Source organism: Paractinoplanes maris, assembly GCF_023544465.1.
Taxonomy (GTDB): Bacteria; Actinomycetota; Actinomycetes; order Mycobacteriales; family Micromonosporaceae; genus Actinoplanes; species Actinoplanes maris.
Window position 1 is genome coordinate 223636 of sequence record NZ_JALPVL010000010.1, and the last position, 113194, is coordinate 336829.

106 protein-coding genes, 1 tRNA gene and 1 pseudogene (2 of these 108 running past the window's edge) are annotated in these 113194 nt (G+C 71.3%); 61 read left to right on the forward strand and 47 right to left on the reverse strand.

Features of this window, described 5'->3' with window-relative positions; all coding sequences use genetic code 11:
* Both mmsA and mmsB read left to right on the forward strand, forming a co-directional pair.
* On the forward strand, positions 1 to 917 hold the 3' portion of the coding sequence (gene mmsA, locus NAG42_RS28535; RefSeq protein WP_250034886.1) for a multiple monosaccharide ABC transporter ATP-binding protein. 616 nt of this gene lie to the left of the window's left edge; the window shows 917 of its 1533 coding nt (coding positions 617–1533); the start codon falls outside the window, past its left edge; it ends in the stop codon at positions 915 to 917.
* On the forward strand, positions 914 to 2149 hold the full coding sequence (gene mmsB / locus NAG42_RS28540) for a multiple monosaccharide ABC transporter permease (protein WP_250034887.1): 1236 nt from the start codon (positions 914 to 916) through the stop codon (positions 2147 to 2149). Before mmsA ends, mmsB begins: the two co-directional genes overlap by 4 nt.
* 41 nt (positions 2150 to 2190) lie before the next feature.
* Here the strand turns inward: mmsB and NAG42_RS28545 are convergent, their stop codons facing one another.
* Positions 2191 to 3048 (reverse strand): alpha/beta fold hydrolase, encoded by an 858-nt coding sequence (locus NAG42_RS28545; protein WP_250034888.1) that lies wholly within the window; start codon positions 3046 to 3048, stop codon positions 2191 to 2193.
* A gap of 59 nt (positions 3049 to 3107) precedes the next feature.
* On the opposite strand from NAG42_RS28545, the gene NAG42_RS28550 reads away from it, so the two are divergent.
* Positions 3108 to 3731: a maleylpyruvate isomerase N-terminal domain-containing protein gene (locus tag NAG42_RS28550; protein ID WP_250034889.1), complete on the forward strand. Its 624-nt coding sequence runs from the start codon at positions 3108 to 3110 to the stop codon at positions 3729 to 3731.
* 23 nt (positions 3732 to 3754) lie between these two features.
* On the opposite strand, the gene NAG42_RS28555 is transcribed toward NAG42_RS28550, so the two are convergent.
* Positions 3755 to 4483, reverse strand: coding sequence for a TetR/AcrR family transcriptional regulator (locus NAG42_RS28555; protein ID WP_250034890.1), 729 nt, complete (start codon positions 4481 to 4483; stop codon positions 3755 to 3757).
* Between the two features lie 84 nt (positions 4484 to 4567).
* Between NAG42_RS28555 and NAG42_RS28560 the strand changes: the two genes are divergently transcribed.
* The gene (locus tag NAG42_RS28560; RefSeq protein WP_250034891.1) at positions 4568 to 5419 is read left to right on the forward strand and encodes an NAD(P)H-binding protein; all 852 of its coding nucleotides are present in this window, start codon (positions 4568 to 4570) and stop codon (positions 5417 to 5419) included.
* Positions 5420 to 5441: 22 nt separating this feature from the next.
* The gene (locus tag NAG42_RS28565; RefSeq protein WP_250034893.1) at positions 5442 to 7112 is read left to right on the forward strand and encodes an alpha-amylase family glycosyl hydrolase; all 1671 of its coding nucleotides are present in this window, start codon (positions 5442 to 5444) and stop codon (positions 7110 to 7112) included.
* Here NAG42_RS28565 and NAG42_RS28570 read toward each other — a convergent pair.
* The 3 genes from NAG42_RS28570 to NAG42_RS28580 all read right to left on the reverse strand — a co-directional run bounded on the left by NAG42_RS28570 (position 7085) and on the right by NAG42_RS28580 (position 8988).
* Positions 7085 to 8215 carry a HEAT repeat domain-containing protein gene (locus NAG42_RS28570; protein ID WP_250034895.1) on the reverse strand — a complete coding sequence of 377 codons (1131 nt, stop codon included), beginning with the start codon at positions 8213 to 8215 and terminating at the stop codon, positions 7085 to 7087. The two genes, NAG42_RS28565 and NAG42_RS28570, sit on opposite strands and share 28 nt — an antisense overlap.
* Positions 8216 to 8252: 37 nt before the next feature.
* The gene (locus NAG42_RS28575) at positions 8253 to 8612 is read right to left on the reverse strand and encodes a hypothetical protein (protein ID WP_250034896.1); all 360 of its coding nucleotides are present in this window, start codon (positions 8610 to 8612) and stop codon (positions 8253 to 8255) included.
* 166 nt (positions 8613 to 8778) lie between these two features.
* Complete coding sequence (locus NAG42_RS28580; protein WP_250034898.1) at positions 8779 to 8988, reverse strand: hypothetical protein; 210 nt, start codon at positions 8986 to 8988, stop codon at positions 8779 to 8781.
* Positions 8989 to 9136: 148 nt separating this feature from the next.
* Here NAG42_RS28580 and sigJ point away from each other — a divergent pair, with 148 nt between their 5' ends.
* Together sigJ and NAG42_RS28590 are read left to right on the forward strand one after the other, a co-directional pair.
* A complete protein-coding gene (sigJ, locus tag NAG42_RS28585) occupies positions 9137 to 10087 on the forward strand; it encodes an RNA polymerase sigma factor SigJ (RefSeq protein ID WP_250034899.1) in 951 nt (316 codons plus the stop codon).
* Positions 10088 to 10153: 66 nt separating this feature from the next.
* Positions 10154 to 11311 (forward strand): NAD(P)/FAD-dependent oxidoreductase, encoded by a 1158-nt coding sequence (locus NAG42_RS28590; RefSeq protein WP_250034901.1) that lies wholly within the window; start codon positions 10154 to 10156, stop codon positions 11309 to 11311.
* Here the strand turns inward: NAG42_RS28590 and NAG42_RS28595 are convergent.
* Entirely contained in the window at positions 11236 to 12876 is a 1641-nt protein-coding gene (locus NAG42_RS28595; protein WP_250034902.1) for a GMC oxidoreductase, read from the reverse strand. The genes NAG42_RS28590 and NAG42_RS28595 overlap by 76 nt on opposite strands.
* On the opposite strand from NAG42_RS28595, the gene NAG42_RS28600 reads away from it, so the two are divergent.
* Both NAG42_RS28600 and NAG42_RS28605 read left to right on the forward strand, forming a co-directional pair.
* Entirely contained in the window at positions 12875 to 13687 is an 813-nt protein-coding gene (locus NAG42_RS28600; RefSeq protein WP_250034903.1) for an alpha/beta fold hydrolase, read from the forward strand. The two genes, NAG42_RS28595 and NAG42_RS28600, sit on opposite strands and share 2 nt — an antisense overlap.
* A 41-nt stretch (positions 13688 to 13728) precedes the next feature.
* Entirely contained in the window at positions 13729 to 15162 is a 1434-nt protein-coding gene (locus NAG42_RS28605; RefSeq protein WP_250034905.1) for a flavin-containing monooxygenase, read from the forward strand.
* On the opposite strand, the gene NAG42_RS28610 is transcribed toward NAG42_RS28605, so the two are convergent.
* Positions 15159 to 15992 carry a helix-turn-helix transcriptional regulator gene (locus NAG42_RS28610; protein ID WP_250034907.1) on the reverse strand — a complete coding sequence of 278 codons (834 nt, stop codon included), beginning with the start codon at positions 15990 to 15992 and terminating at the stop codon, positions 15159 to 15161. The two genes, NAG42_RS28605 and NAG42_RS28610, sit on opposite strands and share 4 nt — an antisense overlap.
* 187 nt (positions 15993 to 16179) lie before the next feature.
* On the opposite strand from NAG42_RS28610, the gene NAG42_RS28615 reads away from it, so the two are divergent.
* Positions 16180 to 17118, forward strand: coding sequence for an SDR family oxidoreductase (locus NAG42_RS28615; RefSeq protein ID WP_250034909.1), 939 nt, complete (start codon positions 16180 to 16182; stop codon positions 17116 to 17118).
* A 2-nt stretch (positions 17119 to 17120) separates the two neighbouring features.
* Complete coding sequence (locus tag NAG42_RS28620) at positions 17121 to 18449, forward strand: MFS transporter (protein ID WP_250034911.1); 1329 nt, start codon at positions 17121 to 17123, stop codon at positions 18447 to 18449.
* A 19-nt stretch (positions 18450 to 18468) separates the two neighbouring features.
* On the opposite strand, the gene NAG42_RS28625 is transcribed toward NAG42_RS28620, so the two are convergent.
* The 4 genes from NAG42_RS28625 to NAG42_RS28640 form a co-directional block, all read right to left on the reverse strand.
* A complete protein-coding gene (locus NAG42_RS28625) occupies positions 18469 to 20760 on the reverse strand; it encodes a hypothetical protein (RefSeq protein ID WP_250034913.1) in 2292 nt (763 codons plus the stop codon).
* A 64-nt stretch (positions 20761 to 20824) separates the two neighbouring features.
* Positions 20825 to 22072: an RICIN domain-containing protein gene (locus tag NAG42_RS28630; RefSeq protein WP_250034915.1), complete on the reverse strand. Its 1248-nt coding sequence runs from the start codon at positions 22070 to 22072 to the stop codon at positions 20825 to 20827.
* 152 nt (positions 22073 to 22224) lie between these two features.
* Entirely contained in the window at positions 22225 to 23118 is an 894-nt protein-coding gene (locus NAG42_RS28635) for a GIY-YIG nuclease family protein (protein WP_250034917.1), read from the reverse strand.
* Positions 23119 to 23170: 52 nt separating this feature from the next.
* Entirely contained in the window at positions 23171 to 24154 is a 984-nt protein-coding gene (locus tag NAG42_RS28640) for a LacI family DNA-binding transcriptional regulator (RefSeq protein WP_250034919.1), read from the reverse strand.
* A gap of 171 nt (positions 24155 to 24325) precedes the next feature.
* Here NAG42_RS28640 and NAG42_RS28645 point away from each other — a divergent pair, with 171 nt between their 5' ends.
* The 7 genes from NAG42_RS28645 to NAG42_RS28675 all read left to right on the forward strand — a co-directional run bounded on the left by NAG42_RS28645 (position 24326) and on the right by NAG42_RS28675 (position 32410).
* Positions 24326 to 25231 carry a carbohydrate ABC transporter permease gene (locus NAG42_RS28645; RefSeq protein WP_250034921.1) on the forward strand — a complete coding sequence of 302 codons (906 nt, stop codon included), beginning with the start codon at positions 24326 to 24328 and terminating at the stop codon, positions 25229 to 25231.
* 113 nt (positions 25232 to 25344) lie between these two features.
* The gene (locus tag NAG42_RS28650; protein WP_250035102.1) at positions 25345 to 26148 is read left to right on the forward strand and encodes a carbohydrate ABC transporter permease; all 804 of its coding nucleotides are present in this window, start codon (positions 25345 to 25347) and stop codon (positions 26146 to 26148) included.
* Positions 26149 to 26170: 22 nt separating this feature from the next.
* Positions 26171 to 27514 carry an ABC transporter substrate-binding protein gene (locus tag NAG42_RS28655; protein ID WP_250034923.1) on the forward strand — a complete coding sequence of 448 codons (1344 nt, stop codon included), beginning with the start codon at positions 26171 to 26173 and terminating at the stop codon, positions 27512 to 27514.
* A gap of 25 nt (positions 27515 to 27539) precedes the next feature.
* Positions 27540 to 29516 carry a beta-galactosidase gene (locus NAG42_RS28660; protein WP_250034924.1) on the forward strand — a complete coding sequence of 659 codons (1977 nt, stop codon included), beginning with the start codon at positions 27540 to 27542 and terminating at the stop codon, positions 29514 to 29516.
* A 152-nt stretch (positions 29517 to 29668) separates the two neighbouring features.
* Positions 29669 to 30268, forward strand: a complete 600-nt coding sequence (locus NAG42_RS28665) for an endonuclease V (RefSeq protein WP_250035103.1) — start codon at positions 29669 to 29671, stop codon at positions 30266 to 30268.
* Between the two features lie 100 nt (positions 30269 to 30368).
* Complete coding sequence (locus tag NAG42_RS28670; protein WP_250034925.1) at positions 30369 to 31079, forward strand: hypothetical protein; 711 nt, start codon at positions 30369 to 30371, stop codon at positions 31077 to 31079.
* 227 nt (positions 31080 to 31306) lie between these two features.
* Complete coding sequence (locus NAG42_RS28675) at positions 31307 to 32410, forward strand: hypothetical protein (protein ID WP_250034926.1); 1104 nt, start codon at positions 31307 to 31309, stop codon at positions 32408 to 32410.
* Here the strand turns inward: NAG42_RS28675 and NAG42_RS28680 are convergent.
* Complete coding sequence (locus NAG42_RS28680) at positions 32398 to 33861, reverse strand: aldehyde dehydrogenase family protein (RefSeq protein WP_250034927.1); 1464 nt, start codon at positions 33859 to 33861, stop codon at positions 32398 to 32400. The genes NAG42_RS28675 and NAG42_RS28680 overlap by 13 nt on opposite strands.
* A gap of 125 nt (positions 33862 to 33986) precedes the next feature.
* Here NAG42_RS28680 and NAG42_RS28685 point away from each other — a divergent pair, with 125 nt between their 5' ends.
* The 3 genes and pseudogenes from NAG42_RS28685 to NAG42_RS28695 form a co-directional block, all read left to right on the forward strand.
* Positions 33987 to 35642 (forward strand): sulfatase-like hydrolase/transferase, encoded by a 1656-nt coding sequence (locus NAG42_RS28685; RefSeq protein WP_250034928.1) that lies wholly within the window; start codon positions 33987 to 33989, stop codon positions 35640 to 35642.
* A gap of 123 nt (positions 35643 to 35765) precedes the next feature.
* Positions 35766 to 36449 carry a phosphatase PAP2 family protein gene (locus tag NAG42_RS28690; protein ID WP_250034929.1) on the forward strand — a complete coding sequence of 228 codons (684 nt, stop codon included), beginning with the start codon at positions 35766 to 35768 and terminating at the stop codon, positions 36447 to 36449.
* A 15-nt stretch (positions 36450 to 36464) separates the two neighbouring features.
* A pseudogene (locus tag NAG42_RS28695) lies at positions 36465 to 36830 on the forward strand (vanadium-dependent haloperoxidase); the annotation flags it as partial.
* Positions 36831 to 36914: 84 nt separating this feature from the next.
* Here NAG42_RS28695 and NAG42_RS28700 read toward each other — a convergent pair.
* The 4 genes from NAG42_RS28700 to NAG42_RS28715 form a co-directional block, all read right to left on the reverse strand.
* Positions 36915 to 37574, reverse strand: coding sequence for a hypothetical protein (locus NAG42_RS28700; protein ID WP_250034931.1), 660 nt, complete (start codon positions 37572 to 37574; stop codon positions 36915 to 36917).
* Between the two features lie 175 nt (positions 37575 to 37749).
* Positions 37750 to 38475, reverse strand: coding sequence for an aminoglycoside adenylyltransferase domain-containing protein (locus NAG42_RS28705; protein WP_250034932.1), 726 nt, complete (start codon positions 38473 to 38475; stop codon positions 37750 to 37752).
* Positions 38472 to 38879: a TetR/AcrR family transcriptional regulator gene (locus tag NAG42_RS28710; protein ID WP_250034933.1), complete on the reverse strand. Its 408-nt coding sequence runs from the start codon at positions 38877 to 38879 to the stop codon at positions 38472 to 38474. The genes NAG42_RS28705 and NAG42_RS28710 overlap by 4 nt, the downstream gene beginning before the upstream one ends.
* Before the next feature lie 99 nt (positions 38880 to 38978).
* Positions 38979 to 39506 (reverse strand): RICIN domain-containing protein, encoded by a 528-nt coding sequence (locus NAG42_RS28715; protein WP_250034934.1) that lies wholly within the window; start codon positions 39504 to 39506, stop codon positions 38979 to 38981.
* A gap of 302 nt (positions 39507 to 39808) precedes the next feature.
* Between NAG42_RS28715 and NAG42_RS28720 the strand changes: the two genes are divergently transcribed.
* Positions 39809 to 40870 (forward strand): glycoside hydrolase family 26 protein, encoded by a 1062-nt coding sequence (locus NAG42_RS28720; protein ID WP_250034935.1) that lies wholly within the window; start codon positions 39809 to 39811, stop codon positions 40868 to 40870.
* Positions 40871 to 40955: 85 nt separating this feature from the next.
* Here NAG42_RS28720 and NAG42_RS28725 read toward each other — a convergent pair whose 3' ends face one another.
* Positions 40956 to 41348, reverse strand: coding sequence for a MarR family winged helix-turn-helix transcriptional regulator (locus NAG42_RS28725; RefSeq protein WP_250034936.1), 393 nt, complete (start codon positions 41346 to 41348; stop codon positions 40956 to 40958).
* A 557-nt stretch (positions 41349 to 41905) separates the two neighbouring features.
* Here NAG42_RS28725 and NAG42_RS28730 point away from each other — a divergent pair.
* Positions 41906 to 43072, forward strand: coding sequence for an MFS transporter (locus NAG42_RS28730; protein ID WP_250034937.1), 1167 nt, complete (start codon positions 41906 to 41908; stop codon positions 43070 to 43072).
* A 562-nt stretch (positions 43073 to 43634) separates the two neighbouring features.
* On the opposite strand, the gene NAG42_RS28735 is transcribed toward NAG42_RS28730, so the two are convergent.
* The 3 genes from NAG42_RS28735 to NAG42_RS28745 form a co-directional block, all read right to left on the reverse strand.
* The gene (locus NAG42_RS28735) at positions 43635 to 43838 is read right to left on the reverse strand and encodes a helix-turn-helix transcriptional regulator (RefSeq protein ID WP_250034938.1); all 204 of its coding nucleotides are present in this window, start codon (positions 43836 to 43838) and stop codon (positions 43635 to 43637) included.
* A 269-nt stretch (positions 43839 to 44107) separates the two neighbouring features.
* On the reverse strand, positions 44108 to 44428 hold the full coding sequence (locus tag NAG42_RS28740; protein WP_250034939.1) for an STAS domain-containing protein: 321 nt from the start codon (positions 44426 to 44428) through the stop codon (positions 44108 to 44110).
* A 45-nt stretch (positions 44429 to 44473) separates the two neighbouring features.
* Positions 44474 to 46120: an FAD-dependent oxidoreductase gene (locus NAG42_RS28745; RefSeq protein ID WP_250035105.1), complete on the reverse strand. Its 1647-nt coding sequence runs from the start codon at positions 46118 to 46120 to the stop codon at positions 44474 to 44476.
* Positions 46121 to 46228: 108 nt separating this feature from the next.
* On the opposite strand from NAG42_RS28745, the gene NAG42_RS28750 reads away from it, so the two are divergent.
* From NAG42_RS28750 to NAG42_RS28760, 3 genes are all read left to right on the forward strand, one after another.
* Positions 46229 to 46301, forward strand: a tRNA-Gly gene (locus tag NAG42_RS28750).
* A gap of 52 nt (positions 46302 to 46353) precedes the next feature.
* The gene (locus NAG42_RS45095) at positions 46354 to 48465 is read left to right on the forward strand and encodes an adenylate/guanylate cyclase domain-containing protein (protein WP_308201205.1); all 2112 of its coding nucleotides are present in this window, start codon (positions 46354 to 46356) and stop codon (positions 48463 to 48465) included.
* Positions 48441 to 49133 carry a Crp/Fnr family transcriptional regulator gene (locus NAG42_RS28760; protein WP_250034940.1) on the forward strand — a complete coding sequence of 231 codons (693 nt, stop codon included), beginning with the start codon at positions 48441 to 48443 and terminating at the stop codon, positions 49131 to 49133. The genes NAG42_RS45095 and NAG42_RS28760 overlap by 25 nt, the downstream gene beginning before the upstream one ends.
* A 47-nt stretch (positions 49134 to 49180) precedes the next feature.
* On the opposite strand, the gene NAG42_RS44440 is transcribed toward NAG42_RS28760, so the two are convergent.
* Both NAG42_RS44440 and NAG42_RS28775 read right to left on the reverse strand, forming a co-directional pair.
* Positions 49181 to 50353 carry a calcium-binding protein gene (locus tag NAG42_RS44440; RefSeq protein WP_284045998.1) on the reverse strand — a complete coding sequence of 391 codons (1173 nt, stop codon included), beginning with the start codon at positions 50351 to 50353 and terminating at the stop codon, positions 49181 to 49183.
* Positions 50354 to 50570: 217 nt separating this feature from the next.
* Entirely contained in the window at positions 50571 to 52205 is a 1635-nt protein-coding gene (locus tag NAG42_RS28775) for a methyl-accepting chemotaxis protein (RefSeq protein WP_250034941.1), read from the reverse strand.
* Positions 52206 to 52395: 190 nt separating this feature from the next.
* Between NAG42_RS28775 and NAG42_RS28780 the strand changes: the two genes are divergently transcribed.
* Positions 52396 to 53016: a GNAT family N-acetyltransferase gene (locus tag NAG42_RS28780; protein WP_250034942.1), complete on the forward strand. Its 621-nt coding sequence runs from the start codon at positions 52396 to 52398 to the stop codon at positions 53014 to 53016.
* Here NAG42_RS28780 and NAG42_RS28785 read toward each other — a convergent pair.
* Positions 53007 to 53771: a TSUP family transporter gene (locus tag NAG42_RS28785; protein WP_250034943.1), complete on the reverse strand. Its 765-nt coding sequence runs from the start codon at positions 53769 to 53771 to the stop codon at positions 53007 to 53009. The two genes, NAG42_RS28780 and NAG42_RS28785, sit on opposite strands and share 10 nt — an antisense overlap.
* A gap of 47 nt (positions 53772 to 53818) precedes the next feature.
* On the opposite strand from NAG42_RS28785, the gene NAG42_RS28790 reads away from it, so the two are divergent.
* The gene (locus NAG42_RS28790; RefSeq protein WP_250034944.1) at positions 53819 to 54337 is read left to right on the forward strand and encodes a CGNR zinc finger domain-containing protein; all 519 of its coding nucleotides are present in this window, start codon (positions 53819 to 53821) and stop codon (positions 54335 to 54337) included.
* A 220-nt stretch (positions 54338 to 54557) separates the two neighbouring features.
* Here the strand turns inward: NAG42_RS28790 and NAG42_RS28795 are convergent, their stop codons facing one another.
* The gene (locus NAG42_RS28795) at positions 54558 to 56738 is read right to left on the reverse strand and encodes a glycoside hydrolase family 3 C-terminal domain-containing protein (protein WP_250034945.1); all 2181 of its coding nucleotides are present in this window, start codon (positions 56736 to 56738) and stop codon (positions 54558 to 54560) included.
* A gap of 86 nt (positions 56739 to 56824) precedes the next feature.
* On the opposite strand from NAG42_RS28795, the gene NAG42_RS28800 reads away from it, so the two are divergent.
* The 3 genes from NAG42_RS28800 to NAG42_RS28810 all read left to right on the forward strand — a co-directional run bounded on the left by NAG42_RS28800 (position 56825) and on the right by NAG42_RS28810 (position 58417).
* Positions 56825 to 57394 (forward strand): TetR/AcrR family transcriptional regulator, encoded by a 570-nt coding sequence (locus NAG42_RS28800; RefSeq protein ID WP_250034946.1) that lies wholly within the window; start codon positions 56825 to 56827, stop codon positions 57392 to 57394.
* A 143-nt stretch (positions 57395 to 57537) separates the two neighbouring features.
* Positions 57538 to 57975: a CBS domain-containing protein gene (locus NAG42_RS28805; RefSeq protein ID WP_250034947.1), complete on the forward strand. Its 438-nt coding sequence runs from the start codon at positions 57538 to 57540 to the stop codon at positions 57973 to 57975.
* A 43-nt stretch (positions 57976 to 58018) separates the two neighbouring features.
* Entirely contained in the window at positions 58019 to 58417 is a 399-nt protein-coding gene (locus NAG42_RS28810; protein ID WP_250034948.1) for a VOC family protein, read from the forward strand.
* Here NAG42_RS28810 and NAG42_RS28815 read toward each other — a convergent pair.
* Complete coding sequence (locus NAG42_RS28815; RefSeq protein ID WP_250034949.1) at positions 58372 to 59007, reverse strand: TetR/AcrR family transcriptional regulator; 636 nt, start codon at positions 59005 to 59007, stop codon at positions 58372 to 58374. The genes NAG42_RS28810 and NAG42_RS28815 overlap by 46 nt on opposite strands.
* A 117-nt stretch (positions 59008 to 59124) precedes the next feature.
* Between NAG42_RS28815 and NAG42_RS28820 the strand changes: the two genes are divergently transcribed.
* A complete protein-coding gene (locus NAG42_RS28820) occupies positions 59125 to 59412 on the forward strand; it encodes a DUF1905 domain-containing protein (protein WP_250034950.1) in 288 nt (95 codons plus the stop codon).
* 38 nt (positions 59413 to 59450) lie between these two features.
* Here NAG42_RS28820 and NAG42_RS28825 read toward each other — a convergent pair whose 3' ends face one another.
* The gene (locus NAG42_RS28825) at positions 59451 to 60026 is read right to left on the reverse strand and encodes a mycothiol transferase (RefSeq protein ID WP_250034951.1); all 576 of its coding nucleotides are present in this window, start codon (positions 60024 to 60026) and stop codon (positions 59451 to 59453) included.
* A gap of 77 nt (positions 60027 to 60103) precedes the next feature.
* On the opposite strand from NAG42_RS28825, the gene NAG42_RS28830 reads away from it, so the two are divergent.
* The gene (locus tag NAG42_RS28830) at positions 60104 to 60937 is read left to right on the forward strand and encodes an alpha/beta fold hydrolase (protein ID WP_250034952.1); all 834 of its coding nucleotides are present in this window, start codon (positions 60104 to 60106) and stop codon (positions 60935 to 60937) included.
* On the opposite strand, the gene NAG42_RS28835 is transcribed toward NAG42_RS28830, so the two are convergent.
* Genes NAG42_RS28835 through NAG42_RS28845 form a run of 3 tightly spaced genes read right to left on the reverse strand, consistent with a single transcriptional unit; the run spans position 60938 to position 63955 of the window.
* Positions 60938 to 61843 carry an SDR family NAD(P)-dependent oxidoreductase gene (locus tag NAG42_RS28835; protein WP_250034953.1) on the reverse strand — a complete coding sequence of 302 codons (906 nt, stop codon included), beginning with the start codon at positions 61841 to 61843 and terminating at the stop codon, positions 60938 to 60940. It lies immediately after the preceding gene.
* Positions 61840 to 63279 (reverse strand): flavin-containing monooxygenase, encoded by a 1440-nt coding sequence (locus NAG42_RS28840; protein WP_250034954.1) that lies wholly within the window; start codon positions 63277 to 63279, stop codon positions 61840 to 61842. Before NAG42_RS28840 ends, NAG42_RS28835 begins: the two co-directional genes overlap by 4 nt.
* The gene (locus NAG42_RS28845) at positions 63269 to 63955 is read right to left on the reverse strand and encodes a TetR/AcrR family transcriptional regulator (RefSeq protein WP_250034955.1); all 687 of its coding nucleotides are present in this window, start codon (positions 63953 to 63955) and stop codon (positions 63269 to 63271) included. Before NAG42_RS28845 ends, NAG42_RS28840 begins: the two co-directional genes overlap by 11 nt.
* A 101-nt stretch (positions 63956 to 64056) precedes the next feature.
* Here NAG42_RS28845 and NAG42_RS28850 point away from each other — a divergent pair, with 101 nt between their 5' ends.
* Positions 64057 to 67239: an NACHT domain-containing protein gene (locus NAG42_RS28850; protein ID WP_250034956.1), complete on the forward strand. Its 3183-nt coding sequence runs from the start codon at positions 64057 to 64059 to the stop codon at positions 67237 to 67239.
* A gap of 13 nt (positions 67240 to 67252) precedes the next feature.
* On the opposite strand, the gene NAG42_RS28855 is transcribed toward NAG42_RS28850, so the two are convergent.
* Positions 67253 to 67744, reverse strand: a complete 492-nt coding sequence (locus NAG42_RS28855) for a GyrI-like domain-containing protein (RefSeq protein ID WP_250034957.1) — start codon at positions 67742 to 67744, stop codon at positions 67253 to 67255.
* 229 nt (positions 67745 to 67973) lie between these two features.
* Between NAG42_RS28855 and NAG42_RS28860 the strand changes: the two genes are divergently transcribed.
* The 9 genes from NAG42_RS28860 (at position 67974) to NAG42_RS28900 (ending at position 76796) form a co-directional block, all read left to right on the forward strand.
* Positions 67974 to 68159 carry a hypothetical protein gene (locus NAG42_RS28860; protein ID WP_250034958.1) on the forward strand — a complete coding sequence of 62 codons (186 nt, stop codon included), beginning with the start codon at positions 67974 to 67976 and terminating at the stop codon, positions 68157 to 68159.
* Between the two features lie 4 nt (positions 68160 to 68163).
* The gene (locus tag NAG42_RS28865; RefSeq protein WP_250034959.1) at positions 68164 to 68361 is read left to right on the forward strand and encodes a hypothetical protein; all 198 of its coding nucleotides are present in this window, start codon (positions 68164 to 68166) and stop codon (positions 68359 to 68361) included.
* Between the two features lie 93 nt (positions 68362 to 68454).
* On the forward strand, positions 68455 to 69561 hold the full coding sequence (locus NAG42_RS28870) for a uroporphyrinogen-III synthase (RefSeq protein ID WP_250034960.1): 1107 nt from the start codon (positions 68455 to 68457) through the stop codon (positions 69559 to 69561).
* Positions 69562 to 69594: 33 nt separating this feature from the next.
* Positions 69595 to 70245 carry a sirohydrochlorin chelatase gene (locus tag NAG42_RS28875; protein WP_250034961.1) on the forward strand — a complete coding sequence of 217 codons (651 nt, stop codon included), beginning with the start codon at positions 69595 to 69597 and terminating at the stop codon, positions 70243 to 70245.
* Between the two features lie 68 nt (positions 70246 to 70313).
* Complete coding sequence (locus tag NAG42_RS28880) at positions 70314 to 72377, forward strand: molybdopterin oxidoreductase family protein (protein ID WP_308201203.1); 2064 nt, start codon at positions 70314 to 70316, stop codon at positions 72375 to 72377.
* A 2-nt stretch (positions 72378 to 72379) separates the two neighbouring features.
* Positions 72380 to 72727 (forward strand): molybdopterin oxidoreductase, encoded by a 348-nt coding sequence (locus NAG42_RS28885; RefSeq protein ID WP_250034962.1) that lies wholly within the window; start codon positions 72380 to 72382, stop codon positions 72725 to 72727.
* Entirely contained in the window at positions 72727 to 75183 is a 2457-nt protein-coding gene (nirB, locus tag NAG42_RS28890) for a nitrite reductase large subunit NirB (protein ID WP_250034963.1), read from the forward strand. Before NAG42_RS28885 ends, nirB begins: the two co-directional genes overlap by 1 nt.
* Positions 75180 to 75476 (forward strand): Rieske (2Fe-2S) protein, encoded by a 297-nt coding sequence (locus NAG42_RS28895; RefSeq protein ID WP_250034964.1) that lies wholly within the window; start codon positions 75180 to 75182, stop codon positions 75474 to 75476. Before nirB ends, NAG42_RS28895 begins: the two co-directional genes overlap by 4 nt.
* Positions 75477 to 75479: 3 nt before the next feature.
* Positions 75480 to 76796, forward strand: coding sequence for a nitrate/nitrite transporter (locus NAG42_RS28900; protein ID WP_250034965.1), 1317 nt, complete (start codon positions 75480 to 75482; stop codon positions 76794 to 76796).
* Positions 76797 to 76894: 98 nt separating this feature from the next.
* Here NAG42_RS28900 and NAG42_RS28905 read toward each other — a convergent pair whose 3' ends face one another.
* Entirely contained in the window at positions 76895 to 78868 is a 1974-nt protein-coding gene (locus tag NAG42_RS28905) for an NB-ARC domain-containing protein (RefSeq protein WP_250034966.1), read from the reverse strand.
* Positions 78869 to 78928: 60 nt separating this feature from the next.
* On the opposite strand from NAG42_RS28905, the gene NAG42_RS28910 reads away from it, so the two are divergent.
* Both NAG42_RS28910 and NAG42_RS28915 read left to right on the forward strand, forming a co-directional pair.
* Positions 78929 to 79201 carry a hypothetical protein gene (locus NAG42_RS28910; protein ID WP_250034967.1) on the forward strand — a complete coding sequence of 91 codons (273 nt, stop codon included), beginning with the start codon at positions 78929 to 78931 and terminating at the stop codon, positions 79199 to 79201.
* Positions 79202 to 79334: 133 nt separating this feature from the next.
* Positions 79335 to 82883: an NACHT domain-containing protein gene (locus tag NAG42_RS28915; protein WP_250034968.1), complete on the forward strand. Its 3549-nt coding sequence runs from the start codon at positions 79335 to 79337 to the stop codon at positions 82881 to 82883.
* A 10-nt stretch (positions 82884 to 82893) separates the two neighbouring features.
* Here the strand turns inward: NAG42_RS28915 and NAG42_RS28920 are convergent, their stop codons facing one another.
* From NAG42_RS28920 to NAG42_RS28940, 5 genes are read right to left on the reverse strand one after another with little or no spacing between them, the layout of a single operon-like run.
* Positions 82894 to 83844, reverse strand: a complete 951-nt coding sequence (locus NAG42_RS28920; protein ID WP_250034969.1) for an ABC transporter substrate-binding protein — start codon at positions 83842 to 83844, stop codon at positions 82894 to 82896.
* Positions 83841 to 84440, reverse strand: a complete 600-nt coding sequence (locus NAG42_RS28925; protein WP_250034970.1) for a GTP-binding protein — start codon at positions 84438 to 84440, stop codon at positions 83841 to 83843. The genes NAG42_RS28920 and NAG42_RS28925 overlap by 4 nt, the downstream gene beginning before the upstream one ends.
* Positions 84424 to 84843 carry a DUF742 domain-containing protein gene (locus tag NAG42_RS28930; RefSeq protein ID WP_250034971.1) on the reverse strand — a complete coding sequence of 140 codons (420 nt, stop codon included), beginning with the start codon at positions 84841 to 84843 and terminating at the stop codon, positions 84424 to 84426. Before NAG42_RS28930 ends, NAG42_RS28925 begins: the two co-directional genes overlap by 17 nt.
* Entirely contained in the window at positions 84840 to 85265 is a 426-nt protein-coding gene (locus tag NAG42_RS28935; protein ID WP_250034972.1) for a roadblock/LC7 domain-containing protein, read from the reverse strand. The genes NAG42_RS28930 and NAG42_RS28935 overlap by 4 nt, the downstream gene beginning before the upstream one ends.
* Positions 85262 to 87379: a sensor histidine kinase gene (locus NAG42_RS28940; protein ID WP_250034973.1), complete on the reverse strand. Its 2118-nt coding sequence runs from the start codon at positions 87377 to 87379 to the stop codon at positions 85262 to 85264. Before NAG42_RS28940 ends, NAG42_RS28935 begins: the two co-directional genes overlap by 4 nt.
* A gap of 148 nt (positions 87380 to 87527) precedes the next feature.
* On the opposite strand from NAG42_RS28940, the gene NAG42_RS28945 reads away from it, so the two are divergent.
* Together NAG42_RS28945 and NAG42_RS28950 are read left to right on the forward strand one after the other, a co-directional pair.
* Positions 87528 to 88172 (forward strand): GNAT family N-acetyltransferase, encoded by a 645-nt coding sequence (locus tag NAG42_RS28945; protein WP_250034974.1) that lies wholly within the window; start codon positions 87528 to 87530, stop codon positions 88170 to 88172.
* Positions 88173 to 88218: 46 nt separating this feature from the next.
* Positions 88219 to 88872 (forward strand): DUF2278 family protein, encoded by a 654-nt coding sequence (locus tag NAG42_RS28950; RefSeq protein ID WP_250034975.1) that lies wholly within the window; start codon positions 88219 to 88221, stop codon positions 88870 to 88872.
* Positions 88873 to 88896: 24 nt separating this feature from the next.
* On the opposite strand, the gene NAG42_RS28955 is transcribed toward NAG42_RS28950, so the two are convergent.
* Positions 88897 to 89130 (reverse strand): hypothetical protein, encoded by a 234-nt coding sequence (locus tag NAG42_RS28955; RefSeq protein ID WP_250034976.1) that lies wholly within the window; start codon positions 89128 to 89130, stop codon positions 88897 to 88899.
* 231 nt (positions 89131 to 89361) lie between these two features.
* Between NAG42_RS28955 and NAG42_RS28960 the strand changes: the two genes are divergently transcribed.
* The gene (locus NAG42_RS28960) at positions 89362 to 90366 is read left to right on the forward strand and encodes an MsnO8 family LLM class oxidoreductase (protein WP_250034977.1); all 1005 of its coding nucleotides are present in this window, start codon (positions 89362 to 89364) and stop codon (positions 90364 to 90366) included.
* Positions 90367 to 90388: 22 nt separating this feature from the next.
* Positions 90389 to 90865 (forward strand): hypothetical protein, encoded by a 477-nt coding sequence (locus NAG42_RS28965; RefSeq protein ID WP_250034978.1) that lies wholly within the window; start codon positions 90389 to 90391, stop codon positions 90863 to 90865.
* A gap of 80 nt (positions 90866 to 90945) precedes the next feature.
* Here the strand turns inward: NAG42_RS28965 and NAG42_RS28970 are convergent, their stop codons facing one another.
* A complete protein-coding gene (locus NAG42_RS28970; protein ID WP_250034979.1) occupies positions 90946 to 91317 on the reverse strand; it encodes a GntR family transcriptional regulator in 372 nt (123 codons plus the stop codon).
* Positions 91318 to 91322: 5 nt separating this feature from the next.
* Complete coding sequence (locus NAG42_RS28975) at positions 91323 to 92129, reverse strand: hypothetical protein (protein ID WP_250034980.1); 807 nt, start codon at positions 92127 to 92129, stop codon at positions 91323 to 91325.
* 103 nt (positions 92130 to 92232) lie between these two features.
* Here NAG42_RS28975 and NAG42_RS28980 point away from each other — a divergent pair, with 103 nt between their 5' ends.
* From NAG42_RS28980 to NAG42_RS29000, 5 genes are all read left to right on the forward strand, one after another.
* On the forward strand, positions 92233 to 93648 hold the full coding sequence (locus NAG42_RS28980) for a pyridoxal phosphate-dependent decarboxylase family protein (RefSeq protein WP_250034981.1): 1416 nt from the start codon (positions 92233 to 92235) through the stop codon (positions 93646 to 93648).
* Between the two features lie 68 nt (positions 93649 to 93716).
* The gene (locus tag NAG42_RS28985; RefSeq protein ID WP_250034982.1) at positions 93717 to 94088 is read left to right on the forward strand and encodes a hypothetical protein; all 372 of its coding nucleotides are present in this window, start codon (positions 93717 to 93719) and stop codon (positions 94086 to 94088) included.
* Positions 94078 to 94494, forward strand: coding sequence for a hypothetical protein (locus NAG42_RS28990; RefSeq protein ID WP_250034984.1), 417 nt, complete (start codon positions 94078 to 94080; stop codon positions 94492 to 94494). The genes NAG42_RS28985 and NAG42_RS28990 overlap by 11 nt, the downstream gene beginning before the upstream one ends.
* Complete coding sequence (locus tag NAG42_RS28995) at positions 94494 to 95246, forward strand: sensor histidine kinase (protein ID WP_250034987.1); 753 nt, start codon at positions 94494 to 94496, stop codon at positions 95244 to 95246. Before NAG42_RS28990 ends, NAG42_RS28995 begins: the two co-directional genes overlap by 1 nt.
* Positions 95239 to 95874: a response regulator gene (locus NAG42_RS29000; protein ID WP_250034989.1), complete on the forward strand. Its 636-nt coding sequence runs from the start codon at positions 95239 to 95241 to the stop codon at positions 95872 to 95874. Before NAG42_RS28995 ends, NAG42_RS29000 begins: the two co-directional genes overlap by 8 nt.
* Here the strand turns inward: NAG42_RS29000 and NAG42_RS29005 are convergent.
* Together NAG42_RS29005 and NAG42_RS29010 are read right to left on the reverse strand one after the other, a co-directional pair.
* Positions 95871 to 96362 carry an anthrone oxygenase family protein gene (locus tag NAG42_RS29005; protein ID WP_250034991.1) on the reverse strand — a complete coding sequence of 164 codons (492 nt, stop codon included), beginning with the start codon at positions 96360 to 96362 and terminating at the stop codon, positions 95871 to 95873. The genes NAG42_RS29000 and NAG42_RS29005 overlap by 4 nt on opposite strands.
* Before the next feature lie 83 nt (positions 96363 to 96445).
* On the reverse strand, positions 96446 to 98005 hold the full coding sequence (locus NAG42_RS29010; RefSeq protein WP_250034993.1) for an MFS transporter: 1560 nt from the start codon (positions 98003 to 98005) through the stop codon (positions 96446 to 96448).
* A 150-nt stretch (positions 98006 to 98155) separates the two neighbouring features.
* Here NAG42_RS29010 and NAG42_RS29015 point away from each other — a divergent pair, with 150 nt between their 5' ends.
* Positions 98156 to 98398: a hypothetical protein gene (locus NAG42_RS29015; protein WP_250034996.1), complete on the forward strand. Its 243-nt coding sequence runs from the start codon at positions 98156 to 98158 to the stop codon at positions 98396 to 98398.
* On the opposite strand, the gene NAG42_RS29020 is transcribed toward NAG42_RS29015, so the two are convergent.
* Complete coding sequence (locus NAG42_RS29020; RefSeq protein WP_250034998.1) at positions 98399 to 100294, reverse strand: Na+/H+ antiporter NhaA; 1896 nt, start codon at positions 100292 to 100294, stop codon at positions 98399 to 98401.
* Between the two features lie 139 nt (positions 100295 to 100433).
* On the opposite strand from NAG42_RS29020, the gene NAG42_RS29025 reads away from it, so the two are divergent.
* Positions 100434 to 101573, forward strand: coding sequence for a sensor domain-containing diguanylate cyclase (locus NAG42_RS29025; protein ID WP_250035000.1), 1140 nt, complete (start codon positions 100434 to 100436; stop codon positions 101571 to 101573).
* A 30-nt stretch (positions 101574 to 101603) separates the two neighbouring features.
* Here the strand turns inward: NAG42_RS29025 and NAG42_RS29030 are convergent, their stop codons facing one another.
* Entirely contained in the window at positions 101604 to 102236 is a 633-nt protein-coding gene (locus tag NAG42_RS29030; RefSeq protein WP_250035002.1) for an NAD(P)-dependent oxidoreductase, read from the reverse strand.
* Positions 102237 to 102313: 77 nt separating this feature from the next.
* On the opposite strand from NAG42_RS29030, the gene NAG42_RS29035 reads away from it, so the two are divergent.
* A complete protein-coding gene (locus tag NAG42_RS29035) occupies positions 102314 to 102898 on the forward strand; it encodes a TetR/AcrR family transcriptional regulator (RefSeq protein WP_250035005.1) in 585 nt (194 codons plus the stop codon).
* Between the two features lie 52 nt (positions 102899 to 102950).
* The gene (locus NAG42_RS29040; protein ID WP_250035007.1) at positions 102951 to 103841 is read left to right on the forward strand and encodes a GNAT family N-acetyltransferase; all 891 of its coding nucleotides are present in this window, start codon (positions 102951 to 102953) and stop codon (positions 103839 to 103841) included.
* Positions 103842 to 103848: 7 nt separating this feature from the next.
* Here the strand turns inward: NAG42_RS29040 and NAG42_RS29045 are convergent, their stop codons facing one another.
* Positions 103849 to 104388: a carboxymuconolactone decarboxylase family protein gene (locus tag NAG42_RS29045; protein ID WP_250035009.1), complete on the reverse strand. Its 540-nt coding sequence runs from the start codon at positions 104386 to 104388 to the stop codon at positions 103849 to 103851.
* A 73-nt stretch (positions 104389 to 104461) separates the two neighbouring features.
* Here NAG42_RS29045 and NAG42_RS29050 point away from each other — a divergent pair, with 73 nt between their 5' ends.
* Together NAG42_RS29050 and NAG42_RS29055 are read left to right on the forward strand one after the other, a co-directional pair.
* Positions 104462 to 105193, forward strand: coding sequence for a siderophore-interacting protein (locus tag NAG42_RS29050; RefSeq protein ID WP_250035011.1), 732 nt, complete (start codon positions 104462 to 104464; stop codon positions 105191 to 105193).
* 2 nt (positions 105194 to 105195) lie between these two features.
* Positions 105196 to 105936 (forward strand): phosphotransferase, encoded by a 741-nt coding sequence (locus NAG42_RS29055; protein ID WP_250035012.1) that lies wholly within the window; start codon positions 105196 to 105198, stop codon positions 105934 to 105936.
* 155 nt (positions 105937 to 106091) lie between these two features.
* Here the strand turns inward: NAG42_RS29055 and NAG42_RS29060 are convergent, their stop codons facing one another.
* Genes NAG42_RS29060 through NAG42_RS45100 form a run of 3 tightly spaced genes read right to left on the reverse strand, consistent with a single transcriptional unit; the run spans position 106092 to position 111226 of the window.
* Positions 106092 to 107243: an ROK family protein gene (locus NAG42_RS29060; RefSeq protein WP_250035111.1), complete on the reverse strand. Its 1152-nt coding sequence runs from the start codon at positions 107241 to 107243 to the stop codon at positions 106092 to 106094.
* 50 nt (positions 107244 to 107293) lie between these two features.
* The gene (locus NAG42_RS29065) at positions 107294 to 109696 is read right to left on the reverse strand and encodes a glycogen/starch/alpha-glucan phosphorylase (protein WP_250035013.1); all 2403 of its coding nucleotides are present in this window, start codon (positions 109694 to 109696) and stop codon (positions 107294 to 107296) included.
* Between the two features lie 45 nt (positions 109697 to 109741).
* Entirely contained in the window at positions 109742 to 111226 is a 1485-nt protein-coding gene (locus tag NAG42_RS45100; protein WP_250035014.1) for a GGDEF domain-containing protein, read from the reverse strand.
* A gap of 168 nt (positions 111227 to 111394) precedes the next feature.
* Between NAG42_RS45100 and NAG42_RS29075 the strand changes: the two genes are divergently transcribed.
* Positions 111395 to 113194 carry the 5' portion of a glycoside hydrolase family 9 protein gene (locus tag NAG42_RS29075; protein WP_250035016.1) on the forward strand. It continues 420 nt past the right edge of the window, so the window shows 1800 of its 2220 coding nt (coding positions 1–1800); the start codon lies at positions 111395 to 111397; its stop codon lies off the right edge, out of view.

Consider the following 113194-nt stretch of genomic DNA (forward strand, 5'->3'; position numbering starts at 1 on the left):
TGCTCGCGATCGCCGACCGCGTGACGATCCTGCGCGACGGCCGGACGATCACGACGCTGGACGCCGAGGGCCTCACCGAGGACAAGATCATCAGTGGGATGGTCGGCCGCGACCTCGACCACCGCTTCCCGCCGCGCGAGCCGAGGATCGGCGACGAGGTCTTCCGGGTCGAGAACTGGACGGTGCACAGCCCGACCCAGCACGGCCGGCTGCTCGTCTCGGACGCGAGTTTCTCCCTGCGGCGCGGCGAGATCGTCGGCCTGGCCGGGCTGATGGGCGCCGGGCGTACGGAATTGGCGATGAGCGTCTTCGGCCGGGCCTACGGCACCGGGATCAGCGGGCGGATCATCAAGGACGGGCGCGAGATCAAGCTGCGCTCCGTCGGCGAGGCGATCAAGCATGGCATCGCGTACGCCACCGAGGACCGCAAGCGGTATGGGCTCAACCTCATCGAGGACATCAAGCGCAACGTGTCGGCGGCCGGGCTCCGCAAGCTGGCGCGCCGGGGCTGGGTCGACGACAACGAGGAATACCAGGTCGCCGAGTCGTACCGGCAGAGCATGAACATCAAGGCGCCCAGCGTCGCCAGCATCACCGGCAAGCTCTCCGGCGGCAACCAGCAGAAGGTTGTCCTGTCGAAATGGATCTTCACCGACCCCGACGTGCTGATCCTCGACGAGCCGACCCGGGGCATCGACGTCGGTGCCAAGTACGAGATCTACACGATCATCAACCGGCTCGCCGAGGCCGGGAAGGCGATCCTGCTGATCTCCAGCGAGCTGCCCGAGCTGCTCGGGTTGTGCGACCGCATCTACACCCTCTCGGCCGGGCGGATCACCGGTGAGGTGCCGCGCGCCGAGGCCACCCAGGAAGGGCTCATGACCCTCATGACCGCCGGACAGGAGGCCCGCTCGTGAGCGTTGCCACGACGAAGCAGCCGGCCGCAGCCTTCAAACGTGCGCCGGGTGGCCCCCGCCGGTTCCGCATCAATCTGCGGCAGAGCGGTATCTACATCGCGTTCGCGGCCATCGTGCTGCTGTTCACGATCCTCACCGGCGGCGACATGCTCGCCCCGCAGAACATCAGCAACGTCATCGTCCAGAACTCGTACATCCTGATCCTGGCCATCGGCATGATCCTGGTCATCATCGCCGGGCACATCGACCTGTCGGTCGGCTCGATCGTCGCCGCCACCGGCGCGGTCGCCGCCGTGCTGATGGTCAACCACGATGTGCCGTGGCCGCTGGCGCTCCTGATCACCCTGGTGGTCGGTGGGCTGATCGGCGCCTGGCAGGGCTACTGGGTGGCGTATTTCGGCATCCCGGCGTTCATCGTCACGCTCGCCGGCATGCTGCTGTTCCGGGCGGTCACCTACAACATCCTCGGCAACCGGGGCATCGGCCCGTTCCCCGACGAGGTGCGGACCCTGGCCAACGGCTTCACCGAGGGGTATCTGGGCAACATCGGGCTCGGCGCGCTCGGCGGAGCCGACCTGTTCACCGTGCTGATCGGAGTCGTGGCGGTCGGCGGCATCGTGGTCTCGCAGTGGCGCTCACGGGCCGGCCGGGCGCGCTTCGGTCAGGTCGTCGAGCCGTTCCCGCTCTTCGTGGCCAAGATCGTGGCGGCGTCGGTCGTCGTCATGTTCGTGATCGTGCAGCTCGCCCGGTTCCGCAACCTGCCGTGGGTGCTCGTGCTGCTGGCCGCGCTGGTGCTGGGCTACTCGCTGCTGACCAACCGGGCGGTCTTCGGCCGGCAGATCTACGCCGTCGGTGGCAACCTGCAGGCGGCGACGCTCTCCGGCGTCAAGACGAAAGCCGTCGTCTTCTGGATCTTCGTGAACATGGGCGTGCTGGCCGCGCTGGCCGGCATCATCTTCGCGGGCCGGCTCAACCAGGCCAACCCCACCGGCGGCGACCAGCTGGAGCTCGACGCGATCGCCGCCGCCTTCATCGGCGGCGCCGCCGTCCAGGGCGGCGTGGGCAAGGTGGTCGGCGCGATCACCGGCGGCTTGATCATGGGCGTCATCAACAACGGCATGAGCCTGATCGGCGCCCCCAGCGAACAGGTCATGCTCGTGAAGGGCGCGGTCCTGCTGGCCGCGGTCGCCTTCGACGTGTGGACCAAGCGCCGGGCCGGAGCCAGCCGCTGACAGCGGTGCCCGTGGGCGGTGAGCCCACGGGCACCCCGGGCTCACCGGAAGAAGTCGGTGAGGGCCTGGGCGACCGCCTTCGGGTTCTCCTCGGCCATGTGATGGCCCGACTCGATCGGCACGCCACGGATGTCGGTGGCCCAGCCGCGCCAGATCGCCAGGGGATCGCCGTACAGGTCCTCCGTGTCGTCGCGGGTGGACCACAGGAACAGTGCGGGGCAGGTGATCCGGCGCCCCTCGGCCCGGTCGGCCAGCTCGTGCTCGTGGTCGACGGTCAGCCCGGCCCGGTAGTCCTCGAGCATGGCGCGCACGGTGTCAGGGTCGCGCGTCGCGGCCCGGAACTCGTCGTGGTTCTCCGCGCCCATGCGTTCGGGCGTGCCGGAGTACCAGGCGTCCGGATCGGCCAGGATCGCGCGCTCCGGCTTGTCCGGCTGGGCGAAGAAGAACCAGTGCCACCAGGCCGCGGCGAATCGCGCGTCGCACCGGGCCAGCGCCTCGCTGATCGGCACCCCGTCCATCAGGACCGCTTTCCGTACGGCCGACGGGTGGTCGAGGGTGAGCCGGAGCGCCACGTAGCAGCCGCGATCGTGCCCGGCGACGGCGAACCGCTCATGGCCGAGCGCCTTCATCAGGCGGACGAGATCTCCAGCCACTGCCCGTTTGGACTGCTGAGAATGGTCGTCCTCGAGCGAAGCGCAGCCCGATCGGCCGTAGCCGCGCATGTCCGGGCAGACAACGCTCAGTCCCGCCTCGACCAGGCGCGGCGCGACCCGGTGCCAGGTCGATCCCGTACGGGGGTGGCCGTGAATCAGAAGCACGGGCGGCCCGTCGCCACCGTGCCGGACCCGCAGTTCGACCTCGCCGACGTCCACCCGCTCATCCACAAAGCCTTCGAACATGGCTCTGCCGATACCCCAATTCGGTTGCGCGGATCCCACCGATGGCCCGTAATCGTCGGATGATCGGTGACGATGTGACGCGTGCGTGCGATCTCGCCCGCGAGACCCTGACGGCGGCGCTGGACCTGGATTGGCAGAGGCCGGCCGGCGGTCTGGAGTGGACGTGCTGGGAGACGGTCGAGCACCTGGCCGACTGCCTCTTCACGTATGCCGCCCAGCTCGCCCCGGCCAAGCCCTCCATCACCACCCATGTCCCGGTCGGCTGGGAGTACCGCCGCGACGGTGGCCCAGGACTGTCGATCTTCGCCGACCCGGCCGAGGGGCAGGCCGGCCTGGTGCAGGTCTTCGAGGTGGGCGGCACGATGCTCACCGTCATGGTCGACGCTGTGCCCCCGGACCGCCTGTCGTTCCACAACTACGGCACGTCGGACGCTTCGGGCTTCGCGGCGATGGCCGTGGTCGAGGTGTTCGTCCACATGCACGATGTGTGCACCGGACTCGGCCGGCCGTGGTCACCGCCGGCCGACCTGTGCACGGCGGCGCTGGCTCGGATCTTTCCCGACGTGCCGGCGGCGGCCGACCCGTGGGCGACGCTGTTGTGGGCCACCGGCCGCGTGGCACTTCCCGGCCGTCCGGTCCGGACAAGCTGGAGATGGGACGGCCGGCCACAACCGCAGTCCTGAGACCGGGGGCTGGGATACGAGCTTCAGCGTGTCGTGCTGTGGCGCAGGTGGGTCAGTGAGCGGGTCAGCCACTCGGCCATGAGGGCGCGTTCGGCGTCGGTCAGGGCGGGGAGGTCGGCCAGCACGGTGCTGAAGGTGACCGCGACGGCCGTGGGCCCGGGGTCGGTGGTGGCGGGGGCGGTGGCCAGGATGCCGGCCGTCACGGCGTCGAACAGGGCGTCGGAGAGACCGGGATCGCGGTCGGCGGGGGTCGTGCCGAGCAGGGCCAGCACGGTTCCGGAGCCGGCCGCGTGGATCATGGCGACGGCGCGGGCCTCGTCGACGCGCAGGAGCCCGGCGGCGGCCACCCGGCGTACGCGGGCCCGCAGCACTTCGATGCCCGCCTCGGTGGCGGGGGAGTGCCCGGCACGGTCCGGGTTGTTGAGCAGCGCGTACAGGCCGGGGTTGGCCAGGCCGAAATCGATGTGGGCCTGCCAGGCGGCGCGCAGGTCGGCGATCGGGTCGCCGTTCTCGGTGGCGGCGGTCTCCGACTTGGCGGCGACGTAGGTGGCCATCACGTGCTCGGCGACCGCGTCGATCAGGCCGTCCTTGTCGCCGAACTGGCGGTAGATCGTCGGCGCCTGAACGCCGGCCGCCTGGGAGACGGCGCGCGTCGTCACCCCGCGTACGCCCTGCTCCCGGAGAAGACGGGTGGCCGCCTCGACGATCCTCGCGCGAATGCCGCTGTCGGCGGCGGTCTCCGTATCCGTCATGTAGCGATGCTAACAGCCTCTTGTTAGCCACCGGTGTATCGGTGCTAACGTCTAGCCCATACCCATGGAAACGAAGGAGTTGTCATGATCGTCATCACCGGTGCCACCGGACAGCTGGGTTCCCGCATCGTCGACCGCCTGCTCGAGCGTGTGCCGGCCGCCGAGGTCGGTGTCAGCGTCCGCGACGCCACCAAGGCAGGCCGGCTCGCCGAGCGCGGTGTGCGGGTCCGCGAGGGAGATTTCACCGCACCCGACGGCCTCGCGCACGCCTTCGAGGGTGCCGACCGCGTCCTGGTCATCTCCGCGTCGATCCGGGGCGACGGGGCCGTGGCGGCCAACAAGGCGGCTATCGACGCCGCCCGCGACGCCGGCGCGCGGCGGATCCTCTACACGAGCCACCAGGCGTCGTCGCAGGACTCCCTGTTCGCCCCGCAGCTCACCCACGCCGAGACCGAGGACTACCTGGCCTCGCTCGAGGTGCCCTTCACCGCGTTGCGCAACGGCTTCTACGCCAGCACGCTCAACTACTACCTCGGCGCGGCCCTCGAGACCGGAGCGCTGGCCCTGCCGGCGGACGGCCCGTTCTCCTGGACGGCGCACGACGACCTGGCCGAGGCGGCCGCCATCGCCCTCGCCGAGGACGCACTCGACGGTGTCACCCCGCCGCTGACCGCCCCCGAGCTGCTCGACTTCGAGGCCGTCGCCGCCGTCCTCAGCGACGTGACCGGCCGCGACATCAAGCGTGTGGTGCTCGCCGACGACGAGTGGAAGGCCGCCGCCGTCGCCGGCGGCATGCCCGCCTTCGCCGCCGACTTCACGCTCGGCATGTTCCGCGCGGCACGCCGGGGCGAGTTCGCGGTGACCGACCCCACCCTCGAGAAGCTGCTCGGCCGTCCGGCCCGCACCGTCCGCGAGGAGCTCGCTGCGGGCCGGTGACACTCCTGGCAGCATGGCGGTCATGGGACGCGAATGGCTGGCTGATGCCGTGATGTACGAGATCTACCCGCAGTCGTTCGCCGACTCGAACGGTGACGGGGTGGGGGATCTGCGCGGCGTGATCGACAAGCTCGACCACATCGCCTCGCTCGGGGTGAACGTCATCTGGTTCAACCCGTGCTTCGCGTCGCCGTTCGTCGACGCCGGCTACGACGTGTCCGACTACCTGACGATCGCGCCGCGGTACGGCACCAACGACGACCTGGCCGAACTGGTGACCAAGGCCCGCGAGCACGGCATCCGCATCGTGCTCGACCTGGTCGCGGGGCACACGTCGATCGAGCATCCCTGGTTCCGGAAGGAGCTGAACGCGGACGGCCCCGACCCGGAGGGCGACCGCTACATCTGGACCGAGGAACTGCCCGACCGTACGTGGACCCGCGACCAGCCCGGCCGGCCGGCTTGGGTCCGGTCGCCCGGGCCGCGCCGCGGCTATTACCTCAAGAACTTCTACGACGAGCAGCCCGCGCTGAACTTCGGCTGGGTCGAGCGCCCCGCGGCCGCGCCCGAGGAGCTGCCCCTGCAGGACGAGTCCGACCAGCCGGCGGACGTCCGGGTCGAGCGCCCGCGGGACGACTCGTGGCGCGACGCGACCGACGCGCCCGGCCCGCTGCGCAACCGGCAGGCGCTGCGCGACATCATCGCCCACTGGCTCGACCTGGGCGTGGCCGGTTTCCGGGTCGACATGGCTTTTTCCCTGGTCAAGGACGAGGAGCTGACCCGGGGATACGCGGAGACCGTGGCGCTCTGGCGGGAGCTGCGCGAGTGGCTCGACAAGGCCTATCCCGACGCGGTGCTGATCCCCGAGGGGGCCGAGCCGCGCACCGGCGGGCCGCTCGCCTTCGACGCCGACTTCTTCCTGGTCATCCATGACGCGCACGCCAGTCTCTTCAACAACCAGTACGCCGGCCGGCTGCCGTTCCAGGCCCCGCGCGAGCCGTTCTTCGACGCCGAGGGCCGGGGCAGCACCCGGCCGTTCCTCGACGCCTGGGCCACCGCGCGCGACAACCACCCCGATCGCTCGATCATCCTGGCCACCGCGGACCACGACTTCGACCGCCTGCGCTGCGGCCCGCGCACGCCCGAGCAGCTCGGCGCCGCGTTGATGTTCCTGTTCACCTGGGGCAGCGTCCCCTGCCTGTACTACGGCGACGAGATCGGCATGCGATACCTCCCCGGGCTGCCCGACGTCGAGGGCTCGATCTGCGATCCGGGCTACAACCGGGCGGGCTGCCGCACCCCCATGCAGTGGGACGACACCGCCAACGCCGGCTTCTCCACCGCCGGGCCCACCCAGCTCTACCTCCCCATCGACCCCGACCCGGACCGCCCCACGGTCGCCGCCCAGCAGAACGACCCGTCGTCGACCCTGAACCTCGTCCGTGAGCTGATCGCGCTGCGCACAGCCACCCCGGCCCTGGGCACCCGGGCGTCGACCGTCGTCGTCTCGGAGGGATACCCCTTCGCGTACGTCCGGGGCGGCACCCACCTCGTCGTGCTGAACCCGCGCCGTGAGCCGGCCACCCTGCCCTTCGACGGCGCCACCGCGATCCGGGCCTCCGGCGTGGACATCACCCCGGGCGAGCTCCGGCTGGCCGGTTTCGGCTACGGCGTCTTCGCCATGCCGGCATAGGCGCGCATGGCGTCGGCGTCCAGCGGAAGCCCGTAACCGCCGATCAGCCACCGGAAGGTGCCGTAGGCGCGCTCCAGGAACAACCACGTCGACGGGGACGCGGCAAGCACCCGGACCACGCGTTTCTGGCGCTCGGTGAGGTCGTCGAACGGCGTCCCGGCGGCGATCGGCCCGTGCGGGAAGACGCGTCGCAACGCCTCCTCGACCACGGGCTGCGCCTGCACCCCGGACACCGCCGGGATGCGGGTCAGCAGCACGTCGAGCGCCTCATCGTCGTCATCACCCAGCACGAGCCGCAACGACCGGGCGGCGTAGCCGGCCAGATCGCCGTCGAAGTAGGGCACCTCGGTCCGCTCGGCGCCCCCGGCCCAGCGCAGCAACTCGTCGACGACCGCCCGCGAGGCCTGCCGCCCGTGGACCCGGGCCAGCGCGATGGCCACCGCGCCGCGGACGACCCCGCGCGGATCACCCTCGGCGCCGGACGGGGCGATCCCGCGCAGCCCGAGCGAGATGATCGCGGTCGCGGCGACGGACGCGTCCTCGTCGGCCAGCGGCAGCGGGGCCTCGGCGGCGAACCAGCCCAGCGCGTAGGTGGCCGCCTCGCGCACCGCCGGGTCACCGTCGGACAGCAGCGAGGCGAACAGCGGCACGCCCTCGCCGACCGCCTCGTAGACCTGCAGCTCGATGCGCGCCTGCACCCGATCCTGATCGCTCTCGGTCAGGGCACCGAACCGCTCGGCGCCGCCGTCGGCCGGCAGCGCCTCCCCACCGGCGGCCGCCGACCGCAGCTCGTCGAGCGGGAAACCGTCGGGCAGGTAGGCCTCGTCGTAGCCGATCGCCAGCGCGACCAGCAACTCGATCAGCGAGGCCCGGGCCGGTGTGCCCGCCGCGGCCACCATCTCGAGCAGGAACGGCACCGCGGGCGCACTGGCCTCGAAACGCGTGCCCTGATGAAAGATGGTGCCGTAGAGATTCCACAAAGCTTTCTTGCGCACATCGGCGTCGTCGGACAGCAGCGCCCGCAGATCAGCGGGCACATCGTCAGCCGGGCCATAGGCATGGTGAAGGTCGGACCAGGGCACGTCATCCAGCTTCTCGAGCACGGCGAGACCCTACTGCGGGCGTACGACATTTTCGGCCTCACCGCGGCGCGAGGAGTCGCAGCCGGATCTTGTCGTCGTAGGGCACGACGAACGTGCTCGACTCGTCCGTCCACTGCGCCGGCACCAGGAAGAGCCGGTCATCGGACTGCAGGAGCAGGCGGAGGCCGCGGTATTCGTGACGGGGCTCGACACCCTGGCCGAGGTCGGCGTGAGTCACCCCGGCCGGCGTGCTGGGCAGCGCTTCCTCGGTGAAGAGCACCACCTCGGGCCGCCGGCTCAGGACCTGTGACTCGGCTTCGGCACGCCCGGTGCCGTACGCTCCGGCGAAGCTGTTGGCGGCCCACAACAGACCGACCAGCAGTACGCCGAACGCGCCCACGACCAGGCCGCGCTCCATCCGTGCGGCGAATTCCCCGCGATACCACGAGTCCTCTCCGGCCTCTCGAGCATGACCCGTCGAGCGGTCCAGGCCGCGTACACGATCAGCGGAGCACCCACCGCGAGGGAGAGCGGCGTCGCGCCCGGTGTCTCGCCGGCGGCGACCGCCGGACGGAGCATGCCGATCAGGGCCCGGCCCACCAGGAGCAAGCCCACGGTGGCGGCGGGTTCGGAGCGTCCGTGATGGCCGGGGTGGTGTCCCGGCGCTCGGGTGTGTCCGTTGTCGCGTCAGGCGAGACCGTGGTGCTCGGCCCGGCCCACACGCCGACCTCGGGCTGGCTGCTCAGCGCCAGCCGGACCAGACAGGTGCCGCCGAGGACGGCGATGACCGCCACGACAAGGCCGGTCAGGATCCACGGCTTCGGGTACGTCGCGAAAGGGTCGCATCGCCACCTCCGAGGACTACGCAGCGCGACGGTACGCCGTATACCGGTCGTGCGCTGTCGGTAAACAGCGATTGCCCGATCGTGGCAGGGTGGAGCGATGCCGCACGAGGTCGAGGTGTTCGAGCGTTTCCGGGGTCGCCTGGAGGCGATCGCCTATCGGCTGCTGGGGTCTGCTCAGGATGCGGAGGACGCGGTTCAGGACACGTTCCTGCGGTGGCAGGCGGCGGAGCGGGCGGAGATCCGTACGCCGGAAGCCTGGCTGACCAAAGTGCTCACCAACCTCTGCCTCAACCAGCTGGCCTCGGCCCGCGTGCGGCGGGAGAGCTATGTGGGTCAGTGGCTGCCGGAGCCCGTGCTCGACGGCGACCGCATGCTCGGGCCGGCCGAGACCGCCGAGCAGCGCGAGTCGGTGTCGATCGCGATGCTGACGCTGATGGAGCGGCTGACGCCGGCCGAGCGGGCGGTCTATGTGCTGCGCGAGGCCTTCGGCTACCCGCACGGTGAGATCGCCGAGATCCTCGACCTCAGCGAGGCGAACAGCCAGCAGCTGCTGCGCCGCGCCCGGCAGCACCTGGCCACCGACCGGTCCCGGGTGGAGGCCGATGCCGCCGCCACCCGCGAGATCGTCGAGGAGTTCCTGGCCGCCGCCCTCGGGGGCGAGATCGAGCCGCTGGTCAAGCTGCTCACCGAGGACGCGCGGGGCGTGGCCGACGGCGGCGGCGAGGTTCCGGCCCGGGGCACGCCGATCCTCGGGGCGCTCGCCATCGCGCGGGTGCTGCGCGGCGCGCTCAAGCCCGACCTGGCCAAGCGGTTCATCGGCGGGGGCCGCATCGCCTTCTACGCCGCCGTGGTCAACGGCGGGCCGGCGGCGCTGGTGGCTCTGGACGACGCGGGCGGTGAGCGGATCGTCGGTGTCGTCTCGCTCGAGCTGACGCCGCGGGGCATCGCCACGATCCTGATCCAGGCCAACCCGGCCAAGCTGGCCCGCCTGAGCCGGTGGTGGGCCGGCGCCGACCGCGGGGAGCCCCTGATCGAGAACTGGTCCTGACGACCTGTCAGGAATCGCGCCGCTGTCCGGTTCAAGAGGCACGCCTACCGGACAGGAGCGCCATCCATGAAGCACCGCATCGTCGTCCTCGGAGCCGGGTACGCCGGCACGCACGCCGCGGGCCGTCTCGCCCGCCGGCTGCACCCCGGCGGCACCGGGATCACCGTGGTCAACGCCGACCCCGACTTCGTCGAGCGCCTGCGCCTGCACCAGCTGGCCACCGGGCAGGAGCTCCCGGCCCGCCCGCTGGCCGGCGTCTTCGCCGGCACGGCGGTCGACGTCCGGACCGAGCGGATCACGGCCGTCGACGCCGGGCGGCGGCGGGTGATTCTCACCGACCGCGAGATCCCGTACGACACACTGGTCTACGCCCTCGGCAGTGCGGCCACCGCGCCCGGGCACAACGTCGCCACCCGGCCCGCCGCGTTGCGGTTGCGCGAGCGCCTGGGCGAGCTCCGCGCGGGCGAGACCGTCCTGGTCGTGGGCGGGGGCCTGACCGCGATCGAGCTGTCGACCGAGATCGCCGAGTCCCGCCCGGACCTCCACGTCGCGATCGCGGCCCGGGCCGGTGTCGGTGACTGGCTCGGCGACAAGGCCCGGCGGCACCTGGGCCGGGTGTTCGACCGGCTCGGCATCACCGTCCACGAGCACACCACGGTCACCGGGGACGGCGAGCCGATCCCGGCCTCGGTCACCGTGTGGGCCACCGGCTTCACCACGCACCCGATCGCCTCGGCGTCCGAGCTGACGGTCTCGCCGACCGGCCGCCTCGTGGTCGACGGCTCGATGCGCTCGGTCTCGCACCCCGAGGTGTACGCCGTGGGGGACGCCGTGTTCGCCGAGGGCCCCGACGGGCGGCCGTTGCGGATGGCCTGCGCCACGGCGATCCCGACGGCCTGGCAGGCGGCCGACGCCATCGCCGCTCGCCTCACCGGACGACGGGTTCCGAAAGGGTTCCCGATCCGCTACTACGGTCAGTGCGTCAGCCTGGGCCGGCGCGACGGCGTCCTGCAGTTCGCCACGGCCGACGGCCGGTCGGTGGCGGCCGCCGTCACCGGCCCGCGAGCTGCCCGCATCAAAGAGTTCATCTCTTCGGGTACGGGGTGGAGCCTGACCCGCCCGACGGTGCTGATGCCGGTCCGGCGCCGTCAGATCCGCAGTGCTCCGGGGGCGCCGGGTGGCACCACCGGGCGTACGGGGGAAACCGCCGGCAGTCGGCGGTAGGGCGCGCCCAGCGGTGGCCGGGGGTCGGGCTCGCCGGCGTTGGGCCACAGCGAGAGGGCCCGCTCGGCCATGGCGGTGATCGTCAGCGACGGGTTGACACCCAGGTTGGCGGCCACCGCCGAGCCGTCGATCACGTGCAGACCGGGATGGCCGAAGAGCCGGTGGTACGGGTCGATGACCCCGTTCGCGGCCGTCGTGCCGATGCTGCACCCGCCCAGGAAGTGGCCGGTCACCGGGCGGCCGGCCAGCTCGGTGACCGCGCCCAGCGGCACCCCGCCGATCTGCGCGGCCGCCCGCCGGGCCACGTCGTGAGCCGCGGGCACCCACTCCGGATTGGGTGCGCCGACACCCTGGCGGGTGCGCAACCGGCCGCGGCGACGGTGCACGGTGATGGAGTTGTCGAGCGACTGCATGGCCAGCAGCACGACGGTCTGCTCGGACCAGCGGCGCGGCCAGGCCAGCAGCCGCAGGTTCCGGCGGTCGCGGACGAGCTCGCGCAAGCCGGCCAGCAGACGCGACCGGCCGCCGGCGTCGTCGACCAGCACTGTCGACATCAGGGCGAGCAGATTGCTGCCCTTGCCGTATCGGACCGGCTCGACGTGGGTGTCGGCGTCGACGTGGATCGACGAGGTGATGGCGATGCCGTGGCTGTAATCGGCGTCGCCGCGGGCCGTGCGGGCGCCGAGGATCGACTCCGAGTTGGTGCGGCTGAGCTCGCCCAGCCGGGGCGAGACGTGCGGGAGCCGGCCCCGGTCGCGCAGGCGGTGCAGGAGGCGCTGGGTGCCGAGCGCGCCCGCCGCGAACACCACCTGCCCGGCGGTGAAGGTCCGGCGGCTGGGGCCGCCGGTGCGGTGGGTGCGGACGGTGAATCCGCCGTCGGCCCGGGCGCGTACGTCGGTGACCGTCGTCAGTGGATGGACGGTGGCCCCCGCCTTCTCGGCCAGATACAGGTAGTTCTTGCCGAGGGTGTTCTTCGCGCCGACCCGGCAGCCGGTCATGCACGACCCGCAGAACGTGCACGATTCGCGGTCGGGTCCGGCGCCGCCGAAATACGGATCGGCTTGTCCGGGCCCGAAATGGATGCCCACCGGCGTACGCCGGAACGTCTTTTCCACACCCAGCTCGGTGGCCACCTGGAACAGCACCCGGTCGGACGCCGTCTCGCGCGGATTGTCCACCACGCCGAGCATCCGCTTGGCCTGGTCGTAGGGCGCGGCCAGCTCGTCCTTCCAGTCGGTGACCGCCGACCAGCGCGGATCGTCGAAGAAACTGCCGGGCGGCTCGTAGAGGGTGTTGGCGTAGCCGAGGGAGCCGCCGCCCACGCCGGCTCCCGACATGATCAGCACATTGTCGAGAAGGGTCAGCCGCAGGATGCCGAAGCAGCGCAGCGCGGGCGCGTAGAGGTAGTGGCGCAGGCGCCACGAGGTGCGCGGGAGCTGATCGTCGGCGAAGCGGCGGCCGGCCTCGAGCACCCCGACCCGGTAGCCCTTCTCGGTCAGCCGGAGCGCGGTGACGCTGCCGCCGAAGCCCGATCCGACGACGAGGACGTCGTAGTCGTACGCCATGGCGTACGGTGGCACCGTTGTTGGCGGCCTGTCAATAAGCGGGGTGGAATCCATGCGTCACCACCGGGAAGGTGCCGGCAGTCCGCTCGTGCTGATCCATGGGATCGGCAGCCGATGGCAGGTGTGGAAGCCTGTTCTGCCGCTGCTCGCCGCTCGTTTCGACGTGATCGCGGTCGATCTGCCGGGGTTCGGCTCGTCACCGCCCGACGGCGGGCCGGGCGACGTCGCGCATTTCGCCGACCGGGTCACCGAGTTGCTCGACGCGCTCGGCGTGGTGCGGCCCGCGGTGGGCGGAAGCTCGCTGGGCGCGGCGGTTGCCCTGGAACTGGGCCGGCGCGGGGTGGCCCGGTCGGTGACGGCTTTCGCGCCGATCGGTTTCTACGGCTCGTTCGGGGCGCGCTGGTGTCAGGCGACGGTGGGTGCGGCGCGGGCCGGCGGTGCTCTGCTGGGGCCGGTTCTGCCCGCTCTGCTGCGGACCCGGCCCGGGCGCGCCGCGCTGTGCGGCATCTTCTGTGCGCGGCCGCTGAACCTGTCGGCGCCCGATGCGCTGGCCGATGCCCGGGCCCTCGTGGCCGCGCCGGGCTTCGGTGCCAGCCGTCGGGAGCTGGCGAAGTGGCGCTTTCCCGGGGCCGGGGCGGTCCCGGTGACGGTCGCATGGGGGACCCGCGATCTCGTGCTGCCCTACGGTCAGGCGAGGCGGGCTCGTCGCCTGTTGCCCGCGGCCCGGCACGTACGCCTGACGGGGTGCGGCCACCTGCCCTTCGCCGACGATCCGCAAGCCTGTGCGCGGCTGCTCCTGGAGGCGGGCTAGAGCCTATTGGCACACCGCCAATAGACTGCTAGTTTCGGTCGGTGGATCCCCGGATCGTCATCATCGGCGCCGGTTTCGGTGGCGTGGCGGCTGCCGCCGCCCTGCTCGAGGCCGGCTTCGACGACGTCGTCCTGCTCGAGCGGGCGCCGTCGATCGGCGGGGTGTGGCGCGACAACACGTATCCCGGCTGCGCCTGCGACGTTCCCGCGCCGCTGTACTCGTACTCGTTCGCCCCGAATCCCCAGTGGACACGCCGTTTCCCGGCCCACGACGAGATTCTCGCCTATCTGCGCCGGACGGCCGAGACTCTGGGCGTCGCCTCCCGGGTACGTCTCAACGCGGACGTGACCGCCGCGACCTGGACCGGCGACCGGTGGCTGGTGTCCACCCGCGACGGCACTGTCTTCGAGGCCGACGTCCTCATCCCCGCCGTGGGCCAGCTCGGCAATCCCGTCCTGCCGCCCATTCCCGGCACCTTCGCCGGTCCGGCCGTCCACACTGCCCGGTGGCGCGACGACCTGCCGATCGACGGCGCCCGGATCGGCGTGATCGGCACCGGGGCGAGCGCCATCCAGCTCGTACCCGAGATCGCCGGGCGGGCCGCCCACATCACCGTCTTCCAGCGCTCCGCGCCGTGGACACTGCCCCGCCCCGACCGCCGTTACGGCGCCGGCCGCCACTTCGCGTACTCCCGCGTGCCGGCCCTCATGCGCCTGCCGCGAGCCGGTGTCTGGGCGATGACGGTGGTGACCGGCCGGGCGGTCACCGGTGGACGCCTGGCCGGCGCTTTCCTCCGTACGGTGTCCCGCGCGCAGCGCCGCCTGCAGGTCCGCGACGCTCAGTTGCGCGCGCAGGTGACCCCGGAGGAGCCGATGGGCTGCAAACGCGTCCTGTTCACCAACAACTGGCTCCCGGCCCTGACCCGCCCCGACGTCACCCTGGTGACGGACAAGGTCCTGGAGACAACCCCTTCCGGCGTACGCACGGTGGACGGCACAGTCCACCCGTGCGACCTGCTGGTCTATGCCACCGGCTTCGCCGCCACCGATTTCCTGGCCGGCATCAGCGTCACCGGGCGCGACGGCCGCCCGCTGGCCCGGGAGTGGGCCACCGGCGCGTACGCCCACCTGGGTCTGGCCGTTCCCGGCTTCCCCAACCTGTTCCTGGTCTACGGCCCGAACACCAACTCCGGCAACACCTCGGTCCTGTACTTCATCGAGCACCAGGCCGCCTACATCGTCCAGGCCGTGCGGCGCCTGGCCGCCGGCGCCGGTCCGCTCGAGGTACGCCGCTCGGTGGCGGCCGCCTTCGACGGCGAGGTCCAGCGCCGCCTGGCCCGCAGCGTGTGGACCGGCTGCCAGAGCTGGTATCGCAACGCCGCCGGCCGCGTGGTCACCAACTGGCCGGGGATGGCCGCCGAATACCGCCGCCGGGTGGCTCGGCTGCGCCCGTCCGATTACCGGTCGGACGGTTAGCCCGGCGCGGCTGTCGCGGCCAGCAGTTCCAGTTTCCGGTGGGTCTCGCTCCCGGGAGCGGCGGTGTAGACCAGAAGCCGATGTGACTGCTCGGGGTCGTGCAGCGTCTGGCAATCGAGGGCCAGCACGCCGAGCTCCGGATGGACGAAGCGTTTGACGGTGTCGAAGGTGGCCCCGACCGTGTGTTCGTGCCACAGCTCGGCGAACTCGCGGCTCTCGGTGAGCAGCAGCTCGGCGAGACGGGCGGCCTGGGACCCGGGGCCGCGCATGGTGGCCAGCCTGCGCGCGCCCGAGGCGAAGACCCGCGACATCCGCTCGTGGTCGTCCGGGTGGTAACGGAGCCGGCCGGCCGGATCGGTGAACCACCTGAACGGCAGGCTGCGGGCCGGACCGGAGAGCGCGGCGGTGTCCCCGGTGAGCGCGACGCCCATCGGGGTCTGGCGCAGTGTCTCGCCGAGCTCGGTGACGATCTCGGCCGGGCTGCCGGTGAGCCGGTCGAAGATCCGCAGCAGGTCGGGGCCGATGTGCTCGCTGGTCACGCCGCGAACCGGGGGACTGTGGCCGGCCAGGCGGAACAGGTGGTCGCGCTCGGCGAGCGACAGGTGCAGGCCCTGAGCGATGGCGGCGATCAGGCGCTCGGAGGGATGCGGGCCCCGCTCCTGCTCGAGCCGGCTGTAATAGTCGGTGGAGATGTGACAGAGGGTCGCCACCTCTTCCCGGCGGAGCCCCCCGGTGCGGCGGCGCTGCCCGCGCGGCACGCCCACCTCCTCGGGCTGCAGCGACTCGCGCCGGCGGCGCAGGAAATCGGCCAGTCCGGCTCGATCGATCATGTCCGCGTCCTCCAGCGCCGTGTGTCTGTCCCGTTCTACCGCGGATGCCGACCGGTAGCCACGGATTGCTGATCCCCCCTTACGGCCGGCCCCGCAGACATGGATCGGTAGACCCTGGTTGCGTTTCGCGCCGGGCCCGAGGCTGGGGACCAGGACAAGCCGGCACCCCGACCGCAGGAGCACACTGATGCCACGGAAAACGATCGACGTCACCATCCCGGATCTGGCCGGACAGCTGGCCGTGATCACCGGAGCCAGCGACGGGATGGGGCTGGGCATGGCCACCTGGCTGGCCGCGGCCGGCGCCGAGGTGATCATGCCGGTCCGCAACCGGCGCAAGGGTGAGGCCGCGATCTCGACGATCCGGCTGAGCCGGCCGACCGCGAAGGTCTCCCTGCGCACCATGGACCTGTCGTCGCTGGACTCGGTCGCGGCCCTCGGTGAGGGACTTCGCACGGAGGGGCGCCCGATCAACATCCTGATCAACAACGCGGGGGTGATGCGCCCGCCGAACCGGCAGACGACGGCCGACGGGTTCGAGCTGCAGTTCGGCACGAACCACCTGGGCCATGTCGCGTTGATCAGTCACCTGTTCCCGCTGCTGCGCGCGGGCCGGGCCCGGGTGACTTCCCAGATCAGCGTGGCCGCGCGGCGGGGCACGATCAACTGGGAGGACGTGAACGGGGAGCGCTCGTACAACGGCATGCGCTCCTACAGCCAGTCCAAAATCGCGTTGGGACTGTTCGGCCTGGAGCTGCAACGGCGCAGTCAGGCGCACGGGTGGGGCATCATCAGTAACCTCTCCCACCCCGGGGTCGCCCCCACAAGCTTGCTGGCCGCCCGGCCCGAGCTCGGCCGGGACCAGGACAGCCCGCAGTACCGGCTGATCCGGGCGTTGTCGGCCCGCGGCATCCTGCTCGGCACCGTGGAGACCGCCAAGCTGCCCGCGCTGGTGGCCGCGACCGCCGCCGAGCCCGGCGCTTTCTACGGGCCCAGCGGTCCGGGCAACCTCGGTGGGGCGCCGGCCGAACAGCCGCTCTACCCGCCGTTGCGCAGCACGGAGGACGCCGCCCGGATCTGGGAGCTCTCCGAGCGGCTCACCAAGACCCCGATCGTCGTGGCCTGACCATGACAACCGTTGCGCCTCGCCTGTCCAGGCTCACCAACCCGTGGTGGGTGGTGGTCGGCGGCGGCACGGCCGCTGCCGTCGGCCCGCAGATGTACCTGGCCACCATCGGCCTGTTCGTGCTGCCGATCACCGAGGAGACCGGCTTCAGCCGCACGACGGTCACCGGTGCCTACTCGGTCGCCGCGGTCGGGATGGCGATCGGCCTGCTCATCGTGGCCCGCTTCGTCGACCGCTTCGCCGCGCGCTACCTCCTCGTACCGTCATTCGTGCTCTTCGCGGTGTCCATGGCACTGATCGCCGTGGTGCCGCCGATCGCGCCGGTCTACTTCGTCCCCTGTTTCTTCGTCGGATTCTTCGGCGGGGGAACCGTCGTCCCGGCCACCCGGGCGGTGGTGAGCTGGTTCGACAACAATCGCGCCCTGGCGATCGGGATCGTGACCGGCATCATCGGACTGGGTACGGCCCTGGCTCCGCTGCTGGCGGGCGCGCTCATCGACAGCGTCGGGTGGCGGGCGGCCTACGTGGGCATGGCCCTGGTGGCCGTGGTCGTCTCGGTCACCATGGTCACGTTGTTCGTCCGGGCCCGGGCGGAACGGCACGTCCGCGGGCGGCTCGTGCGCGAGACGTGGGCAGAGGGCCGCGAGGTCAGTCTCGAGCTGCCCGGCCTGACGTTCCGGGAAGCCGTGGGCACCCGTCAGTTCTGGGGCATCGCGGTGGGCCTGGGCCTGGTCGGCGTGGTCGTCATCGGCCTGCAGGTGCACCTCGTGCCCATGATGACCGACCGGGGACTCAGCGACGTCCAGGCCGGCTCGCTGCTCGTCATCTTCGGACTGGCCTCCCTGGCCGGCCGGGTGGCCGGCGGCTTCGTCATCGACCGGGTGCACGGCGCCATCGTCGGGCCGATCGTTATGCTCGCCCCCATCGCCGGACTCTTCTTCCTGCACCCGCCGTTCCCGAGTGCCGCCGTCGCGGTCGCCTTCATCGGGCTCGCCTTCGGTATCGAGGGTGACCTGCTGGCCGTGCTCATCACCCGGTATCTCGGCACCCGCCACTTCGGGCGGATCGTCGGACCGGTCCAGGCCGCCTTCCTGCTGGGCACCGCGTTCGGGCCGCTGCTGCTCGGGCTCGGCTACGACTCGTACGGCTCCTACGACCCGGTCATCCCTGCGCTCATCGGCGCCCTCGTCGTCGGGGCCGCCCTCATCGCGACGCTGGGATCGTATGCGTACCCGGCCGTGCGCGGGTTCGACCAGCTGGCCGCGCGGGACGAGCTGGCCGCGTCCGAAGTGCTGAGCGACCTCGCGTCTCGCCCGCACAGCCCGGATTGATCGCCGGCCCGCGCCGGGCTCAGGTCGTGCGGCTGAGGCGGGCGAACGACAGGATGAAGATAGTGGACAGCAGCCAGCCGATCAGCGTGGCGAGGTTCAGCCACCAGTCGATCAGCGTGCCGCGCGGGGACTCCGCGTTGGCGTACCAGGTCGCGCGCTGGCCCAGAGAGATCAGCGGCACCACGGTGTCGATCGCGTAGAGCTCCGGACTGAAACAGCGGACCTGGCCCTCGCCGCAGGCGTCGCGGCGGGGCCGGTCGCGGCTCTCCTCGGCGAGCAGGTTGGGCGTGGGCAGGTCGGGGGTCACGGTGACGAGGCGGCCGTCGGCGGCGTAGACATTGCCCCGCTCGTCGACGGCCCGGAGGGTGTCGCGGGCGCCGGGCAGGTGGAGCGAGACGGTCACCGCGGCCAGCAGCACGAGCAACAGCCACAGGACGCGGCTGGGGCGGAAGCCGTAGCCGACCGTCCAGCCGTAGGCCGCGTCGACGGCCCGGCGCACCGGGTGCGGGCGGGCGTGCCCGGTGCGGCGGGCGGCGTGGCGCTGGGCGATCAGGATCGCCTCGGCGTCGGCCGTGTAGCCGTGCCGGCGGAAGACGGAGGCCAGATGCTCGTACGGGCCGGCGTCGTAGACCGTCTGCTTGCTCAGCCAGACCAGACGTTTGCGTCTGTCCCAGGCGATGGGGCCGCCGGTGCCCGCGGGATGCTCGAATCGGTCGTACGTCAACCCGGAGATGACGAAGCGCGGGGGCCACCGGTCCGGCTCGTCGGCCAGGATCGGCGTGACGGCGTTGGTCAGATCGACACTCGGGCTGACTTCCGCCCAGGCCAGATAGAGTCCGCCGCGGACCGTTGTGGAGATGGCCTCGATCGCGTGGCCGGCCCGGTTGTACCTCGTCGGGCCGGGGCAGTGGAACGTGCCGCCCCGGCAGACCAGCCGCCCCTCGATGGTGGCGCGGTTGAGCAGCACGTAACCGGTCGACCGGAATCCGTCGACGAGGCGCAGCGACCCGCCGATCCTGGCCTGCTGGAACGAGAGCGCCGCGCCGTCGGGGTTGTCCAGGACAGCGCCGCCGGCATCGACGGTGCCCCGGATCGCGGTACTGCGGAACCGAACCGCTCCGCCGTCGGCGGTCATTCTCTCCAGCCGGAGGTCGCCCTCCACGGTCATCCCGGATCCGGTCATCAGCACGCCCGCACGGGCCCCGCCGAGCCGGATGTCGCGCATCGACAGCGTGCCTTGGACGCGCAGCCCGGTGAAGCGCAGCTCGCCCGCGACGGTGACGCCGCCGCTCATCAGGAGGCTGGACCGTACCTGCGCGTTCGCCAGACTCAGAGCGGTCGCACCGGGAGCGGCGAGCCGGCAACCGGCGCTCACGGTCACCGAGCCCAGGTCGCTCTGGGACAGATCGGTGCCGCCGTCGACCCGGCAGGCGCCCTCGAGCGTCAGGTCGCCGCCAACCGTGAGCCGCGGCGCGTTGATCGCGCTTCCGCCGGTGCGGTTCGGCCCGTACGTGCGGGTCGCGGCGTCGGGGGACAAGGCGGTCACGACCGCGTCGCGGACGAGGAACTGACCGCCCACGTCGGCGTTGGCGAGGTCGATGCGGCCCTCGATGAGCGGTGTGCGGCCGGCGCCCGGCTTGGGGATCAGGAACAGGCTGCCGCCCACCTGTACCTCGGACAGATCGAGAGCGAGCCCGTACCGGCTCCGCACGTGCGCGCCGGTGAAGTCGAGCGACCCGTCGATCCGGGCGCCCACCATGCGGATCTCGGCGTTCGTGGTGAAGCCGTGCAACAGCCGGACCGTGCCGCCCAGCTGCATGCGGTCGGCCTGGATGGCGCGCTCGCCGTCGGTCTCGATCGTCGTGTCGACGCAGAGGAGCCGGCCGCCGATGTGTGACTCGCACAGCCAGATGGCGGACCGCTTGGACGTGCTGGCGCTCGTCGTGTGGGCGCCCGTCACGGCCGAGCGCGACAGGTCGAGGTCACCCGCGACCCGTACGCCGTTGGCCAGCAACCCGGGAAGCGCGGGCGAGCCGGTGATGGCCAGACTCGGCACCTGAGCGTTCGTCAGCACCGGCGCGGCGTCGAAGCGGCACTCCTCGAATCTGAGCGGGAACCCGATCGTCGCGCCGGCCAGGTCGAGCCGTCCGCGCACGTGGACTCGCCGCAGGTGCAAACCGTGCGGGTCCACTTTGCTGCCTTCGATGGCGCAGCGGCGCAGGACGCCGGCGTCGACCGAACCGTCCTGCAGGACCCCGCCGGCCCGGCCGACCCGGAGAAGCTCGCGATAGGTCACTGGCCGCGTGCGCATGCCCGACACCGTATCGGCCCCGCGGACACCGTTCACGAGCCGCGGGGCCGCGGGGCCGGGTGGGTCAGCGGGTCAGGCGGAAACTCTGGGCCGCGGTGCCGTTGCAGGCGTACTGCACCAGCTGGACGCTGTCGGCCTGGGACGCGGCCGGGACGTCCAGGCACTTGCCGCTGTTGCGGTTGACGAAGTGGTAGTAGCCGCCGCCCTCGCTGACCGGCAGCCACTGCTGGTTGGCGCCGCCGCCGTAGGTCCAGGTCTGGATCGCGGCGTTGTCGGCGGTGGACACGTTCGAGACGTCGAGGACCTGGGCGGTGCCGGCTCGCTGGTTGATGCGGACCTGGCCGCCGCCGGCCGGGGCGAACTGGTATTGCTGGGCGGTGCTGCCGTTGCACGCGTACTGCTGGATCGCGGTGCCGTTGACGGTGCCGGCCGAGCGGGCGTCCACGCACTTGTTGCTGTTCTTGTTGACCACCGGGTACCACGCGGCGGGGTCGATCGGCTGTTCCGCGGGTGGCCGGCCACCGCCGGCCAGCCACTTGATGCTGTTGATCAGCCAGGTGTTCTGCTGGGCGGAGGCGAAGGTGGACGAGGTGCGGGTGTTGGTCTCGTAGTTCATGCCGTTGTGACCGAAGTTCGTGTAGATCATCTTGTAGTTCCGGTTGGACCAGATCAGCGGGTAATAGCCGCTGCGCCATTGCTGGTCGGGATCGGTGCCGACCGGGAAGCTCGACGCGTCGATCGAGGCCAGGATGTCGATGTCGGGGTTCTGCCGCAGGTCCCGGCTCCACGAATACCACTCGCTGACCGACGACTGGATCGTTCCAGGCAGGCCGGCGGTCGTCGGGTGGGTGCCGAGCCGCAGGGTCTCGGCCGTCGGCCCCCACGTGTTCGTGGCGAAGTTGCCCGAGCCCAGGAACGTGTTGTAGTACCAGCTCCAGTCGCCCGCGTTCGTGGTGAACGCGCTGACGTGGAAGCCGAGGAAGCCGCCGCCGTTCTCCATGTACTGCTGGAACGCGGCCCGCCGGTTGGCCGGGGGAGCGTCGTCCAGGAACATGACGACCCGGTAGCCGGACAGGCCGGAGGCGCTCAGCCGGCTCCAGTCGGTGGTGGCCTCCCAGGTGAAGCCGTTCTGGGCGGCGGCCTGCGGGAACCACTCCCGGGCTTCCTTGTCGAAGTCGATGTGCGCGGCGTCGTAGGTTCCGTTGTAGAAGGCCAGGACCTTGAACGGATCGGCGGCGTACGCGGGTGGTGCGACGACGGCCGCGCCGAACAGCACGGCGGCCGCTACGAGGGCGCGTTTGAGCAGACGCATGGCATACCTCACGGGGATGAGTGCGGGGGATGGTGGCGGCGCCGCGCCCTCATCCTGAGGCATCGACAGGTCTTGATACAAGCAATAGTTAAGCTAATTTCCAGAAGCCGCGTACGGGGTGCCGCCGCACCGGGGCGCGACAGAACGGGGGCTCAGTTCAGAAGCCGCGCCAGCTCCGCGTTCCTCGTGGCGAACTCGAACCATTCAGGCGGCGTACGGTCGAGGTAGCGCCGGGCCGACGCGAGCGAGCCGGCCCGCTGCTCCCACCGGTCGAGGCGCCCGCCACGCACCTGGAAGCGCACCAGCAGACCGTCGGCGTACCCGTAGATATCGAGGTCGGGCGCCCGGGACAGCAGCGTGACCCGCTGCTCGGCGACGATCCAGTCCAGCGCCTCGATCTCCTGCTGAATGCGGCCGGCCAGCTCGAACGCCAGATTCCCCGAGGCCCGGTCCCGCAGCAGGGCCAGCCCTACCCGTACGGCCTCGATCGCGCCGGCCTCACGCCGCAGAACCGCCGTGATGGTCGCCCGCATCGCGTCCCGGTCCTCGGGGCGGACGCCCCGGATCCGGGCCAGGTCGCGCAGCCCGCCGTCCAACCGCTCGTCGGTGTAGCGCAACGGGAGCATCCGCTCCAGCCCCGACACGGCCAGCCGCGCCTGCGTCCCGCCCAGGTAAGGCCCGAAGTGCTCGCCCGCTTCGGTCCCGGGCCGCCAGTGCACGAGCTCGACCTTCGACGGCGAGACCCGGATGCTGAACGGCACCTCCATGCCGCCCCGGATCCGGTTCCACCGCGGCTTGGAACGTTCCAGCAGGTTCCGCTCGAGCCAGGCCGCCTCGTGCACGGACGCGCAGACGACGGCCTCGACCCGCTCGACCTGCGGAACCATCCGCCGCAGATGCCGCCGGTCCTTCAGGTCTCCCCAGTACGAACCGACCCGGCTCCGCAGGTTGGTCGCCCGCCCGATGTAGAGCACCCGCCCGCCACCGTCCCGGAACCGATACACGCCGGGCGCCCCCGGCAGATCGACCCGCAGACGACTACTCACCGCCGCAGACTAATCCGCCCCCGCCGCACGCCCGCAGCAACCCGCCGCCCCGTCAGAGAGGGCTTGCGGTGCTCTCGCGTTTGATGAGGGTGGTGGGGACGAGCACGGTGCCGGGTTGCACGGTGTGGCGGTTGATCTGCTGGAGCAGGCCCTGCACGCACAGACGACCGACCTCGGCCCAGTCCTGGCGGACCGTGGTCAGCGGGGGCATGTACGAGGCCGCGTCGGGGATGTCGTCGAAGCCGACCACGCTGACGTCCTCGGGGACCCGGCGGCCGGCTTCGTGCAGGGCTCGCAGCACGCCCAGGGCCATCTGGTCGTTGGCCACGAAGATCGCGGTGCAGTCGGGGCGGGCGGCCAGGCGCCGGCCGGCGCGGTAGCCGGACTCGGCCGACCAGTCGCCGCGCTCGCACTCCGGAGCGGGGCGCCCGGCCTCGTCGAGCACCGCCTGCCAGGCCTGGGCGCGACGGGCGCTGGAGAACGACTCGTCCGGGCCGGTCACGTGCCAGACCGTCTCGTGGCCGAGGTCGAGCAGGTGGCGCACGGCCTGGCGGGCCCCGTCGGCCTGGTCGGCGTCGACCACCGGGTAGCGGTCGCCGGCGTCGGAGTCGACCACGACCACCGGCACGCCGGGGGGCAGGGTGAGATCCACCGCGTCCAGCAGGTGAACTTCCATGATCACGATGATGCCGTCGACGGCCAGCTCGCCGAGGCGGGTGAAGGCGCCCAGCACGCCGTCCTGCGTCGGCACGGCGACCGGGATGAGCGTGATCGCGTAGCCCTCGCGGGCGGCGTGCGCGGCGATCGCCTCGACCGTGCGGCTGTTCCCGGTGGTGGCGAGTGTGAACAAAATTACACCAATTGTGCGAAACTCTCCGCGTTTCAGCGCACGCGCGGCACTATTGGGTCGATAGCCAAGCTGTTGCATAGCGTTCAGAACTTCGCGGCGGGTCGACTCGAGCACTCCCGGGTGCCCGGTCGACACCCGGCTCACGGTCTGGGACGAGACCCCAGCTAGACGGGCCACGTCGGCCATCGAGACGCCGCGGCGACGGTTGCTTGACGTTCGCTGCACGTGGTGAAACTATCACCCGCATGTTTACGCAAACATCACAGCAGTGAACCGAACGAAACATTGTCGAACGCTGCGAAGCGCGTCATGTTTGCGTAAACATCGGCAGTCCGAGGGCACGACAGGATGAGGCAGATGGCAGTTCCAGCAGTCGCGGCACCGCCGCCGTCGACCAGGCGCGTGCGCCGGTCCTACCGGGGCTGGCAGTTCGTCGGCCCGTTCATGATCGTCTTTGCGCTGGTGTTCCTCGCGCCGATCGTCTACGCGATCTACCTGAGCCTCTTCCGCAACCGGCTGATTGGCGGCAACGCGTTCGTCGGTCTCGACAACTACCAGCAGGCGCTGCAGGATCCGCAGTTCTGGTCGGGTGTCGGCCGGGTCGGCCTGTTCCTGGTCGTGCAGGTCCCGATCATGCTGTTCTTGGCCCTGCTGGTGGCGCTGGCCCTCGACAGCGGCCGCCTCTACGGCAAGAGCTTCTTCCGGGTTTCGATCTTCCTGCCCTACGCGGTGCCGGCCGTGGTCGCCGCGCTGATGTGGGGCTTCATCTACGGGTCGCAGTTCGGTCTGATCGGCAACCTCAACGACGCCCTCGGCATCACGCTGCCCGACCCGCTCAAGCCGAGCCTCATCCTGGCTTCGATCGGCAACATCTCGACCTGGCAGTTCGTCGGCTACAACATGTTGATCTTCTATTCGGCCCTGCAGGTCGTGCCGAAGTCGCTCTACGAGTCGGCCGCGATCGACGGTGCCGGTCAGCTCCGGATCATCCGCTCGATCAAGCTGCCGGCCATCCGGGGCGCGCTGGTGATCGCCACGATCTTCTCGATCATCGGCAGCTTCCAGCTGTTCAACGAGCCGGCCATCCTGCGCAACCTGGCGCCGAACGCGATCACCACGTACTTCACGCCGAACTTCTACGCCTACTCGCTGACCTTCTCGGGCCAGCAGATCAACTACTCCGCGGCGGTCGCGGTCGTGATGGCCGTGATCACCATGATCGTCGCCTACGTGGTGCAGCTGCGCGGGACGAAGGACCTCTGATGACCACCACGACCTCGCCGGTGCAGGCCTCACCCCGTACGGGAAAGCCTGTGACCCTGTCATCGAAGAAGCGCCGGAAGGGCAGCGTTCTGCTGACCGTGCTAACCGCGCTGATGGCCGCCTACTCGCTGTTCCCGCTGGCCTGGCTGCTGATCAACTCGACCAAGACCCAGGACGGGCTGTTCAGCTCGTTCGGTCTCTGGTTCGACGACGGCAAGTTCGCCCTGTTCAGCAACATCGCCGACACCTTCACCTACGGCGACGGGATCTTCCTGCGCTGGCTGGGCAACACCGCGCTCTACGTGCTGGTCGGCGCGGGCGGGGCGACGTTCCTGGCCCTGCTGGCCGGCTACGGGCTCGCCAAGTTCGACTTCGTCGGCAAGAAGGCGGTCTTCGCGATCGTCATCGGTGCCGTCGCCGTCCCGCCGACCGCGCTGGCCGTCCCGACCTTCCTGATGTTCAGCAAGATGGGGCTCACCAACACCCCGTGGGCCGTGATCATCCCGTCGCTGATCTCGCCGTTCGGGCTGTACCTGATGTGGACCTTCGCGGCCCAGGCGGTGCCGACCGAGATGCTCGAGGCGGCCCGGGTCGACGGGGCCGGCGAGTTCCGCACGCTGTTCCGCATCAGCGTGCCGCTGCTCATGCCCGGCATCATCACAACCCTGCTCTTCACCATGGTCGCGACGATGAACAACTACTTCCTGCCGCTGATCATGCTCAAGAACCCGGACTGGTACCCGCTGACCGTCGGCCTGAACTCCTGGAACGCCCAGGCCGCGACGGCCGGTGGCGAAGCCGTCTTCAACCTCGTCATCACCGGTTCGCTGATCACCGTCGTCCTGCTCCTCGCAGCGTTCCTCTCGCTGCAGCGCTACTGGCAGTCCGGCCTGGCCGCCGGCTCCGTCAAGGAATAACCTCCCGAAAGGACCCGTCCGAATGTCCCGATTCATCAAGGTGGCGGCCGCTGCGTCGGCTGCTGTCCTGGCTCTGGCCGCCTGTGGCGGCGGCGGGGACGACTCGTCGTCCGCCGGCTCCTCCTCCGGTGGCGCCACGGTCACCGACGCCCAGGTCGACGCCGCGCTCCAGAAGGGCGGCACCCTCACGGTTTGGGCGTGGGAGCCTACCCTCAAGGACGTCGTCACGAAGTTCCAGGAGAAGTACCCCAACGTCAAGGTTGACCTGGTCAACGCGGGCACCGGCGACAAGCAGTACACCGCCCTGCAGAACGCCATCGCGGCCGGCAAGGGTGTTCCCGACGTCGGGCAGATCGAGTACTACGCGCTGCCGCAGTTCGCGATCGGCAAGGCGCTGACCAACCTCAACTCCTACGGTGCCGAGTCGCTCAAGGCGGACTTCAACCCCGGCCCGTGGAACTCGGTCAACTCCAGCGGCGGCGTCTACGGCCTGCCGATGGACTCGGGTCCGATGGCGCTCTACTACAACAAGGAAGTCTTCGACAAGTACAAGATCGAGGTCCCCAAGACCTGGACCGAGTACCTGGAGGCCGCGCGCAAGCTGCACAAGGCCGACCCGAAGGCCTACATCACCAACGACACCGGCGACGCGGGCCTGACCACCAGCCTCATCTGGCAGGCCGGCGGCAAGCCGTACCAGGTCGACGGCACCAACGTCACGATCAACTTCTCGGACGCCGGCTCGCAGGAGTTCCAGAAGGTGTGGCAGACGCTGATCAGCGAGAAGCTGCTCGCGCCGATCAGCTCGTGGAGCGACCAGTGGTTCCAGGGCATGGGCAACGGCTCGATCGCCACGGTCGCCACCGGCGCCTGGATGCCGGCCAACTTCGTCACCAGCGCCCCCGCCGGTAAGGGCAAGTGGCGCGCGGCCGAGCTCCCGCAGTGGACCGCGGGCGCCAACGCCAGCGCCGAGAACGGCGGCAGCTCGCTCGCGATCATGGACAAGGGCGCCAACAAGGAGCTGGCCTACGGCTTCCTGAAGTACGCCAACGACGGTGACGGCGTGCAGATCCGGGTCGACGGCGGCGCCTTCCCGGCCACCAGCAAGACCCTGGCCGACCCGAAGTGGCTGGGTGACGAGTTCGAGTACTTCGGCGGTCAGAAGGCCAACGAGATCTTCGCCAAGTCGGCCCAGAACGTGGTCACCGGCTGGTCGTACCTGCCCTTCCAGGTCTACTCGAACAGCGTCTTCAACGACACGGTGGGCAAGGCCTACGTCTCGAACACCACGCTGGCCGACGGGCTGAAGGCCTGGCAGGACCAGACCACCAAGTACGGCAACGAGCAGGGCTTCACCGTCAAGTAACTGCGTTTTCCACCTGGAGAAACCTGTGTCAAATCCCCGTTGGCTGCGCCGGGCCGGAGACCCCCGTCTCGAGTACGGCGCGGACTACAACCCCGAGCAGTGGCCCCGCGAAGTGTGGGACGAGGACGTTCGCGCCATGCGCGACGCCGGCGTCACCATCGTCTCGCTCGCCATCTTCTCGTGGGCGCGCCTCGAGACGGCCGAGGGCGAGTACGACTTCGGCTGGCTCGACGACGCGATCGACCTGTTGCACGCCAACGGGATCGCGGTCGATCTGGCCACGGCGACGGCCTCCCCGCCGCCGTGGCTGACGACCAAGCACCCGGAGATCCTCCCGGTGGACCAGAAGGGCAACACCATCTGGCCGGGCGGCCGCCAGCAGTGGCGGCCGACCTCGCCCATCTTCCGGGCCTACGCGCTGCGGCTGGTCCGGACGCTGGCCGAGCGTTACAAAGACCACCCGGCCGTGGTCGCGTGGCACGTCAGCAACGAGCTGGGCTGCCACAACGTGTACGACTTCTCGGACGACGCGGCGGCCGCGTTCCGGGTGTGGCTGCGCGCCCGCTACGCGACGATCGACGACCTCAACGAGGCCTGGGGCACCGCCTTCTGGTCGCAGTGGTATTCGTCGTTCTCCGAGGTCCTGCCCCCGCGGCAGGCCGCCACACACCCGAACCCGACGCAGCAGCTCGACTTCAAGCGGTTCTCGTCCGACGCGCTCAAGGACTACCTGATCGCCGAGCGCGAGATCCTGCGTGAGATCACCCCCGAGATCCCGGTGACCACCAACTTCATGGTCATGGGCGAGACCCGGGGCATGGACTACGCGGACTGGGCGGCCGAGGTCGACTTCATCGCCAACGACCACTACCGGCTGCCCGGCGCGCAGACGCTGGACGAGCTGTCGTTCTCGGCCAACCTGACCGGCAACCTGGCCGGCGGGAAGCCCTGGTTCCTGATGGAGCACTCGACCTCGGCGGTCAACTGGCAGCCCATCAACCTGGCCAAGAAGCCCGGTGAGCTGGAGCGCGACTCGCTCACGCACGTCGCCCACGGAGCCGACGCGGTCTGCTTCTTCCAGTGGCGGCAGTCCCGGGCGGGGGCCGAGAAATACCACTCGGCGATGTACCCGCACGCCGGCCGCGACTCCCAGCTGTTCCGGGACGTGGTCGATCTCGGCTCGCGGCTGAAGTCGCTCGCGTCGCTGGCGGGCACCCCCCGTACGCGATCGAAAGCGGCCATCATCTTCGACTGGACGTCGTGGTGGGCGGTCGAGCAGGACTCGCATCCGACCGAGAAGCTGAAATACCGGCAGGAGGCCCTGGACTGGTACACGGCGTTCCTCGATCTCGGCGTCCGGGCCGACGTGGTCCCGGTGGGGGCCGAGCTCGACGGGTACGACGTCGTGGTGGCCCCGATCCTGCACGTGATGCCGGCCCCGCTGTCGGCGAAGCTCACCGCGTACGTCGAAGGCGGCGGCCACCTGGTGACCACGTACTTCTCCGGGATCGTCGACGAGAACGACCACATCTGGCTCGGCGGCTATCCCGGCGCGCTGCGCGACCTGCTCGGCATCCGGATCGAGGAGTTCGGGCCGCTGCTCGACGGTGACACCGCCGAGCTGGACAACGGGCTGACCGGCACGCTGTGGACCGACCGGATCGCGCTCGCCGGCGCGGACACGACGGTGCTGGCCTCCTACAAGACCGGCGACCAGGCCGGCCGCCCGGCGATCACCCGGCGCGAGGTGGGTGACGGCTCGGCCGCGTACGTCTCGACCCGCCTCGGCGCCGACGGCCTCGTCCCGGTGCTGGGCGACCTGCTGGCGCGGGCCGGCGTGACCAGCGAGCTGCCCGCCGAGCTGCGCGGCCGGGTCGAGCTGGCGGTGCGCGGCGAAACCCGATTCATCATCAACCGCACCGAGGAACCGGTCGACATCACCGCCCTCGGTGGCGACGACCGCACTCTCACCGCCAGGGGAGTGGCGGTGCTCCGCGCCTGAGTCCCAGCCAGGCGCGTGAGGCAGGCAGCCCGGTGGCGCATGCCGCCGGGCTGCCTCGTTTCCGCGGACCGTATGGTGCGGGTGTGCCGTCCTTCCGCTTGCCGTCCGACGTGGCCGAGGCGGAGCTGATCCAGGGCGAGCTGCGCCCGCTCCTGGTCGTTCCGTCGTCGCCGATTCCCTGGCCCCGCACCGTTGTCGGGCTCGACGTGACCTATGAGGTGGGCTCGGACCGGGCCGTGGCGGCGGCCGTCGTGGTCGACGTGGCCACGCTCGCCGTCGAGGAGGTCGTCACCTACGCGGGTGAGACTTCCTTCCCGTACGTCCCCGGTCTGCTCGCCTTCCGCGAGGTGCCCCTGCTGCTGGCCGCGATCGAGCGGCTGTCCACGCCGCCGTCCCTGCTGGTCTGCGACGGGTACGGGCTGGCCCACCCGCGGCGGTTCGGGCTCGCCTGCCATCTCGGGGTGCTGCTCGACCTGCCGTCGTTCGGGGTCGCCAAGACCGCCTTCGTCGGGTCCTTCGACGACCCGGCCACCGACCGGGGTGCCTCGTCCGACCTGGTCGACGCGGGCGAGGTGGTGGGCCGGGTCGTCCGTACCCAGCCGAACGTGAAGCCGGTGTTCGTCTCGCCGGGCCACCGCATCGGCCTGGCCGAGTCGGCCGAGCTCAGCGTGCGGCTCAGCAGCCGCTACCGCATCCCGGAACCGACCCGCCAGGCCGACATCCTGTCCCGCAGCGCCTTCCGATCCCTGTAGCCCTCTCTGTCAGGTAGCTGACACAAAGAGTGTTCATCCGGTCACCGATCGCGTCCGTATCTCGTGGCGGCGGATCGAGGCGACGCGGGCGAGGGAACTCATGGGGACAGACGACGGCAACGGCTGGAGCCGGGGCAACAAGATCGCGGCCGGGTCCCTCGTCGTCACCGTGCTCGCTGCCCTGTTCGCGGTCGTCCAGGTCGGCCAGGGTGCCGATTGGTTCTGTGACACGGCCCTGGGCAAGAAGTGCGAGACCGTCGCCGAGCCGAGCGGGGGTCCCACCACCACCACCACCACCACGCCGCCGACCACGCCGCCGACCACGCCGCCGACCACGCCGCCGACCACGCCGCCGACCACGCCGCCGAGCCGGAAGCCGACGCCGACCCGGCCACCCACCGTGCCCCCGCCCGAGCCGACGGAGGACCGGCCCGCCGCCAGTGTCGTGTGGAGCGGCAAGGTGCTCATTCACAAGGCGGCCGGCATCGAGCTGGACACCGCCCCGCCGAGCCAGGCCAGCGGACCGGCCGGAACCATCGACGCGGCGGACGTGCTGCTCGACAACAGCCGCTACGGCACGAGGTACCGGCTGACCGCGATGTCCGGCGCGCGCTTCGCGGATGTCACCGAGGACGGCCCACCCGACGCGTACTCCTGTCTCGACTCGCTGCAGACCGTGCCGGTCGGCGACGCCCCGGCCGAGGCCGGCACCACGCTCTGCGTCCGCACCGGCGCCGGCAACGTGATGATGCTGCGGGTGACCCGCGACGCCGACGACGGTCTGTACCTGGCCGTCACCCAGTGGCACTAGAACCCGCCTTCACCCCGACCGGGTGAAAGACCGGAGAACGGCAGCGCGAGGGCCGCCGGTATGCCGGGGAGGATGGCCGCTGCCTGGACGGAGATTGTGATCAACCGGCGTCGCTGCCCGGCCCGGCTGCGCAAGATCACAGCTCGTACACAATGCATTCAAAGCCACCACCTGGGCCTCTCCGACACGTTGTGCTGACGGGAGACGACCGCGCTGAGGGGGGCGGCATGGCACAACGCGTGTTTCTTCATATCGGCGCGCCCAAGACAGGCAGCACCTATGTCCAGAATGTGCTCTGGGGCAATGTCGAGGCGCTGGCCCGCGCCGGCATCCTGCTGCCGGGCAAGTTCTCCGCGCACGACGAGGCGATGGCCGACCTGCGCGAGCTGAACTGGCACGCGACGCCGGCCTGGTCGTGGGACCGGATCGCGGCCAAGGCGGCGAGCTGGCCGGGCGACGTCGTGATCACCAACGAGGGGCTGGGCGCCGCGTCGAACGCGCAGGCGGCCCGGGCGGTGCGCAGCCTGCAACCGGCCGAGGTGCACATCATCGTGGCCGCCCGCGACCTGTGGCGGACCTTCCCGTCGATGTGGCAGCAGAGCATCCGGGCCCGCAGCGTGTGGAGCTTCGAGGACTTCATCGGGGCGGTCGAGCGGGGCCGGTTCGAGGACTTCTGGGAGCAGCACACAGCCAACCGGATGCTGCGCCGCTGGGGTGACCTGGTGCCGGCCGGGAACCGGCACCTGATCACCGTGCCCGGCCCGGGTGCGCCGCGGGACACGCTGTGGCGCCGGTTCGCCGGGGTCATCGGCATTCCCGACGGCGTCTGCGACCTCGACGTCGTGGCCGGCGTCAACACGTCGCTCGGCGCGGCCGAGGTCGAGGTGCTGCGCCGGGTCAACAAGGCGCTGGGCGACCGGTATCCGCATCGGGCGCCCTACCAGCGGGCCGTGCAGCGTCATCTGGTCGACGCGGTGCTCAAGAACCGTACGAACGACCTGCGCTTCGGCGTCGGCCCGGAGCGCGCGGAGTGGGTGCTCGACCTGGCCGAGCAGCAGATCAAGGATCTCGACGACTACCCGTGCGAGGTCGTCGGCGACCTGGCCGAGCTGCGCCCGGTCGACCCGGCACCCCAGCCGACCCCCGATCAGCTGCGCCAGGACCAGCTCCTCGACACGGCCATCGAGACCATCATCGGCATGATCACCCACGCCGAGCAGCTGCACGGTCTGGTCCCCGAGCCCCGGGTCAGCCCGATCGAGCGCCTGCGCCGCCGGGCCGCGGGCAAGGTGAAACGCGGCCTGAAGCGGGTGAGCAGTCAGAACGGGTAGGTCGCGGCCTGGCTGCGCACGGTGATCCAGCGGGTCTCGGTGAAGGCTTCGATGTTGGCCTGGGCGCCGCCGAAGCGGGAGCCGGTGCCGGAGGCGCCGACGCCGCCGAAGGGCGCGTTGGCCTCGTCGTTCACGGTCTGGTCGTTGATGTGCACGATGCCGGTCGGGATGCGGTCGGCCAGCTCGACGCCCCGCATGGCGTCGCGCGTGACGATGCCCAGCGACAGGCCGTAGTCGGAGCTGCCGGCCAGGCCGACGGCCTCGTCCAGCGTGCCGAAGCGGGCGACCGGAGCCACCGGACCGAAGATCTCCTCGGCGAACGCCGGCGTGGAGGCGGTGACGCCGGCCAGCACCGTCGGGCGGTAGAAGAGCTGGTCGAACTCGCCGCCGGCGGCCAGCCGGACGTCACCGCCCACGCTCGAGGTCACCAGATCGTGGATCTTGTCGCGCTGGCCGGCGTCGATCACCGGGCCGAGCGCCACCTGGTCGGGGGCCGGGTCGCCGACCGGCAGGTGACCCGCCTTGTCGGCCAGGCGCTCCACGAAGTCGTCGTAGAGGCTCTCGTGGACCAGGTGACGGCCGGTCGTCATGCAGATCTGGCCCTGGTGGAACCAGCTGCCCCAGGCGGCCAGGTTGACGGCCGTGTCCACGTCGGCGTCGGACAGCACCACCAGCGCCGAGTTACCGCCCAGCTCGAGGTGGGCGCGCTTGAGGTGGCTCCCGGCCAGCTCACCCACGCGGCGCCCGGCCCCGGTCGAGCCGGTGAACGAGATGACCGGCACCCGCGGGTCGGTGACCACGGCCTCGCCCACGTCGCGGCCGCCCGGCAGCACCTGGAGCAGGCCGTCGGGCAGCCCGGCCTCCTGGAAGACGCGGGCCAGCACGAGGCCGCCGGTCACCGCCGTGCGCGGGTCGGGTTTGAGCAGGACGGCGTTGCCCAGGGCCAGGGCCGGGGCGACCGAGCGGATGGCCAGGATGATCGGCACGTTGAACGGCGCGATCACGCCGACCACGCCGACCGGGGTGCGGCGGGTCATCGACAGGCGGGGCTCGCCGGACGGGATCAGCTCACCGTACGGGCGTCCGGGCAGCGACGCGGCCTCCCAGCACTCCTGCTCGGCGGTGTGCACGGCGAACGCGGCCATGCCGGGGATCGCGCCGACCTCGCGCACGTTCCACCAGGAGATCTCCTCGGCGTGCTCGGCCCACAGCGCGGCGGCCCGGCGCAGCACGGCGGCCCGCTCGAAGTGCGGCTTGGCGGCCCAGTCACGCTGCGCGGCGGCGGCGGACTCGGCGGCGGCGGCGACGTCATCCGGGGTCGCCAGCGCGAGCCGGCCGAGCACCCCGCCGGTGGCCGGTTCGACCACGTCGACGGTCTCGCCGCTGCCGGCCCGCCAGGCGCCGTCGGTGAAGAGGAGGTCGTGCCATCGGTTCTCGTCGAGCAGCGCCATGGTCGCGACTGTAAGCACGGGTTTCGCGCCGATCAAGTCGGCGTTTTCACATTTCGTTCTGAACTTTGCGGGGCTCCGGCCCGTATCCGTGGGAGGCCACGCTTTCGAACCGGGGAGACTCCGCTTTGCCCAAGATCCGTCGCCTCCTCGGCGGCCTCCTGACCGTGGCCGCGGCCGCGCTGATCGTCGCCGCGCTGGTCGTGCCGGACGCGATCGCCCGGGCCAAGGCGGGAACGTTCCTGCCGGCGGCGTTCCTGCGGATCCCGATCGAGGCGATTCTGGCCGGCGCGGTGGTGCTGGTTCTTCCCGTCCGCTGGCGGCGGCCGTTCGCGGCGCTGTTCGGGCTCGGCCTGGCCGCGCTCGTCGTGCTCAAGATCGCCAACGCCGGCTTCCGGACGGTCCTCGGGCGCAAGTTCGACCCGGTGCTCGACCCGCCGCTGCTGCGCGACGGCTACAACGCGCTGACCGAGACCGACGGGCGCACCTACGCCAACCTCGCGGTGGCCGGTGCCGTACTGCTCGTCGTCGTTCTCGTCGGCGCCCTGATCCTGTCGTCGGTGCGGCTGGCCGGTGTCGGCACCCGGCACAGGCTACCGGCCCGGCGGGTGCTGGCCGGGCTGAGCGCGGCCTGGGTCGGGCTCGCGCTGAGCGGGCTGACGCTCTTCCCCAACGCGCCGGTGGCCTCCGACTCGGGGATCACCCTGGCCAAGTCGACCGTGCGGCAGGTGCCGCTGACGATCCGGGACGAGCGGCAGTTCGCCGCGGCGGTGCGGCACGACCCGTACGCCACGGTGCCCGCCGCCGATCTGGTCTCCAGCCTGAAGGGCAAGGACGTGATCATCGGCGTCGTCGAGAGCCTCGGCCACAGCGCGCTGACCGACCCCGGCATGTCGGCGATCGTCAACCCCGCCCTCGACGCGGCGAACGGGAAGCTGGGCGCGGCCGGTTTCCACGCGCGGACCGGCTGGCTGACCTCCTCGACCTACGGCGGCGGCAGCTGGCTGGCGCATGGATCGTTCCAGTCCGGGTTGTGGGTCACCTCGCAGCGGCGCTACGACGAGATGGTCAGCGGCGACCGGCTCACCCTCACCCGCGCGTTCAAGGAGGCGGGCTGGCAGACGGCCGGCATGGAGCCCGGCAACACCAAGGACTGGCCGGAGGCCGGCTTCTACGGCTACGACAAGGTTTTCGACTCGCGCACGATGGGCTACAAAGGGCCCGACTTCGGGTGGTCGCGGATGCCCGACCAGTTCGTGCTCGACAAGTTCCAGCGCGACGTCTACGCCAAGGCCACCAAGCCGCTGATGGCCGAGATCACGCTGACCTCCAGCCACGAGCCGTGGACACACGTCCCGTCGATGGTGCCGTGGAACGCGATCGGCGACGGCACGGTCTACGAGTCACAGGTGGCCGGCGCACCCCCGCGTTCCGAGCTCTGGTCCGACCCGGTCAAGACCCAGGCCGCGTACGCGAAAACGCTCGCCTATTCGGTCGACAGCCTCACCTCGTGGGCCGCCGAGTACGGCGACGAGAACACCGTGCTCATCATGTTCGGCGACCACCAGCCGATGTCCATCATCACGGGTCGCAACGCCAGCCACGACATCCCGGTCTCGGTCATCGCCAAGGACCCGGCCGTGCTCGACCGGATCGCGTCGTGGGGGTGGACCGACGGGCTGAGGCCGGCGGCGAATGGTCCGGTCTGGCGGATGGACGCGTTCCGGGACAAGTTCTTCGCGGCTTACGGCAGGTCGGACGGGGTCGCCCTCGGCCCCCGATGAAGTGGATCCCTCCGACCTTTCCCGGAGGGCTTGTGTCCACCGTGGACGTGCCGTGAGGCTGACTGCGGCCGATCACGCACGGCCCGGCAGGCGCCCTACGTCGCACCGCGCAGCTTCGCGATGGTGCACGGCGCGATCTACGACGCGGTCAACGCCATTTCCGGTACGCCCTACGAGCCCTACCTGACCGCGCCGGCCGCCCGCCGCGGTGACTCCGTGGACGCCGCGGTCGCCGCGGCGGCGTACCGGGTGCTGATCTCGCTCTTCCCGGCGCAGGCCGCCTCGCTCGACCAGATGTACGCCTCGGCCCTGGCCGCGGTGCCCGGCGGGCGGTCGAAGACCGGCGGCATCGCGACCGGTTCCCGGGCCGCGTCGGCGATGATCGCCGCCCGGACCGGCGACGGCGTTTTCGCCGACGCCACCTGGAACGCCTCGACGGCACCGGGCCAGTGGCGGCCCACCCCGCCGGCGTTCGTCTCCGACGGCGCCTGGGTCGGCGACCTCAAACCGTTCGTCATCCGCCGGGGCGACCAGTTCCGCACGGCGGGGCCGCCGGCCCTGACGAGTGCCGCGTATGCCCGCGACCTCAACGTGGTGAAAGCGGTCGGCGGCGTGACCAGCACGGTTCGCACGGCCGATCAGACCCAGTCGGCCATCTGGTGGCACGACCGGCGGCTGACCGAGTGGGAGATCGAACGACAGGTCGCCGACCGGCATGGGCTCAACCCGTTGCAGGCGGCCCGGTTCTTCGCGATCGCCGAGATCGCCAACGCCGACTCGCTGATCGCCTGTTTCAACGAGAAGTAGCGCTGGAACTTCTGGCGTCCGGTCACAGCCGTGCCGGAAGCGGCGTCGGACGGCAACCCGCTCACGACGGCCGACCCGAGCTGGACGCCGCTGCTGATCACGCCGCCGTTCCCCGACTACACGTCGGGCCACACCTGTTCGACGTCGACCATCATGTCCACCATGCGCGCCTTCTTCGGCCGCGACGACATCCCGTTCTCGGCCTACAGCGCCGATTCCGGCACCACGCGGTCGTTCCCGAGCTTCTCGGCCGCACTCGACGAGGTTGTCGAGGCCCGCGTCTGGGGCGGGGTCCACTACCGCTCGGCCGATGTGCAGGGCGCGCGGATCGGCGCGGGCGTGGCCAAGTACGTGCTGGCACACGAGTTCCGCCGCCGCTGAACGTTGAGGCTCCGTTCGTGCGCCCTGCCGTCTCCACCGCTCAGGAGGAGGCTGACTTGGGCGAGTTGCTCGGGGGCGGGGTCTCTATTCCGGCGGACGGGTGAACGAGTCGGGGAACGGGGCGGTGTCGACGTCGGACTCGGCTCCGATTTCGGCTTCGGCTTCGGCTTCGGTCGAGCTGGTGGGGGCCGGGCACAGCTGCAGGGCCAGGCGGCCGAAGGCGTCGGGCGTGGCCTGCTGGTAGGCGTCTGGCGTGTCCGGCTGGTGCGAGTCGCAGAGCACGACCCCGGTGGTGGCGTCGGACCAGCCCTGGAACGTTCCCCGCAAAGCCGGGTCACAGCGCACCTCGAAATCGGCGGTGACGCGGTCGACGCCCTGGTAGACGATCGTGAGCGCGCCCCCGGGGGCGGAGTAGGTGAACGCGGAGGGGGTGGGTTCCGGCGACTTCGCCAGCACGGGGCGCCCGGCGTCGGAGCGGAGCGAGGCGGCCAGCCGGCCGAGCCAGGAGCCGGGTGCGTCGAAGCCGGTGATCGACGGCTCGAACGGCTCGTCGACTAGGGTGGTGTCCCTGCCCCCGTGGTAGAGCGTGGCCTTGGTCAGCGTCGGCTCGGTGCGGCTCGGCGACCAGCTGAGGAGGTCGGCGGTGGGCTCGCAGCCGGACGGAACACGGTGAACGGGCGGCGGTGCGGCGCAACCCGTGGCGAGCAGAGTCGCCACCAGGGCCGCCCGCCTCATCATGATCACGGCGGGCAGCCTAGCGACTCCTCGTGTCCCGTCTCCTCGTGATCCCGGTGGGAGCTGAGCGTTTCGTCGTGTCCCGCCTCTTCGTGTCCCGTCTCCTCGTGATCCCGCGGGAGCTCAGCGCCTCGTCGGGTCCCCGCACCTGGTATGAAACCGGGGCTGAACGCGCGGCGCGTACCTACCCCGGCTGCGGGGTGTGGCGGAGGGCGAGTGCGAGGAGGACGGCGATTCCGGGCTCGTCGACGACGGTGGTGGGATCGCCCTCGTACTGCTGGAGGGCCTGCCGGACGGCGAGCAGCGACGGGTCCCGCGCGAGCGCCCAGCGGGCGGCGTCGGCCTTGGGGGAGTGGGTGTGCTCGGTGGCGAAACGCCAGATGCGGCAGGCGGTCAGCACCATGAAGGCGGCATGGGCGGTGTCGTCGGTCCGGGTCTGCCAGGTTCGGAGCCAATGGCGGCCGCGGGCGATCACCCACTCGGCCGGGACGGGGGCCAGGATGTCGGTGGTTCCGGTCAGGGCACGGCCGTCCTGGCGGGCCATCGAGAGCTCGGCCGGGAGGTCGGGTGCGGTAGCGACGCGGCGTTCGATCTCCGGATCGGATTCGGTGAGACCGCGGCCCAGGTGGAGTTCCAGTGGGGGAGCGGGGGTCGGGTGGCGGGCGACTTCGGTGGTCACCACATCGAGGTCGAGTCCGGCGGCGTCGCCGAGAGGGGTGTCGCGAGCCAGGCGTACGAGGGAGTCCGCCTGGCCGTCAGTGAGCGGAGTATCAACGACGGCGAGCAGGTCGATGTCGCTCACGCCGGGACGGAAGCCGCCTGCCGCCAGCGAGCCGTGCAGGATCACCGCGCGGCCGCCCGGGCCCAGGATCGCGTCGATGTCCCGGGCAATGCGGTCGACTGCGGTCACTTGCCGGCGAGGGTGCCGTGGAGGAACACCTCGACCAGGCCGGCGGTCGAGACGTCCGTATCCTGAGTGCCGGGAAAGCGGCCCCGCCCGGAGAACAGCCCCAGCAACGTGTCCGCGGCGGCCTCCGGATTCAGGCGCAGCTCGTCGCGGTCGGGCTCGAACAGCTCGCTCAGCACCTGGGCCGGGTCCATGGCTGCCGCGACGCAGGCGGTCAGCACGGCGTTCTTGTCCTCGAAGACGCCGAGGATCGTGGCCTCACCGATGCCGGCCGCCCGGGCGATCTTCGCCGTGGTGACGCCCGCTCCCAGTTCCGCCACCGATGGCAGGGCCGCCCGCACGATCCTGTCGCGTCGTTGCTCCGCGGTCATCCCCGGCGCCCGGCGCCGGTCCGTCGATCTGGTCATCCGTCGACCGTACGGAGTGAGTACTCACTCCGTACGGGATCCGGTGAGACAGCGGACCAGCCCGGACCGAGGCGGCCGGGCGGGTCCAGGTGCGCAGTTCTAGTCGTTGTCGGTGACCTTCCATCGCTGGATGTTGTCGTTGGCGTTGCAGGCCACGACGTACACCGAGAGGTTGCCGGTCGGCGGCGTGCCGATGCACTTGCCGGTGTACGGGTTCTGCAGCAGGACGAAGCCGTTGGAAGCCGGAACGGCCCGCCACTTCTGGTTGGCGAAGTTGGTGTTGTTGCCCATGAGGATCACCGGCTTGTTGACCCAGTCGAGCCCGGTGTTCACCGTGAGCGCGTACCACGCCGGGGCGACCGCGTTACGGAAGCGGAGCAACCCGTCGGGGTCCCGCACCCGGAGCCACGCCTGCGCGTAGACCGGGGCCCCGCTCGTCGGCTCCGGATTGGCGAACTCGGCGTTACCGCCCTCGTAGGTGTCGTCGGCGGCCAGCGCGAAGCCGAGGGCATTGACGATGCGGAACCAGCCGTCGCCGGCCGCGGCCTGGGCAGCCCCGCCCGGCAGCAGCGCGACGGTGCAGATGACGGAAAGGAGAGCAGCGAGCAGGGAACGTCGTGCGATCAAGGTCAGCCCCGTTCGGTCGGTGAACATCGCTTCGCCAAGATCCTGCGCCAGCCGCGGCGCCGAGCGAAAGACCCATCGACGTTCATTCATCTGTTGTCCGGCCGGGTGTCGCGCTGCTTCCGGCGTACGGCGGGAAAAGCTCAACCCCGGGCGTGCGCGACCGATCGCAGCGGCCGAAGGGCCGCAGACCCGGGAGAACGCGCAACCCGTCCGCACCGGGACGGGCACTTGGCGCGCACCCGCCGCCCTGGAATCTCGTCTCATGCCCGGCGGACAACGGCCGGACAACAGGGGGAGATTCGATGCTTCGTAAGTCCGTGTACTCGCTGGCCGCACTCGTCGCCGGGGTCGGCGCCGCGTTCGCTGCCGGCCCGGCCACGGCCCAGGCCGCCACGACGCCCACGCCCGCCGCGAAGCCGGCCGCGTGCGTGACGGATGCGAAGCTGGTCCCCAGTTGCGGCGTGCTGTGGGGCGCCGCCGCCGGTGGCTTCACCAACCTGCCGCGCGACGTCGAGCACAAGAACTGGGAGAAGCTGAGCGGCCGGACCGCGACGATCTTCCACACCTACCACAAGGGTGACGAGAAGTTCCCGACCGCGGCCGAGATCGCCATGGTGCGCGAGCCCGGCAAGCCGCGGGTGCTGCTGCTGAACTGGCGCGTCGAGTACGGCTCGACGTGGAAGAACGTGGCCGCCGGCAAGCTGGACGCGCGGATCGACGCGTTCGCGGTGCGGGTCAAGGCGACGCTGCCGGAGAAGTTCTTCCTGGTGCTCAACCACGAGCCCGAGGACGACGTGCGCACGGACGCGGCGTCGGGCATGACCGCGAAGGACTTCGCGGCCTCCTACCGCCACGTGATCAAGCGGCTGAAGTCGAAGGGCCTCGGCAACATGGTCAACGTCGTCGCCTACATGGGCAACGAGAAGTGGATGGCCCAGTCGTGGTGGAAGGACCTCTACCCCGGTGACGACGTCGTCGACTGGATCGGCCTGGACTCCTACGTCAGTGCCGAGCAGAACTACTACCACGCCGGTGTGTTCGCCGACCTGCTCGACCGCAAGGCCAAGGGTGGCGAGGGCTTCTACTCGTGGGCGACCACCAAGCACGCCTCGAAGCCGCTGATGGTGGCCGAGTGGGGCGCGTACCACCGCATCGGCAAGGTTGTGGACAAGGCGAAGCAGTTCAACAGCGTGCTGCCCGAGCTGGCCAAGCGTCCCCAGGTGAAGGCGATCGTCTACTTCGACACCAAGAAGGACATGTTCGGCGACCGCGACATCAGCATCAACAGCGCGCCGTCGAGCCTGGACGCGTTCCGCAAGCTCGCCGCCAGCCCGAAGTTCAACGTCCAGCTCCGGCTGAAGTAAGAACCGCTTTCAGATATACGCCCGGCGAAACGCAGCCCTTGTGGCTGCGGCGCCGGGCGTTTCTGCGTGTGACGGAGCCGCGGCGTCAGATGCCGCCGCCCCGCAGGTGGTCGACCAGGTCGGCCAGCTCCGGGATGTGGCGGGCGTCGGCCAGAGCTTGGCGGAGCACGTCGTCGTGGACCGGCTGGGCCTGTTCGAAGAGGTCGCGGCCGATCGGGGTCAGCTCGGTGTAGATGCCGCGGCGGTCGTCGTCGCAGAGGACACGGGTCAGCAGGCGCCGGCTCTCCAAGCGGTTGACCAGACGGGTGGTGGCGCTGGGGCTCAGGGCGGCGGCTCGGGCCAGTTGCTGCATCCGCATGTGCCAGCCGTGCTGCCGGCTGAGTGCGTCGAGAACCGTGTACTCGACAACGCTCAACTCGAAGCGGTTGGTCAGCTCCCGCTCGAGCGACGCCTCGATCAGCCCGTGAAGAGCCGCCAAGCGCCGCCACCCACTGGCCCGAACTTCCACCGCCGTGTCCGCGATCCCCATCGCACCTCCCGTAACGCCTCAATAATGCCGCGCGCCCGTCGAACACGTCAGCCGCGTCCAGTCCACCCGGCCGCGTCCCGGTCCGGCGGGCCGAGCCGCCCAACCAGCCAACTGCTCCGGCTTGGTCGCCGGTCAGCCCGCCCGGTCGCCGGTCAGCCCGCTTGGTCGCCGGTCAGCCCGCTTGGCCGCCGGTCAGCACGCTTGGCCGCCGGTCAGCACGCCCGGCGGCCGGTCAAGCCCGCTCGGCCGCCGGTCAAGCCAGCCCTGCCAGGCGGCAGGGTCAGCGCGGCCCCTGCGCTCAACCCGCGCAGAGGCCACCCGTCAGTCGGTCCGCGCGTTCACCGGCGAGTTGAAGCGGGCGGTGAGCGTGGTCACGTGGTAGTTGCTTGCGCGGCATATCAGCGTGCGCCAAACTTTGAGCCGACAAGAATGCCGCGTCTGCAACTACCAGCGTACGCAATTAAACGCTTATGCAACTTCGAGCGTACGCAAGACAGGGGATGGTCATGCCTTTGGGCCTCGTGGCGCTCGCCATCGGCGGGTTCGGGATCGGGCTCACCGAGTTCGTCATCATGGGTCTGTTGCCGGAGGTGGCCGCCGACTTCGGCGTCTCCGAGGCCACGGCGGGCTGGCTGATCAGCGGGTATGCGCTCGCGGTGGTGGTCGGCGCGCTCGGCCTGACAATCGCGACGACCCGCCTCCCGCGCAAGAACGTGCTGCTCGGGCTGCTGCTCCTGTTCATCGCGGGCAACCTGCTCTCGGCCATCGCCCCGACCTACGAAGTCATGCTGGCCGGTCGCATCGTCGCCGCCCTGTGCCACGGTGCCTTCTTCGGCATCGGCGCCGTGCTCGCCGCCGACCTGGTCGCTCCCCAGCGCCGCGCCTTCGCCGTGGCGACGATGTTCACCGGGTTGACCGCGGCCAACGTCCTCGGCGTGCCGCTGGGCACGCTGCTCGGCCAGGCCGCGGGCTGGCGCTCCACGTTCTGGGCCATCACCGCCGTCGGCGTCATCGCCTGGCTCGGCATCTTGGTACTGGTTCCACGGGGTGGCTCGTCGTCCTCGTCCGTCCGGGGTGAGCTGCGCGCTTTCCGCTCGGTGCAGGTCTGGCTGTCGATCGTCGTGACCGTCCTGGGCTTCGGCGGGATGTTCGGCGCCTTTACCTACATCGCCTACACGCTCACCGACGTGAGTGGTTTCTCGTCCGGTGCCGTCCCGTGGTTGCTCGTGGTGGTCGGCGCCGGTCTGTTTGTCGGCAACGCGATCGGCGGCCGGGCCGCGGACCGCTCGGTCGACCGCACGCTCTTGATCGTCCTGGTCGGACTGGCCGTGGTGCTGGCCGGCTTCGCCGCTACCGCTTCGAGCCCGATCGCCACGGTTGTCTGGCTGTTCCTGATGGGCGCCTTCGGCTTCGCGACCGTCCCCGGCCTGCAGACCCGGGTGATGCACTACGCGTCGTCGGCGCCGACGCTCGCCTCCGGCGCCAACATCGCCGCCTTCAACCTGGGCAACGCGCTCGGCGCCTGGGCGGGTGGCTCCGCGATCGCCGCGGGTCTGGGCTACACGTCACCGATCTGGGCGGGCGCGCTGATCACCGTGGCCGGCCTCGCCGTGATGGCCACGGCGGCCACGCTGGCTCGGGCTCCGCACACCGAGCCCGTACCGGTGAGCTAGCGCAAGCCCGTACCGGTGAGCTAGCGCAAGCCCGTACCGGTGAGCTAGCGCAAGCCCGTACCGGTGAGCTAGCGCAAGCCCGTACCGGTGAGCTAGCGCAAGCCCGTGCCGGTGAGCTAGCGCAAGGCCCGTGCCGGTGAGCTAGCGCAAGCCCGTGCCGGTGAGCTAGCGCAAGCCCGTGCCGGACGACCGATGGCGGGCCGCGACCGTTCGGGAACCGCCGGCCGGGTGAGCGGTCAAGCCTGCCGGGCGCGCGATGACGGGCTGCAGCCGATCTCGAAATCCCGCCGGCGAGGGATGATCAGGCCGCGACCGTTCGCAAACCGCCGGCCGCGTGAGTGGTCAAGCAAGCCGAGCGCGATGACTCGACGCGACCATGGCAAACCCGTGCCGGGTGAGCGATCGATGACAGGCAGCGCCCGATCGTAAGTTCGTGCCGGTCCGGCCGATCAGCACTGTGGTGTTGCGCAGGCTGCGCTCGACAGCTGCCGGCTCGGGCCGGATGATCCTGGGAGCGCACGAGGGGATCGGCCGCCAGCCGGCGGTGCGTGCCCCGCGTGGGCTAGAGGCCGTCCTCCTGGTTGAGCTGGGGCCGGTAGGTGGCGATCCACCGCTCGACATCCACGGCGTCCCAGACCTTGCCCATCTCCAGCTCCTGATACGGGTCGGGGAAGTCCTTCCGGGTGATGATCTGCTGGACGCGCTGACGGCTGATACCCAGTCGGCGGCGGATCTCGCCGGCGCCCATCAGGACCACCTTCTCCATGTCGGGAGACTATAGGCGGGAAGCACTAGTCACGAACGGTTCGGTGGTGACTAGTAGTCGTCCCGCCTTGCCGGACGACTAGTGAATCAAGACGGCCGACCCCGCAGCGCTGCCGATCGCCTCCAGGGCCAGGTCACCGAACGCAACGCCGCCCGCCAGGCCTGATCGGCCACCGGCATCCCGCGGACGCTCGGGCACGGCCGCGAGCCCGCTTGAGGTGGCCCGGCCGGCCCGGGACGGCGCACGGCGGCTGGATCAGCGGGTAACGGCTAGAGGCCGAAGACGTGGCCGAGCCCGGTGACCTCGATCGCCTTGCGGACCGGAGGTGACGGCTCGGCCAGCGTCAGCGTCACGCCGGTCGCGGCGGCGCTGTTGCGGGCACTGACCAGGGCGCCCAGACCGTACGAGTCGATGAAGTCGAGACCGGCCACGTCGATCCGCAGGTAACGGCAGGCGTCGTCGGCGGCGATCGCCGCGAGCTGGTCGCGCACGGCGTCGGCCCGGTCGAGGTCGAGCTCACCGCTCAGTGAGGCGACGACGAGACCGTCCGCGTCGGCCGGTTCGTACACAATCGTGGCGTCCATCGGCATTGGCGCAATGCTACCCGGGCGCTGCCAGCACAGCACGACGAGAGATCATTTGGCCGCCAGTGCCTGGTGAACCGAGCGGACCGCGCTCGCTCCCTCACCCACCGCCGCCGCCACCCGTTTCATCGAGGACCACCGCACGTCGCCGGCCGCGAACACCCCCGGCACGCTGGTCTCGAACGGCAGTGGCCCCCGCCCGATCCCGGTCCACCGGTCACCGAGCTGTACGTCGGTCGGCACGAAGCCCTTCTCGTCCAGCGCCACGTCGGTCAGCCAGCCGGTGGCCGGGGTGGCCCCGATGAAACAGAACAGCCCGAAGCACCCGCACCCTTCGCCGTCCGGGCCCGAGGCCAGCGTGATCTCCTCGAGGCGGTGCTCGCCGGCCAGCGCGGTCACCCGGGTCGAGGTGCGCACCGTGATCCGCGGGTCGGCCCGGATGCGCTCGACCAGATAGCTCGACATGCCCGTGGTCAGATCAGATCCCCGTACGGCCAGTGTGACGTGCCCGGCGTGCCGGGCCAGATAGATCGCCGCCTGCCCGGCCGAGTTCGCCCCGCCGATCACCGTCACCGGCAACCCGGCCACGGCGCGGGCCTCCAGCTCGGTCGCGGCGTAGTAGATGCCCGCTCCGACGAAGTCCGGCCAGCGGTCGAGCGGCAGATTCCGGTAGGCGGCACCGGTCGCGATCAGCACCGCCCGGGTCTCGACCTCGGTGCCGTCGACCAGCGTCAGCACGTGTCCCTGATCCGAGCGGCGCATCGCCTCGACCCCGCACGGACTGGCCAGGTGCGCGCCGAACTTCAGTGCCTGCACGACCGCCCGCGCGGCCAGCTGCTCGCCGCTGAGCCCGAACGGGAAACCCAGGTAGTTCTCGATGCGCGAGCTGGCCGCCGCCTGCCCACCGGTCGCGACCGCGTCGAGCAGCACCGTCTCGAGCCCCTCGGACGCGCCGTAGACAGCGGCTGCGAGGCCGGCCGGCCCGGCGCCGACGATGGTGAGGTCGGCAACCCCCTTCGGCGTACGCCGGTAGGTGAGCCCCAGCTGGTGGCTGAGCGTCCGCGGGTCGACTCGGGGAATCGTCACCCGCGGCATGATCGCCGCCGGCAGGTCGGCGCCGGTGAGCCCGGCCGCCGCGGTCTCGGCCCCGCCCTCGGGCGTGCCCTGCTCCACCCACCGGTGCGGCAGGTCCTGGCGGATCAGGAACGTCTTCAGGGCCAGCCCGGCCCCGGTGGTCTCGTCCGCGATGATCTCCAGGTTGCGGCCCGCGCGCTGCACCAGCAGCTGACGGCGGGCCAGGAACGCGCGCAGCAGCAGGTCGCTGAGCTCGGCGTCCTGCGCCATGAGCAGCCGGAACTGCTCCGGCGGCACGCGGTGGGCCCGGCCCGCGGTGACCACCCGGGCCCGCAGGATGCGGGTCTGCCCGGTCAGCAGGTTGAGCTCGCCGACGAACTGCCCGGCCCCGGCCCGCAGGATCGGCTCGTCGTCCAGGCCGCCCTGCAGCACCTCGATCTCGCCGGACTCGACGAGCAGCAGGTCGCCGTCCTCGTCGCCCACGTCGAAGACGAGCTGTCCGGCGACGACCTCCTCCGGGCAGCCGTAGGAGACCGCCCGCGCGAACTGGGCCTCGTCGAGCGTGTGGAACGCCGCCTGCGCGAGTTCCTCGAACTGGTCCCCGAGCTCGGGGAAGGACGACATCACCACGCCGCCGATGCTGCCACCACCGGCGGGGATGCGACATCGGTAGGTTGACTGATGGGGCGGCTGCGCATCGGTACCGGCCGATCCGGTATGGTTTCCCCCATCGCGGACGTAGCGCAGCTGGTAGCGCATCACCTTGCCAAGGTGAGGGTCGCGGGTTCGAATCCCGTCGTCCGCTCTTTTCTGACACAGCTTCCCAGGTCGGGCGCGACTAGGGTGAGCACGTGCCGATGGAGCCGGTGGCTGGCCGCGGCGGAGCGGCGCGAGTGGTGGTCTGGGTCGCTCATCTGAGTGCCCCGATGGCCGGTTTGTGGCTGCTGGTCGCCCGGCCCGAGATCGACGGCCACTGGCAGCACGAGCCCGTCCACTTCGCTCTGGTGCTCGCCGTCGCCCTGGTCAGCCTGGTGCTGGCGATCGTCATCAACCAGGCCGCCCGGCGCCGCGAGGACACCCGGCTGCTCCTGGTCGCACTGTCCTTCCTGGTCGCCGCCGCTTTCCTGGGCCTGCACGCGGCGGCCACGCCGCAGGTCGTGCTCGACGCGCGCAACGCCGGTTTCGTCTATGCCTCGCCGGTCGGGCTCACCGTGGCCGCGATCTTCGCCGCGGCGAGCGCGGCCGATCTCTCACCCGGCGGTGAGCGGCGGCTGCTGCGGTTCTCAGGCCTTCTGCGTACGGGTGTCCTGGCGCTCGCCGCGGCCTGGGCGGTCGTGTCGCTCACCGGGTCGCCCCCGCTCAACCGGGTGCCGGGCGCCGACGAGCGCACCCCGGCCATCCTGCTCGCGGCGGCCGGCGTCATCCTGTTCGGGTATGCGGCCGTGCGGTATTACCTACTCTACCGGCGGCGGCGCGCGGTCATGCTGCTCTCCGTCGTCACCGCGGACGTCCTGCTCGCCGAGGCCGCCGTGGCGATGGCCGCCGGCCCGAGCTGGCACGCCTCGTGGTGGTTGTGGCACGCGCTGATGGCGGCCGGCTTCGGGTATGTCGCGTACAGCGCCTGGGTGCAATATCGCAACGAGGGCGCGGCCACCGGACTGTTCGCGGCGGTGGGCCGGGAGGAGACCGTCCGGCAGCTGCGCGCGGAATACAGTGCGGCGCTCGAGGGGCTGGCCGACGCGTTGCAGCGCGGTGAGCAGGGTGCGCTGACCGAGGGACAGCTGGCGGCCACCACCGAGCGGGTGGCCCGGCGCTTCGAGCTCACCGACGGGCAGGCCGCCGTGCTCGGCCGGGCCGCCGATGCCCTGAGCGCCGAACGGGACCAGATCCGCAAGCTGGGCGCGCTGGTCGCTCTCGGGCAGGACGCGCGGGTGATGGTGGCCGACTTCGAGTTGCTGCGCGGGGCGGTGCACCGGGTCGCGGCCGCCTTCGGCGGTTTCACCGTACGCATCGGTCTGGTCGAGGAGGACCGGCTGATCCTGCCCCCGGTGCTCGCGGCCGGACCGTCCGCCGCCGCACCGGTCGAGGTCCACACCGTACGGCTGGCGCAAGCCGCCCTGGCCCGGGCGCACCTGCAGGAGAGTGACGGCACGCTGTATCTGCCGTTCGTCGTCAAGGGGCATCCGGCCGGGGTGCTGATCGCCGGCCACGGCCGCCCGATCACCGAGCGGGATGCCGCCCTGCTCACCTCGCTCGCCGCCCAGATCGCGATCGCCCTCGAGAACGCCCGGCTCTACCGGCAGCTCGACGTCCTGTTCCGGCAGTACATGTCGCCCGACGTCGCCACCGCGCTGGTCGCCGACCCCAGCCAGGCCGCGCTCGGTGGCGCCGTCCTCGAGGTGACCTCGCTCTTCGCCGACCTGCGGGGCTTCACGACTTTTTCCGAGCGGTCGTCGCCGACCGAGATCGTCGACATGCTCAACCGCTATTTCGACGTGGCCACCCGGGCCGTGCTCGACGAGAACGGCACTGTCGTCCAGTTCGTCGGCGACGCGCTGATGGCCCTGTTCAACGCGCCCGCCCGGCAGCCCGACCACGCCCTGCGCGCGGCCCGGGCGGCGCTGAAGATCCAGCACGAGGTCGACCGGATAGCCGCCGCCCGCCCGGATTGGCCGCGTTTCCGGGTGGGCGTCAACACCGGTGAGGCGCTGGTCGGCAACATCGGCGGCGAGGCGTTGCGCAACTTCAACGCGATGGGCGACGCGGTCAACGTGGCCGCCCGGCTCCAGACCCAGGCCGCGCCCGGACAGGTGGTGATCGGCGCGTCCACTCGCGACCGGATCGGCGACGGCGCGCTGGTCACACCGCTGGGTGATCTGATGGTGAAGGGGCGTGTCCAGCCGGTGCCCGCCTTCGTGCTGCACGGCCTGCGAGGGGAGAGCCCGTGGCACCTGAGCCTGGTCTCCTGACCTGCACCGACCCCGGCGAGTTCGTCACCGTGCTGGCCGACGGGGACCGCGACGACCTGTTCCGGATCGGCCGGCGGCGACGCTGGCCGGCCGGGGCGACGCTGTTCAGCGAGGGCGACCGGTCGACGACCGTGGTGATCGTGCTGAGCGGCCGGGCCAAGGTGTTCTCGCTGACCGCGCAGGGCGGCGAGGTGCTGCTGGCCATCCGCGGGCCGGGCGCCCTGGTGGGGGAGATGTCGGCGCTCGACGGCGCCCCGCGCTCGGCGTCGGTGTCGGCCCTGGAACCCCTCGAGACGTACGTCGTGGGGGTGTCCGCCTTCCTCGACTTCCTCGGAACGCACCCGGACGCGGCCGTGCGCATCGTGCGGATGATCGTGTCACGGCTGCGCGACGCCGACCGCAAGCGGATCGAGTTCGGCACCTACGACGCTCTGGGGCGGGTCGCGTTGCGCCTGGCCGAGATGGCCGAGCGCTTCGGGGCCGATGCCGAGCACGGCGTCCGCATCACCCTGCCGCTCACCCAGGACGAGCTGGCCGCCTGGACCGGGTCGTCGCGCGAGTCGGTCACCAAGGCCCTGCGGACCCTGCGCCGCCAGGGCATCATCGAGACCAGCCGACGCTCGGTGTCGGTGATCGATCTCGACCGTCTGCGCGACCGGGCGAAGTGAAGGGGTGGAGCGCCGGTCCGGCACTCCACCCCTTGATTCCGTACGGGTCAGGGCAGTTCGCAGCTGTTGCGCAGGTCGCCCGGGTTCGACAGGCACAGGTCGGTGCCCACGCCGCCGAAGTTGCGGTCGTTGGCGTTCACCCCGTCGAGGCTGTTGAGCCGGTCGTTGCCCGCGTCACCGAAGAGGAAGTCACTGCCCGCGCCGCCGTTGACGACGTCGTTGCCGGCCCCGCCGCGGGACACGTCGTTGCCGGCTTCGCCGCGCAGGGTGTCGTTGCCCGCGACACCGGTCTGCGTGTCGTTGCCCGTGCCCCCGGCGACGGTGTCGTTCCCGGCTCCGCCGTCCTGCCGATCGTTGCCGGCCCCGCCTTGGAGGTTGTCGTTGCCCGCGTCGCCGCGCTGGGTGTCGTTGCCGGTGCCACCCTGCAGGATGTCGTTGCCGTCGCCGCCGGTCTGCGTGTCGTTGCCGGCGTCGCCGCTCAACCGGTCGTTGCCGGTGGCGCCGGACTGGGTGTCGTTGCCGAGCCCGCCGATGACCAGGTCGTTACCGGCCCCGCCGAACTGGCGGTCGTTGCCGCTGCCGCCGACGAGGACGTCGTTGCCCGCGTCGCCGAGCTGCGTGTCGTTGCCGGCGTCGCCGTTGAGCCGGTCGTTGCCGTTGCCGCCCCGCTGCAGGTCGTTGCCGTTGCCGCCGTTGAGCGTGTCGGCCCCGTTGCCACCGTTCTGGCTGTCGGCGCCGTCCCCGCCGAAGAGGGCGTCGTTGCCGTTGCCGCCGGCGAGGGTGTCGGCCCCGGCGTTGCCGTTGACGATGTCGTTGTTCGACCCGCCGGTCAGGATGTCGTTGCCGATCCCGCCGTTGATCGTCGAGCGGGTGGTGGTCCGGTTGACGACCCGGTCGTTGAGGTTGCCCGTGTTGACGACGAGCCGGACCACGCCGTTGGCCGAGCAGAGGATCGTGCCCGGGCCGCCCGCGCACCCCGCGCCGGCCACGAGGTTGTCGCCGGTGTCGCGGACCCGGAAGAAATTGCCCACGCGGTCGACGGTGACGTTGTTGGCCCGGTTGTTCGAGGCGTTCACCACGATGTTGTTGCCGATCTTGGCGACCCCGGTCACGGCGTGGGCCGGGGCGGACAGGATGAACGCCGGAGCGGCGCCCGCCACGGCCAGGACGGCGATTCGGAGCATCCGTCGGCGTCCGGTCGCGGTCTGAAGTGTGTTCATTGCTTTCTTCCCCCCTGGAAGATCTCGCACCCTGGAATGGGTACCGCAGAACCTTCGCAGCCGAATGGGTCCCGACTGGAGGAAGAATTACGCGCCCGAACTGGTAAAGATACGTGTGGAAACTGTCGTCGAATTGCTACCGGACGACTTGTTGCATCTCGTTGATACTATTCCGCAAACATTTCATGGTCGCAAGCCGGACACTTTGTCACCGGGGTCAGACGCGGAACGCGGAGACCACGCTGCGCAGCTCGGACGACATCCGGGCCAGGTCGGCCGTGGCCTCCTGGGTCTCGGCGACGCTCTGACTGGTCAGGCGCGCGGCCTCGGCGACACCGGTGATGTTCTCGGCGATCTCACCCGCGCCGCCGGCCGCCTCGGTGACACTGCGGCTCATTTCCGCGGTGGTGGCCGTCTGCTCCTCGACCGCCGAGGCGATGGTCGTCTGGAAATCGCTGATCCGCTCGATCACCAGCGAGATCTCCTCGATCGCGGCGACCGCGCCGCTGGTGTCGGCCTGAATGGCCTGGACCCGGTTCGAGATGTCCTCGGTGGCCCGGGCCGTCTCCTGGGCGAGATCCTTGACCTCACTGGCCACGACCGCGAAGCCCTTGCCGGCGTCGCCCGCCCGGGCCGCTTCGATGGTGGCGTTGAGCGCGAGCAGGTTGGTCTGCTCGGCGATCGAGGTGATCGTCTTGATGACGTTGCCGATCTCGGCCGACGACTCACCCAGCTTGCCCATCGTGGCCGACGTGGCCGCGGTGACCGCGACCGCCTCGGACGCGACCCGGGCAGCCTCGGCCGCGTTCTCGGAGATCTCGCGGATCGACGCCCCCATCTCCTCGCTGCCGGCCGAGACGCTGTCGACGCTGCGCGAGACCTGCTCGGCGGCGGCCGAGACGGCCAGGGCCTGCGCCGAGGTCTCCTCGGCGGTGGAGGCGATCTGGGTGGTGGTGCCGGTCATCCGGTCGGAGGCACCGGCCAGGGAGGCGGCGGACGCCTCGATCGTGGCGACCGTCGCGCGCAGCCGGGTCATGGCGGCGTCGAGCGACCGTCCCATCCGGCCCGGCTCGTCGGCGGTGGTCAGACCGGTCGTACGGGTGAGGTCGCCGTCGGCCAGACCGTCACACACGACGGTGACCTTGCTCAGCGAGCCCACGATCCGGCGGGCCACCCAGGAGCCCAGTCCCACCGACAGCGCCAGCCCGACCACGAGCATGATGATCGCCTTGGTGCGGTTGCTGGTGTAACCGTTCTCCGCGGCCGCCGCGTTCTTGGCGGCGTCCGTGGTCTCCGCCTCCTCGAGGGTGGCGACCGTGGCGGCGACCTTGTTGAGGATGGGAACCACCTGGCTCACCCGGATCTGGTCCCATTGCGCGAGCTGGTTCTTCTCGCTGGTGGGCAACAGCCGGGTGCGCGCGACCTCGAGGTAGTCGTTCCAATCGCTCTGCAGCCGATCGATCAAGGCCGCGTCGCCCGCCGGGCCGCTCTTCCGGTAGGCGGCCATGGCCGCGGCGAAACCGGCCACGTCCTCATCGAACGACGCGGCGTACTTCTGCATCGCCGCGTCGGTGGTCGAGATGGCGTGGAACGCGGTGTCGAGCCGGGTCTCGCTGATCTCGGCCCGGATCTGACCGATGGACCGGACGCCCGAGACGTTGCTGGTGTAGATCACCTGCGCCGAGTCGCTGACGTTGCTGAGCGCGACGAGTCCCATGATGCCGACGGAGAGCGCCACCAGAGCCGCGACGCTGACCGCGGCCAGCACCTTCACGCTCACACCGAGGTCGTCGAAGGACCGCCGTCCCGCGCGTGTCACGGGGATCGGCTCGTTCAGGGCCAAGGCGCTCATGTCGTTCTCCGTCGGGTGCAGTCCGGAAACACTTCCCCCTCACTATTGCGAAACCTTCTCGCCAAAGCGGTGTTTATCCGGAATGTGGCGACGGCCGACGCGTCCCCTGCGGCGGATGTGACCGGTGAGCACGGAGCGGCGCCGGCCGGGCCGGTTGCCGCCTCGGTGGATCGATGGAAGCCTCGATGGCGTGCCCTTTCCGCGCTCGCTGACCGCTCCTGTCCTCGAAGGCGCCCGCGTCCGGCTGGAACCGCTCGACCACCGCCATGCGCCCGATCTGGCCGCGGCCGCCGAGGAGGATCGCAGCTCGTACTCCCTCACCTGGGTCCCCACGGCGGCCGAGGTGGACGCCTACATCGACGCCCAGCTCGCCAAATCCGCGGCCGGAGCGCTCTTGGCGTACGCCCAGGTCGATCTCCGGACCGGCCGGGCCGTGGGCGCCACCGCCTACTGGGATCCGCGGCTGTGGCCGGACCGCGACGCCCTGTGCGCGGTGGAGATCGGCTTCACCTGGCTGGCGGCCTCGGCTCAGGGCAGCGGCATCAATCGCGAGGCGAAGTTCCTGTTGTTCACCCACGCCTTCGAGCAGTGGCAGGTGGCTCGCGTGGACCTCAAGACCGATGCCCGCAACGCCCGCTCGCGAGCCGCGATCGAGAAACTCGGTGCGAGTTTCGAGGGCGTCCTGCGCAACTGGTCCCGCTCCTGGGCCCCGGGCGAACAGGGGCGCCTCCGCGACTCGGCGATGTATTCGATCATCGCCTCCGAGTGGCCGGGGTGCCGGGCGCACCTGGCCCGGCAGGTTCAGAGGTAGAGCGAGGCCAGGCGGGCGACCATGGCCACGACGACGACCACCAGGACCACCCGGACGAACCCGGCGCCTCGCTTGAGGGCAGTGCGGGCTCCGAACCGGGCGCCGAGGATGTTGAAGGCGGCCATCGCGAGGCCCAGCGTCCACAGGACGTGGCCGCCGGCCGCGAACACCAGGAGCGCGCCCAGGTTGGTGCCGACATTGAGGATCTTGGCAGTGGCCGAGCTCGCCACGAAGTCGAGGTTGAGCAGCGCGGTGAAGGCGATGATCAGGAAGGTGCCGGTGCCGGGACCGAAGACGCCGTCGTAGAACGCGATCACGGTGCCGGCCAGCAATATCGCGGCCAGGCGGCGGCGCCAGGTGCGCTGCGGCTCGCTCACCACGACGCCGAAGGACGGGCGCGCGACGATGAACGCCAGCACCAGGAGGAGCAGCACCATGACGGCCGGCCGGAAGTACGCGGCCGGGATGTGCGAGGCGGTCAGGGCGCCGAGCGCGGAGCAGGCCACGGCCAGGGCGGCGGCCGGTCCGGCTATGCGCCAGTCGATTTTGGTCCGCCGGGCGTACGTGATGGCGGCCGACGTGGTGCCGCAGATGCTGGCCACCTTGTTGGTGCCGAGCGCCGTCACCGGCGGCAGGCCGGGCAGACTGAGCATGAGCGCCGGCACGAGCACGAGCCCGCCACCGCCGACCACCGCGTCGACCCAGCCCGCCGCGGCCGCGACGGCCAGGAGCAGGATGATGCTTTGCCATTCCACGGCTGTGTCCCCTTCACGATCGCAGCCCATCCTGCTGTAATGGCTTTATGCATCTCAACCCTTACGGTGAGGATGCGGTGCGGCTCGCCCTGTCGCTGGTGACCGACCCGCCGTCGACCGACGCCGGTCTGGAGGCCCGCTGTCTGGCTTATGACCTGGTCATCGAGCTGCCGGTGACGGCCTGGGACCGGGCCGCGGCCGCCGAGTTCCTGACCGAATGGCTCACCGTGATCGACGCCACCGAGCCCGCCGAGCGTGCCCGCCGCCTCAACGACCTCTTGCGGTTCGCCTCGGCCTACCCCCGGCTGACCGATCACGCCGAGGACGGCTGGCACATCCACTACCGCGATCCCGGCCAGCCGCTCGCCTCGGTGCTGCGCACGCTGATCAGCGTCGGCACCGCCCTGCACCTGGCCGGTCGCGGCATGCACCGCCTGGGCCGCTGCGCCGCCGACGGCTGCGATCGCCCGTTCGCCGACTTCAGCCGCACCGGCAAGCAGGCCTACTGCTCCCCGGCCTGCGCCAACCGCTCAGCGGTCCGCCGCCACCGAGCCCGAGCCCGCTGACCCGAGCCCGCTAGCCCGAGCCCGACCCCGCTGGCCCGAGCCCGACCCCGCTGGCCCGAGCCCGACCCCGCTGGCCCGAGCCCGACCCCGCTGGCCGAGCCGGAGGCCGCTGACCCGAGCTCGAGGACGCGAGTCCGGGCCGAGCCCTTGAGCCCGAGCCGCCTGACGCGGGCGAGAGCCCGTGAGTCCGAGCCACGCTGCCGCGAACCCGGGCTGGGGGTCAGCCGTTGGCCTGCTCGGCCAGCTTGGTGACCGTGTCGGGGGTGAAGGGGCTGCCGGGGAAGACGGCCAGGCGGGCCAGGGGCATGCCGCCCAGCAGTTCGAACTCGCCCTCGCGGGCCGCGGCCACGAGCGGGCTGTCGCCGCCGGCGGCGAAGGCCTCGCGCAGCAGCTCGGCGCCGCGCGGGTCGGCCATCCACTCGGCGATCGTCGAGTCGGCGGTGAGGGGCCAGCGGGCGCCGGGGGAGCCGGCCACCGCGAGGGTCACGGTGGTGCGCAGGTCGCGGGACGACGCGCCGACCGCGAACGTGTAGTCGCCGTCCTCGACGACCCAGCTGTCCAGCCGGGTGTCCCAGTAGGCCAGGTCGTCGCGGGGGATCCGGACGGTCACGGTCTTGGTGGCGCCGGCCGCGATTCCGACGGTGGCGAAGCCCTTGAGCTCGCGGGGGACCCGGCGCACCCGGGAAGCGGGCTTGGAGACGTACACCTGGACGACCTCACGACCGTCGCGCGCGCCCGAGTTGGTGACCGGGACGGTGATCTCGACGCCGTCGGCGGTGGTCACCGCGGTGGCCTCGCCGTACGAGAACGTGGTGTAGGAGAGGCCGAACCCGAACGGGTACGACACCTCCTGCTCGCGCGCGTCGAAACCGCGGTAACCCACGTGCAGGCCCTCGCCATGGCGGACGTGCCCGTTCTCCCCCGGGAAGTCCAGGTAGGACGGATGGTCGGACAGCTTGACCGGGATCGTCTCGGCCAGCCGCCCGGACGGGTTGACCCGCCCGAACAGCACGTCGGCGATCGCGCTGCCGCCGGCCTGGCCCAGCAACCACGCCTCGACGAGACCGGGCACGGCCGCATCCCACGGCGCGGTCCGCACGACCGCGCCGTTGGACAGGACCACCACCGTACGGGGATTGGCCGTGACCACCCGCTCGATCAGCGCCAGATGGGCGGCCGGCAGGTCGAGGTCGGCCCGGTCGGCGCCCTCGGTCTCGCGCGTCGTGCCCACGAAGACCACTGCGACGTCGCTGCCGGCGGCCAGCGCGGCCGCCTCGGCGATCAGCGTCTCGTCGGCGGCGTCGTGGTCGGGGTTGTAGCCGGGCGCGAACCGGACCGGCGCGGCGGTGGTCGCCGTGATCTCGGTGAGCGCGTCGTCGAGCCGGGTCGGGGTGATCTGGGAGCTGCCACCGCCCTGGTAGCGCGGGGTGCGGGCGAACTCGCCGAGCACCGCGATCGACTGCCCCTCGGTGCGCAGCGGCAACACCTCGTCGTCGTTCTTCAGCAGCACGATGCCCCGGGCGGCGATGTCGCGGGCCAGGGCATGATGCGCCTCGGCGTCGTAGTCGCCGCCGGGCGGCACGGACTTCTCGACCAGGGCCCGGATCCGAGCCACGGCCGTGTCGAGCACCTCGGCCGGGAGCTTGCCGTCGCGCACGGCGGCCGCCAGCTCGGCGTCGCCGGCGGCGTCGGGGCCGGGCATGGTGAGGTCGAGGCCCGCGGCGAGCGCCGCCACCCGGTCGACCACCGCACCCCAGTCGCTGACGACCACGCCCTCGAAGCCCCACTCGTCGCGCAGCACCTCGGTCAGCAGCCAGTGGTGCTGCGAGGCGTAGACGCCGTTCACCTTGTTGTAGGCGCACATGACCGTCCACGGCTGGGCCGCGGTGACGACCCGCTGGAAAGCACGCAGGTAGAGCTCGCGCAGCGTGCGCTCGTCGATGTCGGCGCTGATCGTCATGCGGTCGGTCTCCTGGTTGTTGACCGCGAAGTGCTTGAGGGACGCGCCGACGCCCTTGCTCTGCAGGCCGCGCACCCACTCGGTGGCGAGCACGCCGGACAGGATCGGGTCCTCGCTGAAATACTCGAAGTTGCGGCCGCCGAGCGGGGTGCGCTTGAGGTTGACGCCCGGGCCGAGCAGCACCTGCACGTCCATGGCTCGGCACTCGTCGCCGAGTGCCTCGCCCATGCGGCGCAGCAGCTCGGGATCCCAGGTGGAGCCGGAGGCGACAGCGGGCGGGAAGCAGGTGGCCGGGCGGCCGGCCAGCATGTCGCTCGCGTCGCTCTGCAGGCGGACGCCGTGCGGGCCGTCGGTGAGCGTGATCGCCGGGACCCCACCGGCCGCCGTCGTCTGCCAGAAGTCGCTGCCACTGGTGAGAGCGGACTGGTCGGTCAGTTCCACGGGGGCCCCTTTACTGAGTACCTACTAGGTAATAACTAGGCTGTAATCTAACCTCTACGGTGTGTGGCGAACAAGGGGTGAGCGAGATGTATCGGCGTGACCGTGCGCGGCTGCCGGCTGCCGAGCGCCGCCGGCAGATCGTCGAGGTCACGACGCGACTGATCGCCGAGCGTGGCTTCTGGGGCCTGTCCATGCAGGACGTGGCCGACGGCTGCGGCCTCACCGTGCCGGGCCTGCTGCATCACGTCGGGTCCAAGGACGGTCTGCTGCTGGCGGTGCTCGATCACCGCGACGCCGAGGACATGCGCTCGGTCGCCGAGCAGGCCCCCGGCACCCTGCGCGAGACCTGCTCGGCGCTGGTCCGCCGCAATGCCGCGCAGCCCGAGATCGTCCGACTGTTCGCCGTGCTCGAGGCGGAGTCCCTGACCCCCGACCACCCGGCGCACACCTATTTCAGCGAGCGCCAGCAGCGCACGGTCGAGCAGCTCAGCGAGCTGGCGCCGGGCGGGTCCGGGGATGCCGGTGCGCTGGCTCGCCAGATCGTCGCGCTGATGGACGGCCTGCAGCTCCAGTGGCTGCGTTATCCCGAGACCATCGACCTGGTGTCGGAGTGGGAGTTCGCCTCGGCGCGACTCTTCGTAGAAGTCGCCGAGTAGAAGTCGCCGAGTAGAAGTCGCCGAATAGAGGTGCAGCTATTGACATCACGCCCCCGATAGCGGCATCTAGGCATATGTCCCGCGGCGCTGCGAGGCTCCCGCGGGGTCACACATGGCCGAATCGCGGGACGGGAGAGGTGACGATGCGGATCAGCGACATTCTCCGGGTCAAGGGCGAGCGAGTGGTGACGGTGTCACCCGAGGCGGCGGTGACGGAGCTGTTGGCCGTCCTGGCCGAGCACAAGATCGGCGCGGTGATCGTGTCGCGGGACGGCGAGCGGGTCGACGGCATCGTCAGTGAGCGCGACATCGTCCGGGCGCTGGCGGCCCGAGGGGCGGCCGTCCTGGCCGAGCCGGTCGCCACCATCCAGACCACCGAGGTGCGCTCGGTGACCCGGGAGGCCCCGCTCGCCGAGGTGGAGCGCCTGATGACCGAGCGCCGGTTCCGGCACGTACCGGTGATCGAGGACGGCTCGCTGCGGGGCGTCGTCAGCATCGGTGACGTCGTGAAGCTTCGCATCGACGAGCTGGTGCACGAGCGCAGCAGCTTGGAGGAGTACATCACCGGCGAACGGGCGTGACCCTCGGCCGGTGCTCGGCCGGCGCCCGTGGTTGGCTGACCCGATGAGCGGATACCCCACCATCCTGCAGCCGGTGCTCGACACCGAGGACGCGCGCGGCCTGGCCGAGTTCTACCGTCACCTGTTCGGCCTGCACTACCGGCCGGGCGACGACGCCGACAACGGCCAGCACTGGCTGGTCCTGCTGCGGCCGGACGGCGGCCGCGCGCTGGCCTTCCAACAGGTCGACGCGCTGCCCGCGGCGACCTGGCCGGAAGGCGCTGTCCCGCAACAGATCCACCTCGACACGACCGTGCCGTCCGCGGACGAGCTCGACGTGCAGCACGAGCGGGCGCTGTCGCTCGGGGCCAAGCTGCTGTACGACCGCAGCGACGACCCCGAGGAGCCGCTACGGGTCTACGCCGACCCCGCCGGGCACCCGTTCTGCATCTTTGTCGCGTAGGTCCGCGTCCATGGTGTGAGGCAGTGCCGGACGAGGCCGAGCTGGTGCTGCGGGTCGGTGCGCGCCCCGTCGAGCACGGCGTGCACCTGCTGACCGACGGCGATCGAGAGCAGCACCTCGGCCAGGCAGTCGGCCGGCACGCCGGCCACCAGGTCGCCGTCGTCCACCGCCTCGGCCAGGTGCCGGCGCAGCCGGGCGCCCCACATGTCGAGGGCGTCGGACTGCCCGGCGGCGAGCTGCCGATCGGTCGCCAGCCGGCCCCAGAACCCGACCACCACCTGTGCCTCGTCGACCGTCTGCTTGGCCAGCGGCAGGATCTCGCGCAGGGTCGCGTCGAGCGCGGCCAGTCCCCGCCGCCCCTCGGTGGCCGAGGTGATCCGGGCGTCGGTGCGTTCGAGAACCCGCCGGCAGGCGGCCGCCACCACCGCGTCGAGACTGTCGAAGTAGTGCCAGAGTGCGCCCGCCCCCACGCCCAGCTCGGCCGCTATCGCCCGGCTGCTGGCCGCGGCGGGACCGTCCCGGCCCACCACGGCGAGGAACGCCTCGACGATCTCTGTACGGCGCTGGTCGTGGTCCACAATCTTGGGCAACGCTTCCTCGTCTCCTGTCGCACCGGGCCCCCACCGTGCCCGGCGCGCGCCGAATACCCGTCCCGTGCCTCCTTACACGGCTCGGATCTGTGGAAACCGGCCCTTAGGGTGTGCGCTATGGACTTGGAGTTCTCCGGGGAGATCTGGTTCTGGCGCGGCCCGGCACCGTGGCACTTCGTGACCGTTCCCGACGAGCTGTGCGCCGCCCTCGAATCGGCGTCGCCGGTGGTCAGCTATGGCTGGGGGATGATTCCGGTGACCGCCCGGATCGGGGCCACGGACTGGACGACCTCGCTGTGGCCCAAGGACGGCCGCTACCTCGTGCCGATCAAGACAGCGGTCCGCCGGGGCGAGGGTCTCGACATCGGCGACACCGTGACCGTGCGCCTGGCCATCGACGCCTGACCGTCAGGCGCCGGCAGAATGAGACGCCGGGCCAGGAGTCAGGCGCCGGGCAGGACGAAACGACCCGAGACGGGGTGCCAGTCCGGCGGCGGGTCCTCGCCGGTGCGCCCGTCGACGGCTTCGCGGAGCAGGTCGGCGTGGCCGGTGTGCCGGCCGTACTCCTCGATCAGGTCGAAGACGATGCGGCGCAGGCTGAACCGGGAGCCGTCGGGCCAGGCGGTGGCCGACAGCCGGTCGAGGCCACCGTCGGCCAGTGCCGCCGCCAGCTCGGCGCGGGACCGCTCGACCGCGTCGTCGTACCGGGCGTACAACTCGTCGGGTTCGTCGTCGGCGGCCGAGGTGAACTCCCAGTCGTCGTCGTCCGGGTCGCGGTCGTCCCATCCGGTCAGCGGCGCGTCGTGGAACTTGGCGGCGATCTTGTAGTCCTCGATCAGGGCCAGGTGTTTGAGCAGGCCGCCGAGGGTCAGCGTGGAGGCGCCGAGACGGGCGCTGAGCCCGGCGGCACCGAGGCCGTCGGCCTTCCAGCGGAACGTCGTCCGCAGCCGCTCCAGCGCGCCCAGCACGTGCTCGGTCTCGGTGCCGGCCAGTGGTGGTTCCCAGGGAACGTCAGTCATCGCCCCACCATAAGGACCATTCCGGACGATCCACTCCCGGAATGCCCGGGCGTGCCCGCGGGCAGTAGGGTCGCCGCGTGACTCAGCACGAACGCCGTGACATCGCCGGGCTCACCTGTGCCGACTGGAATCCCGGGGCGGCCGGGCCGGTCGTGCTCGCCCTGCACGGCCTGACCAACACCTCCGAGGTGTGGCGGGCGCTGGCCGAGGCGCTGCCGGCGACCCGGGTGATCGCCCCCGACCTGCCGGGCCGCGGCGGCTCGCTGTCCACCCGGGCCGCGCCCGGGCTGGCCGGGCACGCGGCCGAGGTCGTCCGGGTGGCCGACGAGTGCGGGCTCGACGAGGTCGTCCTGGTCGGTCATTCGATGGGCGGCTACCTGGCACCGCTGGTCGCGGCGAAGCTGGGGGACCGGGTCGGCAAACTGGTGCTGCTCGACGGCGGGGTGCAACCCGAGCCGCGATGGACGCTGCGGCGGCCGGTGGTGCGGGCGCAGTGGAAGCTGATCGTGCGCCCGCTCGGCCGCGACTTCCCCGACGCCGGCACGTTCGTCGATCAGGTGGAGGGCCGTGCCATCGCCCGCCGCCCCGACCTGCGCCCGCGCCTGCTCCAGTGGGCCGGCTATCTGCTCGGCGGCTCGGCCCGCCCCCGCGTGCAGCGGTCCCGCCTGATCGACGACGCGGTCGACACGCTGACCGGCGATCCCACGCTCCCGGTGCTGGCCGGCTCGGACGTCCCCGTCCACGTCATCCTGGCCGAGCACGACGGCGACGACTCCGCCCGCCCGTTCATCACCGACCGGGCCCTCGAGGCCGGCCGCGCCCAGTTGCCCCGCCTCACCGCCGAGCGCATCCCGGCCAACCACGTCACGATGCTCTTCCACGAGGCGATGCCCCGGGCGGTCACCGGCTGATCAGCGGTCCGCCGCCGGGGAAGCGGAAGCCGGAGCGGAAGCCGGAGCGGAAGCAGGAGCGCGACCGGGGGCGGAGGTCCGGCGGGTGATCGCGGCGGTGAGCAGGGCCATGAGCCTGGTATGGCCGACAGGGGCCAGGCGGGCCAGCAGGTCGGGGACCTTGGCGCTGGAGGCGATCAGCAGGCGGGCGCGGCGCCGGGCCACCGCGTCGAGGATCTGCTCGGCCGCCTTCTCGGCCGGGAAGGTCAGCAGGGCGTCGAACGACCGCTGCTGCGGGCCGATCTCGGATGCCGGCACGCCGCTGCCGATGCGGGCGCTGGTGGCGATGGCGGTGCGGATGCCGCCGGGGTGGACCGTGGTCACGCCGACGCCGTTCTCGGCCAGCTCGGCCCGCAACACCTGGCTCAGCCCCCGCAGCGCGAACTTGCTGGCCGAGTAGGCGCTCTGGCCGTACGGGGCGATGAGCCCGAACAGGCTGGACACGTTGACCAGGTGGCTGCCGGGCGTGGCGGTCAGCGCGGGCAGCAGCGCGTGGGTCAGCAGCATCGGGGCGCGGAAGTTCACGTTCATCACGGTCTCGAACTCCTCGACCGTCACCTGGTCGAAGCGGCCGCCCAGCGCGATGCCCGCGTTGTTGACGAGCAGCCCGAGGGCCGGATGGCCGGCCCGGATCTGCTCGGCCAGCGCCGCGACCTGGTCGCGGTCGGCCAGGTCGACCGTGAACGGCGAGACCTGGAGTGCGGGGTGGGCGGTCCGGATCCGGGCGACGACCGCGTCCAGCGGTGCGACGTCGACCAGCACGAGATGGCTGCCGCGCCGCGCGAGACCGTACGCCAGCTGTTCGCCGATGCCACTCGCGGCGCCGGTCAGGACGGCGGTGCGCCCAGCGAACCGGTACGGGGTCATGGGGCGATCTCCTCGAAGGTCATGTCACGGGTGACGTCGGCCCGGGGAGTCGTGATCACGTCCCGCAGGTAGTTCTGCCGCACGATCCACGGCGCCCGGTCGCCCTGATGCGGGAACAGATCGAGCGCGCGTTGCACGTACCCCGAGGAGAGGTCGAGCAGCGGACGGCCCGTACCCCCCGGGGTGGTCGGCGTGGCGACGGCCAGTCCGCGCCGGCGCATGTGCCGCAGGAGGCGGACGACGTAGCGGTGGGACAGGTCGGCCCGCAGCGTCCACGAGGCGTTGACGTAGCCGATGCAGTAGGCCAGATTGGGCACCCCGCTCAGCATCAGCCCGCGGTAGGCCGCCCGCTCGCCGATGGCCACCGGCGAGCCGTCGATCGAGACGCCGATCCCGCCCAGCGGCAGCAGCGTGAGCCCGGTGGCCGAGACGACGATGTCCGCCTCGAGCACCCGCCCCGACCGCAGCCGGATCCCGGCCGGCACGAAGGTGTCGATGTGATCGGTGACCACCGCGGCCCGCCCGGCGCGGATCTCCTCGTACAGGTCGCCGCCGGGGATCACGCACAGGCGCTGGTCCCACGGGTCATACCGGGGCTTGAAATGCTCATCCACATAGGACTCGTCGCCGAGGCCGCTCACCGCCATCGTCCGCAGCAGCTTGCGGACACGGTCCGGGCGCCGCCGGGCGAGCTGGTAGAAGCCCTGGGTGAGCAGGATGTTCTTGGCCCGGGCGATCGTGTTGGCGGGCTTGGCCGGCAGCACCCGGCGCAGCGCGTCGGCGATGACGTCGCGGGCGGGCAGCGAAGTCAGATAGCTGGGGGAGCGCTGCAGCATCGTCACGTGCGCGGCGTCCGGTGCCATGGCCGGCACCAGCGTCACCGCGGTGGCGCCGCTGCCGATCACCACGACCCGCTTCCCGCGGTAGTCGAGGTCGTCCGGCCAGAACTGAGGGTGGACCACCCGGCCCTCGAAGCTGTCGAGACCGGGGAACGCCGGTTGGTAGCCCGCGTCGTACGAGTAGTAACCCGTGCAGGCGTACAGAAAGCCGCAGGTCATCACCGAGCCGTCGGCCAGCCGCACGGTCCAGCGCGAGTCCGCCGACGACCAGTCGGCCGCGGTCACCCTGGCCCCGAACCGGATGTGACGGGTGATCCCGGCCTCGTCGGCGGTTTCGGAGATGTACGCCCGGATCTTGTCACCCGAGGCCAGCGACTGGGTGTCGGTCCAGGGCCGGAACGGATAGCTCAGCGTGAACATGTCGGAGTCGGACCGTACGCCGGGATAGCGGAACAGATCCCAGGTGCCGCCGATCGCCTCGCGAGCCTCCAGAATCGCGTACGTCTGAGACGGGAACGCCTCCTGCAGGCGCCAGGCCGCACCGATGCCGGACAGGCCGGCGCCGATGATGAGGACGTCCCGGTAATCACCGCTCACCGCTGATCTCCTCCCGGTAGGCGGCCAGGCCGCCGGGGACGTCGGCGGCGTGCCGGATGCCGGAGACCCCGGTCCACAGGAACGTCGTCAGATAGTCGCCGAGCGCCTCCCGGCTGATCGGTTGCTGCTGCCGGAGCCACCAGTCACCCACCGACTGGACGTAGCCGACCACCCCGTAAGCCCAGGGGAGCGCGGCGCCGGAGTCGAGCCCGCAGGCCCGCAACCGGTCACCGAAGATGCGCGCCAGCCCGCTGGCCACCGTGTCCACCACGTCGGCGACGACATCGCGATGCCGGGCGATGTCGGGCTGATGCACGACGAACTGGTAGAGATTGGTGTCGGCGGCGATGTGCGCGAGATAGGCGTCGACGGCGGCGCCGATGGCTTCGCGCTCTTCCCGTACGGCGGCCACGGCCGGCACGATCGCGTCGAGGACCAGGGTGCCGGAGCGCTGCCCGACGGCCAGCCAGAGCTGCGACTTGTCGGCGAAGTAGCGGTAGAGCACGGGCTTGCTGACGCCGGCGTGTGCGGCGATGGCCTCCATGCCGACCTCGGGCCCCAACTGCCGGATCGCCTCGATGGCCGCGTCGGTGAGCTCGGCCCGGCGCTGCTCGCGGTGGCCGGCCCAGCGCCCCCGCCGCCCGTCGGTGCCGGCCGGGGTCGCTGCGGTTTTCATAGTACTAGAAGTAACTGTTACCCCCGGTAACGTCAAGCCTTGGACGTCAACCAACCCGCCGGACCTTTCGGACCACCGGCCGATCCGTGTAGAAGGGGTGAGTGGCGAAGACGCTGACCTATCGCGACGCGGTGAAAATCCTCGGTGGCGCGGAGGGCGGCGTCGTCGATGCGCTCGACAGCCTCACCGCGGGCCTGATGCTCGGTGGAACGGTGACATTCCCGGCGCTGCTCGGGTGGTTCGACGCGCGGGCGGAGTTCGCGCGACTGTCCCGTCGGCTCGTGGGATCGGTCCGGCAACGCAGCGCGGGAAGTCACCGCCTGGGCCGGACCGCGCAGCTGGAGGCGGCGCACACCGTTCTCGTCGTGGCAGCGTTCTTCGAGGTGCTCGGTGAGGCGTCGCTTCCCGTGCGATTCAGCGATATCGCGCCTGAGCAGCTCGCCATCGCGGCACGGGCTCCCGTGGAGGATGGGCGCTTGCTCGTGGCGGACGCGCTGGCTACCGCTGTCGCCCTGCCGGTACCGCATCAAGGACACGATGACTATCTCGCCGAGCTCGAGCAGTTCTACGCCGGACTTGCGAAGTCGGTGCTCCGGTTCGTGTCCGGGCTGGCCGCTTGGGAGGCGCTTCCGCTGTGGCAGCGCGGCGACGTCGGAGCAGCCGTCGAGGCGAGCGTTTCTCAGGCACTGCAGCGGTACAGCGATTTCTTGCTCGACTTGGTCAAGGACTTCCCGGAAGTGGGTTACTGGGCCGGCTTGCGAGAGCACCGGAGCACGACGACCGAAGTTCGCGAGGTCAAGCTCTCGTTGCAGGACATGTCGGCCGTGCTGGCGCGGCTCAGTTCCCGGATCGCCCCGGTAGCCGTGCGCGAGACCCTTCACCGGGGGTACGCGGCGGCGCTCGACCGGGCGATCACCGAGAGCGCCGATGTGCCGGAGGGCATGACCGTTCCGACGCTCGCGGAGATCTACATTCCGCCTCCCTTCCGGGTGACCGGTGCTCCGGCTGATGCGGTGGCCAGCGATGAGGCCGTGTGGGCCGAGGTGCCGGTGCGTGATGATCTGGACGACTACCTCGTCGGTCATCTGACCTCGCCGGGCGCCGTTCGAGCGCCGATGCTGATGCTCGGGCAGCCGGGAGCGGGCAAGTCAGTGCTCACCAAGGTGCTCTCGGCGCGGCTGCCGGCGGCCGACTTCCTACCGATCCGCGTGGTTCTGCGCGAGGTGGACGCGACGAAAGACGTGCAGGGGCAGATCGAGGACGCGTTGCGGTCGGCCACCAGCGAGAGTCTGCGATGGCGCGACATCGCGCAGGCAGCTGACGGGGCGCTGCCGGTCGTGCTGCTCGACGGGTTCGACGAGCTGTTGCAGGCCACCGGGGTCAGCCAGTCGAACTACCTCATGGACGTCCTGCGTTTCCAGGAGCGGGAGCGGGAACAAGGACGTGCCGTCGCGTTCGTGGTGACCACCCGGACGAGCGTGGCCGACCGGGCCCGCACGCCGCCCGGCACGGTGGTGTTGCGGCTCGAGCCGTTCGACGGGACCCGGGCGCGGCGGTGGCTGGACGTGTGGAACGCGACGAACGACCGGCACTTCCGTACGGCCGGGCTGCGACCGTTGCCGGCCGGCACCGTGCTCGGCTACCCAGAACTCGCCGGGCAGCCGCTGCTGCTTCTGTTGCTGGCGCTCTATGACGCTGACGGCAACGCGCTGCAGCGGGAGCGGGGAGACCTGAGTCTGGGGGACCTCTATGAGCGGTTGCTGCGGGCGTTCGCGCGCCGGGAGGCTCGCCGGCAGATACCGAGGGCCGGGTCGCCCGAGGTCGAGACGTGGATCGACGGCGAGCTGCGGAATCTGTCGATCGCGGCGTTCGCGATGTTCAACCGGTCGAGCCAGTGGGTCACGCATGCCGACCTGGAGGACGACCTCAGCGCCGTGCTGCCGCCCAAGGTCACGGCGGCCGGGTCGTTCGACGCGTTGCAGGAGTCGGCGTTGCTGGTCGGCCGGTTCTTCTTCGTCCACCGCACCCAGGCCACCCGGCGGGACACGACTCTGCACACGTACGAGTTCCTGCACGCCACCTTCGGTGAGTACCTCGTCGCCCGGCTGACCTGGGCGCTGCTGCGGGACGCCGGTGCCCGGAACACGGCCGGCGCACTGCAGTTCGGCGGCGCGGACGACGCCGGGCTCTACCGCTTCCTGTCCTTCGCCGTCCTGTCCGTGCGAACACCGACGATCACCTTCCTGGTGGGGATGGCGAAAAACCTCGAGGATGGCGAGCGGCGCCATCTCGGCGCGCTGCTCGGCCGGCTCTACACAGCGGCGCCCTACGAGTGGCGGCCGGACAGTCCAGAGCCGCAGCGGACGAAGCCCTACCAACCGGCCCGGTTGCCGATCCCGATCCGCATCGCGGTCTACACCGCCAACCTGACGCTGCTGGCCGTGGTGGTGGCGGCCCGGCTGGCGTATTCGGACCTCTACCACCCACGGGAATGGGAGGCGGCCGAAGCGTGGCACGGGCAGGCGCTGCTCTGGCATTCCCAGCTTCGTGACGAGGAGTGGGACAGCCTGGTCGAGCTCATCGCCGTCGAGCGCTGTTGGATCGTCGAGGACGGCGAGCGTGACGTCCGCCTGACCATGGACTTCGGCGCGACGACCCCGCCGCCGCCGGATCCGCACTGGACTTTCGCCCGGCCCGCGACCGAGCGCGGCGCGTACGCCTTCACCCACGGCGCACCCGCGTGGTTGGTCAAGCGGCGCGTCAATTTCGTGTGCGGGTCGCAGGACGATGTCCTCCAGCACGCGCTGGGTCCCCTGCTGGACTCGGGCCTCGAAGTCACCACGCGCACGTTCGTCAGCTGGCTCCCGTCGTATCCCACAGCAGCCGAGGCTCTGCTGACCGTTCTTCTGCTCCCGACCATGCACTACGACGATGACCGCCGGCGAGCCGCATACCTGGACTGCGCCCGGATCGCCGCGCACCGCTTCCCCCCTTGGGACGACGAAACGCAGAACGCTTATGGAGAAAGGCTCTTCGCGGCCCTGGCCGGTGACGATCGGGCCGGCGCCGGCATCGCCGCCGAAGTCCTGAGCCACGGCATCCTGGTGTCGGCTCATGATCTGGTCAGACATCTCGTCACGGTGCTGAAACGGACGGGGCCATCGGATCCCGGCTACGGAACTGTCACCGACGCCATCTCGCGGTCGCTCCAGCACGTGACCGGGAATGACACCTATCATCGTCTCCTCTCACTCCTGCCCGATCACTTCGCCGATGAGCGATGACTCCGGTCCTCACCTATTCGGCGAGGCGAACCGCCAATTCGATCTGCCAGCGGGTCTTCATGCGCTCGGTGCGCGGATCGGTCAGATATGCCTCGTAACGGCACGCGAATAGGTCACCGGCGGGATTCTCGATGACGTCCAACGGGAGATTGTGGGCGCGGACCCAACCGAGGAGGGTTTTGTTGGCCCGGAGGCCGTGGTTGATGTATTTCAGGAGGGCGTAATCGCCTGCGGGGAGGGTGCCTGGGGTTACCCGGGCGTCGCCGTCGAGGGGGTTGTCCAGGACCACGCCCACCTCGACGTCCATGTCGGCTTCCATGTTGACCACGTGCAGGCGGAAGAAGGTGGGGCCGTAGGTGACGTGGCGGGCGTCCAGCCACGTGTAGAGCTCGGCCATCAGCTGGTCGCGGACGGCGAACATGCCCCGGAACGGGGTCATCACGCGGATGCCGGCGGTGTGTCGATCGGGGCGGTTGGCGACCGTCGGGCCCTCGAGGATTTCCACCGGACGAGGCTAACGAATGCCACATTGCCATGGGGGTGGTAACGCTTTGGAAATGAGTTGCTACGAAGCGTGATGGGCGCGCGGTGAATCTGACTGAACGCGCTCTTGACCTCGGACTTTAGGACTTTCCACCGATCGGATCGGGGGGTGGAAAAGGTCGGACCGACGTGTGAGATTGGTCCGCGGTGTCTGCGCTCGAACGCGCGGCTCGGCGTTCGAGGAGGATGGGTTGGACAGCGCTGACTTCGCCCTGCAGGCGTATGACGAGGGACGCTCCGACGGGGCGGCGGGGCGCCTCGACCGGGAGCGCGTCCAGGACGCCGACTACCGGGTGGGGCTGGCCGACGGCGAGCTCGAGACGTTCGAGGCCGATCTGATCGCGGCCATCCGCAAGGCGATGGACGGCAAGCGCTGACGCCATGGATGACGAGATCTACGCGTACGTCACCGGGCGCTCCGACGGGATCGCGGGCCACCGCGACTCCCTGCGCGCCGGCCACCCGGCCACCGGGCCCGATTACCGGATGGGCTTCCTGGACGGGCGGATCGAGGTGTTTCACCTGCTCGCGGCGGTGCGCCGGATCCAGGACGAGTCGGACGGCGACTTCCTTCGTTGATCACCTGGCCCGGACGGGCGTTGTGATGGCGGCTTATCGCCCCCGAAACACGACGACGACCTGGCGGAAATCCGGCCTCGGAACCCTGTGCCCATGACCGAAGGCGTGCTGACCGGGTTCACGGTGGCCGTGACCGCGGAACGGCGGCGCGACGAGATGGCCGCGCTGCTCACCCGGCGGGGTGCCCGCGTCGTCACCGCGTCGGCCATCAGCATCGTGCCGCTGGCCGACGACCAGGCCCTGCACGCGGCCACCGCGGCCTGCATCGGGCTCGCCCCCGACCTGGTCGTGGCCACCACCGGGTTCGGGTTCCGGGGCTGGCTCGAGGCGGCCGACGGCTGGGGGCTGGGTGACCGGCTGCGCGAGGTGCTCGGCCGGGCCCGGATCATCGCCCGCGGGCCCAAGCCGTGCGGGGCCATCCGCGCGGCCGGGCTCACCGAGGACTGGGCGGCCAAGACCGAGTCGACCGACGAGATCCTCGAACGGCTGCTGGCCGAGGGCATCGCGGCCAAGCGGATCGTCGTGCAGGAGCACGGGGAGCCGCAGACCGAGTTCGTCGCCGCACTGCGCGGCGCGGGCGCGGCCGTCGTGGAGGTCCCGGTCTATCGCTGGGAGCTGCCGGCCGACGTCACCCCCGTACGGCGGCTGGCCGAGCAGATCTCGGCCGGCTCGATCGACGCGGTGACCTTCACGAGCGCACCCGCGGTCAAGGCCTTCCTGAGCGTCGCCGGGGAGTCGCGGCCGGCCGTCCTGGACCGGTTCTGCTCCGGCCGCACCGTGGTCGCCTGTGTCGGGCCGGTGACGGCCGCACCGCTGACCGAGCGCGGCATCCCGGTGATCATGCCCGAGCGCTACCGCCTGGGCGCGCTGATCAAGACGCTCACCGACGAGTTGCCGCGGCGCTCGGTCAAGCTGAGCGTCGCCGGTTCCACCCTCGAGATGCGCGGCCACGCCGTTCTCATCGACGGGGTGGCGCACTCGCTCGCACCGGCCGCGATGGCCATCCTGACGTCGCTGGCGGCCCGCCCGGGGTTCGTCGTGTCGAAGGAGCAACTGATCGCCGCGCTGCCCCGGGGGAACGACGGTCACGCGGTCGACGTCGCGGTGGCCCGCCTGCGCACCGCGCTGGGCTCCGGCCGCCACATCGAGACCGTGATCAAGCGCGGCTACCGACTCCGCCTGGACGAACCGGCCGCCTGAAGCCGGCGCGGAACGACCCCGAAGGGCCGACACATGCCTACTCTGCTCGCCGTCGCGCACGGCACCCGCAGCCCCGCCGGTCAGGCGCAGATCCGCGACCTGGTCGCCCGGGTCGCCGCCCGCCGCCCCGGCCTCGACGTGCGCCTCAGCTACGTCGACGTCCAGGAGCCCAAGGTGGCCGAGGTGGTGCGCGCCGCGCCGGGCGCCGTGGTGGTCCCGCTGCTGCTCTCGGCCGGCTATCACGTACGGGTCGACATCGCCGAAGCCGTCGCCGGCACCGCGATCCCGGTGACCCCGCCGCTCGGCCCCGACGACGTGCTGCTCGCCGCCCTGCGCCGCCACCTGCCCCCCGCCGACGCCGTCGTGCTCGCCGCCGCCGGTTCCTCCGACCCGGCCTGGCGGGCCGATGTCGAGCGGGCGGCCGGCGGGATGCCGGTCGGATACGTCTCCGGGCCGGGACCCCGTGTCCCGGACGTGGTGACCGATCTGCGCCGCCGCGGTGCCGGCCGGATCGCCGTCGCCGCCTACTTCCTGGCCGACGGGCTGTTCTATCGCAGCCTGGGCCAGGCCGGCGCCGACTTCGTCACCCCGCCGCTATGCCTCGATCCCGCGGTCACCGACCTCGTGCTGCGCCGCTACGACTCCGCGGCCCGGACCCTCACAACGGCCGCCGGGCGTTTGTAGGGTTTTCCGTACGCCGCCGCAACTGCGGTGGAGTCGGCGGTAAACAATGAACTCCCAGTATTCGGGGTGTGACGGCCACCGATACGCACTGCCCCTACTGCGCACTGCAGTGCGGCATGACGCTGACCCCCGGGATCCCGCGGGTCCGGCTCGAGCCGCGCGACTTCCCGGTCAACAAGGGCGGCCTGTGCGCCAAGGGTTTCAGCGCCGCCGACCTGCTCGATCACCGCGATCGGCTGCTCACTCCACTCGTCCGGAAAGAGCCGGGTGACCGGCGCAGCCCGCTGCGCGAGGCCACCTGGGACGAAGCACTGACACGCATCACCGAGGCCATCACCACCGCGCAGCGCGACCACGGCCGGGACAGCGTCGGCGCCTTCGGCGGTGGTGGCCTGACCAACGAGAAGGCCTACGCGCTCGGCAAGTTCGTGCGGGTCACGCTGCGCAGCGCGTCGATCGACTACAACGGCCGGTTCTGCATGTCGAGCGCGGCCACGGCCGCCAACCGCACCCTGGGCATCGACCGCGGCCTGCCCTTCCCGATCGAGGACATCGCGCACGCCCGGACCGTGCTGCTGGTCGGGGCCAACCCGGCCGACGCCATGCCGCCGAGCATGCAATATCTCGACGCCGGCCGCGAGGTCGGCGCCCGCCACATCGTCGTCGACCCCCGCCGCACCAACACGGCGGCCGGCGCCCACCTCCATCTGCAGCCGCTGCCCGGCACCGATCTGGCCCTGGCCAACGGGCTGCTGCACATCGCCATCCGGGCCGGCTACGTCGACGAGGACTTCATCCGGACCCGGACGACCGGATTTGAGGCCGTCAAGGCGTCGGCCACCGCGTATTGGCCCGAGCGGGTCGAGCGCCTGACCGGCGTACCGGAGAACCGCTTGCGCGAGACCGTGCGCCTGCTCGCCACGCAGGGCCCGGCGATGATCCTGACCGCGCGCGGCGCCGAGCAGCACAGCAACGGCACCGACACCGCCCAGGCCTATCTGAACCTGGCCCTGGCCCTGGGTCTGGTCGGCCGGCCGTTCTCCGGTTACGGCACCATCACCGGCCAGGGCAACGGGCAGGGCGGTCGCGAGCACGGGCAGAAGGCCGACCAGCTCCCGGGATACCGCAAGCTCGACGACCCGGCGGCCCGGGCCCATGTCGCCGCGGTGTGGGGCATCGACCCCGACGACCTGCCCGGACCGGGCCGCTCCGCCTACGAGATGCTCACCGACGACAGCCTGCGGGTGCTCCTCGTGCTGGCCAGCAACATCGTGGTCAGCGCCCCGAACAGCAACCTGGTCCGGAGCAAGCTCGAAGCTCTCGACTTCTTCGTCGTCTCCGACATCTTCCGCTCCGAGACCGCCGAGCTGGCCGACGTCGTCCTCCCGACCGCCCAGTGGGCCGAGGAGGAGGGCACGATGACCAATCTCGAGGGCCGGGTCATCCGCCGCAAACGCGCGCTGCCCCCGCCGCCCGACGTCAGGACCGACCTCGAGATGCTGGCCGATCTGGGTCGCCGGCTCGGCCGGGTGGAGAGCAGCGACCCGCGCACGGTCTTCGACGAGCTGCGCCGGGCCAGCGCGGGCGGCATCGCCGACTACGCCGGCATCACCTACGAGCGGATCGAGGCCGAGGACGGCGTCTTCTGGCCGTGCCCGGCCGAAGACCATCCGGGCACCCCGCGGCTGTTCGCCGACGGCTTCCCGACGCCGGACGGCCGGGCCCGCTTCATCCGGGTCGAGCATCGGGACCCGGCCGAGACGCCCGACCGGCAATACCCGTACGTGCTCACTACCGGCCGCAACATGCAGCACTACCAGAGCGGCACCCAGACCCGGCGGGTGAAGGCGCTCACCGTGGCGCTGCCCGAGGCCCGCGCCGAGATCCACCCCGACCTGGCCCGCCGCCACGGCATCGCCGACGGCGACCTGGTCGAGCTGCGCAGCCGCCGCGGCGTCGCGGTGCTGCGGGCCCGGCTCTCCGACGGCATCCGCCCGGACACCGTCTTCGCCCCCTTCCACTGGCCGGGCGCCAACGCGCTCACCAACCCCGCCCTCGACCCGCACTCGCGCATGCCCGCCTTCAAGGCCTGCGCGGTGGCGATCACCCTGCACACGGAAGGAACCGATTAGCGGTGCACTCGATCCCACGATTCCGGCAAGGCGTCTTCCCCTTCGAGGGCAAGGGCCTCGACCGGCCCGCGCCGATCGACCCGGCCCTGTCCTATGTGGTGCCGGACGGACTCACCGCGCAGGCCGTCTACTTCCGGGGCGGCAACGCGGCCGCCGAGCTGATCAGCGTCGTGCTGATGCGCGACGGCAGCCCGATGCGCTACTTCCCGATCGGCGCCCGGGGTGACGTGCACGTGCCGCTGCGGGTGGTCGAGGACCTGGCCGCCGGCACCGCCGTCGACCTGTGGGTGGCCGCGCCGGCCGGCGTCTCGGGCACCGTGGTCATCGACCTGGGGCTGGTGGAGATCTGATGCGTACGCGTCTGGTCGTCATCGGCAACGGCATGGCCGGCGCCCGCACCGTGGAGGAGATCCTCGCCCGCGGCGGCGACTTCGACATCACGATGTTCGGCGACGAGCCGTACGGCAACTACAACCGCATCATGCTCTCCAACGTCCTGGCCGGCGTGGAGGACGAGTCCGGCATCTTTTTGAACGACCTCACCTGGTACACCGACAACGGCATCACGCTGCACACCGGCACGCGGATCGACCGGATAGACCGGTTCGCCAAGATGGTGTACGCCGCCGACGGCACCGCCACGCCCTACGACAAGCTCATCATCGCCACCGGCAGCCGCGCGTTCGTGCCGCCCATCCCCGGCCTGCACCGTCCCGGCCGCGGATACCACCAGGGCGTCTTCGCCTTCCGCACGCTGGACGACACGCGGTCGATGATCCGCTATGCCCGCGAGCACCAGCGGGCGGTCGTCATCGGCGGCGGCCTGCTGGGTCTGGAGGCCGCCCGCGGCCTGCAGAACCACCTGCCCCACGTCACCCTGATCCACGCCGCCGGCCACCTGATGAACGCCCAGCTCAACGAGGCGGCGGGCGAGACGCTGCGGGCCACCGTCGAGGCCCGGCTCGGCATCGAGGTGGTGGTCAACGGCCGGACCACCGAGATCCTCGGCAAGAACGCGGTCACCGGCGTGAAGCTGGGCGACGGCCGGGTGATCCCGTGTGACGTGGTCGTGGTCGCGGCCGGCATCCGGGCCAACGCCGAGATGGCGGCGGCCAGCGGGCTCGTGGTCGAGCGGGGCATCGTCGTCGACGACCAGATGCGGGCCCAGGACGAGGACGACATCTATGCGGTGGGGGAGTGCGCCCAGCACCGCGGCGAGACCTACGGCCTGGTGGCGCCGCTGTGGGACCAGGCCAAGGTGCTGGCCGATCACCTGACCGGCGTCAACCCGTTCGCCGAGTACCACGGCTCGCAGGTGGCCACGAAGCTCAAGGTGGCCGGCGTCGACGTGGCCGCGATGGGCCTGCAGGCTCCCGAGCGCGACGACGACGAGTCGCTGACCTTCACGGAGCCCGGCCGGGGCATCTACAAGAACGTCATCATCCGCGGCGGCCGGCTGGTCGGCGCCACCATGGTCGGCGACGTCAAGAAGGTCGCCTTCCTCATGCAGGCCTTCGACCGGGGGCTGGCCCTGCCCGAGGAGCGCGCCGAGCTGATGTTCGACCTGGGCGGGCCGTCCGGCGAGGTCAAGGTCGAGGAGATGGCCGACGACGAGCAGGTCTGCAACTGCAACGGCGTCAGCAAGGGCGCGATCTGCTCGACCGTGCAGTCCGGCTGCAAGACGGTCACCGGGGTCATGGACAAGACCCGGGCCGGAAAGGGCTGCGGCACCTGCAAACCGCTCGTCCAGCGGATCGTCGAGTGGGCCGCCGGCGGCGAGGTCGACGAGGACCCGGCCGCGTCCTGGTATGTGCCCGGCATCCCGATGCCCAAGCCCGAGCTGATGAACGCGATCCGGGTGCACTCGCTGCGATCGGTGTCGGCCGTCTTCGCCAAGCTCGGTGGGGAGGAGGACGCCAAGAGCAAGATGGGTCTGGCCTCCCTGCTCAAGATGATGTGGGGCGGCGACTACGTCGACGAGCGCGACGCCCGGTTCATCAACGACCGCGTGCACGCCAACATCCAGCGCGACGGCACGTTCTCGGTGGTGCCGCAGATGAAAGGCGGCGTCACCACCCCCGCACAGCTCAGGCGGATCGCCGAGGTGGCCGAGAAGCACGCCGTACCGATGGTCAAGCTCACCGGTGGGCAGCGCATCGACCTGCTGGGCATCCCCAAGGAGAAACTGCCCGAGGTGTGGGCCGACCTCGACATGCCGTCGGGATACGCGTACGGGAAGAGTTTCCGCACCGTGAAGACGTGTGTCGGCTCGGACTTCTGCCGGTTCGGGGTGGGTGACTCGACGGCGCTGGGCATCGCGCTGGAGGAGCGCTACCAGGGCATCGAGGGCCCCGGGAAGATGAAGCTCGCCGTCACCGGCTGCCCGCGGAACTGCGCCGAGGCGTACGTGAAGGATCTGGGGGTCGTCGCCATCGACGGCGGCAAGTGGGAGATCTATGTGGGCGGCGCGGCCGGCGCCCACATCCGCAAGGGGGATCTGCTCGCCACGGTCGGCAGTGCCGCCGAGGTGATGGTGCTGACCGGGCGTTTCCTGCAGTACTACCGGGAGAACGCGAACTGGCTGGAGCGGACGTACGCGTTCGTGCCGCGCCTCGGCATCGAGCGGGTGCGCGAGGTCGTGGTGGACGACAAGGACGGCATCGCCGCCGCCCTGGACGCCGCGATGGACGCGTCGGTCGCCGCCTACCGCGACCCGTGGAAGGACCGCGACGACCCGGCGACACCCGGCCAGTTCCGCACCTCGCTGCCGCTGACCGTCCTGCCCCAGGTCCCGGTGCGCGCATGATCGCCCTCGGCTCGGTCGACGAGATCCCGCCCGGCGAGGGCCGTACCTTCGCCGTCGACGGCGACATGATCGCCGTCTTCCGCCTGCGCGACGGATCCGTCCGCGCCCTGCAAGCCACCTGCCCGCACCGGGGCGGCCCGCTGGCCGACGGCCAGATCGACCTCAAACAGGTCATCTGCCCGCTGCACCTGAACGCCTGGGACCTGACCACCGGCTGCTCGCTCAGCGGCCAGCCGGATGTCGCGGTCTATCCCGTCCGCGTCGACGACAACCAGATCCTGCTGGGGGACTGACACATGACTGCTCTGCTGCCCGCGCCCTCGCTGAAAGCCCAGTGGATCGACGACTGGCGGCCCGAGGACCCGGAATTCTGGAACTCCACCGGAGCGCCGATCGCCCGGCGCAACCTCATCTTCTCGATCACCTCCGAGCACATCGGCTTCTCGGTGTGGTCGCTCTGGTCGGTGCTCGTGCTGTTCCTCGGCCCCGAGTACGGGATCGACCCGGCCGGCAAGTTCCTGCTGACCGCGGTGCCGACCCTGGTCGGGGCGGCGCTGCGGATCCCGTACAGCTTCGCCGTGGCCCGTTTCGGCGGCCGCAACTGGACCGTCTTCAGCGCCGCGCTCCTGCTCGTCCCGTCGGTGCTCGCCGCCTTCCTGATCCGGCCCGGCGTCGACTACTCCACGCTCATCCTGCTGGCCGCGGTGGCCGGCGTGGGCGGCGGCAACTTCGCCTCGTCGATGACGAACATCAACGCCTACTACCCCGACCGGCTCAAAGGCTGGGCGCTCGGCATCAACGCCGGCGGCGGCAACCTGGGCGTGGCCGCCGTGCAGCTGGTGGGCCTCTTCGTGCTGGCCGTCTTCGGCGCCGGGGACCCCGGTCTGGTGGCCGGCATCTACATCCCGCTGATCGTGCTGGCCGCGCTGGGCTCGGCGCTCTACATGGACAACCTGTCACAGGCCCGCACCGAGAAGCGGGGCATGCGCGACGCCGTCCGCGAACCGCACACCTGGGTGATGTCGCTGCTCTACATCGGCACCTTCGGCTCGTTCATCGGCTTCGGCTTCGCCTTCGGCCAGGTGCTGCAGGTCCAGTTCGCCGACGTCTTCAGCACACCGGTCAAGGCGGCCTACCTGACCTTCCTCGGACCGCTGCTGGGCTCGCTGATCCGCCCGGTCGGCGGTGCCCTGGCCGACCGGCTGGGCGGCGCGAAGGTCACCTTCGTCAACTTCATCGCCATGGCCGTGGGTGCCGCCACGGTCCTGCTGGCCGCCCAGCTGCGCTCGCTTCCCCTGTACGTGGTCGGGTTCATCGCCCTGTTCGTCTTCAGCGGTCTGGGCAACGGCTCGACGTACAAGATGATCCCGGCCATCTTCAAGCGCAAGCACCAGGGCGACGACCACGAGGCCCGCCGCCTCTCCAACGCGGTCATCGGCATCGCCGGCGCGGTCGGTGCCTTCGGCGGCGTACTGGTGAACCTGGCCTTCCGCCAGTCGTTCCTGACCACCAAGGAGGCGGACGCGGCCTACCTGGCGTTCATCGCCTTCTACGCCCTCTGCGTCCTGGTCACCTGGGCCGTCTACCTGCGCCCCTCGGTCACCCGAGTCTGATCGTGTGCCTGCGACTCGACGGGCATAAGTCCGGCTGACCCACCGACATGAACGGAGCCCCGGCGGTCACTGCCGGGGCTTCGTCCTGGTTCGGTCACTCAGATCTTGGTGATCGAGACGATCTGCAGCTTCGGGGCGACGGTCGTCCCGCCCTCCTGCATCTCGTAGGCGTCGGAGCCGACGACAACCGCCTCCGCGCGGAACATGTCATCCATCACGAAGTCGGCCAGCATCGTGGTGTCGCCGATAAAGGACGTGTTTGTGCCGGGGTCCACGCTGGTCTTGCGAGGGCCCGCGTATGCCATGAACGCGTCAGTGCCGGTGAAGGAGTCGAACTGGTAGATCTGGCCGTAGATGACGACCTTCTCACCGGCGTGGCCGTCCGGGTTCTTGACGATCTGCAACCAGCTGCGGTCGGTGAGCTTGGCGTAGGTGTCGCCGTTGCCCTGTGCGGGCTTGACTGTGTTGGCGGGCTTGACTGTGGCGGCCGGCTTCGCCGTCGCTGCGGGCTCAGCCACTACCGCTGTCGCGGTGGGGTCGGCCGCGGTCGCGGTGTTGTCATCGGAGCTGCTCGCCACGTTGGCGATGATGAACAAGAGCCAGGTCACGGCCAGGGTGGCGCCGAAGGTCTTCCAGTACTTACCGCCCGAGTGGCCGAGCGACTGCGCCTTCTTCGCGCGCCTCGACGCCGGGATGAGTCCGAAGAGCCCGAACAGCGCGGTGATGGCGATGACCATGCCGATGCCGGGCGCCTTGCCGATGGGCGCCATAGGCATGGCGCCGCCGGGTCCGTAGTAGCCGGGGCCGTTGTATCCGCCATACGGTCCCGCGGGACCTGCCTGGTAAGCCGGTGGGTATCCCACCGGCGGGGCGGTCGGGGCGTAGGCGTGCTGCGGAGCGCCGGTGGCGTTGTGAGTCCCTTGGTATTGCTGACCGTAGTCGGCGGCTGCAGTGCCAGGGGCTGTCTGCTGGTAGTAGCCGGACTGCGCCGGGGCCTGCTGGACGTACCCCTGCTGCGGGCCGAATGGCTGCGGCTGGCTTTGGCCCTGCGGGCCGGGCTGCGACGTCCACAAGCCGTCGTTCTGCGGTTCAGCGGTCATGAAATCCGTCCGTGCGGTGAGGTGGGCTCCGTCACGGATGGAATCGGTCACTCGGCCGGTGACTTGAGCAGTGGTCGGCACTTCGTCGCACGGGAAGCGGCCGCGGTCCGCGTGGTCGGTCAGCGTCCATTCCGGCGTGTTGCGAATGTGCCCGACCACCAGGCTCAGCGCCAGCGGCAGATGACCGCAGCGCCGGACGATCCGGGCCGCGGCGTCCCGGTCCTCGCCGACCCGGGCCACCTCCGCCAGCACGGCCAGGGACTCCTGCTCCGTGAAGACGTCCACGGCCAGGTGGACGGCCGGACTCAGCTCCGCGAGGCGGCGCCGGCTGGTGATCAGAGTGACGCAGTGCGGCGTAGCGGGCAGCAGCGGTCCGACCTGTGCGGCGGTGAGCGCGTTGTCGAGGACCACCAGGGCCCGGATGCCGGCCAGCCGCGACCGGTAGAGCCCCACACGCCGGTCGACCTCATGCGGGATCTGGTGCCCCGGCACGCCGAGCAGCCGCAGGAACCCGTCGAGGACCGCCGCGCGGTCGGCCGGTGGCTGTCCGGAGTCGAAGCCGCGGAGATTGACGAAGAGGATCCGTTCGAACGGCTTCGCACGATGCAACCGATGTCCGGCGTGGACGGCCAGCCGGGTCTTCCCGACGCCGGCCATGCCCTCGATCGCCGAGACCACCACCGCGTCGCCGCGCCGGGCGGCCCGGCTGAGCTGGGTCAGCTCGTCGCTCCGGCCGGTGAAGCCGGCCAGGTCGGGCGGCAGACCACCGTGTACCCGCACCTGGGAGGCGGCCTCACTCATTCCGGCGACCGCGCGCAGAGCCTGCCGCCAATGATCGCCGTACCCGGTGTCAGCGTGGAGCGCCTCCACCACGGCCACGACGAGATCGTCGTTGAGCCGCCGGCGGCCGGGCCGAAAGCAGTCGGCGACGGTGGACCGGCGGGCCAGCTCACCGGCCGGACGGCCGGCCACGGTGCTCCGGAATCATCCAGACTGCTCGATCGGACGCGACGGGACTTCGAGAATCAACCCATGGAGTGGCACGCGGACGTCGATATCGTGACCGACCTGTACCCGTCGCAGGTCGACGACATAGTGGCCGCCCTGGAGAGCGACGTCGTCGCCCACCACGATCCCGGTCGGCAGCTGCTCCGCCTCGATCATCGGCTCCGGGCGGCGCATCACGGCACCGCCATCGCCGAAGCCGGCAACTGGGTCACCGGCGAAGTGCTGCCGATCATCCGCCGTCAGGGCCGCACCGGCCCGGTCCTGCGCCTCACCGTGGCCGCCCGGTCGGAACACTAGGTCCACCAGAGCTACGACACCTGCGTCATCCGCCGGCGCTCGGAACGCCGGTCCGCTTGTCCGCCAGCGGGAGCGCGCCGCCTTTACCCTGAGGAGACTGTCGGCTCGAAGTCTGACGAAGGCGAGGAAGTCGTTGGCGGACGATCTCAAGGCCCTCTCCATCAAAGTGGTCGAGAACGCGCTCAAAGTGCTCATTCCCTCGTCGGGCGATCGGATCGAGGGCATCGCCGGGCTGATCGCCAACTTCCGGGCGTTCGGCGGTGACCGGACCAAACCAGCGGTCACCGCTCGCCTCTACGAGGCGGCCGACGCCATCTCGGAGCGGATGGAGCGGCACACGGCGGTGGAATTCCGTCAGCTGTCCATGGCGGAGCGCCGCCTCGCCATCGAGGGCGTCCTCAGCGCGATGGACGGCATCGGCGGCGCGGACGGCACTGTCCCTCTCGACGATCTGAGCACCGACCGGATCGTCACACTGGGGCTGCCCGCCGCGGAGCACGCGTGGTCGGCCGCCTTGCTGTCCGAAGACGCGCGGAACTACGGCCGCATCTTCCTCTCCCATGCCTGCGACTACATCGTCGCGCTGGTCAAGGGCTTCCCCGACTTCGACGAGCGGGTCCGGTGGGAGACCTACGTGCTGGCCCGCCGCCTGGAGGAGTCCCTGGCCACCAGCATCGCGAGCGTCGTACCGCCGCTGACCGCGATCCTGCCCTCCGATCGCGACATCGACAGCATCGAGGCGTCGCACCGGTCCCGGGTCGCCCTGCGCTACCGCACGATCGATCTGTTCGGTCTCGGGTTGCCGACCGACATGCGCCGCCAGTCGATCGACGTCGCCTACGTCCACCTGCGCGGGTCCTACCCGCGGACGATGTTCGGCGGACAGCTCGGCCGCCAGGCCGATCCGGCGCGCCCGGAAACCGAGGCCACGATGATGGACGAGGCGCTGGCCGACGCCTTCGATCGGGCCGCCGGTGGGCACAGCGTCAACCTGACGGACGAGTTTCTCGACGACGGCACCCGGAAGTTCGCCTACACGCGGTACGGCGCCCGGATCGTCCTGGCCGGCGGCGCGGGGTCGGGCAAGACGACGATCAGTCGCTGGCTCGCCGTGCGGGTGGCAACCGGCAAGCTCCCGCGGGCGCTGCAGGCGACCCTGGGGCGGTGCGTGCCATTCTACGTCCCCCTGCGCACGCTCATGAAGAACACCGCACATCCGACCGTGGACGACCTGCTCGGGCCGCAGTCGCCGGCTGTCCGCCCGGCCGCCCAGAAGTGGCTTCGCCGCTGTCTGCGCGACGGCCACGCACTGGTGATCCTGGACGGTCTCGACGAGTTGCCCGAGGCCGCCAAGGGCGAGGTGGAATCCTGGCTGACTTCTATGATCAAGGAGTACCCGGCGAGTCACTTCTTCGCGACCTCCCGGCCGGAAGGGCTGAGCCGGCAGTGGTTCGCGACCAAAGGCTTCGAGCTGGTCGAGTTGCAGCCGATGGAGGCGGCTCAGGCTCGCGAGTGCATCGTCAGCTGGTACGACGCTTTGATCCACGGTGGTTCCCCGGACAAGCGGCTCGAGTACGAGAATGCCCGGAACAGGCTTCTGGAGGACTTCGAACGCCGGCCCGCCGTCGCCGACCTCGCTCAGACACCACTTCTCAGTGCCATGCTCAGTGCGCTCTATGCCACCGAGAAACAGGATTCCGTTCCGCAGACACGCATCGAGCTCTACGCCCGGGTGGTCGAGGCCCTCGTCGACCGCCGGGACCGGGAGCGGCAACTGGTCTTCACCGATCTCCCGTCGTTCGAGCCCAAGGAGAAGCTCCGGCTGCTCGAGGCCATCGCCCGCCGGATGGCCGACAGCGGACTGACCAGCATCTCCATCTGGCGGCAGGGCAGATCCGAGCCGGCCCGGGCGTCGGCCTACGACGCGGTCGACGACCGGTTGCACACCATGCCGACCGCGGCGATCACCGCCGACCAGGCCGTCCGCCACCTGGCCACCAGGAGCGTGGTCTTCTGGGATGTCGGCGGCGGGGACGGTCAGTTCGCCCACCGCACCTTTCAGGAGTATCTGGCCGGGCGGGACTATGCGTACACCGGTGACATCGAGGACCTGCTGTCACACGCCCGGGATCCGGCATGGCGCAACACCATCGTCTTCGCCGCCGGAGCAGCCGCTCAGCGCGTCGCGGTCGAGATCGTGGACGGCCTGGCGACACGCATCGAAGAGCAACCGCGCGACCGCTATCTGCCGCTGCTGCTGGCCGAATGCGTGGGGGCAACGGGTCCACTGACCCCCGAGGTGGCCGATCGCGCGCGAACCGCCGTCGCTCTCGTACTGCCTCCCCGATCCCTCGACGAGGCCGACGCGGTGGCCGCCTTCGGCGATCACATCGTCACCTGGCTCGCCCACTACGAGGCCGACACCCCTGAGGTCTTGAACGCCTGCATCCACACCGCGGTCCGGGTCGGCTCGCCGCGGGCGATGGCCGTCCTGTCGCGCTATTCGCGGCTGCCGATGACAGTCAAGCTGACCGGTGCGCTGATCGGAGCGTGGCCCCGGTTCGACGTGCGCAGCTATGCGGAGCAGGTGCTGGCCAACCTCGACCTGGCGAACCTGACCGTGCCGGTCACGTCGGCCGAGACCCTGCGAGGCGTCACCGGTGTCGGCGCGATCCGCCGGCTCCGCCTGCAGACCTCGGTCTGGAACCTCGTCCCGGTGTCGTCGCTGCGCAGCCTCGAATCACTTCACGCCAACGGCTGGATCCGATCGTCGTTCGAGGGCGTGGAGGGCTTGACCGGTCTGCGGGAGCTCGACGTCCGCAACAATCGCTACGTCGACCGGATCGAGCCGATCGCCGGTCTGACCGAATTGCAGGCCCTCACGCTGGACAACTGCTGGGCCGTCGAGGACCTTCGTCCCCTCGGGTCGCTGCGACAGCTCCGCTTCCTCTCCACGGCGGGGCTGGAGAACGTCGGTGATTGGGATTGGCTGTCAGCGCTGACCGAACTTCGTACCCTGCGGATCGACGGTTGCACCGTGCCGGATTCCGCGCCGATCCGCTCGCTGACCCAGCTGAGGTCGTTGTTCGCCGAAGTGCGCGGGGGTGCGACGGACGTCGGCGCCCTGGCCGAGCTTTCCCAGCTCTGGCGCTTGCGCCTGCGGCTCAGCGCCTCGGCCGACTGCACCGGTCTGACCCTGCCCGATTCACTGCGATCGCTCGAGGTCAGCGGCAGGCTGGTGCCCGCGATGTTCGAAGCTGTCGCTCGCTTGCCGCGCCTGTCCACGCTCCGGATCGTCGATCCGGTCGGAGCGCCGGACCTGTCGGCCATCGCGCGCCTGAGCACTCTGGAGACGCTCGAGATCAGGGACGTCCGCAAGGTGGTGAACTGGCGACCGCTGGCAGCTCTGCGGTCGGTGAGATCTCTGGACCTGTCCGGCAGCTCGCTCGGCGATCTGTCCTTCCTCCGACGCATGACGAGTCTGGAGACCGCCGTGCTGGACGGCTGCCGGCTCATCCAGGATCTGGACGGCGTCGAGGAATGCACCAGCCTGCGCCACCTCAGCCTGGCCGACGGTGTGGGCACCGGCCTGGCCGCCGACGTGGAGCGCCTCGGCCGACGGCGCCCCGACCTGACGATCACCTACGACCCCTTCGCCATCCCCGACCTCGGCGGCTCGTAGCGGATCGACGTCAGCGCGGGAGCCACTGCTGCCAGGTCGGGCGGTTGGCGTCGAGCCAGCGCCGGGCGGCCTGGTCGGGTGGGAGCTTGGCGGTGGTCAGGTCGCGGGCGACCGCGTTCTGGTCCTCGTTGGTCCAGGTGAAGCGTTTGATGAGCTCGGCCGCGGGGCTTCCCGACTCGGCGAACGCCTTGCGGGCGACCTTCTCCAGGTCGTACGGCTGGTAGTCGCAGGCCACCTTCTGCGGGTCGGCGTCGCACCCGGGGGTGTAGCGGGGCAGCGTCACGTGGGCCAGGGGGATCTCGGAGAGCAGCCACTGCGGGGCGTAGAAGTAGCCGATCAGGGGGGTCTTGTCGCGCTCGGCCCGGCGGAAGGCGGATATCAGGGCCTCCTCGCTGCCCGCGTGGACCAGCCGGTAGTCCAGCTTCAGGTTGCGGATCAGGGCGGCGTCGTTCGTGACGAAGGACGGGTCGCCGGCCAGGAACTGGCCCTTGCGGCCCGTGGCGGCGGTGCGGAACAGCGGCGCGTACTTGTTGAGGTTCTGCCAGTCGGTGATGCCGGGGTGCTCCTGGGCCAGCCACGGGGGAACGTACCAGCCGATCACGCCGCGGTTGCCGGTCAGGCCCTGTTCCACGGCTACGCGCTTGTCGTCGATGTAGCGCTTCTTGAGGTCGTCGTGGCCCCAGTTCTCGAGGATCACGTCGAGTTCGCCGCGGGCCAGACCCTCCCACGACTCCTCCTCGGTGAGGTCGCGGGTGATCACGGTGCAGCCCAGCTCCTGCCGGAGCAGGTAGCTGACCACGGCCACGTTCGCGGCGTAGCCGACCCACGGGTTGACCGCGATGCGCACGGTGCCGCAGGTGGACGCGCGGGGCACGCCGGGTGCGGGGGAGAGGGCGGCCGGCGTCGCACCGCAGCCGCCCAGCAGCAGGGCCACCACGACCGTACGGAGGAAGGTCTTCACCAGGCCGACCCCGCGTGCGCCTTGGCCAGCCGTTGGGTCAGCACTTCCTCGGTCAGGGCCATCAGCACCCCTTTCACCGACTCACGGCGGCGGGCGTCGCACTCGATCACCGGTACCCGCGGGTCGATGCCGAGGGCGTCGCGCACCTCGCCGAGGTCGAAGCGGCGCGCCTGGTCGAACGCGTTGACGCCGACGAGGAACGGGATGTCGTGGTCCTCGAAGTAGTCGACCGCCGCGAAGCAGTCCTCCAGCCGCCGGGTGTCGAGCAGGACGATCGCGCCCAGCGCCCCGTCGACCAGGTCGTCCCAGAGGAACGCGAACCGGTCCTGCCCGGGCGTGCCGAACAGGTACAGCAGCAACGCGTCGTCGAGGGTGATCCGGCCGAAGTCCAGCGCCACGGTGGTGGTCGTCTTTCCCCGTACGCTCGAGGTGTCGTCCACCCCCACCGAGCGCTCGGTCAGCTCGGCCTCGGTGACCAGCGGCTCGATCTCGCTGATCGCCCCCACAAAGGTGGTCTTCCCGACGCCGAACCCGCCACTGATGACGATCTTGACGGCGACCGGGGTGAGCACCGCCCCGTCAGAGTGCGCTGACACGGTCCCGGATCCTCTCGATCAAGGCGAGCGGCAGCTCGCCGAGCTGGTCCTCGATGCGCAGGTGACCCTCGGCCACCAGGTCGGCGGCGAGCACCCGCACCACGCCGAGCGGCTGCCGCAGCGCCACCGCCACATCGGCCACGGCCTGCGGGGTCTGGCAGAGCTCGACGATCCGCCGTGCCTCGAAGCGCAGCGGGGCCGAGAGCGCGGCCGGCATCGCGTGCAGCAACGTCTCCACCCGCAGCCCGTCGTGCAGCGGCCGGGTCCGTCCGCCGGTGACCATGAACGGCCGCAGGAACATCTCGTCGGACGGCGGCGGATCCGGGTCCGGTGCCAGGGTGGGCGGAGCCGGCGTGGTGGTCGGCGCGGGCGGGATCATCCGCGGGTCCGGAGCCCAGCTCATGACCGCAGGTGCTGCCGCGAGTCGGCGATCAGGGCCGGGGTCAGCAGCGCCCCGAACCGCTCGGCCAGGCGCGAGATCTCATAGCCGACCAGGCCGATGTCGCACTCGGAGCCGGCCACCACGCCCAGGCAGCTGCCGCCACTGATCACCGACACCAGCAGGAACCCACGCCGCATCTCGATCATGATGAGCTTGAGCGCCTCGAAGTCGTAGCGCCGGGACGCGCTGCGGGCCACGCTGGCCAGGCTGGACACGATCGCGGCGAGGTGGTCGGCGTCGCCGCGTTCCAGCCCGTCTGACGCGGCGATGAGGAGCCCGTCCGACGAGACGGCCACGGCATCGCGTACGCCGTCGGTGTGCTGCACGAAGTTGCCGAGCAGCCAGTTGAACTGGTGCCGGTCGGGGGTGGCCTGCACGCTCATCGCTGGGGTTCCTTCGGCTGGGTGCCCCGCGCGACCCCGCTGCGGAAGGCCGTCAGCCGCGATCGGACGTCGTCCGGTGCCGCCCGCAGGTGTTCGGGCGCGGTCTCGGCGGCGACGGGGTGCAGGCGGGTCACGCGGGGTGAGCGCGGGGGCCTTCGGGGCAAACCGTTCGGCGTACGGCCGGGGTCCTCGGAGGCCGGGGCGGAGCGCTGCTGAGGCAGGGCGGGCGCCGGCTGGTATTCCACTGTGGCCGGACGCAGCCGTCCGTGGGTGGTGGTGGCCGAGGTGTCGACCGGCGCCGGCGCGGGTTCGGCGACGGGCAGCGCGGGTTCGCCGGCGATCAGCGCGCCCGGCAGCACGACCCGGGCCGTCACGCCGGTCACCGGCGAGGGGGTGAGCACCACCTCGGCGCCGAGCTCGCGGGCCAGCTGCCCGACCACGTAGTGCCCGAGGTAGCGGGCCGGCGCGGTCAGGAAGTCGCCCTCGCCGCGCAGCCGCCGGTTCGCCTCGTCGACGTCGGCGCCGGTCATCCCGATGCCCTGGTCGACCACGGCGATCAGATAGCTGCCGGCGACCAGCCGGCCCTGGATCTCGACATCGGCCTCGGGCGGGGAGAAAGCCAGCCCGTTCTCGACCAGCTCGGCCAGCAGGTGCGCAACCGCGACCGCGGCCGACCCGGCCAGCCGCACCTCGTCGATCCGGCGCAGGGTCACCCGCCGGTACTCCTCCACCTCGGCCACCGCGGCCCGCACCACGTCCTGCACCGGCACCGGGTCGGCCCACGGCCGCGGGCCGGTCGCGCCGACCAGCACGAGCAGGCTCTCGGCGTTGCGGCGCATGCGGGTGGCCAGGTGGTCGAGCTCGAACAGGTCGGCCAGCCGGCCCGGGTCGGCCTCCTCGCGTTCGAGCCGGGTGATCAGGCTGAGCTGGCGGCGCAGCAGGTTCTGGTGGCGGCGGCCCAGGTCGGCCAGGCTGTCGGTGGTGGAGCGCCGCAGTTGCGCCTGTCCGGTGGCCAGCGCGTACGCGGTCCGCTGAACCCGGTCGAGCGCCCCCGCGACGGCGTGGACCTCGCTGGTGGCGCCCGGCGGGGCGGCGAAATCGGGTGGCGCGGCGTCCTCGCCGGTGGTGGCCCGGCGTACGGAATCGGGCAGTTGATCTGTGGCCAGCCGGTTGGCGCGGGCCGCGAGGTCGGCGAGCGGGCGGGCGATCGAGCGTGACGCCGAGACGGCGAGCCAGATCGACCCGGCCACGCACAGCAGCACGATCACGCCGAGCCCGATCATCCGGCGGGTCGCCTGGTCGCGCAGCGTGGCCGCGCGGGCCCGGATCACCGAGCCGACGTGCTGTTCGAGTTGCAGCAGGTCGTCCAGGACGGTGGTGTGGGCCGACCACCAAGACTGCGGGTTGACCTGCAGGGCGCGGCCGTCGCCGGAGGCCAGGGCGAGATCCTCGAAGTAGCGGGCGACCCGGCCCGGCCCGGTGTCGAAGACGTAGCCGGCCGAGGCGCGCTGCGCGGGCGTGGCGTAGCGCGAGAAGGTCGCCAGCGCCGCGTCCTTGGCCGAGCGCATGGTCACGAACTGCAGGAACTCGCCGGTCCGGAACCCACCGGCCGAGAAGACGCCGTTGAGGAACGCGCGCTCCTGGGCGATGGCCTCCTTGGCCTCGCCGAGCGCCCGCAACACGGTCGCGCCGCGCCGCAGCTCGGCATCGTCCGCACTGTCCAGACCGGTGTCGAGACGGCTCAGATCGGTGATCCGCGAGGTGTAGAACGTGAAAGCCGCGGACCGGCCGATGGTGGCCACGTCGGTGCCGGTGCGCACCCCGTCCAGGGCGTCCAGCGGCCGGGTCACCCCGGGTTCGAGCTGCCGGCGGCGCTCGTCGACCTGGGCCCGGGCCGGCTCCAGCTCGGCCCGGAAACCGGCGTTGCCGCCGAGCAGACCCGCGGTCAGGCCGCGCTCGGTCTGCAACTCCTGCACGAGATCCTGTACGGCGAGAGCCTGGGTGACCGCCGCGGCCGACTCGGTCGCCCGGCGGTACCCCCGCTGCTCGATCGCCACCACCACGGCGAGCAGGACCAGGACGGCGACCACCGGCAGCGCGAGAGTTCGCGCCACGCGACGGCGAATGGTGGCCACGAGAACTCACCCCTGTCGATTGCACGCTCCGCACTCGTACGGCGTCGGAACGCTATCGACAGCGGTGAGCGATAGTCCACGCTCAAATGGCAAGACAACCCGAAAGAGGCGGGTGTACGTTGCGCCGATGCCGTCCACCTACCCGCCGCTCAACCTGGCGGTCCGCACGCCGCGCCTGACGCTCGCCGCCGCCACGGACGATCTGCTCGAACGTCTCGTTCCGCACGTGCGGGCCGGGGTGGTGACCGGCGACGGCCCGGCGCCGTTCGACGATCCGATGTCGCTCTACGCCGACAGCCCGGAGCGGGAGTGGAGCTGGCTGCGCCGCATCTGGTCCGGCCGGTCCAAGGTCGACGCCTCGTTCTGGCGGTTGTACTTCGTGGTCTGCGACGACGGCGAGCCGGTCGGCATGCAGGACCTGATCGGCACCGACTTCGCCGCGCTGGGCACTGTGCACTCGTTCTCGTGGCTGGCGCCCGGCGTGCGCGGCCGCGGGCTGGGCCGGGAGGCCCGGGCGGCGATCCTGCACCTGGCCTTCGAGGGCTTCGCCGCGCGCGAGGCGACCAGCGACGCCTTCGTCGACAACCACGCGTCCAACCGGGTGTCCGAGGCCCTCGGCTACGCCCCCAACGGCGCCGACTGGGCCACCCGCCGCGGCGAGCCCGGCGAGCTCAAGCGCTGGCGCCTGACCCGGGACGCCTGGACGGCCCGCCGCCGCACCGACATCGAGCTGTCCGGCGTCGCGGAGTGCAAGCCGGTGCTGGGTCTGTGAATCCGGGCACTGGCTCCGGTGTGACGGGGGCTGGTTGACTGCGGGCATGCCCTTCGAGCGCTACGGCGTGCTGGCCGGGGTGCTGCACCGCAGCTTCCGCGACCGGCCCGACAACCAGGGCCGGTGGTTCCACGTCAACCTCGAGGTGGACGCGCCGGCCGGCCGCTACCGGTGCGCGGTGGACGTGGACAGCAAGAAGTCGGACACCGGCGTGCAGTGGAAGACCTTCGTCCTGGAGCCGTCCGCCCTGGGCCCGGCCGCCGGTCGGCCGCCGGGCTACCACGAGCTGGCCCGGCTGCCCGGCTCGGGCGCGCTGGACTACCTGCGCCACCCGTCGCTCGCCGACAATCCCGGCTGCCTGTTTCCGCCGGAACCGCTGCGACGCCTCCTCGGACTCCGGACCGTGCGCCGCCCCTGGACGACCGGCTCCAACCTCGACGCCGCCACGGCCCTCGAGCCCATGCTCCAGCCCGGCCGCCGCGTCCTCGTCTTCGGCGAGCCCTTCGACCAGGGTCTGGGCCTGCACAACATCCATCAGAACCAGGGCGACCCGGACGGCTCCCCGTGGTGGCCCGAGAACGGCATCTGGCAGGACGGTGCCACCGCCACCGAACGCCCCGACGGCAAACTGGACGTCTTCATCTCCAAGTTCTCCACCCAGCACGACCCCACCGACGACAACGGCCACCCGATCTCCTGAGGGCGCCGGTCGACGACACGCTGCTCAGAGGAGGTCGAGATCGAATCGGGCGCCGGGCATCGATTCATATTCCGGCAGGGTGACGCTGATGCGACCCGATCGCAGAAAGCTGTCCACCTCGAAATCGGTCAGCTTCTCGCCGTTCGCCGCCCGCCAGGGAAACATGCCGGCCGGCTTCTTGACGTACCAACGGTCGAGCGTCTCGTCATGGGCGGTCGTCCCGTCGGGCAGGTCGACGGATTTCACGGTCGTGGTCACAGCATCGGCTCCTCGATAGCGAACTGGGGCGCCCGGCCCGCGCTGGAATGCACCTGGCACCCCTCCGCCGGCATACGCCCCTGGGCCACGACGATAACGACCACAAAAGCACCTTTATCACTTACCGCCCGGACGTCACCCCCTCGGCGGAACGGCTGGTTGCCCGGGTGAGCCTGGGAAACCGTGTTCAACGAGCGGGGGAACAAGGTCCGGCCCGGTGATGCTGCACCTGTGGTGATCAAGTCTGAGCGGGTGTCGCTGCTCGATCGGTCGCGTACGCGGGCCGGTGAAGCGGAATCGGCGGCGCTCACCGGCACGGTCGCGCGCGCCGGGCGGGCGGAACGGCTGGGGTACGACCGGTTCTGGGTGGCCGAGCATCACGGCGTTCCCGGCATCGCCGGCGCGGCCCCGGCGGTGCTGCTGGCGGCCGTGGCCGGCGCGACGGCGACCATCCGGATCGGGTCGGCCGGGGTGATGCTGCCGCACCACCAGCCGCTGGTGGTGGCCGAGCAGTTCGCCACGCTGTCGGCCTTCGCGCCCGGCCGGGTGGATCTGGGGCTGGGTCGCTCGCCCGGCTTCACCGCGCCCGTGCGCCGGGCTCTGCGGCAGTCCGACCATGACTTCGCCGCCGACCTGGGGGAGCTTCGCCGGTTCCTCGACGGGACGGCGGAAGTCGGCCTGCACCCGTGGCCGGACGGCCCGGTGCCGTTGTATGTGCTGGCCACCGGCAGTGGGCTCGCGCTCGCGGCCGAGCTCGGGCTGCCGGTGATCGTGGGCGGCCCCCTCCTCGGCGTCGGCGGCGACCCGGCCCCCGGGCTGGAAGCGCTGGCCGGCTACCGGCGCGCCTTCCGGCCGTCGCGGCAGCAACCCGAGCCGTGGGTGGCGGTCAGCCTCGACGTGCTGGTCGCCGACACCGCCGCCGAGGCCGCCGACCTGTTGCTCCCCGAGGCGTGGGCGATGGCCCGGAGCCGTACGACCGGGGTCTTCCCGCCCTTGGAGCCGGTGGCCGACGTCCGGGCCGCCACCCGGACCTCGCGCCAGCAGCAGTATCTCGAGCAGACCGCCGCGGCCGCCGTCGCCGGCACCCCCGCCCAGGTCGAGCGCCGGCTGGCCGAGCTGCTCGACCGCACCGGAGCCGCCGAGCTGGTCGCCGCGGGCAGCACCTTCGACCGGGCCGCCCTGGCCGCCTCGGACGCGGCGCTGGCCGCATTGTTCGGCCGGGCCGCGGACCAGTGACCGCAGCGGCTACTGTGCGGCCATGCCCGAGCCCGTGGACCTTTCGACTCCGGCCTCGCGCCGCGAAGCACTCCGCGCGGTCGACGTCGAGGACCCCGGCCCCGCCCACGCGATGCTCCGCGAGATCTTCGACCGCGAACGGTCCTGGCGCGAGGGGCCCGACCACGGCGAGAACGACGAGTTCGAGCAGATCTATCTGGCCGCCTTCCTGCTGTTCCTGATCGGCGACCCGGCCGACGCACCGCGCCTGTACGCGGCGAAGTTCCGGACCGGCGACATGGACCTGGGCGTCTGCTTCGACGCCCAGGCCATCTTCGGCGCCGGCCGGGGTGAAACGCTCGAGTGGCTCCTCGCGAACGGCTACACCGACGAGCACTCCCATCTGCGCGAGTGGTTGTCGGACTCCGAGGATCCGCCGATCGAGGACTGGGCCCGGCGCAAACGCGCCTACTTCTACTCACCGGGCGGCGTCCTGGAGCTGGACGAGCTCGAGCCCTGACCACCAGTCATACCCGGACCTACCGGCTGAGCCATGGCTTTGACGGCCAGTGGCATGACGCTTCGCGCCGGCTGGACTGCTCAGCCTGCCTCGGGGAGGCCCGGGGTCAGCGCCGCTTGGACGATGTGGACGGCCTCGGTGGGGTCGATGCCGAGGGCGGCGATGACGGCGGCGTACTCGGCGGCGGCGCGACGGGCCCGTTCGCGTCCCAGCTCGCCGGCGGCGGACACGAAGGAGCCGGCCGAGCCCCGGGTTTCGATCAGCCCCGCCTCCTCCAGTTCGCGGTAGGCCCGGCCGACCGTGTTGACCGCCAGGCCGAGGTCCGCGGCCAGGCGGCGGATCGTCGGCAGCCGGGTCCCCACGGCCAGCGTGCGTTCCTGGATCTGCGCGGCGAGCTGGGCGCGGAGTTGCTCGAACGGTGGGACGGGCGAGGCCGAGTCGATGACGATCATGCGGCTCACCGGGCGCTGGATCCGCGCTGGGCAGCCAGAGCTCTCCGCCCGTCCCAGACCGTGATCAGCCCGAGCGCGATGACACTCAGAACGATGAAGACGAGCCAGCCCGTGTTCCACCGATCGAGCCCGGTGTCGAACACCGACACGACCGGCAGTGACCACACGACGGTCGGCAGGGCTACCTCGCGGGCGTCCTCGACGCGCATGAGGAAGTCGGCCCTCAGTGAGCCCTCGTCGTCGGCCACCACCGGGTGGGTGAGCACGTGGCGGAGTTGGACGGCCGTACCGGCCGCGACCCCGCACAGCCCGATCAGCAGGATGACCGCCGCGTACCGGGCGGCGCCCTCTCGGACGGTCAGAGCCGCGATCGCCAGCACAGCCGCACCCGCGTACGTCATCGCCAGCAACGCGGCCCGCGGCACGCCCAGCACGGTTCGCCAGCCGGGCCGGACGGAGTAGGTCGCCCGTCGCGGCAACTCCGCGCCGGCCTGCTGATCGACCCGCCGCACCCACCGGTCGAGCAGCGACAGGCCCAGCACCAACCCGGCCACGAGCGCTGTCAGCACCACCAGCGCCCAGCGCCGCTGCGTCCCGAACCCGTCATCCGCGGGACGGATCGGCAAGGCGGAGACGTAGACCAGGGCAGTCGCGCAGAGGAACACGGCCGGCAGGATCGCGGCGGCGACCCGCGCCCGTCGCCGGACCGCCAGGCGCGCCGCCAGCATCGGTAGCGGCGTGACGTCGGCCAGTCCGCGTGCGGCCAGCCACAATCGGGCTATCTCGAGTTCCGTCGGACGCACCCTCGGCATGGCAGCCTCCCCGACTTGTCGCGAGTGTTGTCTCACCATGTTGCGACAAGACTTGCGACAAGGCAAGGGTGGCCCGGCCCCGGCGGCGCCGTAGTCTGCTGGCATGTCGGATCTTCTGGGGCAGGTTCACGCGGCCGCGGGGCCCTATCTCGCGTCGCTGGCGGCGCGGCCGGTGCAGGACCGCGATGCGCTGTCGCTGCTGGCCGAGCTGGGTGGGCCGTTGCCGGAGTCCGGCAGTGCGCCGGGCGAGGTGATCGAGCGGCTGCTGCGGGTGGGCACGGCCGCGGGGACAGCGTCCTCGGGGCCGCGGTTCTTCCACTTCGTCACCGGGGGAGTGACGCCGGCGGCGCTGGCCGCGGACTGGACGGCGGCGCTGCTCGATCAGAACGCGTTCTCGAAGGTCTCGTCGCCGTTCGCGCACGAGGTGGAGACGGTGGCGCTGCGGTGGCTGCGGGAGTTGTTCGGGCTGCCCTCGTCGTGGGGTGGGGCGCTGGTGGCCAGCGCGACGTTCGCCAACTTCACCTCGCTGGGGTGCGCCACGCAGTGGTGGGGGTTCCAGAACGGGGTCGACACGGCCGAGGACGGGCTGGCCGAGCTGCCGCGGATGCCGGTGCTGTCGTCGGGCTACGTGCATGCGAGCGCCCGCAAGGCCCTGCAGATGCTGGGGCACGGGCGCAACTCGGTGACGGTGTGCGCGCGTGACGGGGCCGGGCGGGTGGACCTCGGGCTGATGCGGCGGCATCTCCAGTCGCTCAAGGGGGCGCCGGCGGTCATCATCGCCAACGCGGGGGAGGTGAACGCGGGCGACTTCGATCCGGTGGCCGAGCTGGCCGACCTGGCGTCGGAGTTCGGTTGCTGGCTCCACGTGGACGGTGCGTTCGGGCTTTTCGCGGCGCTTTCCCCGCGTACGGAAAGGCTTGTGCACGGGATCGACCGGGCCGACTCGATCGCGGCCGACGCCCACAAGTGGCTCAATGTGCCCTACGAGAGCGGTTTCGCCCTGGTCCGGGATCAGGCGCGGCTGGGGGCAGCGTTCGGGATGCCGGGAGCGGCCTACCTGCCCGGGCCGGGCGACCCGGGCAGCGGCTACGCGCTCTACGGGCCGGAGTCGTCGCGCCGGGCGCGCTCGCTGCCGATCTGGGCGACCCTGGCCGCGTACGGGAAACAAGGGCACCGCGAGATGGTCGAGCGCCACCTCGACCTGGCCCAGCACCTCGCGGCCCGGGTCGACGCGGCGCCCGGATTGGAGCGCCTGGCCGACGTGCCGCTCTGCATCGTCTGCTTCCGGGCGAACCCGCCCGGCGTCGCCGACCTCGACGACTTCAACCGCCGGCTGGGCGCGGCGCTGCTGGCCGACGGTCGCGTCTATGCCGGCACCACCGTCTACGACGGGAAGGTGGCGCTGCGCCCGGCGATCGTCAACTGGCGCACCACCGAGGCCGACATCGACCTGTTCGCCGACGTCGTGCTGGAGCTTGCCCACGAGTTGTCCCAGGAGGTCGGGACACGCGCATCGTGACCGGTGGGACGGCCGGTTCCTAGCGTGGCCCTCGACATCATCGACCTGGAGGGCTTCTCATGGGACGCATGACCCGCTCGACCGCGCTGCGGATCGCGGCCGCACTGTCGGTGCTGGTGGCGATCATCGGCATCGTGCTGTTCGACCTGCCCAACCTGGTGCTCGGCGCGCGCGACAGCGAGGCACCGTTCGGGCTCGTGCTGGGCAGTTTCACCTCCGACGTGCTGGCGCTGGTGGCCGCGTACGGGGCCTGGCGCCTGCAGAAGTGGGGCGCGGTGCTGCTGATCGCGGTGAACGCGTTCTGGATCGTGCAGGCGGTGACCTCGCTGCTGTTCGACCGGACCAGCGCCGAGTTGCTGTTCGCGTCGGTCATGCTCGTGCACCACGTCGTGGTCATCTCGTTCTGCCTGTGGCGCGAGCGGGTCGTCAGTGCGGTCTGACGGGGCCGGCCGCCGCCTCTATCAGGTGCTCCTGCCGTTCCTGCTGCTCTGGTACGCCCTCGTGGTGGCCGGGCTGGTGGCCGTGGTGGCCACGTTCCCGGACCGGCCGATCGGGTCGCTCGACGAGATCCCGTGGTGGTCGCACGCCATCGCGTTCGCCGTCGTGGCCCTCACCTGGGCGCCGGTGTCGGCCCACCTCGACCGCGGGGTGCATCAGCTCGCGTTCGGGCAGCGGGACAACGCGTACGAGGTGGCCGGTCACGTGTCGCGGCAGCTGCTCCCGTCGGTGGCGGCGGCACTGGCCTCGACGATGGCCCTGCCGTACGTCCAGATCGAGTCGGACGGGCGGGTCGTCACCTCGTACGGGTCGGTCCCGGACGGCGCGACGATGGTGGAGATCCGCTGATGTATCAGGAGCTGCGGCTGGGGACGCTGCGGGTGAGCTCGCGCCGCCGGCGGGACCGGCTGTCGGCGGCGGACCTGCGGCTGCTCGAGGACCTGGGCCGGCAGGTGGCGATGACGCTGCACGCGGCGTCCTCGCGCGAGAGGCTGGTGGCCGCGCGCGAGGAGGAGCGGCTGCGGATCCGCCGCGACCTGCACGACGGGCTGGGGCCGACGCTGGCCTCGTTGGGGCTGCGGCTGGGCGTGCTGCAGCGGATCCTGCGGGACGACCCGGCGGCGGCGGCCGAGCTGGCCGGGGAGCTGCGGACCGACGTACGCCAGGCCACGGCCGACATCCGGCGCCTGGTCTACGAGTTGCGGCCGCCGATGCTCGACGAGCTGGGCCTCGTGGAGGCGTTGCGCGGGCTGCGGTCGGGCGACGGGCTTTCCCGTACGGTGTCCGCGCCCGAGCCGATGCCCGAGCTGCCGGCCGCGGTGGAGGTCGCGGTGTACCGCATCGCGGCCGAGGCGTTGCACAACGCGGCCCGGCACGCTGACGGCTCGAAGTGCGCGGTCGAGCTGACCGTGACGGCGGGCGACGTGACCCTGACCGTCACCGACGACGGGCGAGGGCTGCCGCCCGGTTATCTGGCCGGCGTGGGCCATCGGTCGATGCGTGAGCGCGCCGGCGAGCTGGGTGGCACGCTGACCGTCGGCGAGGCGCCCGGCGGCGGGACGCGGATCGCCGCCACTTTCGCGTTGGGGAGTCATGACTGAGCCGATCACGGTGCTGCTGGCCGACGACCATCCCCTGTTCCGCAAAGGTCTGCGGGCGCTGCTGTCCACGATGACCGGGGTGACGGTGGTCGGCGAGGCCGTCGACGGCCGGGCTGCGGTGGAGCTGGCCTCGGCGCTGAGACCGCAACTGGTGCTGATGGACCTGCACATGCCGGGCGGGGACGGGCTGACGGCGATCCGGCGGCTGGCCGGGGCCGAGCATCCCCCGCACATCCTGGTGGTGACGATGTTCGAGGACGACGACTCGGTCTTCGCGGCGCTGCGGGCGGGTGCCCGCGGCTACGTCCTCAAGGACACCGACGACGAGGAGATGACCCGGGCCATCCTGGCCGTCGGCCACGGCGAGGCGATCTTCAGCGCGGCCATCGCCTCGCGGATCGTGGCCTTCTTCGCCGGGCGGCCGCCCGCCGACCCGTTCCCGGCGCTGACGGCCAGCGAGCGCAACGTCCTGCAGCTGATGTCCCGCGGCCTGCCGAACGACGTCATCGCGGGCGAGTTGCGGTTGAGCGCGAAGACCGTCCGGAACTACGTGAGCAACGTCTTCGGCAAGCTCCACGTGGGCAGCCGGGCCGAGGCGATCGCCCGCGCCCGCGACGCCGGGATCTAACCGAGCCGGCCGCGGGCGACCAGGGCCCAGCACAGGCAGCCGAAGGCGGCGGTGGTGGCCAGCGTGCGGACGAGGTTCCAGGCGGTCCAGCGGGCCTCGTCGAAGGCGGCGCGGACGGCGGCCGGGTCGGCCAGGCCGGCGGGGTCGCCGGCGGCCTTGAGCGCGTCGTTGAGCGGCACGTTGACGGCGATGGTGACGCCGAAGACGACGACGTAGAGGACGAGCGCGGCCAGCACCCAGGGCAGGATGGCCCGGCCCGGGTTGAGGAACGCCGACACGGCCGTGAAGAGCAGCGCGCCGACGAAGCTGAGCAGGAACCAGGGATTCAGGATGGCCCGGTCCAGGGCCTGGAAGGCGCCGATGAACGTCCGGTCGCCGGTGCCACCCAGGCCGACCATCACGGTGTGCTGGTAGAGCCCGAAGACGCCCGCCATCAGGCCGGTGGTCATGGTCGCCGCGATCAGCGCGGTCACCCTCAAAGCGAACATGCTCCCAGTCAACCGGGGGCGGGAGCGGGCCTCCATCGTCGAGCGTCCACGCCTCATGCGTGAGAGTCGCAACCGGACGACTGTCAGTCCTCGGCACGCGGATGGCCGCTGCCCGCCCGCCTGGCGCGGCGGGCGACGACCACCGTCCAGGCGACGTCGATGAGGATGATGAACGTCCAGACGCGACCGGCGCCGTACAGGAAGGACGTGCCGCCCTCGCGGGTGCCGTTCCAGGCGCCGGCGCTGCCACGGGCCAGGTCGAGCAGCCACGACTCCGCGAGGACGAGCAGCACGATCTGAGCCGCGGTGTAGAGGGCGGCGTGCTCGCCCAGCTTGCGATAGGGCGACCGGCCCGATCCCGGCGTCGGCGCCGAATCAGGCCCCGGTGGCCGGCTTGCGTCCGGCGCCGAATCAGGCCCCGGTGGCCGGCTTGCTTCGGGCGCGGCAGCGGGGCCGGGGGCCGATGAGGGCGCGGGGTCGGCGGTCGGTGCGGGTCCGGCCGGGAAGTCCGGCACGCCCACGGCTCGGAGGGACCATGGCACGAGCACGGCGCCGGAAAGGATGACGGTCGCGGACAAGAGGCAGGCCAGGGCCCACGGGGCGGCGTCGTAGAGGAAGCCGGCGGACAGCGAGCCGATCAGGCCGCCGAGCAGCACGGCGGCCTCGTAGGCGCCCATGCCCCGGCCGACCTGCGCGCCCGACGCCTCGGCGATCACCGCTTGCTGGATCGGGATGACGGCGGCCCAAGCCACACCGCTCAGGATCCACAGCGCGGCGATCACCCACGGGTCGGGAGCCCAGGCGAGCCCGGCCGCGAACAGAGCCGACGACACCGACGCGACGGCCAGCACCCGCGTCCGGCCGTGGCGCAGTACGAAGCGGTGCAACCACGTCGGCAGCAGCGCCATCGCTATGGCGCCGGGCAGGAAGACGTACGCGATCTCGACGATCTCCAGCTCGAACCGCCGCTGCAGGTGCAGCAGGAGCAGCAGCGCCACCGCGGCCTCGGCGGTCATGGTGAGGACTACGGCGAGCAGCATCGGCCGCAGCCGCCGCAGGGTGCTGCCGGGCCGGGGTGGCGCCGGTGGGACCGCCCGGACCGGAGCACTCAGGAGCGCACCGGCCGCGATCAGGCAGGCCAGGGCACAGCCGGCGAAGACAGCGCGATAGCCCGCCGCGCCGAGCACCGTGAAACCGGCCAGGAAGGCGATCCACGCCCCGTTCTCCTCGGCCGCGGTCAGCTTGGGAAAGACCGCACTGTCCTCGGCCAGCCGCTCGCCGGCCATGGCGCGTACGGAAACCCAGAGCAACGCCCCGCCGATGCCGCCCACCGCCGCCGCACCGAAGGCGACCGCCAGATCCGCCGCGAAGGCATAGCCGAGACAGGAGACCGCAGAGAGCAGAGCCCCGATGGCCGCGACCCGCCGCCGGTCCCGGACGTCGGCCAGCCACCCGGCCACCGGCCGCGCCGCCACCGAGACGGCCAGCTCGACCGCCACCAGCACCCCGACCTGTGTCGCGCTCGCGCCCAGGGCCGCCCCGGCCCACAACGGCAGCAGGAAGTCGAGCAGTTCGCGCGGTCCGTTGGCCAGCGCCGCCGACAGCAGCGTGCGCCGTTCCCGTTCCTCGGCTCCCCGTGACACGTCCACGACTCTAGGAGCCGGACGCACGTATCAACTGGCATGGACTGGTTGCGCTCGGTAGCCAGACTGGGAGGTGCCCGGCCTGACTTCTCGAAGACGGTGAACCTGGGCATCACGGTCGGCCGGGAGGACGCCTTGGCAGGTTCAGCGGTGGTTCAGACGATCACGCTCGTGGCGGCGTTCGCGGCCTTGGGTCTCAGTCTCTGGCAGGGCAGCGCCGTCGCCCGTCAGAGCCGGGAAGCGACGAGGCAGAGTGCGGATGTCGCGACGACCGAGTTCCGGCCGATCTGGGCGACCGCGCGGGTGCTTTACACGCCGGACTTCGCCGAGATGGTCGACCGCGAGCTGGCGCACCTGCCGACCGTCGACGTCCGCCCGCTGACCGCGCCCTGATCAGTGCCTCTTGGCGGCGATCTTGGCCCGGACCCGGGCGACGCGGATGGCCTCCTTCAACGTCTGGACGTCGTAGGCGCCGTAGTGACGGCGGCCGTTGATGAAGAACGTCGGTGTGCCGGAGACGCCGCTCAGGTCGGCCGACTCCAGGTCGGCGGTGATGCGCTCCTTGCAGGTCGGCTGCATCAGGTCGTCGTGGAACCGGTCCTGGTCGATGCCGAGCTCGCCCGCGTACGTCAGCAGGTCGGCGATGCGCAGGTGGTCCTGCTGGGTGAACATGCGGTCGTGCATCTCCCAGAACTTGCCCTGCAGGCCGGCCGCCTCGGCGGCCTGCGCCGCCAGCTGAGCCTGCGGGTGCACGTCGGTCAGCGGCAGATGGCGCCAGACGTACCGCAGGTCGTCGTCGGTCAGCAGCTCGCGTACCACGGGCTCGGCCCGGCCGCAGTAGGGGCACTGGAAGTCGCCGTACTCCACCACGGTGACCGACGCCTCGGCCGGGCCGCGCACGTGGTCACGCTCCGGGTCGACGTCGGGGATCAGGTCGATCAGCTCCTCGACGTCGCCCAGCAGCGCGACCGCCTTGCGCGGCTTCGGCAGCCGGCTGGTCACGAAGAAGACGGTCCACGTGATCAGGGACGCGGCCGGGATGGCCAGCAGCAGGCCCAGCTTGGCCTCGGAGAGCTCCGGCTCCTCGAAGGCCAGGTTGGCGATCAGGAAGGACACGGTGAAGCCCATGCCGGCGATGGTCCCGGTGCCCAGCACCGACGCCCAGCCGGCCGCCGGGCGGATGCGGCCCCCGCTCAGCCACGTGACCAGGGCCGAGACCCCGGTGATGGCGACCGGCTTACCGACGACGTAGGCCAGGAAGACACCGACCGTGACCGGCGACATCAGCGCCTCGCCCAGGAAGCCCCCGTCGATCGCGATGCCCGCGTTGGCCAGGCCGAAAAGCGGCACGATCAGATAGCTCGACACCCCCGACCAGGTGCGGGTCAGGCGGTCGTTGGGCGACAGCGACCGCAGCAGGCCCATCCGGGCGAACCGGGCGAGCTCGGGGGTCGGCTGCTCGCGGAACGAGCGGAACAGGTCGCTGGCCTGCTCGAGGTCGCCGCGGCCGGGCGTGTACGCCGCGGCGGCCAGCCCGATCGCCAGGCCCGACACCACCGGGTCGATCCCGCTCTCCAGCGTCGCCCCCCAGACGACCAGGCAGACCGGCAGATAGATGAACCCGCTGCGGACCCCGGCCCGCACCATCACCAGCGTGAGCAGGAAGGCTCCGATCGCGATGATCAGCGGCATGACCCGGATGTCGTCGGAGTACGCCACCGCGATCACGATCAGCGCGACCACGTCGTCGACCACCGACACGGTGACCAGGAACAGCCGGGCCTGCACCGGGATGTTGCGACCGACCAGCGCGAGCAGGCCCAGGGCCAGCGCCGTGTCGGTCGACATCGCCGCGCCCCAGCCCGCCGCGCCCGGGCCGCCCTGGTTGACCAGCAGGAAGATGCTGATCGGCAACGCCATGCCGACGATGCCGGCCAGGGCGGGCAGCACGAACCGCCGCCGGTCGCGCAGGTCGCCGAGGTCGAACTCGCGCCGCGCCTCCAGACCGACCACCAGGAAGAACAGCGTCATGAGGCCGCTGTTGACCCATTCCCGCAAGTCGAGCTCGATGCCCTGGCCGCCGAAATGGATGCTCAGCTCGGTGTGCCAGAACGACTCGTAGCTGCCGTCGGCCGTGTTGGCCCAGATCAGCGCGGCGATGATGGTCGTCACCAGCACCGCGGCACTGCCCGCCTCGGTGCTCAGGAAGTCGCGTAACGGCGTCGCGACGCGGCGCGACCATCGGGTGGTCGTGCCGGCTTCGGCGCTGAGCTCGGGGGCGTCACTCACGGAACACACCCAAGCATGCCGTAGGCCGCCTTGCCACAGACTGTGACCAGCGCCTATTCAAGCCCTGGGACGGATGACCTCCGCCCCGGGATGTCGTCTGGATAAGATCTCAGATCGGGGCCGTGGTTCAGGAGGCGGGTTGACCAGCAACGAGGATCTTTCGTCGCAGCTGTCCGAAGCCCTCGCCGAGCTCGACGGCCTGCGCAGCCTGCACTCGGACGCGCTGGCGCAACTCGACGGGCTGCGGACCCTGCACGAGGTCAGCAAGGCGGTGCACGCCAGCCTCGACCTGACCGCGACGATGGACGCGGTGGTGCACGGGGTCACCCGGGCCTCCGGGTTCGAGGTCGCGGTGGTCAACGTGCTCCAGCCCGGCGGCGACTTCGCGGTCGTGTCGGTCGAGGGCACCGAGGAGATCCGCGGTTCGCTGCTGGGCACCACGACGACCACGGCGAACTGGGACGAGTTGTTCGCCAAGGCCGAGCTGTGGGGCGCGCTGTATTTCGTCGACCACAACAACGACATGCCCGACGCGATGATCACCTGGACGTCGGACACGTTGCCGGTGCCCGGCGACCCGGGCGGCTGGCACCCCGAGGACATGTTGTTCGCCCCGCTCACCTCGCCGATGGGGGAGCTGGTCGGGATACTGAGCGTCGACCTGCCCCGCGACGGACGCCGGCCGGGCCCGGTGCAGCGCGAGATGCTCGAGCTGTTCGCCCAGCACGCGTCGATGGCCGTGCACCACGCCAAGCTGCATCACGAGCTCGCCGAGAGCCGCGCCCGCCTGCACCACGCGGCGACCCACGACCCGTTGACCGGGCTGGCCAACCGGACGCTGCTGCGCGCGTTCACCGACGAGCTGGCCGGGCGCTCCGAGGGTGAGGTCGGCGTGATGGTGATCGACCTCGACGACTTCAAGTCGGTCAACGACGTGGGCGGCCACGACGCCGGCGACGAGGTGTTGCGCACCGTGGCCGGCCGGATGGCGGCGCTGGTGCGGCCGACCGACCTGCTGGCCCGCACGGGGGGCGACGAGTTCGTGATCGTGGCGACCGGCGAGGGCGTCGACGGGATGCTGCGCGACACCGCCGAGCGGATCCACCTCGCGCTGGCCGATCCGGTCCAGACCCGCAGCGGTCCGTGCAAGGTCGGTGCGAGCATCGGTCACGCGTACGGCGAATGCTGCACCGATTTCGCCCAGCTGGCCTCGGCGGCCGACGCCGACATGTACCGGACGAAGCAGCGCCACCGGGCCAAGCGCCCCTGGGTGGCCTAGCTCCGGCATGATCACCCGCTCCGATGGTGCCTAACGCGCGACCGAGACCGACGCCCGGACCGTGCGATCCTCGGTCAGGCAGCGCAGGAGCTCCTCGGCCAGGTCGGCGCGCGGGATGAGACGGCCGCCGGCCACGTTCTGGTTGATCGCCGTACGGTAGCGGCCGGTGTGCCCGGCGTCGGTGAGCCGGGGCGGGCACACGATCGTCCAGTCCAGATCGGTGGCGCGCACAACCTCCTCCATGCGGCCCATGTCGGCGTAGGCGTGTCTGAACACCCGGCCGACCAGCGGCTTGACCGCCGAGCGGACGAACCAGCCGTCCTGGTCGTCGATGTGCATGCCGCTGTTGCTGACCACCGCCAGCCGGCGGATGCCCTGTTGCTGCATGGCCGCGACGATCGCCCGGGCGCTGTCGGCGCACACGGTCGTCGGGCCCCGGCCACGCGGCCCGATCGCCGAGATCACCGCGTCGCGACCGGCCACCGCCGGACCGAGGACCGCCGGGTCCCGGACGTCGGCCTGGACGATACGCAGTTCCGGCGCCTCGAACGTCAGCCGGGCGGGGTCGCGGACGACGGCCGTCACCTCGTGCCCGCCGGCGCATGCCTGCCGCACCACCTGCGTACCCGTGCCGCCGGAGGCCCCGAAAACAGTGAGTCTCATAGTTCTCCCTCGTGGTTGGTAAGCACTTACTAACCGCTATGGTCAGTGAGTACTCACTTAGTTGTCAAGGAGCCGGATTGAGCACCCGCGACCGCATCGTCACCGCCGCCGCCGAGGTCATCCGCGACCGCGGTCTGGCCCGGGCGACCACCAAGGAGATCGCCCGGGCGGCCGGTCTGTCCGAGGCTGCGCTCTACAAGCACTTCCGCGACAAGACCGACATCTTTCTCGCGGTGCTCGGCGAACGCGGCCCGACGACGCTCGTCACGGTCCTCGCCGGACTGCCCGGGCGGGCCGGCCGCGAGCCGGTGGAGACGGTGCTGCGCGAGGTGGTGCTCGCCGCCGCCGACTTCTACGACCAGGCGTTCCCGATGGCCGCCTCGCTCTTTTCCGAGCCCGCCCTGCTCGCCGCGCACCGCAGGGTGCTGCGCGAGCGCGGCGCCGGGCCACAGGTCCCCGGGCAGGCGCTGGGCGCCTACCTCGAAGCGGAGCAGCAGTTCGGCCGGCTCAACCCGGACGTCGACGCCATGGCCGCGGCGACCATGCTGCTGGGCGCCTGCCAGCATCGCGCGTTCCTCGGCCACTTCACCGAGGAGACGACAGATCTCGATGTCTTTGCGGCCGCGTTGGTCCATACTCTGACCTCGGGAATCAACCCGTGACGAAGAAAGGAGGGACTGCCGTGTTCAGCTCACCGGTGCCCAGGAGGCTTCGTTGTTGTACCGCACCATGGTCGAGACCGACCTCGATGAGATCCTGACCTGCCTGACCGAACCGTCCGTCAACACGACGACGCCCGAGCGCTTCGTCGCCTACCTGCGCGACGGCGGTTACCGTCGCGAGTGGACCTGGCTCGCCTTCGACGGCGACACCCCGGCCGGCCTCGCCGTCTGGTGGGGTTTCCCGGACGGCGAGCGGCCGCTCGCGCTCGACTGCCTGTGGGCCGCGCCCGCCGTCACCGACCCGGTCCCGATGTGGGCCGCGCTCATCCGGCAGGTGCCGCCACCCGTCGAGTACCACCTCTTCACCCTGCCCGCCCATCGCGACGACCCCGAGATCGCCGTCCGGCTGGCCGCGGCCGCCGAGGCCGGGCTCACCACCGTGACCGAGCGTTTCCGGTACGAGTGGACGAGCGCCCGCCCCCGGCCGCGGCGTTCGGCCCGGCTCACCTTCGCGCCCGCGTCCGACGAGGCGTTCGTGGACGCCTTCGAACAGATCTCGGCCGGCAGCCTCGACGTGGCCACCCGGGCCGGTGTGGCCCGGATCGGGGCCCGCGCCCAGGCCGTCGAGGACGTCGAGGACTACAAGTCGATGCGCGGCCCGCGCGACTGGTGGCGGCTCGCCTACGACCGGGCCGGCGCGCTCGTCGGCTGCGCCTTGCCGTCGGCCAACGACGGCGGCCCGGTGGTCGGTTACGTGGGGGTGCTGCCGTCCCACCGCGGTCACGGTTACGCCGACGACCTGCTCGCCGAGATCACCTGGATCCTGGCCGTCACCGGCGCCACCACGATCCGCGCCGACACCGACAGCACGAACGCGCCCATGGTGGCCTCGTTCGAGAGGCTCGGCTACGAGCGTTTCGCGCTGCGGGTGGTCGCTTCGTAGACGCCGGTCAGGCGAGGTAGCCGTTCTCGACCACGTGGGGAGCGGCTGCCTCGTACGGTGCCGGGTCGCTCGGCGCGAGGGTGCCGAGCGCGTCGACGTAGCGGTTGAACATGCTGAACGCGGCCGCGATGAGCACGGTGTCGTGGATCTCGGCGTCGCTCGCCCCGGCGTCGCGCGCGGCCGCGATCAGCTCGGGCGTCACGTCGTGGCCGCTGACCCGGGTGGCCGCCGCGATCGCCAGCAGCGCCCCCAGCTTCCCGGGCACGGCCGCTCCCGACGGGTCGTCACGCACCTGCTCGACGAGCGTCTTGTCATCCAGCTGGGCGGCCGCGAACGCGCCGTGCGAGTTGCGGCAGTAGGTGCAGTCGTTCAACCCGGAGACGTACGCGGCGATGAGCTCCCGCTCGCCCCGCCCGAGCGTGCTGGGCCCGCGCAGCAGCACCTCGGCCAGCTCCATCAACGGCCGGCCGGTGTCGGGCCGATACCGCAGCAGCCCGCGGATCCCCGGATTGACCGTCTCATCAAGACCCAGATCGATGTGCGCCATCCGATCATCCTGGCAGGATCTTGCCGCTCGGACGAACCCCCATCCGGCCCAGTCTGTTCGGTAGCCTCGCCCGGTGACCTATCCCCGGCGTGCCGCCCTGCTCACCCGGGTGCGCGAGATACACGACGTGACCCCGCACATGCGCGAGATCTCGCTGACCGGCCCCGACGTGCCCCACCTGCGCCTGCGGCCCGGGGCCCACGTGGTCGCGCGGATCCCCGGCGCCGAGGGTTATGCCCGGCGGGTCTATTCGATCTGGCGGCACGATCCCCGCACCGGTCTGCTGGTGCTGCGGGTCGCCCTGCACGACGCGGGCGGTCCGGGCTGCACCTGGGCCCGCGGGGTCGCGGTGGACGACCGGATCGGCGTCGAGCCACCCCGCACCAAGATCACCGTTGACGAGTCGGCCAAGTTCCACCTCTTCATCGGCGACGAGACCGGGGCCGTGCCGCTGCTGGCCATGCGGGCGGCACTGCACCGCTCCTCTCGGGGCGCCGCTGTGGTGCACGGCGTCTTCGAGGCCTCGTCGCCCGAGGACGAGGTGCCCGACGTCGACGGCGTGCCGCCGCTGCCGTGGGTGCATCGCGGCCGGTCCTCGGCGGTGGCGTCGCCGGTGCTGCTGCGCGCGGTCCAGGATCTCGAGCTGCCCACGACCGGTGGGGCGGCCTACATCGCCGCCGAGAGCGACACGTGCCGCCTGCTCCAGCGCCACCTGATCGAGCAGCGCGGCTGGTCGCGCCACGCCATCCGCGTCCAGCAGCAGTGGGCCGCGGACCGTCCCGGCTTCGGCGCCGGCCGCGACTGACCGTGCCCCACACCCACGACCTGACCTTCGCCGGCGCCATCCTGACCAAGCGCTACACGTCCTGGGACCGCGGCGAGCACGTCCGCGAGTGGACGGTGCTCCAGCAGATCCATCGGGACGCTCCGGGTCTGGCGCCCCGGCCGGTGAGTGCGGACCTTGCGTCGAGACCGCCGGCCGTCACCATGTCGGTCGTCCCCGGTGCTCCGTTGACCGCCACCGTGCCCACCGCGCCGGTGGCGGCGGCGATCGGGGAGCTCTGGAGGGTGTCGCACGACGAACCGTGGCGCGACGATCTGGCCTTCGCCCGCCGGCTGACCGACGGTCCGCGCCCGCCGGGCGGGATCCTCGCCGAGGCCCATGACGCCGCCCGCGACTGGTGGCGTGGCCCGGACCCGGAGGTGCTGCGGCGCCCGCCGGCCGTGACGGTCCTCGGCCACCGCGATCCGAACCTCGACAACTACCTGTGGGACGGTCACCGGGTCCGCATCGTCGACTTCGAGGACGCCACCACGTCCGATCCCGCCACCGAGCTGGCCATCCTGATGGAACACCGGTCGTGGCGGGAGGTCGACACCGGGCCGCTCCGGGCGTTGCTCGCCGTCGACGAACAGCGGTTGGCGGCGGCCCGGCGGCTGTGGGCGATGTTCTGGCTCTGGCTGCTCCGGCCGGGTGGGCGCTCGGCCGCCCGCAACCATCCGGGCGTGGGGGAGGAGCAAGCCCGGCGGCTGCTCGATCTGCTCTGAGCCCAGCGCTTCGCGCGGACCAGCCGCTCAGGCTGCGACGATCTGCTGTGAGCCGCCGCTCAGGCCGCGACGATCTGCTTTGAGCCGCCGCTCAGGCCGCGACGATCTGCTTTGAGCCGCCGCTCGGGCCGCGACGATCTGCTTTGAGCCGCCGCTCAGGCCGCGGCGAGCAGCGGGTCGGCCAGGAGGGCGGCGAAGCCGAGGTCGGCCGCGCCGAGCAGGGTGGCGTCGCCGGCCAGGGCGGACAGGCGCAGGGCGGCCCGCTCGCGCGAGACCGGCATCGCGTGCCGGGTGATCCGGGCGGCGACCTGGGGGGCCGCGGCCTCGTAGACGTCGCGGAGCATGCCGCCGAAGATGACCACGCCCGGGTTGAACAGGTTGATCAGGTTGGCCACGCCGATGCCCAGCCAGTCGCCGACCTCGGCTGTCGCGGCCGCGGCGGTGCGGTCGCCGGCCAGGGCGTCGCGGACCACGGCGCGGACGGCGGCGGGGCCGGGCGTACGACCGGCCGCGGCCAGCAACGCGTACTCGCCGGTCTCGGCCTCCAGGCAGCCCTGCGAGCCGCACAGGCACGGCCGGCCGTCGACCGGGTTGACCAGCATGTGCCCGACCTCGCAGCCGTAACCGCCGTCGCCGCCGAGCAGGCGGCCACCGACCAGGATGCCGCCGCCCACGCCGACGTCGCCGTGCAGGTAGATCAGGTCGGGGACCCCGACGCCGGCTCCCCGCTCGTATTCGGCCAGGGCGCCCAGGTGGGCCTCGTTGCCCACCGACACCGGCAGCCCCAGGTCGAGGGCCTTGGCCAGCTCGGTGCCGAAGGCCTGGTCGACCCAGCCCAGCTCGGGGCCGTAGCGGACCATGCCGTCGCCGGGGCGGACCATGCCGCAGTAGGACGCGCCGAGGCCCACGCAGGTCGCCTCGGGGGCGATCAGCGATCGGCCCATCGAGACCAGTTTCCGGACGACCGTGTCGAGGTCGACACCGAGGCGGCTGCGGGATGCCGACCGCCGGTCGAGGACGCGGCCGCCCAGCCCGACCCGCGCCGCGGTCAGCCGGTCCACGGCCACGTCGAAGGCCAGCACGTAGACCTCGGGCGACGGCCGCACCACCAGCGACGGCCGCCCGGCCCCGGTGGTGCCGGCCGGGGGCTCCTCGGTGACCAGGCCGGCCGCCGCCAGCTCGGCGGTCAGGGCCAGGATCGTGCTGCGGTTGACTCCCATCCGCTCGGCCAGCACGGCGCGCGACAGCGGCCCGCTCACATGGACATGGTGGAGCAGGGTCCCGAGGCTCGATCGGTGCCGGTGCATCTCACCGGACATCAAACGCGCCCCGGACCCCGGTTGCCAAGGGGCCTGCCTCAGGAAGGCCGGACCGGGGCGGCCCGCCAGATGCGTTCGAGGTAGTCGGTGACCGTCCGGTCGGAGGAGAAGAACCCGCTGTGCGCGGCGTTCAGGATCGACATCCGCGTCCACCGCTCCTGGTCCCGCCAGGCCGCCGCCACCTCGTCCTGGGTGTCGACGTAGGCCCGGTAGTCGGCCAGCGTCAGATAATCGTCGCGGTCGAGCAGCGACCGGGCCACGTTCTGCCCGACCCCGCCGAACGCGCCCGACAGGATCGCGTCGATCGCCGCGCGCAGCTCGGGGTCCGACTCGTAGTACGAGCGCGGCTGGTAGGGCCCGGCCCGCAACGCGAGAGCCTGCGCGGCGTCCAGCCCGAACAGGAAGAAGTTGCCGGCGCCGACCCGGTCGCGGATCTCGACGTTGGCCCCGTCGAGGGTGCCGATGGTGAGCGCCCCGTTCAGCGCCAGCTTCATGTTGCCCGTGCCCGAGGCCTCCTTGCCGGCCATCGAGATCTGCTCGCTCAGGTCGGCGGCCGGGATGATCTTCTCGGCCAGCGTCACGTTGTAGTTCGGCGGGAACGCCACCCGCAGCAGACCCGAGGCGGCCGGGTCGGCCGCGATCGTCGCCGACACCGCGTTGATCAGGTGGATGATCTCTTTGGCGGCGCGGTAGGCCGGCGCCGCCTTGCCGCCGAACAGGACCGTGCGCGGCACGCCGAACCGGCCCGGGTCGGACTTCAGCCGGTGGTAGAGCGTGATGATGTGCAGGAGTTTGAGCTGCTGGCGCTTGTACTCGTGGAACCGCTTGATCATGACGTCGAGCAGCGCGCCCGGGTCGCCCAGGCCGAGCGCCGCCTTGGCCCGCCGCTTCTCCGAGCGCCACTGCGACCGGAACGAGGCGTCCTCGGCCAGCGGCACCAGGCCTTCCAGCAGCGACAGGTCGCGCAGCCAGTCCTCCGAGCCCAGGCCCGAGGTGATCAGCGTCGACAGCCCGGGGTTGGCCAGCCGCACGAACCGGCGCGGCGACACCCCGTTCGTGACGTTGCGGAACCGGTCCGGCCACAGCGTCGCGAAGTCGTGGAACGTGGTCGAGGTGAGCAGCTCGGAGTGCAGCTCGGCCACGCCGTTGACCGCGAACGTGCCGGTGACGGCGAGGTTGGCCATCCGCACGCGGCGCTCCGGCTCCTCCTGGATCAGCGACATCCGGCGTACGCGATCGAGGTCGCCGGGGAAACGGGACCGGACCTCGGCCAGCAGGCCCTCGTTGATCTGATAGATGATCTCGAGGTGCCGGGGCAGCAGGTGGCCCAGCATGGCCACCGGCCAGGTCTCCAGCGCCTCGGGCAGCAGGGTGTGGCACGTGTAGGCGAAGGTCTGCCGCACGATCGACCAGGCCTGGTCCCAGTCGAGTTGCTCCTCGTCGACCAGCAGCCGCATCAGCTCCGGGATGGCCAGCGTGGGATGCGTGTCGTTGAGCTGGACGACCGCCTTGGCCGAGAAGTCGGCCCAGTCGTGGTTGCGGAACCGGAACCGCCGGATGATGTCGCGCAGCGAGCACGACACCAGGAAGTACTGCTGTTTGAGGCGCAACTCGCGGCCCGACTCGGTGCTGTCGTCGGGGTAGAGCACCTTGCTGATGTTCTCGGCCCGCACGGCCTGGTCGACCGCCTCGACGTACTGACCGGCCGAGAAGCGGGACAGGTCGAACGACGCCTCGGTGGCGCGGGCCCGCCACAACCGGATGAAGTTGACCGTCTCGGTGCCGTAACCGGGGACCAGCAGGTGACTCGGCTCGCCGTCGACGACCTCACCGGGCACCCAGCCCTCGGGCCCGACGTGGCCGTAGAAGCCGACCCGGTTGCGGTCGTCCGGGGCCGGGAACTCCCACGGGTCGCCCTGGAAGGCCCAGTCGTCGGGCTTCTCGACCTGCTCGCCGTTCTCGAACGACTGCTTGAAGATGCCCAGGTCGTACCGGATGCCGTAGCCCACCGCGGGGATGTCCAGGGTGGCCAGCGAGTCGAGCAGGCAGGCGGCGAGCCGGCCGAGGCCGCCGTTGCCCAGGCCCGGCTCGACGTCGAGCGCGGCCACCTCGGCCGGGTCGAAGCCCAGCGACTTGAGCGCGGCCGGGGCGAGGTCGGTGGTGCCGCTGTAGAGCAGGTTCTGTTCCAGCTGCGGGCCGAGCAGATACTCCGCCGAGAGGTAGTAGACCCAGCGCGGGTTGCTGTCGTACTGCGCCGCCGCCGTCTTCACCCGGCGGGCGGCCAGCCGGTCGCGCACGGTCAGGGCGAGAGTCTCGTACGCGTCCTGCGCGCTCGCCGACTCGACGGTCGTGCCGCGGCGGTAGTACAGGTTGCTGAGCAGATCCTGTTCGAACTCGGCCGGGGTGCTCCCGAGCGGCCGCAGCCCGTTGCGAAGGTCCATCCCCGCACCCTGCCGCACCCGGGTGTCCGGCAACAGTCGGCTGCGCTACTTCTCGACAAAGCTCACAGCCGGTGACCCCGCGACCCCGGCCAGCACGACCCGGTCGCGACCGGCGTCCTTGGCCGCGTACAGGGCCTGGTCGGCCGCGAGCACGAGCTCGTCGGCGTCGGTGCCGGCGGCCGGCAGGCCGGCCACCCCGACCGAGACGGTCACCCGGTGCGAGCGGTCCCGGCCGACCGGGATCGGGGCGACGGCGACCGCCAGGCGGATCCGCTCGGCGATCAAGGTGGCCGCCTCGAGGTCCGCGCCCGGCAGCAGGACGGCGAACTCCTCCCCGCCGTAGCGCGCCACCAGGTCGCCGGGCCGGATGACGGCGGTGAGCCGCTGGGCCAGGGCGACCAGCACGCGGTCGCCGCCGTTGTGCCCGTACGTGTCGTTGACGGTCTTGAAGTGGTCGAGGTCGAGCAGCAGCACGCTGACCTCGCGCCCGGACCGGATCGCCCGCGCTGTCTCGGCGTGCAGGGCCTGCTCGAAGAAGCGCCGGCTGCGCAGCCCGGTGAGCCCGTCGGTGATGGCCGTGTGCCGCTGGGCCCGCACGAGCCCGCCCATGCGGGCCAGCACGAGCAGGAACAGCACGATGCAGACGACGCCGGCGAGCACGATGTGCGGGGTGACGCCGCGCAGGAACTGCACGATCATGATGGTCGGCGCGAGCACGGCGGCGACGGCCAGCACGGCCAGCCGGCCCGTGGTGGCCTCCGGCGCCGCCGCCGCCGAGCGGGTCACCAGGTGCGGCGCGCCCGGGTGCAGCATCGCCGCGGCGAGCAGGAACGACGCGGTCATCCAGAGCACGTCCAGGAAGTTGCCGGGCCGGTAGGTGCCGTTGAGGATCTGCACGCTGTAGATCGTGTCGGCCACCAGCACCAGGGCGAGGTAGCCGCCGATCAGCCGCAGGGAAGCCGTCCGCGACCCGGCGCCGAGCACGAGGCGGGCGCCCGCGGTGATCAGCATGATGTCGCCGACCGGGTAGGCCACGGACACCAGCGTGGCGATGTTCCGCGAGCTGACCACGACGGTCGGCACGATGACGAACTCGAAGATCAGGTAGCCGACGCTGACCGCCACGACGGCCGCGTCGATCCCGCTGGCCAGGTCCGACCCCGGTGTACGCCGCCGCACCGCGAGCAGCAAGGCCAGGGCGAGGAAGAAGTACGAGCACAGGTAGCCGGCGTCGGCCACGCTGGGATAGTCGACCTCCCCGTCGATCAGTGCCAGGAAGTAGAAGGTCACGTCCCCGAAGATCGAGGCGATCGCCGAGGCGGCCACCAGCAGCGCCAGGCCGGCCATCGCCGGGTGCCGCCGGGCGGCGAGCGCCGCACACAGCGCGACCGTGCCGTTGGCGCTGGTGTAGAGCGCCACCTGGGCGCCCGCCCACGAGGTGCCGAGCGTGAGCACCAGGTAGTAGGCCGCGATGAGGGCGAGCCCGCCGACGAGCAGAGCCTGCCATCCGGCGGTCCGCACGTTGGCCACCTGTTGATGATGGAACGGCCCGCGGTCTCCCGGGCCGCAAACCGGGTTCCTGGATGAATCGGTTTCCGTTTCCTGCTCGCCCGGAGGCCGGTCCGGCGGAGCTCCGACGATGAACGGACCGTTTCCTGATCGTTGACACGGCGTCACGAGATCGACCAGGATGACTTCATGTCGCGTATCTGGGAGCGCTCCCGCGCAGTGGCCGTGATCGGGGCGGCCGTATTGGTGGCGGCGGGGGCCGCCGCGCCGGCCGCCAGCGCCGCCGAGGTCGAGCAGGTGGTGAACGGCGGCTTCGACAACGGCACGGATCCGTTCTGGGCCAACGCGGGCATGACGCTCGCGCTGACCGACGGGCAGGCGTGTGCCGACGTGCCCGGTGGCACGGCCAACAAGTGGGACGCGATCGTCGGGCAGAACGACATCGACCTGGTCGCGGGGGAGACCTACCGCTTCGCGTTCGACGCGAGTGGTGACCCGGCCGGGCGCGGGGTGCGAGCGGTGGTCGGGCTCGCGGTCGACCCGTACGACACGTACTTCGAACAGTCCCCGGCGCTGGGCGGGACGCAGCACTATGAGTGGACGTTCACCGCCGGCGCGACCACCGCGCAGGGGCAGGTCGCGTTCCAGCTGGGCGGCAGCCCGGAGCCGTGGAGGTTCTGCGTGGACAACGTGTCGCTCGTGGGTGGTGTGCCGCCCGAGGTCTACGAGCCGGACACCGGTCCCCGCGTGCGGGTCAACCAGGTCGCGTACCTGCCCAAGGGCCCGAAGGCCGCGACCCTGGTGACCACCGCGACCACCGCCCTGCCCTGGCAGCTCGCCGACAAGGCCGGCAAGGTGGTCGCCCGCGGCACCAGCACCCCGCGCGGCATCGACGTGTCCTCCGGCCAGAACGTGCACACCATCGACTTCTCGAAGCTGAACCGCAAGGGCGCCGGATACACGCTGACCGCCGACGGTGAGACCAGCCGCCCGTTCGACATCGGCACCGAGGCGTACGAGAAGCTCCGGACCGATGCCCTGAAGTTCTACTACACCCAGCGCAGCGGGATCGCGATCGACGAGGCGCTGCGCCCCGGCTACGGGCGTCCGGCCGGTCACGTCGACGTCGCGCCCAACCAGGGCGACGGGAACGTGCCGTGCCAGGCCGGAGTCTGCGACTACCGGCTCGACGTGCGCGGCGGCTGGTACGACGCGGGTGACCACGGCAAGTACGTCGTCAACGGCGGCATCTCGGTGTGGGAGCTGCTCAACGCGTACGAGAGGTCGCCCGGCCTCAAGAGGGTCGGCCTGGCCATCCCGGAGAGCGCCAACCGCACCCCCGACGTGCTCAACGAGGTGCGCTGGGAGCTCGACTTCCTGCTCCGCATGCAGGTGCCCGCCGGTCAGCCGTACGCCGGCATGGCCCACCACAAGATCCACGACCAGGCCTGGACCGGGCTGCCGCTGCTGCCGCACCTCGACCCGCAGCCGCGCGAACTGCACCCGGTGTCCACCGCGGCCACGCTCAACCTGGCCGCCACCGCCGCCCAGGCCGCCCGCGTCTACAAGAAGTACGACCCGGCCTTCGCCCGGCAGGCGCTGGCTGCGGCCCGGACCGCTTACACGGCGGCCAAGGCCAACCCGGCACTGTTCGCCCCGGAGTCCGACGGCGTCGGTGGCGGCGCCTACAACGACGCCAAGGTCACCGACGACTTCTACTGGGCCGCGGCCGAGCTCTTCCTCACCACGGGGGAGAGGCAGTACCAGGCGGATGTGCTCTCGTCGCCCGAGCACACCGCCGACGTGTTCGGCGCCGGCGCCTTCGATTGGGGCAACACCGCCGCAGCGGGCCGCCTCGATCTGGCGCTGGTGCCGAACCGGCTGCCCGGCCTGGCCGCCGTCAAGGCGTCCGTGGTCGCCGGAGCCGACAAATACCTGGCCATCCAGCGGCAGCACCCCTACGGCGTCCCGTACGCCCCGGCCGGCAAC

Coding starts and splice junctions, on each gene's coding strand:
- NAG42_RS28545 (WP_250034888.1), bottom strand. CDS start 3,048: ATGTTCGAAGGCTTTGTGGATGAGCGGGTGGACGTCGGCGAGGTCGAA.
- NAG42_RS28550 (WP_250034889.1), top strand. CDS start 3,108: ATGATCGGTGACGATGTGACGCGTGCGTGCGATCTCGCCCGCGAGACC.
- NAG42_RS28555 (WP_250034890.1), bottom strand. CDS start 4,483: ATGACGGATACGGAGACCGCCGCCGACAGCGGCATTCGCGCGAGGATC.
- NAG42_RS28560 (WP_250034891.1), top strand. CDS start 4,568: ATGATCGTCATCACCGGTGCCACCGGACAGCTGGGTTCCCGCATCGTC.
- NAG42_RS28565 (WP_250034893.1), top strand. CDS start 5,442: ATGGGACGCGAATGGCTGGCTGATGCCGTGATGTACGAGATCTACCCG.
- NAG42_RS28575 (WP_250034896.1), bottom strand. CDS start 8,612: ATGGAGCGCGGCCTGGTCGTGGGCGCGTTCGGCGTACTGCTGGTCGGT.
- sigJ (WP_250034899.1), top strand. CDS start 9,137: ATGCCGCACGAGGTCGAGGTGTTCGAGCGTTTCCGGGGTCGCCTGGAG.
- NAG42_RS28590 (WP_250034901.1), top strand. CDS start 10,154: ATGAAGCACCGCATCGTCGTCCTCGGAGCCGGGTACGCCGGCACGCAC.
- NAG42_RS28600 (WP_250034903.1), top strand. CDS start 12,875: ATGGCGTACGGTGGCACCGTTGTTGGCGGCCTGTCAATAAGCGGGGTG.
- NAG42_RS28595 (WP_250034902.1), bottom strand. CDS start 12,876: ATGGCGTACGACTACGACGTCCTCGTCGTCGGATCGGGCTTCGGCGGC.
- NAG42_RS28610 (WP_250034907.1), bottom strand. CDS start 15,992: ATGATCGATCGAGCCGGACTGGCCGATTTCCTGCGCCGCCGGCGCGAG.
- NAG42_RS28615 (WP_250034909.1), top strand. CDS start 16,180: ATGCCACGGAAAACGATCGACGTCACCATCCCGGATCTGGCCGGACAG.
- NAG42_RS28620 (WP_250034911.1), top strand. CDS start 17,121: ATGACAACCGTTGCGCCTCGCCTGTCCAGGCTCACCAACCCGTGGTGG.
- NAG42_RS28625 (WP_250034913.1), bottom strand. CDS start 20,760: ATGCGCACGCGGCCAGTGACCTATCGCGAGCTTCTCCGGGTCGGCCGG.
- NAG42_RS28630 (WP_250034915.1), bottom strand. CDS start 22,072: ATGCGTCTGCTCAAACGCGCCCTCGTAGCGGCCGCCGTGCTGTTCGGC.
- NAG42_RS28640 (WP_250034919.1), bottom strand. CDS start 24,154: ATGGCCGACGTGGCCCGTCTAGCTGGGGTCTCGTCCCAGACCGTGAGC.
- NAG42_RS28645 (WP_250034921.1), top strand. CDS start 24,326: ATGGCAGTTCCAGCAGTCGCGGCACCGCCGCCGTCGACCAGGCGCGTG.
- NAG42_RS28650 (WP_250035102.1), top strand. CDS start 25,345: ATGGCCGCCTACTCGCTGTTCCCGCTGGCCTGGCTGCTGATCAACTCG.
- NAG42_RS28655 (WP_250034923.1), top strand. CDS start 26,171: ATGTCCCGATTCATCAAGGTGGCGGCCGCTGCGTCGGCTGCTGTCCTG.
- NAG42_RS28670 (WP_250034925.1), top strand. CDS start 30,369: ATGGGGACAGACGACGGCAACGGCTGGAGCCGGGGCAACAAGATCGCG.
- NAG42_RS28675 (WP_250034926.1), top strand. CDS start 31,307: ATGGCACAACGCGTGTTTCTTCATATCGGCGCGCCCAAGACAGGCAGC.
- NAG42_RS28680 (WP_250034927.1), bottom strand. CDS start 33,861: ATGGCGCTGCTCGACGAGAACCGATGGCACGACCTCCTCTTCACCGAC.
- NAG42_RS28710 (WP_250034933.1), bottom strand. CDS start 38,879: ATGACCAGATCGACGGACCGGCGCCGGGCGCCGGGGATGACCGCGGAG.
- NAG42_RS28720 (WP_250034935.1), top strand. CDS start 39,809: ATGCTTCGTAAGTCCGTGTACTCGCTGGCCGCACTCGTCGCCGGGGTC.
- NAG42_RS28730 (WP_250034937.1), top strand. CDS start 41,906: ATGCCTTTGGGCCTCGTGGCGCTCGCCATCGGCGGGTTCGGGATCGGG.
- NAG42_RS28735 (WP_250034938.1), bottom strand. CDS start 43,838: ATGGAGAAGGTGGTCCTGATGGGCGCCGGCGAGATCCGCCGCCGACTG.
- NAG42_RS28740 (WP_250034939.1), bottom strand. CDS start 44,428: ATGCCGATGGACGCCACGATTGTGTACGAACCGGCCGACGCGGACGGT.
- NAG42_RS28745 (WP_250035105.1), bottom strand. CDS start 46,120: ATGTCGTCCTTCCCCGAGCTCGGGGACCAGTTCGAGGAACTCGCGCAG.
- NAG42_RS45095 (WP_308201205.1), top strand. CDS start 46,354: ATGGAGCCGGTGGCTGGCCGCGGCGGAGCGGCGCGAGTGGTGGTCTGG.
- NAG42_RS44440 (WP_284045998.1), bottom strand. CDS start 50,353: ATGAACACACTTCAGACCGCGACCGGACGCCGACGGATGCTCCGAATC.
- NAG42_RS28775 (WP_250034941.1), bottom strand. CDS start 52,205: ATGAGCGCCTTGGCCCTGAACGAGCCGATCCCCGTGACACGCGCGGGA.
- NAG42_RS28790 (WP_250034944.1), top strand. CDS start 53,819: ATGCATCTCAACCCTTACGGTGAGGATGCGGTGCGGCTCGCCCTGTCG.
- NAG42_RS28800 (WP_250034946.1), top strand. CDS start 56,825: ATGTATCGGCGTGACCGTGCGCGGCTGCCGGCTGCCGAGCGCCGCCGG.
- NAG42_RS28805 (WP_250034947.1), top strand. CDS start 57,538: ATGCGGATCAGCGACATTCTCCGGGTCAAGGGCGAGCGAGTGGTGACG.
- NAG42_RS28810 (WP_250034948.1), top strand. CDS start 58,019: ATGAGCGGATACCCCACCATCCTGCAGCCGGTGCTCGACACCGAGGAC.
- NAG42_RS28820 (WP_250034950.1), top strand. CDS start 59,125: ATGGACTTGGAGTTCTCCGGGGAGATCTGGTTCTGGCGCGGCCCGGCA.
- NAG42_RS28825 (WP_250034951.1), bottom strand. CDS start 60,026: ATGACTGACGTTCCCTGGGAACCACCACTGGCCGGCACCGAGACCGAG.
- NAG42_RS28835 (WP_250034953.1), bottom strand. CDS start 61,843: ATGACCCCGTACCGGTTCGCTGGGCGCACCGCCGTCCTGACCGGCGCC.
- NAG42_RS28845 (WP_250034955.1), bottom strand. CDS start 63,955: ATGAAAACCGCAGCGACCCCGGCCGGCACCGACGGGCGGCGGGGGCGC.
- NAG42_RS28865 (WP_250034959.1), top strand. CDS start 68,164: ATGGATGACGAGATCTACGCGTACGTCACCGGGCGCTCCGACGGGATC.
- NAG42_RS28870 (WP_250034960.1), top strand. CDS start 68,455: ATGACCGAAGGCGTGCTGACCGGGTTCACGGTGGCCGTGACCGCGGAA.
- NAG42_RS28875 (WP_250034961.1), top strand. CDS start 69,595: ATGCCTACTCTGCTCGCCGTCGCGCACGGCACCCGCAGCCCCGCCGGT.
- nirB (WP_250034963.1), top strand. CDS start 72,727: ATGCGTACGCGTCTGGTCGTCATCGGCAACGGCATGGCCGGCGCCCGC.
- NAG42_RS28895 (WP_250034964.1), top strand. CDS start 75,180: ATGATCGCCCTCGGCTCGGTCGACGAGATCCCGCCCGGCGAGGGCCGT.
- NAG42_RS28900 (WP_250034965.1), top strand. CDS start 75,480: ATGACTGCTCTGCTGCCCGCGCCCTCGCTGAAAGCCCAGTGGATCGAC.
- NAG42_RS28910 (WP_250034967.1), top strand. CDS start 78,929: ATGGAGTGGCACGCGGACGTCGATATCGTGACCGACCTGTACCCGTCG.
- NAG42_RS28930 (WP_250034971.1), bottom strand. CDS start 84,843: ATGAGCTGGGCTCCGGACCCGCGGATGATCCCGCCCGCGCCGACCACC.
- NAG42_RS28935 (WP_250034972.1), bottom strand. CDS start 85,265: ATGAGCGTGCAGGCCACCCCCGACCGGCACCAGTTCAACTGGCTGCTC.
- NAG42_RS28945 (WP_250034974.1), top strand. CDS start 87,528: ATGCCGTCCACCTACCCGCCGCTCAACCTGGCGGTCCGCACGCCGCGC.
- NAG42_RS28950 (WP_250034975.1), top strand. CDS start 88,219: ATGCCCTTCGAGCGCTACGGCGTGCTGGCCGGGGTGCTGCACCGCAGC.
- NAG42_RS28965 (WP_250034978.1), top strand. CDS start 90,389: ATGCCCGAGCCCGTGGACCTTTCGACTCCGGCCTCGCGCCGCGAAGCA.
- NAG42_RS28970 (WP_250034979.1), bottom strand. CDS start 91,317: ATGATCGTCATCGACTCGGCCTCGCCCGTCCCACCGTTCGAGCAACTC.
- NAG42_RS28975 (WP_250034980.1), bottom strand. CDS start 92,129: ATGCCGAGGGTGCGTCCGACGGAACTCGAGATAGCCCGATTGTGGCTG.
- NAG42_RS28980 (WP_250034981.1), top strand. CDS start 92,233: ATGTCGGATCTTCTGGGGCAGGTTCACGCGGCCGCGGGGCCCTATCTC.
- NAG42_RS28985 (WP_250034982.1), top strand. CDS start 93,717: ATGACCCGCTCGACCGCGCTGCGGATCGCGGCCGCACTGTCGGTGCTG.
- NAG42_RS28995 (WP_250034987.1), top strand. CDS start 94,494: ATGTATCAGGAGCTGCGGCTGGGGACGCTGCGGGTGAGCTCGCGCCGC.
- NAG42_RS29000 (WP_250034989.1), top strand. CDS start 95,239: ATGACTGAGCCGATCACGGTGCTGCTGGCCGACGACCATCCCCTGTTC.
- NAG42_RS29005 (WP_250034991.1), bottom strand. CDS start 96,362: ATGTTCGCTTTGAGGGTGACCGCGCTGATCGCGGCGACCATGACCACC.
- NAG42_RS29030 (WP_250035002.1), bottom strand. CDS start 102,236: ATGAGACTCACTGTTTTCGGGGCCTCCGGCGGCACGGGTACGCAGGTG.
- NAG42_RS29045 (WP_250035009.1), bottom strand. CDS start 104,388: ATGGCGCACATCGATCTGGGTCTTGATGAGACGGTCAATCCGGGGATC.
- NAG42_RS29060 (WP_250035111.1), bottom strand. CDS start 107,243: ATGCACCGGCACCGATCGAGCCTCGGGACCCTGCTCCACCATGTCCAT.
- NAG42_RS29065 (WP_250035013.1), bottom strand. CDS start 109,696: ATGGACCTTCGCAACGGGCTGCGGCCGCTCGGGAGCACCCCGGCCGAG.